Here is a 112472-nt window from a genome sequence, read left to right on the forward strand (position 1 = left end):
CTTCGCCTTCGGCGGCCTCCTCCTGTTTCCGTTCGGCTTCGGCCTCGCGGGCTTCCTCCGCCTCGTCGGTCTCCTGTTCGGCCTCCTCCTTCTCCTTCGAGAGCGTCACGTCGCGTTCGTGGGGGTCGTCCTCGGACATACCCGCCCGTTGGGTCATCGCGACTATCAACCGTCCGCTTGCCTGTGATGGGCGACCGGCCGGAGAACCGCTACGCGGGATCTACGCCGACTCGGTGATCGTGAGGGTGTACGCGCCGGAGCCGTGGTACGAATCGACGCTGACCTGCACCGCGGTCGAGTCGTCGGGGTCGTCGATAGTGAGCGTCTCGTCGTCGTCGATCGACCGCGAGGTGTAGTCGTGGTTCCCCGGGCTAGCGGTCCGGGTCGTGCCGGTGTTCACGTAGACGTCGAAGTCGCTATCGCTCGGGCCGTCGAGTTCGATCCGTAACGTGCTCGGCGAATCGTACGTCCACGACCACGTGTGGTCGTTGGCGTCGCGGTAGCCCGAGAGGGAGCCGTCGAACGACTCCATCGTGGATTCGCTGCCGGTTCCCGGTTCCGTGGTGAGGGCGTTGCCGGCGTCGACCCGCCCGGAACCCTGTTCGGCATCCGAGAGCCCGACGTCGACGGCGGTGTTCTTGAGGTGGTCTCGAAGTTCGGCGTTGGTGAGGTCCCACTTCGCGAGCGCGAGCCCCGCCGTGCCAGCGACCACGGGGGTCGCCATCGAGGTCCCCGAGATCGCGTTGTAGGGGGTGCCGGGTTCCGACCACGTCGAGAGGACGTTGGTGCCGGGCGCGGCGAGTTCGACCGCGTCGCCGTACTGGGAGTACGACGCCAGCGACTCGTCGGGGTCGAGCGCCGAAACTGCGAGCGATTCGGCGTACCCAGCGGGATAAGAGACGCCCTCGATACCGTCGTTGCCCGCTGCGGCCACTACCAATGCGCCTTCATCGGTGGCGTACGACACCGCGTTCTTCATGGTCCGAGTGTACCCGCCCCCACCGAGTGAGAGGTTGATCACGTCCGCGCCCTGGTCGGCCGCCCACTGGATCCCGTCGGAGATATCGCTGGTCGAGCCTCTCCCGTCCTCGGCCAATGCACGGCCCGCGATGACGGTGGAGTTGCCGATACCCGTCACCCCGGTCCCGTTGTCGACGCTCGCAGCTGCGATACCCGTAACGTGAGTCCCGTGGACCTCCTCGGAGAGGCTGTCGGGGTAAGGGTCCGAGTCCCCGTCGGCGAAGTCCTCGCCGGGGTCCGCGGCCACGTTGTCTTCGAGGTCCGGGTGGTCGTACTTCACCCCCTCGTCGATCACGGCGATAGTGACGTCCGAACTCCCGAGGGTCTCGTCCCACGCCGTCGGAGCGTCGACCTGCTGGTCGGCGTACTGGTCGTCGTAGCGTGGGTCGTTCGGCCGGTAGAGCGCCTCGTAAGTGGCGTTGGGCTCGGCGTACGTGATGTAGTCCTCCTTCGTGACGGCCTCGATGAAGTTCGTGCGAGCGGTCGTCGTGGCCTCGTCCGGGAACTTCACCGCGACGTAGCTCAGCTCCTCGTTCTCGTGGACGACCTCGGCGTTGCCGGGCACGGACCGTTCGACGGCGGTCCGTATCCCGCCCTCGGTCTCCGAGACCCCGACGAGTATCTCGTCTTCCTTCGTTCCCGACTGACGACCGGGCGCTGCCGAGGCAACCCCACCGAAACCACCGATCAGTGCCCCGGCACCGAGGGCTTTCAAGAACGTTCGCCGACCGTGTCCAGATCGTTCGGCCATCGAGGATCGGTTCCCGCCTCTTCGAGTTAACCGTTTTCTAAGGAGATATGAAGTATATCCCTTCGTCCCGTGAAAGGATGGTTCCGTGGCGGACCGACGATCTGTAACTTCGATCGCGGTTCGAACCTCGTTGGAGTCGAGGACGACCGACACACCGTCACGGTACGCGAATAGGTCGAGAGTTCGGCGGGTGAGACCTACGTCGACTCGGTGATAGTGAGGGTGTAATCGCCGGCACCGCTGTAGGAGTCGACGTCGATCTGGAGCGCCGTCGACGTGTCGGGACCGTCGATGGTGACCGTCTCGTCGCTGCCCGGCGAGCGGGAGGTGTAGTCGTAGTTCCTCGGTCCGGCGGCCGAGTTCGTGCCGGTGTTGAGATAGAGGTCGAAGTCGGTCCCGCTCGGGCCGTCGAGTTCGACCGTCACCGTGCTCGGCGCGTCGTCGGTCCACGACCAGGTGTAGTCGTCGTAGTCCGCCGAGCCCGAGAGGGAGCCGCCGATCGATTCGGTGGTCGACTCGCCATCGTCGCCGCCGCCACCGTCCCCGCCGTCACCGCCGTCACCGGCATCCGCAGGGTCGGTCGTGACGGCGTCGCCGGCGTCGACCCGCCCGGAACCCTGTTCGGCATCCGAGAGCCCGACGTCGACGGCGGTGTTCTTGAGGTGGCTCCGGAGTTCGGTGTTGGTGAGGTCCCACTTCGCGAGCGTGAGTCCGGCCGTGCCAGCGACCACGGGGGTCGCCATCGATGTCCCCGAGATCGCGTTGTAGGGGGTGCCGGGCTCGGGCCACGTCGAGAGGACGTTGGTGCCGGGCGCGGCGAGTTCGACCGCGTCGCCGTACTGGGAGTACGACGCCAGCGATTCGTCGGGGTCGAGCGCCGAGACCGCGAGCGATTCGGAGTACCCAGCGGGATAGGAGACACCCTCGGTTCCGTCGTTGCCCGCGGCCGCCACTACCAACGAACCCTGGCCGGTGGCATAGGAGACCGCGTTCTTCATGGTCTGGGTGTAGCCACCGCCACCCAGCGAGAGGTTGATCACGTCGGCACCCTGGTCGGCCGCCCACTGGATGCCGTCGGCGATGTCGCTGGTCGAGCCTCGCCCATCCTCGCTCAGCGCGCGCCCCGAGATGACGGTGGAGTTGCCGATACCCGTCACCCCGGTCCCGTTGTCGACGTCCGCGGCCGCGATGCCCGCGACGTGGGTTCCGTGGATCTCCTCGGAGAGACTGTCGGGAGAGGGGTCGGAGTCCCCGTCGACGAAGTCCTTGCCCGGGTCCGCGGCCACGTTGCCTTCGAGGTCCGGGTGGTCGTACTTCACGCCCTGGTCGACCACCGCGACGGTCACGTCGGAGCTTCCGAGGGTTTCGTCCCAGGCCGTCGGGGCATCGACCTGCTGGTCGGCGTACTGGTCGTCGTAGCGCGGGTCGTTCGGCCGGTAGAGCGCCTCGTAGGTCGTGTTCTCCTCGGCGTACTTGACGTGGTCCTTCTTCGTGACCGCCTCGATGAAGTTCGTTCGGGCGACCGCAGCGGCCCGGGCCGGGAACTTCACCGCGACGTAGCTCAGCTCCTCGTTCTCGTGGACGACCTCGGCGTTACCGGGGACCGACCGTTCGACGGCGGTCCGCATCCCGTCCTCGGTCTCCGAAACCCCGACGAGGACCTCTCCTTCCTTCGGTCCGGGTTCGCGCCCCGGCGTCGCCGACGCGACGCCACCGAGACCGCTGAGCAGTGCCCCGGCACCGATGGCTTTCAGAAACCGTCGTCGACCGCGATTGGGTCGTTCGACCATTGTTCCACCCCAGCCGATGGACGTGCCATTGTTAAATATTACTTAGATTTTTCTAAATAATACTCTGAATAAGGAGAAACGAGCGAGCCGAAGAACGGTTCGGCGACGCTGCGGCCGTGGCAGTGCGGTTCCGATAACATCGTCGAGGTCGGCGCGCGAACTGGGTGAGGGGGAACCGACTGCCGGAACCGATGGCGATGCCGCACGCGGGCGAACACCGGCACGGCTTTGAGCGGGGGGCAGCGATCGCGTGCAATGCTCGACTCCCTTCGGGAGGCGGTGTCGACGGGCGAGCGCGAGCCATCGGTCGGGCTGTTCGTCGACGGCCCGAACGTCCTCCGGAACGAGTTCGACGTCGACCTCGACGACGTTCGTGCCGCCGCGCTGGAGATGGGGACCCTCGCGATCACCCGACTCTACCTCGACGAGCACGCAACGCCCGGACTCATCCAGGCCGCCGAGGCGCGCGGGTTCGAGGTCCGGGTGACGAGCGGCGACGTCGACGTCAAACTCGCGGTCGACGCCACCGCCGCGATCGACGACCTCGACGTGCTCGCGGTGGCCTCACGGGACACGGACTTCAAGCCCGTGATCGAACACGCCGCCCGCCGAGGGGTGGCGACGTTCGTCATCGCGCCGGGCGAACACGGGCGCTCGGACGCGCTCCGAAACGCCGCCCACGACGCGGTCACGCTCGGCTGAAGGGAAATCGACTTCTCCGCGCCGACGGTGGGCCACGTATGAACCTCGACACGCCGGTCCTCGACAACCACCTCCACCTCGACCCCGACCACGGGCAGGGTCTCGACGCGGTGGCGGACTTCGCGAACGTCGGCGGCACCCACCTCCTCGTGGTCAACAAACCCTCGTGGACGCTCGGCGTCGAGGTCGAGGATGCCGACGATTTTCGAGCGGCGTTCGAGACCACCATCGAGGTGGTCGAGGAGGCCACCGAGGTTCTCGACGGACGCGCGTGGCCCGTCCTGGGTGTGCATCCGGGACTCGTGACCCACCTCACGGACCGCGGTTTCTCCCCCGAGGAGGCACGGGAGCTGATGCAGGCCGGCCTCGACGTCGCCGCCGAGTACGTTTCATCTGGGGGGGCGCTCGCACTGAAGTCCGGCCGGCCGCACTACGAGGTCAGCGACGAGGTCTGGGACGCCTCGAACGCGGTGCTCCGGCACGCGCTCGCGCTCGGGGCGGACCACGACTGTGCCGTTCAGCTCCACACCGAGGCCACCGACGACCTCACCGAGGTCGCCGAGTGGGCCGAGGAGCGCGGGCTGCCGGCGCATTGTGTGGTGAAACACTACGCGGGCGGGCGGCTCGCCGGCCCGATGCCGAGCGTGATGAGCGAGAAGGACCGGTTGGAGACCGCGGCCGAGGCGGGCGCACCGTTCCTGATGGAGACGGACTTCATCGACGACCCCGACCGACCGGGGGCGGTGCTGGGGCCGAAGACGGTGCCGCGTCGGGTGCGATGGCTGCTCGAAAACGGCCACGACGAGGCCGTGCGACGTGCCCACGTCGAGACGCCGGCCCAGGTGTACGGCATTGACACGGGCTCGGGCTAACGAAAAGGCCTATCAACAGCAACGCGTTCGTGGAGGTATGAGCGAACCCCCAGTGGCGTACTACACCGACGAACGCTGGCAGAACTGGCTCGACCGCCTGCGCGAGGCCGAGCTCGACCCCGAGGACGAGGACGCCGCGCGCCTGCTCTGGAACCTCCAGGAGGACGCCGCGATCGCGGTCACGAAGGTCATCGCCGACTACGACGACGGCGAACTCGACGACGAGGCCGCGATCGCCGAGCTCGCCGACATCCGGGAGATCGTGCTCTCGGAGGTCGAGATCGAGGACGAGGAGACGCTCCTGCTGGTCGACGGGGTCCAGACCTCCCTCGTCTGCGTGTTCTACGCCGCCGAACTCTACGTCGCAGAGGGGGTCGACGAGAACCCGATCGACGAACGGCTCAGCGCCGCGAGCGCCGCCGAGGAGCGCGAGGCGTTCGACGACGCGCTCGAACACTGTGCGCAGGCGGGAACCCGGATCATCGACGGCGCGGCGCTCGAACCCGAGACCGTCGAGGAGATCGGCTACGGGCCGGTCGCCGAGTGGCTCAACGGCCTCGGCAGCCTCGAAAGCGCCTTCGCCGACCCCGAGTTTATCGAGGAAGACGAAGAGGCCGCGTAGTCCCCCGAACCCCTCTCGACAACCCCGACGACTCGCCATGAACGACGACCAACCCCCGCAGTGGTCCCGCCGAACCGCCCTCCGAGCCCTCACCGTCGGGAGTCTCGCCGCAGCCGCCGGCTGTCAGTTCGGGACGAACGACGACGGCTCCGGGAACGGAACGAACACGACTCGCTCGGAACCGACGGGGACACAGTCCGAGCGAACCGCCACGAATGGGACGACGGCCGTCCAGGAACAGACCATCATCTCCGGGTCGCCGGCGGCGACGGCCGGCCGACGAGCCGCCACGACCGACGGGCGACCGTCGTCCACCACCGGGTCGGCGACGAGAGGAGGACCAGCGACCACCGACCGGACGGCGACCGCTCCGCGAACCGCGTCGTCCACGTCGTCCGCGACGCGGACCGAAACTTCGTCGACGACCACCGGGACCCCGACCGCGACGGCCACCGAAAGTGCAACGGGGACCGAAACCGCGACGACTGCCGAGACTGCGACGACTACCGAAACTGCGACCGCCACCGAGACCGCGACGTCGACCCCGGAACCCCCTGACGGTTCGTCCGGCGAGTGGCGCGAGCGAGCCCCCTTGCCGGTCGTGGGCAGCGATGCGGGTGGTGGCGTGCTCGACGGCAAACTCCACTTCTTCGGGGGGATCGAGACCGCGGTCGAACTCGACGCGACCGCGCACGCGTTCGTCTACGACCCCGCGGCGGGCTCGGAGGGAGCGTGGGAACGACTGCCGGACCTCCCGCAGGCGCTCTGGGGGCTCTGCGGCGTGGCGACCGACGACGCGGTCTACAGCTTCGGTGGCGCACCCGACAACAGCCCCTACAGCTCGGGTTCGCCGAGCGACGCTATCTTCCGCTATCGACCGGATGAGGGCTGGACGGACCTCACCGAGTCGGCGGGCGTGCGGTGTCCGTACCCGAACTGGGTGATGGGCGGGCTCTACAACCCCCAGGATGGGCTCATCTACTGCGTGGGCGGCGGCACCGGCGACCACGACGCCGACACCGCCTCCGACCACGGTCTCGACGGCGAGGGGGTCCCCGGCACCTACGACGAGCGCCGTCTCTGGACGTTCGACCCCGAAGTCGAGCGGGTGGCCGACCCCGACCTCGCCCGGATGCCCGAGGCCAAACGCTGGCCGACGGTCGCGCTGTTCGAGGTCGATGGGAACCAATACCTCCACGCCATCGGCGGTCTCCGCGGCACCACGGGTCCTACGGACTCGAACTTCCGCTACGACATCGCGGCGGGCGAGTGGGAGTCCGCGACCCCGACGCCGATGGCGGGCACCTACGCGACCCACTCGAACCCCGTGATCGACGGTCGGGCGTACCTCACCCACGGGATGTTCTGGCAGGGCGAGTCGACCATCGACCGCTACAAACCCATCGCCCACCGCTACGACCCCGCGAGCGACACGTTCGAGACCGACCTCCCGGAGCCGACCCACCTCCGCGGTGGGGCGGTCTCGGGCGTGATCGACGGGACGCTCTACGTCGTCGGCGGTCACCTCAAGCGCTTCGGCGAGGACGACCTCCACGACTGCGTGGCGCACAACGAGGCGTACACGCCGGCGCGCGAGTGACGTCGGATCGGCACGAAGGGCGAGCCGCCCGCCGTCGTTTCGAGACCTCCTTCTACTCGCGGGCGTCGCCGTAGGTCCCGGCGAGTGAGTCGAGCGCGTCGTGACGGTGGGTGGTGTGCGGCGCGGTCAGCGGCGAGACGCTGACCCGGCCCTCCACGATCGCTCGACGGTCGCTACCCTCGGGATCCGGGATGTCGCCGTCGGCCATCAGGCCCCAGATCCGGTCCCGGAAGACGATCGCGTCGTCCTCGTGTTCGGCCCCCATTTCGTAGACGTCGGAGGGGTGGGTCACGGCCATCGACGGCGGGCTGTCGTCGCATCGCTCGGGGATCGGCGCGTTGACGTTGAGATAGTCGGCCTCCTCGAAGACGCCGGAATCGAGCGCGCCGTCGACGAGGTGGGTCGTGGCGCGGACGGCCTCCGCATACTCGCTCTCGCGGGCGGCGTACTCGTGGAAGTCGAGGTCCTGTCCGGGGATGTAGAGCGAGACCGCGATCGCGGGCGTCTCGAAGAAGGTCGCCTCGACGGCGGCGCTGATCGTCCCCGACCGCCCGAGGACGTACTCGCCGAGGTTCGCGCCCTGATTGCAGCCCGAGACCACGAGGTCGACGTCCGGACAGAGGGTGCCGAGCCCGCAGACCACGCAGTCGGCGGGGGTGCCCTCGACGGCGTACCCGAGGTCGTGTTCCGTGACGGTGACCTGCTGGGAGAGGGTTCGGCCGACGGCGCTCTGGTCCTCCGCGGGCGCGACCACGGTGACGTCGGCGATGTCCGCGAGCGCGTCGGCGAGCACCCGGATCCCCGTGCTCTCGATGCCGTCGTCGTTCGTCAGGAGCACGTCCATGGGTCGTCTGCGATGGGGGGTCGCAAAAACACACCGTTAGCGGCCATGCGGTTGCACCGACCGTCGATAGCCGACTCCCCAACCGTGATGTGGCTCGTGGCCGATGCGGGCGTATGCAACGTTCCCGGGGCCGCGAGACGGGATTTCGAGCCGTCCCATCGACGGGCACCGACGGTCGGAGGGATCCATGACCGAGGTCGCGATAGTGGGCGCGGGCGCGGCGGGTGCGGCGGCGGCGTACGCACTCGACGAGGCGGCGACCGTCACGGTCTTCGAGAAGAGCACCGGTGTGTGTGGGCGGGCCGCGACGCGCCACGAGGCGGACTGTCACTACGACTACGGCGCGAACTACTTCAAGGACGAGGACCCGGCCGTGACGGAGATCGTCACCGAGGTGCTGGACACCGATGGGCTCGTCGAGATCGACGAACCGGTCTGGACGTTCGACGGCGAGGGAACCATCAGCGAGGGCCGGGACTCGGACACGCGAAAGTGGACCTACCGGGAAGGGATCGACCGACTCGCGGCCCGACTGTTCGACGAAACGAGCGCAACCGTCGAGCTCCGCACCAGAGTCGAGACCATCGTGCGCGAGGACGGACGTTGGCGGCTCGTCGACACCGACGACGAGGATCTGGGGACCTTCGACACCGTGCTCCTCACCCCGCCCGCCCCGCAGACCGCGACGCTCCTTCGCGAGGCCGAGTGGGACGCGAGCCTCCGGACGGAGCTCGCCGACGCCATCGAACGGGTTCCGTATCGAACCACCCTCACAGCGGTGTTGCACTACCCCTTCGAGGTCGATCCGCCGTACTACGCGCTGGTGAACACTGAGGGCGAGCACGACATCGGCTGGCTCTCGCGCGAGGAGTGCAAACCGGGGCACGTCCCGGACGGCGAGTCGTTGCTGATCGTCCAGATGGCACCCGGGTGGTCGACCGAGCGCTACGCCGAGTCCACCGAACAGATCGCGGACGCGGCGGCCGACGCCACCGCCGACCTGCTCGACGACGACCGGCTCGCGGAGCCCGACTGGGTGGATTCGCAGGGCTGGCGGCTCGCCCAACCGGACGACGGCGTGGACGAGGACGTCCTCGACCGAGCAGCGGACCACGACCTCTTCTTCGCGGGCGACTGGGTGGACGGCGAGGGACGGGTCCACCTCGCACTTCGGAGCGGGCTCGATACGGGCGAACGGATGGCGGCCCGGTTGAGCGCGTGACGGGGGATTCAAGCGCGGTCTCGTCCTATCGGGCGTAATGGGAAACGCAGACCTCCGCCAGCTCGCCGCCATCGAGCCGGTCGGGTTCTCGGAACTCGCCGGCGCGACGGTGGCCATCGACGCCCACAACTGGCTCTATCGCTACCTCACGACCACCGTCAAGTGGACCAGCGATTCGGTCTACACGACCGCTGCGGGCGAGGAGGTCGCGAACCTGATGGGAGTCGTTCAGGGCCTCCCGAAGTTCTTCGAACACGACATCACCCCGGTGTTCGTCTTCGACGGCGGCGTGACGGAGCTCAAGACCGACGAGATCGAACAGCGGCGTGCGGAGCGCGAGCAGGTCGAGGAACGCGCGGCGGAGGCCCGCGAGGCCGGAAACGCCATCGAGGCCGCCCGGCTCGAATCCCGCACCCAGCGCCTCACGGATACGATCCACGAGACCACCCGCGAACTCCTCTCGTTGCTCGACGTGCCAGTGATCGAAGCCCCCGCCGAGGGCGAGGCCCAGGCCGCCCACATGGCCCGCTCCAATACCGTGGACTACGCCGGTAGCGAGGACTACGATACGCTGCTGTTCGGGTCGCCACGAACCCTCCGGAAGCTCACCTCCAGCGGCGATCCCGAGTGTATGGATTTCGAGGCCACGCTCGCCGAGCACGACCTCACGTGGGAGGGCCTCGTGGACGTCGGCATCCTCTGTGGGACCGACTTCAACGAGGGCGTCTCGGGGGTCGGGCCGAAGACCGCCGTCGAACTGATCCGCGAACACGGCGACCTCTGGGCCGCGCTCGAGGCCGAAGACGAGTACGTCGAGAACGCCGACCTCGTTCGCGAACTCTTCTTGAACCCCGACGTCACCGACGTCGCGTTCGACGGCGACATCTCGCCGGACCTCTCGGCGGCCCGGTCCTACGTCACCGACGAGTGGGAGATCCCCGAGGGCGAGGTCGACCGGGGTTTCGAGCGGATCGAGGAGTCAGTCGTCCAGTCGGGCCTCGACCGCTGGACGTGAGGGTTTTAGGCCCGGCGCGCTCCCGATCCCTATGGACACGTCCGAAGTCGAGCGACTCATCGAGGAGGGTATCGAGGACGCGGAGGCGACCGTTCGGGGCGCGCGTGCGGTCGAGGACGACCACCTCGCGGCGACGGTTGTCTCGCCCGCCTTCGAGGGCGAGACGCTCGTCGCCCAGCATCAGATGGTCTACGACGCGCTCGGCGAGCACATGACCACCGACATCCACGCGCTCGAGATCCAGACCTACACGCCCGAGGAGTACGACGAGTAGGACGAGTCCCGGTCGCCGGTTCCAGTGGGTTTAACCATCCCGCCCGACAGCGGCGAGATATGAGCAACGAGGACTACCGCACCGAATCGGACAGCCTCGGCGAGATGGCGGTCCCGGCCGACGCCTACTGGGGCGCACAGACCCAGCGCGCGGTCGAGAACTTCCCGATCTCCGGGTTCACCTTCAGCCGACGGTTCATCAGCGCGCTCGGCGTCGTGAAGAAGGCCGCCGCGCAGGCCAACGGCGAGCTCGGGCTGGTCGAGGCGGAGACTGCCGAGGCGATCGCCGACGCCGCCGACGAGGTCATCGCGGGCGAGCACGACGGCCAGTTCCCGGTCGACGTCTTCCAGACCGGCTCGGGCACCTCGACCAACATGAACGCCAACGAGGTCATCGCGAACCGCGCGAGCGAGATCGTCGGCGACGAGGTCGGATCTCAGGCTGTCCACCCCAACGACGACGTCAACTTCGGCCAGTCCTCGAACGACGTGATCCCCACGGCGATGCACATCGCCACGCTCGAAGCCATCGAACGGGATCTGGTTCCGGCGCTCGAAACCCTCCGGGCCTCGCTCGGCGAGCGCGAGGCGGAGTTCGACACGGTCGTGAAGACGGGTCGAACCCACCTCCAGGACGCCACTCCCGTGCGACTGGGCCAGGAATTCGGCGGCTACCGCAGCCAGATCGACAAGGGCATCTCGCGGGTGAGCCGCACCACGCGGAACCTCTCGGAACTCGCGCTCGGCGGGACCGCCGTCGGCACGGGCCTCAACACCCACCCCGACTTCCCCGAGCTCGCGGCCGAGTACATCTCGAACGAAACGGGGCTCCCCTTCGAGGAGGCCGTCGACCACTTCGAGGCCCAGGCCGCCCACGACGCGATGGCCGAGGCCCACGGCGCGCTCAGGACGGTCTCGGGTTCGCTGAACAAGATCGCGAACGACCTCCGGCTGCTCGCCTCGGGGCCTCGCAACGGTCTCGGCGAGATCGACCAGCCCGAGAACCAACCGGGGTCGTCGATCATGCCCGGCAAGATCAACCCCGTCGTCGCCGAGTCGGTGAACCAGGTCCACGCCCAGGTCGTCGGCAACGACGCCACGGTCTCGACCGGCGCGGCCGGCGGCCAGATCGACTTGAACCTCTACAAACCCGTCATCGCCTACAACACCCTCGAATCCATCTCGCTGCTCGCCAACGCCAGCGAGACGTTCGCGGAGAAGTTCGTCGACAAACTCGACGCCAACCGCGAGCGGTGTGAAACCCAGGTCGAACAGAGCATGGCGCTCGCCACGGCCCTCAACGCCCACATCGGCTACGATGCCGCGAGCAAGGTGGCGAAACAGGCGCTCGCCGAGGACAAGACCATCCGCGAGGTCGTCGTCGGCGAGGGCTACCTCGACGAGGACGAGGCCGACGAGGTGCTCGACGCCCACGCGATGACCGAACGCGGGATCCCCGGGCGCGAAGAGTAAGGGATCAGACGGGTTTCGAACCGCGAACAACAACTACCGATCCGGGCGGTCGGCGCTTCACTGGAATTTGGTTGCATCGGTGACTGATTCGTCTATGGCGAATCCCGGCGCAACTGAGAGACCGCCACCGCTCCGCCCCGCATCGGCCACACGCCTCCCCAGCCGACTGCGCTCCTCGTTCGCATCGCTGCGCTCGCTCACTCCGGTGCTCATCCCTCGCACAGTGTCCGCGGTCGCGCGCTCACGTCCGTTCGCGCACGACCGCGAGTGCGCGCCACAGCATCTGCACCACCGCAACCGCACCGTCACAGCAACCGCACCGAACCGCGCCCCGGACGGAACGGCAGCAGCACGCTCGACTCAGGGCCAGTCGGGGTCGACACCGACCATCGTGGCGCTCTCGGTCCAGAGCCGCTCGCGGAGCCGTTCGTCGTGGGCGCGCGGGTCCGGGTCAGTAGGTCGAACGCCCTCGTAGTAGGCTCCCGAACGGGTCGCGGCCGCGGGCGCGACGGCGGCGTAGACCAGTCCATCCGCCCCGTCCTCGACCGAGGTACCGACCCCGGGAAGGCGGGCCGCGAGGCGGGTGGCCGCTCGAACGGGGAGCGAGGCGTCGCGATAGAGGCCGCTCCCGGGAACGAACCCGGGGTGGACGGCGCTCGCGGTCACGTCGTCGTCGAGCCGTGCGGCGAGTTCGGTCGTGAAGACCACGTTCGCGAGCTTCGAGCGGGCGTAGGCCCCGAGCGCGTCGTAGCCCGAATCCAGTCGAAGGTCGTCGAAGTCGAACTCCCCACGGCGGTGGACGGTCGAGGCGGTCGTGACCACCCGCGCGGGCGCGCTCGCGGCGAGCAGGGGAAGCAGGTCGTGGGTCAGGCGGTACGGCGCGAGATGGTTGACCGCGAGCGAGAACTCGTAGCCGTCGTCGGTGAGGCGGCGCTTGCCCGGCGAGCACGCCGCGTTGTTCACCAGCACGTCGAGCCGGTCGTAGCGCTCGCGCACGGCATCGGCCAGCGCCGCCACGGTCGCCGTTTCGGCGAGGTCCGCCCGGAAGAACGCGCCCTCGCCACCCGCCTCCTCGACCTCCTCGACGGTGCGTCGGCCACGTTCAGCGCCGCGGCCCACCAGTGCGACGTGCCAGCCCATGCTCCCGAGCCGACGCGCCACCGCCCGCCCGATACCACTGGTCGCGCCGGTGACGAGCGCCACCCGTTCCGGATCCGTGTTCATGTCGACAGGGGGTGCGCGCGGCGGATAAGCGCCCGGAACCGACAGACCGTAGTTTCCCCGGACCGTAGACGGCGCAATGAGTTCGCTGGCGGACGACTGGCGGGCCGACCTCGACCCCGTCGACGTCCGACTGATCGACGAATACCAGAGCGACTTCCCGGTTCGCGAGCGGCCGTTTCGGGCGGTGGGCGCGGAGCTGGGCGTGAGCGAGGACGAGGCGCTCGCCCGCGTCACGCGCCTGCGCGAGGCGGGCATCTTCCGACGGTTCGGCGCGGTGTTGAACCCCCCCGTGATCGGGTCGTCGGCGCTCGCCGCGGTCCAAGCCCCCACCGAACGATTCGACGAGGTGGCGGCGGTCGTCAACGAGTACCGCCAGGTCAACCACAACTATCGCCGCGACCACGACTGGAATCTCTGGTTCGTCGTCACCGCGGGCACGCGCGAGACCCGCGACGCGATCCTCGCGGAGATCGAGGAGCGAACCGACTGTCCCGTGCTCTCGCTCCCGATGCTCACGGACTTCTACATCGATCTGGAGTTCCCCGTCGTGAACGCCGACCGCTTCGCCCGCGAGTCGGCCGTCGGACAGGATGCGGTCGAGGCGACCCGGATGAGCGAGTCCGCGGCGGGCGACCTCTCGGCGCTCGACGCGAAGCTCCTGCTCGCGATTCAGGAGGGGTTCCCGCTGACGACGACGCCCTACCGCGACATCGCGACCGAGATCGATGCGCCGGTCGGGGACGTGCTCGCGGCGATCGAACGACTCCTCGAAACGGGCTGTCTCAAGCGGGTTGGCTGCGTGGTGAACCACGTCGCGACGGGCTTCGACGCCAACTGCATGGTCGTCTGGGACGTGCCCGACGACGAACTCGATGCCAGGGGAACGGAGGTCGGCGCGCTCCCCGCGGTGACGCTCTGCTACCACCGGCCACGCCGCCCGGAGCTCGACTGGCCCTACAACCTCTTCACGATGATCCACGGTCGCGACCCCGAGGCCGTGGCCGAACAGATCGACCTGCTCGAACGGGAGTACCTCCCCTACGACCACGAACGCCTCCGCTCGACGGCGACCCTGAAACAGACCGGCGCGCGCTACGACGAACTCCTCGGCGCGTAACTCGGAAGCGCTGACCGTCTCTGCCGCTCCTCGCCATCCCGCGACGGCTGATACGGACGAGAAAGGGATTACAACAAAAACTCGACAGCTACCGTTGATTTCATAATGCGAATTTACAATACGGATTCAGTATTCTCTCGGCCGTGACGAGTACCGACCAGCATCTCGAGGATGTCAAGACGATGCTTCTCGGAATCGGGATCACGCAGGCCGGAATCGCCTTCGGAATAGCCGCAATGGTTCTCAATTCGGCTATCGCAGTCCCGCTCGCCGTGTTGGCTACCGGAGTTGGATTGCTGTGGATCGCCTCCGGGTACAGAGAAAACGAATAGTCAGCATTTGTGCTCAATTTATAATCATATCGTATGATATATCTCGACCACGGAGAGCGGAACTAAAGCTATCGGCGATCGAAAACAGTGACCAAAGAGATGTTTACAGCCCTTTGCCCATCAGGTGGCTCCGGAGGATGTCGTCCTCCTTGTTGCCGGTCGCCGTATTCATCAGGACCACCGTGTCGTCCTCACCGAACTCGCCTTCCTCGGCGAGCTTCCACGCGCCGCTCGCCGCCGCCGCACACGTCGCGCCCATCTCCAAGCCCGTGTGCTGGGCCACCGTGATCGCGCTGTCGAGGATCTCGTCGTCCGGCGTGGCGACCGCGCCGCCATCGGACTCGCGGAGGGCATCGAGGATCAGCGGGCTCGCGCCGGGGTCGGGGATCTCGATCCCGCCGCAGATCGTGTCCGGGACGTCCCACGTCTCGTGCCGGTCCGACCCGTCCGCCCACGCCTCGACGATGGGGGCACAGCCGCTCGACTGGGCGGCGTACATCCCGGGCAGCTCGTCGATGAGTCCCAACTCGTGGAACTCTTTGGCCCCTTTGTGCATCCCGACGAGCCCGACCCCGCCGCCGGTCGGGTAGACGATGCTGTCGGGGACCTCCCAGTCGAGCTGTTCGACGATCTCGTAGAGCATCGTCTTCTTGCCCTCGTGGCGATACGGTGTGCTGAACGAACTCGTCGAGTACCAGTCCTCGTCCGCCATCGCGTCGGTGCAGGCCGCGGCGGCGTCGGTGAACCGTCCCTCGACCACGTTCATGTCCCCACCGTGAACGTTGATCATCGCCTTGTTGACGAAGCTCGCGCGCGAGGGGACGAAGACGTGCGAGTCGAGCCCCGCACGGGCGGCGTAGGCCGCGGCCGACTGACCCGCGTTACCGGCGGAGGCGAGCGCGACGTCGGTCGCGCCGTGCTGGACCGCCGCCGAGACCGCGAGCGCGTGACCGCGGTCCTTGAAGCTCCCCGTGGGATTTCGCCCCTCGTCCTTCACGACGACGCGCCCGACGCCGAGCTCGTCGGCGAGTTCGGGACACTCGACCAGCGGGGTGGTGCCCTCGTCCATCGTGACCGCCGCATCCCGGGGGAACGGCAGGAGGTCCTCGTAGCGCCACATACCGTCGAACGGCCGGGATTCCAGGTCCGCGCGCGAGAGATCGACCGCGTCGAGGTCGTAGGTCGGGTTCAAGATCCCGCCGCAGTCGGGGCAGCCGTGGGTCGCCGTCCCCGCGTCGAGGTCCTGTCCGCAGTCGGTGCAGACGAGCCCGGTGAACGCCGCCGTGGTTTCCATGGCCGACCTTCCCGCGCGAGCGACTAATCGCTTCCCGTCCCGGCGGCGAGGGCCCCCCAAGAATCTCCACCGACCGCCAGCGGTCGCGCCGCGGTTGCAGTTCGGTACGGTTGTGGTGTGGTTGCGGTACGGTTGCGGTTCGATGCGGTTGGCGCGCGCTCGCGGTCGTGTGCGAACGAAGTGAGCGCGCAACCGCGGACACTGTGCGAGGGATGAGTGAGCGACCGAAGAGAGCGAACGAATCGGCTGGGGAGGCGTGTGGCCGTCGCGGGGCGGAGCGGTGGCGGTCTCTCAGTTGCGTCGGGATTCGCCATAGACGAACCAGCAATTCAGTCGGATGAAAGGGGGAATGAGTTCACTGCAAATCAAACCAACAGTCCAAACGGACGAGCGGGGCTGTGATACGATCGGCTTCGAGTATGCCAGCGGTTTTGCCCCTCCCACCACGAATCCGTCCATGAACGTCATCGTGGTCGGCGGCGGGCTCGCGGGGCTGGTGGCGGCGCGCCATCTCGCGGCCGGCGGGCTGGACGTCGAACTCATCGAGCGCCACGACACCGCGGGTGGACGGGTCCGAAGCCGCACCGTGGACGGCTACACTCTCGACCGCGGGTTCCAGGTGTTGTTCACCGCCTATCCCGGGGTGCGACGCGAACTCGACCTCGCATCCCTCGACCTCCGGGCGTTCACCCCCGGCGCGACGCTCGCGCGTCCCGGCTCCACGCGCCCCCTCGCGGATCCTCGACGCGACCCGCGGTCGCTCCCCGCGACCGTCGCGGCTCCCGACGCGACCCTCGGCGACAAACTCCGCGTCGTCCGGCTCTGGCGTGCGCTCGCCGACCGCCGGGAGAGCGAGGCGTTCGCCGGTCCCGACCAGTCAGTCGTCGACTACCTCGACGAGCGCGGCTTCTCGGAGCGGTTCGTCGAGTCGTTCTTCGCGCCCTTCTACGGCGGCATCACGCTCGACCGCGACCTCTCGACCTCGGCGGCGGTGTTCGAGTACACCTTCCGGATGCTCGCGGCGGGCGACATCGCGGTACCCGCGAACGGGATGGGCGCGGTCACGACCCAGCTCGCCGACGCCGCGCGGGCCGCCGGCGCACGGCTCTCCCTCGGAACGACCGTCGACGCGGTCGAGGCCACCGACGACGGCGCGCGGGTCGAGATCGGGACCGAAACCCGCGAGGCCGACGCGGTCGTGGTCGCCACCGACCCGCCAGCGGCTCGCGACCTCACCGGTGTCGAGTCGATTCCCACCGACGCGCGCGGCTGTGTGACCCAGTACCTCTCGTATCCCTCGGACCAGCGGCTCCCCACTGGCGGAAAGCTCCTGCTCAACGCCGCCGGCGACGAACCGAACCACGTCGCGCCGCTCTCGAACGTGGCCCCCGAGTACGCGCCCTCGGGCCGGGACCTCCTCAGCGCGACGTTCCTCGGGACACCCGACGAGAGTGACGACACCCTCGCGAACCGCGTCCGTCGGGCGCTCGCGTCGTGGTACCCCGACCGTCGCTTCGACCTCTCGCCGGTCGCCACCGATAGGATCGAGTTCGCGCAGTTCGCCCAGCCGCCGGGGTTCTATCGGGGGCTTCCAGCGGCCGACGCGCCCGATGGCCCCGTCTTCCTCGCGGGTGACTACACCAACTGGTCGTCGATCCACGGCGCGATAACGAGCGGGCGGACCGCGGCGCGTACGGTGCTCGATCTCTAAGGAGGAGCTGACCTGCTTCGTTTGCTTTGTGCCTTCGAACAGTTGTCTGGGTCAGCCACGATACGAGTGCTGCGGCAATACCCGATTCAAACGAGAACCACCCCGCACCGCCACGCCCCGCATCAGCCACGAGCCTCCCCAACCGACTGCGCTCCTCGTTCGCGTCGCTCACGGGTCACTTCGTTCCCCGTTCGCAATCGAGGTTCTCCTTTCAGTCGAACCTCGCACCGCTCACTCCGGTGCTCATCCCTCGCACAGTGTCCGCGACCGGCCCTCACTGTCGTTCGGACCGGTCGCGAGCGCGCGCCAACCGCTCCGATCGTTCTCGATTCGTTTTCGCGGTTCAGTCCTCGTCCGGTGTGAACTCGCCCTCGAAGACGACTTCGTCCAGCGGTTTCCGGTTGTTCGGGTGTTCGTCCGTGTCGTCCGAATCGTCGTGGATACCGACGGCGACCATCACTTCCACGTCGTACTCCTCGTCGAGGTCGAAGCGGTCGGCGGCGGCCTCGTGGTCGAACCCGCCCATCGCGTGGACCGCGAGCCCGCGGCGCGAGCCTTCGAGCGCGAAGTTCTCCCAGGCGGCACCGGCGTCGAAGGAGTGACTCGCGACCGGTGCGCCGTTGTGGTCGAAGGTGGTCTTCGAGAGGATCACCACGAGCGCGCCCGCGTCGGCCGCCCACTCCCGATTGTGGTCGTTCACGAGCGCCAGGAAGTCGTCCCAGACCTCGTCGTCGCGGGCGGCGTAGACGAACCGCCAGTGCTGGTTGTTGTACGAGGAGGGGGCCCACCGCGCGGCTTCGAAGAGGGCCATGAGGTCGGCCTCCGCGACCGGTTCGCCGGTCATCGCGCGCGGCGACCACCGGTTGACGAACAGCGGGTCCACGTCGTAGCCCGGGTCGCGGTGTGCCTCGACTTCCGGGCGAAGGTCGTCAACGGTCGACTCGTCGGGTGTCGCCGTGGTTTCGGTCCGCTCCATTGATCGAAGCTGGGTACGTCGTTCCGACGAACAAACCTACCGGATGGCGGACGCGAACCGCGACGGTTTTTGGTCGTCCGCGCCGCAGGGCCCACAATGAGCACGTCGCCGTTCGACTACGACGAGCTGGGTCTCGTCGCCGGCCTCGAGATCCACCAGCAGCTCGACACCGACTCGAAGCTGTTCTGTGGCTGTCCGACCGACCGGCGCGAGCCGGAGGAATCCACCCACACCTTCGAACGTTTCCTCCACCCGACCAGCAGCGAACTCGGCGAGGTCGACGTCGCGGCGCTCGAAGAGGCCGCCGCCGAACGCGAGTTCGAGTATCTGGGCTTCGATTCGACCTGCCTCGTGGAGGCCGACGACGAACCACCAAGCCGGATCGACGAGGAAGCGGTCGAAGTGGTCCTCGAGATCGCCGCCCTGCTCGACATGGACCCCGTCGACCAGGCCCACGTGATGCGGAAGATCGTCGTCGACGGCTCGAACACGTCGGGATTTCAGCGCTCGGCGCTCGTCGCGGGTGACGGGGAGATCAGCACCGACGACGGGCCGGTCTCGATCGTCGACATGGAACTCGAAGAGGAGAGCGCCGCGCGCGTCGAGGAGACCGATTCAGGAGTGCGCTACGCGCTCGATAGGTTGGGCATTCCGCTCGTCGAGATCGGCACGGGGCCCGACATCCGCTCGCCCGAGCAGGCAAAGGAGGCCGCCCAGCGGATCGGGATGCTCCTGCGCTCGACGGGGAAGGTCAAACGCGGTCTCGGCACCATCCGCCAGGACGTCAACGTCTCGATCGCCGACGGCGCGCGGGTCGAGCTCAAGGGCGTCCAGCGCCTCGACGACATCGACGACATCGTTGAGAACGAGGTCCGCCGCCAGGTCGAACTCGTCGCGGTCCGCGACGAACTCGAAAGTCGAAACGCTGGCGTGAGCGACCCCGTCGACGTCACCGAGGTCTTCGCCGACACCGACAGCGGCGTGGTCGGCGGCGCGCTCTCGGGCGGCGGTCGCGCGATGGCGGTCCGCCTCGACGGTTTCGACGGGCTCGTCGGTCGCGAGCTCCAGGACGACCGCCGGCTCGGCACCGAGTTCGCCGACCACGCCAAACACCATGGCGTCGGCGGGATCTTCCACACCGACGAGCTCCCGGCCTACGGCGTGACGAGCGAGGAGGTCACAGCGCTCGAAGACGCGGTCGACGCGGGCGAGGAGGACGCCGTGGCGATGGTGGCCGCCGACCCCCGCAGCGCGACCGCGGCCATCGACGCCGTAGCCGACCGGGCGCGAACCGCGCTCTCGGGCGTCCCCGAGGAGACACGCGACGTCACACCCGACGGCACCTCGCGCTACCTCCGACCGCTCCCCGGCGCGGCCCGGATGTACCCCGAGACCGACGTCCCACCCGTCGAACTCGACTTCGAGGGGATCGAGGTTCCGGAACTCCTCACCGAGAAGGTCGAGCGCTATCAGTCGGAACTCGACCTCGACCCCGGCCTCGCGCGTCAGGTCGCCTACGGCCGGCGGATGCCGCTGTTCGAGGCGACCGTCGAGCGCGGTGTCGACCCGACGCTCGCGGCGGGCACGGTGGAGAGCACCGCGACCGAACTCCGGCGCGACGGGGTCCCCGTCGATGACGTGAGCGACGAGCGCTTCCTCGACCTCTTCGACCTCTACCAGGAGGGCGAGGTCACGACGGAGGCGATCGACGACCTCCTCGTCGTGCTCGCCGAGAACCCTGAGCGCTCGGCCGCCGAGGCCGCGGAGGAGGAGGGGCTCGGAAGCGCCGGTGACGACGAGGTCCGCCAGGCCGTCGTCGAAGTCGTCGAACGGAACGAAGAACAGGTGCGAGAACAGGGGATGGGTGCGTTCTCGGGGCTGATGGGCGAGTGCATGGGCGCGCTCGGCGGTCGGGCGGAGGGCGACGAGGTGAGCGAGCTGTTGCGTGAGGAGATCGGGAAACGAAGCTGATCACTCCGTCTCGCGGTCGGGGCTCAACACCTTCGGGCGCAGGCCGAAGAAATCCGGGACGGGAAGTACGCGTTCGGGGTCGACCCGCCGGGAGATGACGTAGGCGACGCCGACGAGTACGAGCGCGAACGCGGCGTCGACGAACCAGTGGATGCCGAGGTAGAACGTCGAGAGCACGACGGTCGCGGCGAGTCCGGTGGCGAAGACGGTGTAGCGACGGGTCGCTTTCCTGGCGTAGAGCACCGCAAGCGCGGCGAGTCCGGTGTGGAGGCTCGGGAGCGCCTTCACCATCGTGTCGGTGGCGAACATTCCCGCGGTGATGACCGGGTCGACCCCGAACGCGAGCGGTCTGACCTCGGCGGGGGCGTAGAGCGACGGGATGCCGACCGGGACGAAGATGAAGAACGGCACCGCGAGCGAGACGAGCGTGAGGTAGCCGAGGGCGTAGCGTCTGGACTCGTGCTCGTCGTGGGCCTTCACCTTGAAGTAGGTGAAGAGTACGATGGTCGGGAGGCCGATGAGGTATATCGCGATGAAGAACGCCGTGAGCGCCGGGTTCGCGATGGTCTGGACGTTCGCGACCAGCGAGCCCTCGACTTCGTAGATGACCCAGGTGAACGTCCCCGGGGCGTGGAACTGGTGGGCGACCTCGTTGACGCCCGCCGTCACGAGCCACGCGACCCCGAGGTACTTCCAGTCGGTGCGCACGAGCTCCTTGGCGAACGCGACCGGCCGGCGGTCGGGGAGGAACACCGCCGCACAGCCGACGAGCGCGAGGATCGACCCGGTGGCGACGAGCAGCGTGTACGCCATCGCCGGTGGAACCGCAGGGACCATTGGGAGACCACTACGACCGATAGCGCACAAAGCCGTTGTGATACGACCCCATACGGAGCCCCCAACAGTTCCGGGACCGACCGGCGGGGGGCTTATTAGCCGCCGTCGGCTATCGACCGCGTGTTTCACGAGGTGGTCGGCTCGCAGCCCGAGTGGGTCGTCACCGCCGGCCTCGGCGTCGCGGCGTTCGTCGCGGTGGCCTGCGTGTTCGTCGCCGGCGCGCGGCTGTTCCCCGACCCGCCGAACCGCTCACACCACGTGAGCGGCGAGGAGAAACGCCGTCGCGAGATCCGCACCTACCTCGGGGCCGTCGACCAGCCGTTCGTCGAGAACCACTCGCTCGACGGCCTACAGGCCGACTTCTACTTCCCCGACCACGACGTCGCGGTGACGTTCGACCCCCGAACGTACTACCGGCTCCAACGAACGCCGACCACCGCCGTGCTCGTCGAACACGAACTCCCCGGATCCCACCTCGGCGCGCGCTTGCCCTTCGACGTCCCCGCGCTCGGCGGGCCGGTCGACGACCCCACGACCGCCGCCTTCGCTGTGCTGGGACTCCCGGTCGAGGCCAGCCTCGCGGACGTCAGGGCGGCCTACCGGGAGAAGGTGAAGGAGGCCCACCCCGACCACGGCGGCGACCGCGACGAGTTCCGCCGGGTCCGCGAGGCCTACACCACCGCGAAGGAACACGCCGGCTGAGGTGGTAGCTGCTACGCGTTACTCGAAGACCCCGACCACCGCGTGTTCGAACAGGAGGAAGACGTTGTAGAGACACGTGGTCTGGAAACCGACGAGCACGAACGGGACGGGTTCGGGGAGCCCGACGCGTTCGACGAGCACGACCAGGGCGTAGCTCACGACGAGGTTGCCGCCGGTGGCGAGGATGTGGACCATCGAGGCCGCCGCGACCCCCTGCCCCTCGCGCTCACGTTCGGTGAGCACGCCGCCGAACGCCAGCGGCCGCAACGACGAGTGGAAGCTCCGGATCCTCTTCCCCGACCGCGACTCGCTCTCGGCGACCTACGACTACTGCACCGAGGAGGCGCTCACGCTCACGGTCAACCGGATCCACGAACTCGACGGCGAACACCGCGACGAGTACGGGCTCACCGAGACCCTGGTCGCGGCCGTCGAGGCGGGCTACTTCGACATCCCACAGCAGGCGACCCTCGACGAGCTCGCCGACGAGATCGGCATCACCCACCAGGCGCTCTCCGAACGCCTCCACCGGGGCCACAAGACCCTGATCGAGAACGCGCTGATCATCGGTCGGATGGGACGGTGAGCGCCGCGGTGACGACGGCGCTGGACCGTCGTGGTCGGTCCGTTACTCGCCGCCACCGCCGTCGAGGCTGGTTCGCCAGATGACCGAGGACTGGCCGTCGCCGGTGTAGATCACCCTCACCGCACCCGTGTCGCTCAGTTCGGCGACTTCGGTGCCGGCCGTTATCTCGCCGGTGGCGCTGGAGGAGGCGACGCCGTCGCCCTCGACCGCGATGTTCTCGCCGTCGAGCGTGTCGCCGCCGCTCATCACCAGCGTTCCGTCCTGGACGCTGAAACTCGCCTGTGGCGTCGTCTGCTGCTCGCCGCCGAGCCCGAGCACGAACGCCCCGATAACGGCCGCGAGTATCACCACGACCGCGACCATCAACACGACGCCGATCACCGGACTGACGCCGCGCGTCGCTTCGCCGAACCGCTTGTGTGTTTCGTTCATATTCACGTGTTGTCGTAAACCCACCAGCGAGGGGTTCGACGAGCGCACGGCACGACCGCGCTCCGGCCCCGAACTGGTGCGTTACCGTCGGTGGTCCCGTTATCCGGTATAAACGTTCAGAACGTATACCGACGATACAGATCGCTTCGGCGAACGATCCTCTTGATTCATCGAGCGCGGACACCGAACTGATCGGTCGCCCGTGGCCGATCCCCCGCGAGGATTTTGAGAACGGTTAAGTCGGGGGGAAAGCGATTACTAACGTGTTCTCCGTGGCGCTCCCGACGGCGGTCGCCGATGGTGTTCCGACGGTGGTCGGGCGTCCCGGATCCGGTGGCATCGCACTCACGCTGGCCCAGACGGGGACGGATCCCAGTAGCATGGCGCTGTTCGCGGCGCTCGGGCTCCCGTTTCTCGCCGCGCTCCTCGCGCCGCTCGTCTACCGTGCCCTCGGCGAGCGGACGGCGTGGTTCGCCGCGCTGGTCGCACTGGTCTCCTTTGGACTGGTCGCGAGCCAGTACGGCACCCAGGGACCCGTCACGCTCCCGTGGATCCCGACGCTCGGGATCTCGCTCACGCTCTACCTCGACGGTCTTTCCCTCCTGATCTCGCTGCTCGCGAGCGGCGTCGGCGTTCTGATCTTCACCTACTCGGCGGGCTACATGCACGACGAACCCGGCAAAGCCCGCTACTACGCAACCCTGCTCGCGTTCATGGGCTCGATGCTCGGCGTCGCGCTCGCCTCCGACCTCATCGCGCTGTTCGTCTTCTGGGAACTCACCTCGATCACTTCCTTCGGCCTCGTCGGCCACTACCGCGACTCCGAGAGCGCCCAGTCCGCAGCCCGCCAAGCGCTCATCGTCACGGTCTCGGGTGGGCTCTTCATGCTCGTCGGCTTCATCCTGCTCGCGTACGCCTCCGAGGTCGCCTTCGGCGCTCCCACCTTCACCCTCATCGGCGGCCCGGACTCGATGATCGCGAACGCCGAGGCGATGCGGACCGCCCTCCGCAATACGGGACTGTTCCTCCCGGTGCTCGGGCTCGTCGCGCTCGGTGCGGCCGCCAAATCCGCCCAGGTCCCGCTCCACTTCTGGCTCCCGAGCGCGATGGAAGCTCCAACTCCGGTTTCGGCGTTCCTCCACTCCGCGACGATGGTGAAGGCCGGCGTCTTCCTCGTCGGCCGCACCCGACCGCTCCTCACCGGCGAGGAGTGGATGGTGCTCTTCGCGAGCCTCGGCCTGCTCACCATGACCGTCACCGCGATCCGCGCGCTCGGCGCGACCGACATCAAGGAGCTCCTCGCCTACTCGACGGCCTCCCACCTCGGGCTGATCACCGCCGGCTTCGGCTTTACGAACCAGCTCGGGGCCGAGACCGGTGCGTTCCACATCCTGAATCACGCGCTGTTCAAGGCCACCCTCTTCCTCGTCGCCGGGATCGTCGCCCACGAGGCGGGGACCCGCGCGCTCGACGAGCTCGGCGGCCTCCGGCACGACCTCCCACTGGTCGGCGTGATCACCGCCATCGCGGCGCTCGGGATGGCCGGCGTCCCGCCGTTCAACGGCTTCTACTCCAAGGAACTCCTCTACGAGGCGGCCTACGAGACCGCCCACGAACTCGGCGGGCTCGCGTGGGCCTTCCCCGTCGTCGCCGTCGTCGGCAGCGTCTTCACCTTCCTCTACTCGATCCGGTTCCTCTGGCTGTTCATGGGCGAGAAACCCGATTCGCTCGGTGCGGTTCACTCGCCCTCCTACGCGCTGGTCGCGCCGCCGGCCGTCCTCGCCGGGCTCGCGATGGTCGTCGGGATCGACCCCCAGCTCGCCGTCGACACCATCGTCCAGTCGGCCTTCGCGAGCACCGTCGCGGGCGAGGCCCACTCGATGAGCGTCTACCTCCCGACCTACCTCTCGCCGGCGGTCGCGATGAGCGCGGTCACCATCGCCGCCGGGATCGCCCTCTCGCCGTTCTACGACCGCCTCGCCGACGGCGTCCGGCGGCTCTCGCAGGGGCCGGCGACCGCGACGTGGTGGTACGACGGCGCGGTCGTCGGGCTCGAACGCGCGAGCGCGGTCTCGCTCCCGCGGCTCCAGACGGGGCGGTTCAGAACCGCCGCGGTGTGGCTGCTCGGGTCGACGGTGCTCCTCGTGCTCGCGGGCTACGTCGCGGCCGGGGTCTCGCTCCCCGCCTTCACCGGCCTCTCGGTCACGGCTCCCGTGGTGGTCATCCTCGCGGTGGCGGTGCTCGCGGCGGCGGCGATCGGCATCGCCCCCTCGCACATCGCGGGCGTGCTCACGCTCTCCATCCTCGGGTTCATGGTGGCGCTCTTCTTCGTGCTGTCGAGCGCGCCGGACCTCGCGCTCACCCAGCTGGTGGTCGAGACCCTCGTGCTGGTGATATTCCTCCTCGTGCTCGACAAGCTCCCGGCGTTCTACGGCGAGGCGACCCGAAGCAACGTGGTCCGCGACGCGGTGCTCGCCGCCGGCGTCGGGCTCACGGTCTGTCTCACGGTGTTGGTGGCGACTGCGCCGAGCCCTGACACGATCGCGGGCTTCTTCGTCGAGACCGCGCCGCTGCCCGAGGGCGGCGGTGGCGGGAACATCGTCAACGTGATCCTCGTCGACTTCAGAGCCCTCGATACGTTGGGCGAGATATCGGTGGTCGCGATGGCGGCGATCTCGGTCGTCACCCTCATCGCGATGCGGGGTCGGGGTGAGTCGTCGTGAGCGCCCGCGACGCGACCGTGATCGCCCGGACCGTCAGCCGGATCGTCTTCCCGTTGATACTGCTGACGGCGTTCGCGCTCCTCCTCCAGGGCCACAACCGGCCGGGCGGCGGGTTCATCGCGGGCGTGCTCACCGCGGTGGCCTTCGCCCTCCTCATGATCATCTACGGCTTCGATTATATCGAGAGCGAACTCCTCGGTCGTGAAACCGACGGTGCGGTCGCCGCCGCCTTCACGATCGTCACGGACAACAGCCTCGTCTTCACGCTCGGCCTCGCGCTCGCCGTCGGGAGCGGCCTCGTCGCGATGGTCTTCGGGCTCCCCTTCCTCACCCAGACGGTCGTCTTCCTCCACGACCTCCCGGTCTACCACGAACTCGAACTCGCGAGCGCGTTCGTCTTCGACCTGGGGGTCTACCTCGTGGTCGTCGGCGCGCTGCTCACGGTGCTCACGGTGGTGGGTGCGGAATGACCCAGTTCGTGCTCGCGGTCGTCCTCGGGCTCCTGTTCGCTTTCGGCACCTTCCTCGTGCTCCGACGCGACATCCTCCGGGTGGTCTGGGGCGTGGTGATCTACTCCCAGGCCGCGAACGTCTACCTCATCACGATGGGTGGGCTCTCGGGCGTCGCGCCGATCATCTCGGGCCACGCCGTCGAGAACCCGGACACCGTCACCGACCCGCTGGTCCAGGCGCTGGTGCTCACCGCCATCGTGATCAGCTTCGGTACCACCGCGTTCGCGCTCGTGCTGACCTACCGGATCCACGAGGAGCACGGCACGATCGACCTCCAGAAACTCGGCGAGACGGGCGGTGAGAGCTGAATGGTGGCCCAGATAGTGATCGCGCCGCTGTTGGTCGCGCTCGTCACGGCGGTCGTCTCGCTGTTCGTCCGTCGGTTCCCGCGCGCCCGCACCGCCGTCAGCCTCGCGGGTGCGCTCGCCTACCTCGTAAGCGTCGTCGTGCTCGCCGAGCGGGTCGCGAGCCAGTCGATCCTGGCCTATCAGCTCTCGGCGTGGCGTGCGCCCTTCGGTGTCACGCTCGTCGCCGACGCGCTCTCGGTCTTCATGCTCGCCATCACCGCGGTCGTCTCGCTGGCGGCGGTGGTCTTCTCGGTCGGCTTCATGAGCGAGCACGCCCAGCGGGTCTCGTATCACCCGCTCTATCACCTCCTCGTGGCCGGCGTCACCGGCGCGTTCCTCACGGGTGACCTCTTCAACCTCTTCGTCTGGTTCGAGGTCCTGTTGCTGTCGAGCTACGTTCTCGTGGTGTTCTACTCGGGGCCGGAGCACACCCGTGCCGGGCTGACCTACACCGTGCTCAATCTCCTCGGGAGCGCGCTGATGCTGGTCGCCATCGGCGGCCTCTACGCCACGGTCGGGACCCTCAACATGGCCGACATGGCGCGTCGGCTCGCCAACCCCGCCCAGTACGGCATCGACCCCGTCCCCGTCCTCGGGATCACCGTCTTGCTGTTCTGCGTGTTCGCGCTCAAGATCGGCGTGGTTCCCTTCCAGTTCTGGGTGCCGGCGGCCTATCGCGCCGCGCCCGCGCCGGTCGCGGCGATGCTCGCGGGCGTGGTCAAGAAGGTCGGCATCTACGCGGTGATCCGGCTCTACTTCACCGTCTTCGCCGCCGCGCGCCTCCCGGACGGCCTCGGGCTTCCCGGCTTCGTCGGGAACTCCTATCTCTCCTTCCTCGGCCCCGTCCTCTTCGCGGTGGCGGCCGCGAGCATCCTCTTCGGAGGGGTCGCCGCGGTGAGCCGTGACGACTTCGACGGCGTGCTCGCCTACTCGAGCATCGGCCAGATCGGGTTCGTGGTGCTCCCGCTCGCGGTCGCCGCCACCGTTCCGAGCGTCAGGGCGCTCGGGATCGCCGCCGCGCTGGTCTACGCGCTCAATCACGCGCTCGCGAAGGCCATGCTGTTCTTCGCGAGCGGGACGGTCGGCGACGCGGTCGGGACGGTGCGTTTCGCCGAACTCGGCGGCCTCGCGAAGCGCACCCCGCTGTTCGCCATCGCGGTCCTGGTGGGGATGCTCTCGCTCATCGGCATCCCGCCGTTGATCGGCTTCTTCGGCAAGTTCCTCGTCTTCCAGACCACCGCCCACGCCGGCGCGGCCGGCGAGCCGGGTGCGGCGTTCGCGCTCGCGCTCTCGGTGGTCGGCGCGATACTCACGGTGGCCTACTTCACGCGCGCTTGGAACCGTGGGTTCTGGGGCGCGGCGACCGCGCCCGTCGAGCACGGGAGCTACTCGTCGGTGCTGGTGGGCGTCGTGGTGGTGCTCGCGGCGTCGCTGGTCGTCGTCGGGGTCGGCTTCGACCCGGTCTGGCGTGCAGCGAACGCCGCGGCCGACGCCACCCTCGCCCGTGGCCAGTACGTCGGCGCGGTGTTCGGGGGTGGCGGATGAAGCGCTGGCCCGTCATCGGCGTCACGCTCGCCGTACTCTGGCTGTTCGTCCGGGGCGTCGAGCTCGGCGTGGACTACGTCCTCGGCGAGTTCGTCATCGGACTCCTGATCGGCCTCCCGATCGCGTTCGTCTTCCGGCGGTTCTACGCCGAGGAGTTCGCGTTCGCGAGCACCGTCCGCGTGCTCCCGGCCGCCATCGCCTACCTCACGCTGTTCGCCAAGGAGCTCATCGTGGCGAACCTCGACGTGGTCTATCGGGTCCTCTCGCCGTCGATGCCGATCGACCCCGACGTGGTGGCGATCCCGCTCCGGGTCGAGACCGACGCCGCGGTGACGACGATCGCGAACTCGATCACCCTGACCCCGGGGACGCTCACGATGGACTACGACGAGGAGTCGAACACGCTCTACGTCCACGGGATCACCGGTAAGAACCGGTCTGGGGTCGTCGAGCCCGTTCGCCGGTGGGAGGACTACGCCCTCGTCATCTTCGACGAGGACGCGAGTCCCGACGACACGCCGCCCCGCCCACGAGGTGGTTCGCGTGGCGATTGAAGCGCCCGCGTTCCTCACGACCGTGATACAGGTGGGGCTCGTGGTCGCGACCCTCGTGACGCTCGTGGCGGGCTATCGGGTCATCCGCGGGCCGACGACCCCCGACCGGGTGGTGGCGCTCGACACCATCGCCACCAACGTGGTCTCGGTCGCGGTCCTGTTCGCGCTCCTGACGAATCAGGGATTCTTCGTTAGCGTCAGCCTCGTGCTCGCGATCATCGGGTTCGTGAGCACGATCGCCGTCGCTCGCTACGTCACCGAAGGGGACATCATCGAATGAACACGATCCACGCAGCCATCGTCGCGGTGTTGATCGGTATCGGGTGTTTCTTCCTCGTCGTCGGGACCCTCGGTCTCGTCAGGCTGCCCGACGTCTACAACCGGATGCACGCCACCACGAAGGCGACCACCCTCGGGGCGGCGTCGTTCTTCCTCGCGGGCGTGGTCTACTTCGGGCCCGCGGCACCCGGCGGGGCGGGGTTGATCGCGCTCGTTGGGCTGGTCTTCCTCTTCATCACCGCCCCCACGGGTGCCCACGTCATCTCGCAGGCCGCCGAACGGATGGGGGTCGCGTTCGCGGGCGAGGCGACCTGGCCCGACACCGGCGAATCCCGACCCGAGTCGCCGGGCGAGGAGGACGAGGGGTGAACCGCGACCGACGAACCACCCTCGCGGTCGGGGTCGTCACGTTCCTCGCGCTCGTGGTTCGATTGGTCGAACTCGGCGCGCGGGTCGCCCACCAGGACGAGGCCCGGGTGGCCTACTGGGCCTACCGCTACATGGAGAACGGGGTCTACTGGTATCGACCCGTGGTCCACGGACCGTTCATCACCATCGTCGACAGCTGGGTGTTCAGTCTGATCGGGGCCTCCGACTTCTCGATGCGGCTCGTGGTCGCGCTGGTCGGCGGTCTGCTTCCCCTCGCGGCGCTCCTCTTCCGCCGTCGGCTCCGGGACTCCGAGACCGTGGCGCTCTCGGTCGTGCTCGCCGCCGCCCCGCTGTTCGTCTACTACTCGCGCTTCTACCGTAACGACCTGCTGCTCGCGGGGTTCATGCTCGTCGCGTTCGGCTGTTTCGTCCGGGCGATCGACGACCGGCGGCCGGCCCTCGTCTACCTCGGGGTGGCCTTCTTCGCGCTCGCGTTCACCACGAAGGAGAACGCCGTGATCTACGCGGTGACGTGGGTCGGCGCGACGGCGCTGCTAGTCGACCGACGACTCCTGATCCATCGGGTTCGCGAGTCGGACATCGGTCCCACGATCGCCGACCTGAGACGGCGGGTTCGGTACGGGGTTCGGGAGTGGTGGCCCCACGCGGTGTTCTTGTTCGTCGAGTTCCTCGCGATCGTCGTCTTCTTCTACGCGCCGCGTGGCGAGGCGGCCGGGGCCCAGCCGACGATCGGCGACACCCTCGCCGACCCCACGCTGCTCGCGGGCCTCGTTCGCGAGGCCACCCTCGGGTCGTGGACCGCCTTCGTCGGTCACTGGGGGGCGGGCAACAGCGGGTCGTACCTCTCGGCGGCGGGGGCGCTCTGGCCCGCACTGCAGACCGGGGCGCTCTTCGTGCTCGTCTTCGCGGTCGTGGGCTTCCTCCTCGATCGCTACACCGGCGAGCGCCCCCGCGACGTCGTGGCCTTCACCTTCTACTGGGGCTTCGCGAGCGCGCTCGGCTATCCCATCGCCGTGGCGAACCCGTTCCCCTGGGAGGTGATCCACGTGGCGGTGCCGCTCGTGGTCCCCGCCGCCGTCGGGGTCGCCGCGGTCGGTCGGGTGGCCCTCCAGGGGCTCCGCGACGCCGGCGGACTCGACGCGCTTCGCGAGGGCTCACCGACGCTGAACCGGGACGCGCTCGCCGGACTCCTCGCTGGTCTCGTGCTGGTGATGGTCGCCGCCCACACCGGGCTCGCGGTCTACGACACCTCCTTCGAGAACGACCAGAACCCCGACAACGCACTGGTCCAGTACGCCCAGTCGTCGAGCGAGATGAAACCGCTGCTCGGCGAACTTCAAGAGGTTATCCGGACGAACGACGGCACCGACGTGCTCTACTACGGCGACAACCCCGATTTCGACGGCGACGAGCTCGCGGGGAACGAGTCCGCCGACGACAGCCCGCCGGCCGACCTCAACTGGTTCCGTCGGCTGCCGCTCTCGTGGTACTTCGAGGCCGACGGCGCGGTGTCGAACAGCACCGACGACGCCGCCGCGTTCGACCGACTGGTCCGGGGCGAGGACCGCCCGCCGATCGTGGTCGCGTTCGGCGAGACGGACTCGTGCGGGGAGTCCTACGCCAGCGTGGCCGACATCGAGAGCTCGCTTTCGGGCTACGAGCGCCACGAGGTCCAGCGCTTCTCCTACGACAGCGGTTGTACGATCTCCACGATGGAGATCTACGTCGACGAGAACGCGGTGAACTGAGTCAATCGAGTTCGGCCGCGAGCTCGTCGGCGACCCGCGCGCCGAGGCCCGACTTGTCGCCATCGTACTCCCTGACGCGGTTCTCGCGAACCACGAGCGCGCGCGTTCGGTCGCTTCCCATCACGCTCGCGTCGTTGGCGACCACGAAGGTGAGGTCGACCCGTGAGAGCGTTTTCCGGGCCGCCGCGACCATCGCTTCGTCGTCGCCGCTCGTCTCCGTCTTGAACCCGACCATCGGGAGGTCCGGGTGGGATTCACGGACCGAATCGAGCACCTTCGGGGTGGGTTCGAGGTCGAGGGTCAGCCCTTCCCGACCCGAGCGGATCTTCTCGGCACTGGCCTCGACGGTGTAGTCGCCGATCGCCGCCGCCGAGACCAGCGCGTCGGCGTTCTCGACCGCTCCCTCGACGGCGGCGAGCATCTCGGCGGCGCTCTCGACGGGTTCGACGTCGGCGGAGGGGACCTCGGGCCCGTCGTGGACGAGGGTGACGTTCGCGCCGCGGATGTAGCACGCCCGCGCGACGGCCCGCCCCGTTTTTCCCGAGGATCGATTCGTGAGCGTTCGCACCGGGTCGATGGCCTCCGAGGTGGGGCCGCTGGTGACCACGACGCGCCGACCTGCGAGCGGGTGGTCACTCGTGGCGCGGGCGGTCGCGAGCGCGATGGCGTCGATCGAGGCGATCTTGGCCTTGCCCTCCTCGATCCGCGGCGGGACGAACGAGACGCCCCACGACTCGACCCGGTCGATGGCCTCGGCCACGCCGGGGTGGTCGTACATCGGTTCGTGCATCGCGGGCGCGACCACGACCGGGAGGTCCGCCCCGAGCGCCGTGGTCGCGGTCGTCGTCACGGGGGTGTCGTCGATCGCGGCCGCCATCTTCCCCACCGTGTTCGCGGTCGCGGGGGCGACCAGGAGGACGTCCGCCCAGCCGTCGCGACCGCAGAGGTCGACGTGTTCGATCCGACCCGTGATCTCCGTCACGACCGGGTTCTCCGTGGCGAACTCGATCGCCCACGGGTGGACGATCCCCTGTGCGCTCCCGGTCATCACCGCTCGCACCGTGGCCCCGCGCCGCCGGAGTTCGTGGGCGAGTTCCACAGTTTTGACCGCCGCGATCGATCCCGAGACCCCGAGCGCGACGTTCGCTCCTTCGAGCATCACCCGAGTCTCCGGTCGCCGGCGGGTTATACTGTCGGTCGTGACGCGACATTGCTGGGAGGGTTACGGTGGCGGTTGGGACGAGGCGGTACGGGTGCTGTGGCGCGCGCACGCGGGCGACGCGAGCGACAGCGAGCGCCGGCCGCGAATCGGCGTGCGAGGGATGAGCACCGAAGCGAGTGAAACGAGCGAGGAGCGCAGTCGGCTGGGGAGGCGTGTGGCCTGTGCGGGGCGGTAGCGGGGCGGCGGCGGTTCTCATTTGTACCGGGCGAGTGGCGGGAGCGGGCGGTACGGTGCGGTATCGCCCACAGAATCGGTTAACGAGATAACATCAATACGAAGACAGATGTAGTCGTCCCGGACTTCCCCGGCAACGCGGGTCGAAAGCCGCGCGTTCCAGTTCGCCGTGTGGGAGTCAGAATCCGCGATTCCGGCCACGACGACGCCGGATCACGACGACCGTCCCGAGCAGGACCAGCGCGACGAGCGCCGCCGCGGCGAAGATGACCTTGGCCCAGCCGACGGTCGAGGAGAGCAGGCCGCCGGCGTCCCCGGTTTCGGGGGCGGCCGTCTCGGCTGCCGACCCGTTCGCGCTTCCGTTCGACGCGGCCGTCCCCGGCTCGGACCCCACTTGGTCGGTGCTTTCGTCCGCGGCCGTCGATCCGTTGGCTCCCGCGGCGGCCCCCGTGGCGTTCGAGCCGACGGACGTGGCCGCCGTCGCGTCGGTGGTAGCCGGTGTCGCCGTGCTCGTGGCGGCGCTCCCCGGAACGGTGGTCATCGTGCGCTGGACCGAGGGTGAGTCGCTGGCCGTCACGTTCGCCGGGCCGCCGTTGCCGCTGTCCGAGAGCGCGCCGAAGACCCCGAACGCCGTGAGGTTGGCCCCCGAGACGGTGCCGCCGTCGCTCGTCGCGCCCGGCACCCGCGACCAGCTTCCCTGGCTCGCGCGCCAGAGGGTGGCCGCACCGCCGCCTGCTCCATCGTCCATCGTCAACGAGAGCGAGGAGTCACCGGCGGCGGCGAAGGCCTCGACGTAGGCCCCACGGTTCGCGGTGCCGGCGGGGAGCGCGGGCGGGTCGGTGATGGACCTGAACGCCACGTTCTGTGCGGTGAACGAGAGGGTGGCCGTCGAGAGTTCGAGGTTCGAGACCGTGTTCGGCCCGCGGTTACGCATCCCGTAGTAATCCCAGTTCGAGTTGTTGCGCGCGACGCTGTTCCGGACGGTGTTGTTCCCGCTCTCGCGCTCGAAGTGGATCCCCCACTTGTTCTGCACTGCGACAGCGTTCCGGACCGTGTTGTTGTTGCTCTCGCCACCGACCGCGACGCCTATCGAGTTGTTGTACGCGGTGGTATCGGCGACCCGGCTCTCACCCGACTGTGCGAGCGAGACCCCCGAGATGGTGCCGTTGGCGATGACGTTCCGAACCGTGCTCTCGTCGACACCGAGCAGGAACACCCCGACCGTCCACTCGTTCGTGTGGAGGCGCTCGACGGTGACGTTCGTGACCGGGGTCTGCGCGCCGTCGACCTCGACGCCGTGGCCCGTCCCGGTTCCCGTGACCGAGTGGCCCGCGCCGTCGAGGGTGACGTTTCCGCTCGTGACCTCGATACAGGCCTCGTCCTCGTCCGCGACGTCGCCCGTGACGTTCTCGGTGAGGACGTATCGTCCCGGGGTGTCGATGGTGGTACACGCGTTCACCGGGGTCGCGCCGGCGGGCTGTGCGCCCGCGAGGCCGACCGGGGCGACGGCGAGGGCGAGGACGGCGAGCGCCGCGAGAACGACGGCGGCGAGGGTGCTCTGACTGCGGTTCGAACCGGCGGGGAGGGCGTTCATCGGCTACCGCGTCGGTTGTGAGCGAGCCCCTATCTATTTCCCGATGTCGGCCGGGTGAGCGAAACCGTCGAACACGGCAACGCTTAGGCCCCCGGCGGTCGTGACTGAGCCGTGAACACCATCGATATCAGCACGGTCGTCTACCTCCCGCCGGAGGAGGTCTACGACGTGCTTATCGACTTTCCGCGGTATCCGCGCTACTCCGAGCACCTGCGTGGGGTCGACCGCCACGGCGACGGCTCGGCGGGTACGACCTACGACCTCCACTTCGCGTGGTGGAAACTCACCTACACCGCGCGTTCGCGGGTCACCGACACCGACCCGCCCAACCGCATCGACTGGCGGGTCGTGAAGGACATCGACGCCAACGGCCACTGGGCGGTCGAGGAGCGCGAGCCGCCCGAGGGCCGCGAGCACGCCTCGACGGTCCACTTCCGGGTCGAGTACGACACGGACTCGGTGAACCCCTCGAACTTCGACCTCCCCCGACTGGTCTCACTGTCGTGGGTGGTCGAGAAGGTCAAACCCGTCATCGAGCGCGAGGGCCAGCGGGTCGTCGAACGCGTCGTCGCCGACATCGAGGGCGAGCGCCGACCCGTCGACCTCGACGTCGAGACGCGGTAGCCTCAGTGGGTGGGCACGCCCGAGAGCCCGATCACGAAGACGTGATAGAGCACGATACCGATGAAGAGGGCGTAGAACAGCCCCCCGACCAGGAACGGGGCGGGGTGCATCGAGTCCGTGGTGTCCCGGCGCGCCCGAACGTAGAGGATCGCGGCGCTCACGAGCGCGAGCACGGCCGAGAGGGCGTTGAGAAAGCCAGTCGTCCCCCACTGGAGGGTGAGGTCCCAGGTGGTGAACAGGATCCCGAGGGTCACCGGCAGGGTGCCCTGAAACGCCATCGCCCCGGTGATGTTGCCGAGCGCGAGGGTGTCCTTGTCGTCGGCGATCCAGATGATGCTGTTGAACTTCTCGGGGAGTTCGGTGGCGAACGGCGCGAGCAGGAGCGAGAGGACCGCGGCGGGGATCGAGAGGACCTGGTTCGAGAAGTAGCTCACCTCGCCGACGAACAGCTGTGCGCCGCCGATGATCACCGCGAGCGCGATCAGGGTCTGGAGCCCGACGGTCCAGCCGGCGGGGTCCTCGCCGCGGCCGTCGTCGGTGGCCGGACCGCCACCGAGGCGCTCGACGACCCGACCGAGATAGAGGGGGTCGAGTTCCTCCTCGCCCTCGACCATGTCGTCGGCGCTGATGGTGCGGTAGAGGTAGAGGCCGTACCAGAAGACCAGGAACGCGCCGATGACGACCGTCGCGATACCGGTGACGAACGCCGCGGCCACCGCGAGCACGTAGCCGACGAAGAAGAAGAAGAGGTCGCGCTGGGTGGACTCGTCGTTGACGTAGAACTCGCTGCCGTGGTCGCGCCGGCCGCTGAAGACCAGCACGCTCACCCCGACGAGGAACATCGCGATCGTGGCGAGCAGGAACGGGGCCCCGAGGATCGCGCCCACCCCGATGTCGCTCGCGGACTCGCTGCCCTCGCCCGAGAGGTACGCGCTGAGGATGGCGATGACGGGGATGAGGGTCTCGGGGAGCGCGGTGCCGACCGCCGCGAGGACGCTCCCGGTCGCGCTGTCGCCGAGGCCGAGGTACTGGCCCAGCCACTCGACGCCGTTGGTGAAGATCTCCGCGCCGAGCAGGAGGAGGACGAACGAACCGACGAGGAGAATCGTGTTCCCGAGAACCCCGGAGACGAGAGCAAGAGGGAGCCCGGACACGAGCACCGAAGTCATGGCCCCGGCTCTGCTGGGGATCGGTTAAGCGGTTTCGCTTGCGTCCGCGACGCTACGCAGTGCTCGCACCGAGTACGAGAACGGCGTAGAGCGCGAACGCCACGAACCCGACGTAGAGGACGCCACCGAGCAGGAACGGTGCGGGCCGGAGCTCGCGGCCGTCGGCCGACCGCACCCGGCGGTAGACCAGCCCGGCACTCACGAGCGCGAGCACGGCCGAGAGGGCGTTGAGAAAGCCCGTGGTGCCCCACTGGAGGCTGAGGTCCCACGAGGTGAACAGGATCCCGAGGGTGACGGGGATGGTGCTCTGGAAGGCCATCGCGCCGGTGATGTTGCCGAGCGCGAGGGTGTCGCTCCCGCGGGCCATCCAGAGCACGCTGTTGAACGTCTCGGGGAGTTCGGTCGCCAGCGGTGCGAGCAACAACTAGACTACCGCCGCCGGCACCGAGAGCACCGTCTCGGAGAAGAACTCGATCTCGGTCACGAACAGCTGCGCGCCGAGCACGATGAACCCGAGCGCTAGGAGCGTTTGGAGCCCGACGAGGAGCGAGTGGGGGTCGCTACCGTTGTCGCGTTCGCTCTCGATACCGGCGGCTCCGAGACCCCGCTCGACGATCTTCCCGAGGTAGTGGTCGTCCATATCGTCCCCGTCCACGAGGTCGCCGCTCCGCACGGATCGATGGACGTAGACCGCGTAGAGCCCGACGAGCACGACCGCGATCCCAACTGAAACCAGATGGGAGGGGACGAACGCCGCGGCCACCGCGAGCACGTAGGCGAACAGGAAGAAGGAGAGGTCGCGTTCGGTGGATTCGGGGGGATACCGGACCGCCTCGTCGGCCTCCCGGCGACCGGCGAAGAGGTAGGCCGATGCGCCGACGAGGAACATTGCGACCGTGGCGAGCAACAGCGGCGCACCGAGGATCGCGCCTACGCCGATGTCGTCGGCCGCGCTGCCGCCCTGGAGGATGGCGATCACGGGAATGAGGGTCTCGGGGAGCGCGGTGCCGAGCGCCGCGAGGATCGACCCGGTGGCGCTCTCGGAGATCCCGAGGCGCTGACCGAGCCACTCGACGCCGTTGGTGAAGACCTCGGCACCGACCAGCAGGAGGAGAAACGACCCCACGAGGATCCCCGCCCGGTCGAGCGGCACCGTCGCGACCGGGAGGGAGGGCGAAGGAAACACGGCCGAATTTCGCGTCCGAATCGATTAAGCGATCCCATCCACGGATCGCGGGGCTTTAGCCCGCGAGACGGCTGTAGCCGGTATGATCGGTATCGTCGTGAGCCGCGCCGACCGGGCGTCGAGCCACATCGGCGAACAGCTCCGCGACCTCGCGGAGTGGACCACCGAGACGGACGACACACGGACCGACGCCGACGGTGGCGGCACCGTTCTTCGGAAGACGGGCTTCGAACTCCGCGAGTTCGACGCGCTCCACCTCGACATCGAGGGAGTCGCCGACGCGTTCGACGACCCCGACCTCGTTGTGTTCGCCTCGAAACACGCCGGCGACACCGGCCGATTTTTGACGGCCCACCACACCGGGAACTTCGGTCCCGCGGAGTTCGGCGGCGAGGCGAACGCGTTCGCCGAGGCCGCACCGAACGTCCACGCCCGCGTCGTTCGTACCCTCACTGCGCACGCCCCGGAGAGCTACGATGTCGGGATGGAGTGTACCCACCACGGTCCCACCGACGTCGGCTGTCCCTCGCTGTTCGTCGAGCTGGGGAGTTCGGAAGAGGAGTGGGACGACCCCGCGGGCGCGCGGGCGGTGGCGAAAGCTATCCTCGACCTCGACGGAACGGCCCCAAACCGCGAGCGCCAGGTCGTCGGGTTCGGCGGCGGTCACTACGTCCCGCGATTCGAGCGAGTAGTGAGGAAAACCGACTGGGCGGTGGGCCACATCGGTGCGGACTGGGCGCTGGACGCGATGGGTGCCGTCGAGAACCACACCGACGCCGTCGAGCGGGCCTTCGAACGCAGCGGCGCGACCCGAGCCGTCGTCGAGGGGACGAAACCCGACCTTCGGGCGGTCGTCGAGGAGCTCGGTTACCGGGTGGTGAGCGAGACCTGGCTCCGCGAGACGACCGGCGTCCCGCTCGCGCTCGTCGAGCGCGCCGAACGTGAGCTGGGGACCGTCGACGACGGTCTCCGGTTCGGGGAGCCGGCTCGAACGGACGGCGATGGGTTCGCGGACCCAGTGGATCCGGTCGTCGACCGCCTGCCGTCGGAACTGGTGGCCGAAGTCGAGGGTATCGACCGCGAGGGTGCTCGTGAGGTCGTCGAGCGGCACGCGCTCGCGGTCGACACCCACGAATCGGGCACCCGCCTCGCCGACCGCGTGCTGCTCGCCAGCGGGGACGACCGCGACTCGATCGTCGACGGGTTCGCCGACCTCCTCGAACGGGAGTACGGGTCGGTCGAGCGGCGGAACGGCGACCTCGTCGTCCGTGAGACGGCCTTCGACCCGGCGGCGGCAGCGAAGCTGGGTGTTCCCGAAGGACCGAAGTTCGGGGCGCTCGCCGACGGCGAGGCGGTGACGGTCGACGGCCGGACGATACCGCCCGAGGCGGTCCACACCGAACACGTCCGTCGGTTCGCCCGTCGGGAGTGACATTCACCGGACAGAAGGGGAAAGATAAATAGGCGGCGTCCGTGACTCCGACACAAATGGATTCGATCATCGAGGACGCCATCGAGGAGTCGGACGAGGGCCAGGGGAGCGGGGAGACGCCGGCCGGCGAGAAGCGGGCCGGCACGATGAGCGACGAGGAGCTCGCGGGCGTCGTCGAGGACCTCAGAACGCAGATCACGGTGTTCGGCTGTGGCGGGGCGGGGTCGAACACGGTGACGCGGATGGCCAAGGAGGGGATCCACGGCGCGAAGCTCGTCGCCGCCAACACCGACGCCCAGCACCTCGTCGAGCAGGTCCAGGCTGACACCAAGATCCTGATGGGCCGGGATCGGACCGGGGGTCGCGGCGCGGGCTCGGTCCCCAAGATCGGCGAGGAGGCCGCGCGCGAGACGATCGAGGACATCAAGGGCGCGATCGACGGCTCCGACATGGTGTTCGTCACCACCGGGCTCGGCGGCGGGACCGGGACCGGCTCCGCGCCGGTGGTCGCCGAGGCCGCCCAGGAGGCCGGCGCGCTCACCATCGCCATCGCCACCATCCCGTTCACCGCCGAGGGCGAGCGCCGGCGGGCGAACGCCGACGCGGGCCTCGAACGCCTCCGAGCCGTCTCGGACACCGTGATCGTCGTCCCGAACGACCGGCTCCTCGAGTACGCGCCGAACTTGCCCCTTCAGGACGCCTTCACGATCTGTGACCGCGTCCTCATGCGCTCGGTGAAGGGCATGACCGAACTCATCACCAAGCCCGGGCTGGTCAACGTCGACTTCGCCGACGTTCGCACGGTGATGGAGAACGGCGGCGTCGCGATGATCGGCCTCGGGGAGTCGGATTCGGAGAACAAGGCTCAGGACTCCATTCGGTCGGCGCTCCGCTCGCCGTTGCTCGACGTGGAGTTCACCGGCGCGAGCTCCGCGCTGGTCAACGTCGTCGGCGGCCCCGACATGAGCGTCGAGGAGGCCGAGGGCGTCGTCGAGGAGATCTACGACCGGATCGACCCCGACGCCCGGATCATCTGGGGCGCGTCGGTCGACGAGAGCTTCTCGGGCAAGATGGAGACCATGATCGTCGTCACGGGCGTCGACTCGCCCCAGATCTACGGTCGCTCGGACCTCGCCGCCGAGACCGCCGGCCAGGTCGACACCGACATCGACTACGTCGAGTAACCGGACTGGCGAACGGGAACGCCCATCGGTTTTTTGCGTTCATCAATCGCGTAGCAGCGACACCGTGGACTCGAGGGTATCGCGAGAAACCCCGGGAAGGATTACCGGTCGCGCCGAACCGCCAGCACGGCGGCCACGAGCAGCGCACCCAGACCAGCCACGAGGCTGAATCCGGGGCCGTTGCTCGACGAGGTCGGGCTGGCGTTCGGCCCGGTGGCCGCGGCCCGTTCGGTCCCAGCCGCGGTGGTCGAACCCGACGCCGAAACCGCCGTCGTGTCGGCGGTGTCGGCCGTCGGGACCGTCGTCGTCGGAGCCGATGACTCGGTCGGCGTTTCGGTCGCCGTTGTCGCCGTTGCGGTTCGCGTTGTGGTGGACGTCTCCGTTGCTGTCGACGTCGCAGTGAGGGTAGCTGTCGGTGCGGCGGTTGCCGTCGGTGTCGCGGTCGCGGTGGCCGTCGGCGTTGCCGTGTCGGTGGCCGCCGAGCCCGAATCGTTCGACGAACCGGTGTCAGCCGACGCGTCGGCGTTGCCGGACGACCCCGAGTCGCCCGTCGTGCCGAATATCGCGATGGTCGCGGGATGGGGGACGTCGGTCGCCGAGACGGTATTCGCGCCGGCGTCGACCGACGAAGAGTCGAGCGCCGACCACGAGTCGCCGCTGTCGGTGCTGAAGAGCGCGAGCGAGGACTCGTCGACGCCGCTGACGTTCCCGTCGGTGTAGTGGATCGTCAGTGAGAGTTCGGACCCCTCGCCGTAGTCGGTGGTCCGGACGCCGGTACCGACGGCCTGCTGACCCGAGGGGCCGTCACCCGGGACCGGCTCGGCGCGCGCACCGACGTTCGTCCCCGAGAGGTCGACGGTGACCGAGCCCATGTCGAGGTCGGTTACGCTGGTATCCGAATCGACGCCGGGGCTGTACCGGTCGGAGTAGAAGTCCCAGAGCGCGTTCCCCGAGGCGATGTCGTCGGTGAACTCGTTGTGGCGGCTGCCGCGCTCGATGTGGAGGCCGTACTTGTTGTCGTTCGCGGTGGTCCCAGTGATGGTGTTCCCGCTCGCCTTCCGGAGTTCGACCCCGAGCGCGTTGCCGGTGGCCGTGCTTCCCTTGATAGTCGTGTCGTCCGTCGAGAGGAGCGTGATGCCCTCGGTCGCGCCGGTCGTCGTACTCCCGGCGATCGTCCCGTCCTCGGCGTTCTCGAACAGGATACCGCGGGTGAAGCCGGTAGTCTCGACCTTCTTCACGGTGACCCCGGAGAGGGTCGAATCGCCCGAGGCCTCGACGCCGACCCCGGAGCTCCCACCCTCGATCGTGTGTCCGTTCCCGTCGAGGGTGACGTCGCTCGCGGCGATCCGGATACACGTCGAATCGGCCGAGAGGTCGGCGCTCAGGGTGTAGGTTCCGGGCGAATCGATCGTCGTACACGAATCGATGGTCGTGCCCGACTGCGCGCCGACGACGCCCACACCGATGGACGCCGCCGCGACCACCACGAGCACCGCGAGGAACGTCACGCGACGGTTCGACACGCGTCCCGACGACCGTGGAAGGTTCATCGGGCTCGTTTCGAACCAGTTCTTATCAACTTCTCGATACGGTGGTGGAGGAGATGACACAAGATAGATACCCCTCGGGGAAGTAGCGGGCCCAAATGGACATCAAATACGACCTCGGGAGCTACACTCGGGTGCTGAAGCTCGCGAGCACGCCGTCTTGGGAGGAGTTCTCCCGGATCGCCCTGATCGCCGGGGCGGGTATCGTCCTCATCGGCTTTATCGGGTACGTCATCTTCACCATCATGAACACGCTTCCGGGGCTGTTCTGAAATGGGGATGTACGCCGTCAAGACCACCGCGAGCCAGGAACGCACCGTCGCGGACATGATCATGAACCGCGAGGAGCCGAGCGTTCACGCCGCGCTCGCCCCCGAGTCGCTCACGAGCTACGTCATGGTCGAAGCCGACGACTACGCGATCCTCGAACGCGTGATGGACGAGATCCCCCACGCCCGCAACCTCGTCCCCGGCGAGTCCTCGATCGCGGAGGTCGAACACTTCCTTTCCCCGAAACCCGACGTCGAGGGGATCGCCGAGAGCGACATCGTCGAACTCATCGCCGGCCCGTTCAAGGGCGAGAAGGCCCAGGTCCAGCGCATCGACGAGGGCAAGGACCAGGTCACCGTCGAGCTCTACGAGGCCACCGTCCCGATTCCGGTCACCGTGCGCGGCGACCAGATCCGCGTGCTCGACAGCGAAGAACGGTAGTCCCTCGAACCATCGGCGGTGAGGAACGGCTCGCGAGACTCCGAAAAGCGTTGATCGCGGACGTTAGTTATCGGTTCGTCGTGTCGTCGCCAACCCGCCCGATGAACCCTCGTCGGTCGACGTATCCCGGCCCGCTGTCAGCGTGACCGTCATACACGCCACCAACGTCGACATACTCGACCACTCCACCTTCCCGCTCGACCGCACCGCGACGCTAAGGCCCTGTTCGTTACAGTCGTCGACGGTGAACTCGATGTGTTCCGGGTCGTCGTTGGCGAGCCCGACGCTGACGAGGTAGTCGCCGGCGGTCGAGATGTCGATACTGACGTAGGCGTCCGATTCGAGCCGGTAGGTCTCCGCGAACGAGGCCGTCCCGGAGCTCCGTCTGCGAACGCTGACAGCGACCGCTCGGGTGGTCTCGGCGTCGTTCCAGACCGTGAAGCCGCCCAACGACTTGCCGCTGCCGATAGTCGCCGTCGTCTGTGGCTCGTTTCGTTCCGAATCGATCCGAACGGGTTCCCATCCCTCCCCATCCGTTCCCGTCGTCGCGGGCGTGCTGGACGGCGCTTGGACGACGGTCGACTCGCTAGATGCCCGATCGCGCGTTGTGGTCGAATCGTTCGGGCTTCCACCGCCACCGCCTACGCAGCCAGCGAGGCCCGCGCTCACACCGAGCGCGAGGAACCCTCGCCGTCCGAGCCGCCCGCCACCGCGGTCCATTCGTCGACCCACTCGATCGTCTGTAATAAACTTTTAGTCGGTTGCGGGCCTTCTCGGAGGCTATCCAAGCGGATCGAAACCCGCTATACGACCGATCGCCGATCTAGGCCAGTGAGTCGCTCCGTCACTCGCGTCGACCCCCACGTGAAGGTGCTCGACGACCGGGTCGTACGCCGGGCGAAACGGTTCGGGCTCGACGTGCTGGTCTACGCGCCCCACTTCACCCCGCTATCCGAGATCCGAGAACGGGCCGCGGCGTACACCGACGACGACCTCCTCGTGGTGCCCGCGCGCGAACTCTTCACCGGATCGTGGCGAAACCGTCGGCACGTCCTCGCGCTCGGGCTCGACGGCCCGATACCGGATTTCGTCACCCTCGACGGCGCGATGGCCGAACTCCGGGCTCAAGACGCCGTGGTGCTGGTTCCCCATCCCGAATTCCTGACCGTGAGTCTCGACGAGGCCGCGATCCGTCGGTATCGCGACGTCGTCGATGCCGTCGAGGTCTACAACCCGAAACACTGGGCACGACACAACCGCCGAGCGCGTGCGATCGCCCGCGACCTCGACCTCCCCGTCTTCGGGTCGTCGTACGCCCACCGCCACGCCACCGTCGGCGAGGTCTGGACCGAGTTCGATACCGCCGTCGATACCGAAACCGACCTCCTCGCTGCGTTCCGCGAGGCCACACCGCGTCGAGTCCGTCACCGCACCGGACTCGTCCACGAGGTGCGTCGCCGTGCGGAGTTCGCCCACCTCGGCTCCGAGAACAGCGTGAAGAAGTTCGACCGGGTGGTTCTGTCGGGAACGGAGGCGACCCACCCTCGACAGCCGGTCTACGAGGGTCAGTTCGACGATATCGCGGTCTACTGAGTCGGGGACTCAGCCGGTGGTCTTCATCCCGGCGGCGATGCCCTTCACTGTGAGGCGGAGCGCGCGCTCCTCGGCCTCGGTGCGTTCGTCCTGGCGGAGGAGGTGGATCTGGAGGACGTTCAACGGGTCCACGTAGGGGTTCCGGCGGTCGAGCCCTTCGAGGAGCCAGTCGCGCCGCACGAGCGAGTCGCGGTCGGTGACCGCCGTAACGTGCTCGACGGCGCGCTCGTACTCGTCGCGGATCCGGGGGAAGAACGTCCCCGCGAGCGCTTCGTCCGCCATCCCGGCGTAGCTCTCGGCGACCTCCATCTCGGTGCGTGCGAGCGAGAGCGCGGCGTTGTCGAGGGTCGTTCGGAAGAACGGCCACTCGGCGTACATCTCGCGGAGAACCTCGACGCGCTCGGCGCGGTCAGTGGCCGCGGTGCCCGCCGCTCCCTCGTCGAGGTAGGTCTCGATGCCGGTACCGAGCGCGTACCACCCAGGCAAAATACAGCGCGCCTGGGTCCACGAGAACACCCACGGGATCGCCCGGAGGTCCTCGACGGTGCGCTCGCCCGACCGCGAGGCCGGTCGCGACCCGAGGTTGAGGTCCTCGATCACCCCGATCGGCGTTGCCTGGCCGAAGAACTCGACGAACCCCTCGCTTTCGAGGAGGTCACGGTACTCCTCGCGTGCGGCGCTCGCCATCGCGTCCATCGCGTCCGCCCACGCCGCGGGAACGTCCTCCGTCGGCTGCTCGACCGCGTCGTGGCGCGCGAGGAGCTGGGCGTTCAGCATCTGTTCGAGGTTGCGCTCGGCGATCCGGGGGGTGGCGTACTTCTCGGCGATCGCCTCGCCCTGTTCGGTGAACTTGACTTCTCCTGTTACCGTACTGTTCGGCAGCGCCCGCAGCGCCTCGTTCATCGGGCCACCGCCACGCGAGATCGACCCGCCGCGCCCGTGGAACAACCGAAGCGAAACGTCGTAGTCGGCGACGATCTCGCCGAGGCGGCGCTGGTTGCGGTGGAGTTCCCAGTTCGCCGCGAGGAACCCGTTCTCCTTGTTCGAGTCGGAGTAGCCCAACATGATCTCCTGGGTACCGCCACGGGCGGCGACCGCCGCCGCGTAGGCCTCGTTCTCGAACAGCGTCCCCATGATCCGGTCCGCACCGGAGAGCGCGGATTCGGTTTCGAGCAGCGGCACCACGTCCAATCCCGAATGATCCGGCAGCGAGACCACGCCCGCCTGGTCGGCCAGAAACAGGACTTCGAGGACGTGGCTCGGCTCCTCGGTCATCGAGATGCAGTAGGTGTCGATGGCGTCGGAGCCGTACTCGCGCTGCCAGCCCGCGAGGCTCGTGAACCGTTCGAGGACCGTCTCGGTGGTCCCCGAAACCCCGTCCCGGTCGTCGACATCGATCACTGGCTCCTCCTGCAGGACCGCGTCGGTGAGGGTCGCGACCCGTTCGTCTTCGTCCATTTTCTCATATTCGACACCCTGGCGGTCGAGGGTCTCCGCCACCGCCGTCGTGTGGTTCTCGCGGTGGTCGCGCAGGTCGAGGCTCGCGAGCTGGAACTCGAAAGTCGCGACCTGGCGGCGCAGCGGGTCGACGTGGGCGGTCGCGACGGTTCCAGCGCCGTTCGCCCGGAGACTGGCCGCGAGCGCGTCGAGGTCGGCGACGAGTTCGTCGGCGTTCTCATATCCACCGGGTCGGACGTCGCCCACCCGGACGAGGCGTTCGCGCATCAGGCGGAGCTGCTGGCGGTAGGGTTCGTTCGGGTAGCGCTCGGCGGCAGTCCCGGCGATCGATGGAAACCGCTCACGGTCGGCCGCGAGGCGGTCCTCGAATTCGTCGTCGACCACGATCCGGCGGCCGTCCTGGCTCACAACTCCTGAAAGACGTTTGAGTTCGTCGCGGTAGCGCTCGACCACCACCGAGCGCTGCCGGTCGAGGGTCTCCGTCGTCACCGTGGGCGTGACGTAGGGGTTGCCGTCGGCGTCGCTACCCGCCCACGACCGGAACTGGAACAACTGGGGGATCGAGACGTCCTCGAATCGCTCGCCGAGCGCTTCCTCGAACTCGGCGTAGACTTCCCCTGTGACGTCGAACAGGGTGTTCTCGAGGTACCACTGGACGTTCCGCGCTTCGTCGCCGGGTTCCGGCCGACGGTCGCGGACCTGGGCGGTCTGCCAGAGGCTCGTGACCTCGGCGTCGATGTCGCGTTTTACCTGCGCTTCCTCGGTGTCCGTGAGCAGGCGCTCGTCGAGGGTTTCGAGGTGGCGCGTGACCGCACGAAGCTTTGATTTCACCGTCTTCCGGCGGGCTTCGGTGGGATGGGCAGTAAAAGTCGGTTCGATCAGGACGTCGTCGAGGAGGGACTCGACGGTGGCGGCGTCGACGTCGGCCGCGGCGAGTTCGTCGACCGCCGCGCCGAGGCTGTCGGCCAGCGAGCCCTCTTGGGAGGCCGACCGGATCGCGCGGATGCGCTCGCGCTCCTCGGCGAGGTTGACGAGTTCGAAGTAGCTCGTGAACGCGCGCGCGACGGCGCTCTCGGTCGCCGGATCGAGGTCCTCCACCGTCTCGCGGAGGGGGTCGCGCGAGTCGGCGTCGCCACGCCGGTAGTCGATCGCCGCGGTTCGGAGGCTCTCGACGACCTCGTAGGCGTCTGTCGACGCTTGGCCCTCGATCACGTTACCGAGTAACGCGCCGAGCTCCCGGACGTCCCGCTCCACGGTCCGTCGATGGAGTGTCATGCTACCGCTGGTCACGCCACCGGCAAAATCGTTCGTGTGCGGTCAATTCTGTCGGCGCGCGACCAGCGCTGCCGACAGAAGGGCGACGACCGCGACCACGAGGCCGAACCCTGGGCCGTCGTCCGAGGTCGTGGTTTCGGCGGCATCGCCCGTCGCGGCGGCTCCGGGTCCATCGGTCGCGGTCGCCGTCGCGGTCCGGGTCGCCGTCGGCGTCGGTGTCGTGGTCTGGCCGGCGGGGGCGAACGTGCTCGTGTTGCCGAGCGCCGAGACGTTTGCGACCACCACGTTCCGGTTGGTGTTGACGTAGTTCACGCCGGGCACCTGCGACCAGTTGCGTTCGTAGCCCCAGAGCCGGAGGCTGTTCTCGGTGACGTTCGCGTCCGCGACGCTCGCGTCGTCGTACCCGACGATCACCCGGATCGTGGCGTTCTGTCCCGTGCCCGCCATCCCGACGTGCTGGTCGATGGCCGTCCGGTTGGGCAGACCACCGGGAACGCTCTCGACACCCGTCAGCGCGGCGTTCGTCGCGACGAACGAGAGCGTCGAGGTGTTCGTCTCGAAGCGCTCTGCTGCGACCCCCGAGGAGTTGGTCGTATAGAGGCTCCAGCGGTCGTTGTCGACGGCCGTGACGTTCCGGAGCGCCGTGTTCGGCGCGTCGCGCAGGAGCACGCCGTTCCGGGCGTTCGCGCTTGCGTTCACCGTTTCGAGCGAGCCGTTCGTGACGCCCTGGTAGTAGACGCCCGCGGTCCAGCCCGTCGTCGTGACATTTCGGACGGTGACGTTCGAGAGCCCGGTCAGGGAGTTGTTGACCTTCACGCCGACGCTCTCGCTGGCGTTCGCCCCGTCGATCGTGTGACCGTTGCCGTCGAAGACCACGTCGTCGGAGAGGATCTGGACGCAGACCGTTCGATTGCTGTCCTCGATGTCGGCGGTCAGGGCGTACTCGCCGTCGTTGGCGATCGTGCGACACGAGTCGATGGTCGTCGCGCCGTTCGTGCCGTTCGTGTCGCTCGTCGACTGTGCGCTCGCGAGCCCGCCGACGCCGGCGACCCCCACCGCGACCACGAGGAGACAAACAACGAGACCGACCCGTCTGCCGTGATGCATCGTATCCGCGTCGGATCGCCGGGTCATAATAGCTGTCGGCTCCGGCTCGGCGGCCACCGTTCGGGGTCGGGCCGCTCAGAACAGCCCGCTCGCTCGGAGCCCGTAGGCGAGGAGTCGTTGGGGGTACTCGGTGACGAGCGCCGCGGCGACCGCGAGTTCGAGCGCGGTGACGACGAGGATCACCCCGCCCGCGAACCGGCTTCTGGTCGAGACGCCGAACGGGAAGTCGAACTCGCCGCTGTCGAACGGGTAGAAGAGCGCGATCCCGCGTTTCGAGCCAAGTAGATCGAGCGCGTAGTGGGTCGCGACCCCGATCCAGACGTACTGGAGGTTGCCGAAGTAGATCGGATAAACGAAGAAGAGCACCAGAACCGGGAGGTTGTGGAACGTCTTCCGGTGGGTGCCGAAGGCGGTGTCGACGTCGGGAAAGAGCGCTCCGAGGGTGACGGGCACCGCGATGGCGAGGACGGCCCGGACCGTCGTGAGGTCGCCGGCGGGGTAGGTCAGAACCGCGAGCCCGATGCTCAACACCACCGCGTTGAGCACGTGGCCTTTCTTGTTCATCCGTTCGCCTCGAATCGCCCGACGTGGCGGGAATAGTAAATCGTGTCGGGTCAGTTCCGGCGCGAATCAAGCACGTCGAGGGTCGCGGCGAGCGCGCGTTGTGCGCTCTTCTCCTTGATATCGTCTCGGTCCCCGCCGAAGACGTGGTGTTCGGCGGTCGCCGTGGTTTCACCCGTCCCCCACGGGCCGGCGTAGGCCACACCGATGTACACCGTTCCGACGGGTTTCTCGTCGGTGCCGCCGTCCGGACCGGCGATGCCGGTTGTCGAGACGCCCCAGGTGGTGCCGGCGGTGTCGCGCGCGCCGCGGGCCATCTCGATAGCCACCTCGGAACTCACCGCGCCGTGGGCGTCGAGGGATTCGCGGCTCACACCCAGCACGCCGCGTTTCGCGCGCGAGGAGTAGGTCACGAGCCCGCGGTCGAAGTAGTCGCTCGACCCCGGCACGTCGGTGAGATTCGACCCGACGAGGCCGCCGGTACAGGATTCGGCGGTCGCGATGGTCGCGTCGGTCTCGCGGAGCGCGTCGCCGAGTCGGGCTTCGATCGGGTCGTCGGCTGCGGCCATGTGGGACCGTCGGTCCGGATCGACATGAGACGTCGGGTACGGCGAAAGCGGGCGATCGTTACGGTGCGGTGCTGTGGCGCGCGCTCGCGGTCGTGCGCGAACGGACGTGAGCGCGCGACCGCGAATCGGCGTGTGAGGGATGAGCGACGCGAGTGTAACGAGCGGAGCGAATCGGTTGGGGAGGCGTGTGGCGGTTGTTGCGTTGGCGGAAGTGGTTAGCATCCGCGCGAACGGAGTGAGCGCGGTTCACCGCGAACGAGCGTCGAAGACGCGAGTAAGCGGCAGTTTTTAGTCCAGGTTTTTGCGACGAGTGGTTGGCGAGCGAGTGCAACGAGCGAGCCAACCCGAGGAGTAAAAAAGTGGGTGCTCAGGTTACGCGCCGAACCAGCCCGTAGAGGGTGTTCTGGACCTCGGCGGGCAGGAAGCGGGCGTAGTCGGCGGCGCTCGCGAGCGGGCCGACGGGGTAGCGCGCCGGCGGCTCCGGCGAGACCGCCGCGTCGAGGATCGCGTCGGCGACCTGCTCGGGCCGGACGGTGCCGACACCGCCGTTGAGGACGGTTCGGGCGTCCTCGAACATCGAGTAGAACGACTCGTAGGCCCCGGTGCGTTCGAGCCCGTCGAGCTCGTCGGCGGCGCGGTCGTCGAAGTCGGTGGCCACGGGACCGGGCGCGACCACGGAGACGTGGATGCCGTAGTCCGAGACCTCGGCTCGGAGGGCGTCGCTGATGGCCTCGAGCGCGAACTTCGAGCCGGCGTAGACCCCGTTGCCGGGCGTGGCAAAGCGGCCAGCGGTGCTGGAAACGTTCACGATCCGGCCGACCCCGCGGTCGCGCATGTGGGGCAGAACGGCCCGGATCAGGCGGTGGGGACCGTAGAGGTTGGTGTCGAACTGGTCGTGGACCCGCTCGGTGGGGACGTCCTCCACGGTCCCGAACTGGCCGTAGCCCGCGTTGTTCACGAGACAGTCGATCCGCCCGGTCTCGTCGATGACCCGTTCGACCACCGCCTCGATGGCGTCGGGGTCGGTGACGTCGAGCGGGGCGGTCGCACAGCCCGCCATCTCGAGGTCCGCGACGTCCGACTCGTCGCGCGCGGTCGCGTAGACCGTCCACTCGGCTTCGAGGAACGCCTCGGCGGTCGCGCGGCCGATCCCCGACGAGCAGCCGGTGATGAGAACTGTCTTCGCCATGCAGGCATCTCTCGTCCCGAGTAGTTAACTTCCGGCGTTCCGGGCCGGCCTCACTCCTCGAAATCCCGTTTGACCTCGCCGGCGTAGGCGTCGGCGAGCCGCGTTGGTTCGGGGAGTTTGTAGCCGTCACAGAGCCGTTCGACGAGGTCCGCCGCGGTCGGCGGACCGACGCGGTGGCCCGGGCTCACGTAGACCGGGTTGATGGTCCGATTCCCGGAGTCGTACTGGCGGGTCTGGAGTGCGTAGCCGATCCGTCCCTCCGTGGTCTCCACACGGTCGTCGGCCGCGATGGCGATTCGCGAGCCTTCGGGGAGGTCGTCGAGCGGGGAGTCGGGGGTCCCGCAGAGCAAGCCCTTCGCGACGCCGATGCTCGGCAGGTCGAAAAGGAGTCCAAGATGGGTCGCGAGGCCGGCCTCGCGGTAGTGGATCCGACCGCTCCCGTCGAAGACCGCGAGGTCCGGCTTGACGTCGAGGTCCGCGAACGCCGCGACGATCGCGCCCGCCTCCCGAAAGGAGAGCAGACCGGGGATGTAGGGGAACTCGCAATCGACGACCGCGCTCGCGCGCTCGACGACCTCACCACCGCGGAGGGCGACTATCGCGCCGACCGCGCGGTCGTCGAGGAACGCCTGGTCGACGCCGACGATGGTCGGTGGCTCCTTCGAGAGGTTCGTGAGCGTCGGGGTCGCCGAGACGGTTTCGAGGTCGAAGGCGAAGTCGTCGGTGAATCGTGCGGTAGCGGCGACCTCGCGCTGGAGGGTCTCCATCGCTTCGCGGGAGTCGGCCGGATCGGGGAGGAAGCGTGTGTTGACGGGTTCCATCAGAACGGCCCGCGGCCGCGACCGGGCCCACCCATTCCGCCGCCGCCGCGGCCGCCGCCGAACTGGAGCTGGTTGGGCAGGCGATACTGGTTCTTGACCCGCTGGCCGTAGGCGAGTCCCACCAGCAGTCCGACGAGGTGGGCGGCATCGGCGACGCCGGGGAAGAGCGGGACCCCGAGGATCCCGGAGACCGAGATGAGGACGTAAGCCCCGGTGAGAACCCAGATCGGGACGGGAAGCAGGAAGTAGAGGTAGACCCGGAGACCGGGGTTGAGCACCGTGAGCACGCCCATGATCGCGAGCGCGGCCCCGCTCGCGCCGAGGGCGGGGGTCGGGTTTCCTTGGAGGATCGCCAGCCCCAGATAGCCCAGCCCGGCGAGGATCCCGCTGCCGAGGAAGAGCAGCGTGAAGTCCCGCGACCCGATGTACTCCTCGACCAATCGGCCGAAGAAGTAGATCACGATGCCGTTGAAGAGGATGTGGGTGAGCCCGGAGTGGGCGAAGACCGAGGTGACCCAGGTCCAGACGTAGAAGGGGTGCTGCGGCGAGACGGTGAACACCGCGTTCCAGAGGCTCGAACCGACGGGGATCCCGATGACCGGGAAGACGAGGTTCTGGAAGCCGAACGTGATGAACATCAGCCCGAGGAAGACGTAGGTCATGTTCCCGCGGAAGTAGCCCATCGGGCCGCCGGTGGCGGTGAGGTCCGAGAACCGTCCGCCCGAGCGCGTCCCCGAGTCGTCGACGCTCCCGTCGAAGCCGCTGTCGAAGATGCCCGACGGGTCGTTCCAGTCGTCGAGCCCCGTGCAGTCGTGGGCCTCCGGGAGCCGGTGTTCGCCGCAGAACGTGCCGCCGCAGTGTCGGCAGTGGTACGGCATGTTCTCGCTTCGCCCACACGCGTCACACGTCGCCATTGGTCGTGATGGGGGTCGATGCCACAAGTCGGTTTTGGGTTCCCGAGCGGAGCCGACGGTACACCGACCGCTCCGGCAGGTCGAACGTTCCCGTGCCCGTCGAAGGGTTGGGACGAGACCCCGCGGCCGGGCCGACCGTCGAAACGCCTTTCGCCCGGTGAATCCAACCGCCGAACAGACGATGTTCCCCGAACCGAGACCCGGACGACGGCTCCGCCGTCCGTCGAACGGGGGTCAGCGATGAAGTCCTACGAACGAAAACAGCTCCTCGCGCGGATCGACCGCGAGGGCGCGACGATCGGGGCGTCGATCCCGGAGACCATCACCGTCGAGGGCGAGCTGCTCGAACTCCGGGCGTTCGTCTTCGAGGCGCGCTCGCGCGAGTCGGTCCCCGCCGAGGACCGCGAGGAGATCGAGCTGGCCAAGCGAAACCTCCGGCGCGAACGGATCGCCCGACGCGACCGGATCGAGGAGGGCGACATTTCGAGGGAACGGGACGAGGAACTCGCCGAGAGCATCATCGGGATCGACCGCGCGCTCCACGCGCTCTCGGACCTCGGCACCGCCGACATCGAGGCCGAAGCCGAGGCGCAGGAACGCGCCGACCGGAAGCGCTGGGTGTCGTTCCTCCAGCAGGCGCTCGGGAACGAGTCGGGTGGGCAACGCGCCGGAGGCCGCCGATGACCGGGGGGAACCGATGAGCCGCAACGACGAGGTCGCCGACCGGTTCGAGGAGTTCGCCGACCGGCTCGAAGCCACGGGAGTGGAGTACAAACCCCAGTCCTACCGCCGGGCGGCCGAGAACATCCGGGCCCATCCCGGAGCGATCGAATCGCTCGCCGCCGAGAGCCAGGACGCGGTCGAGGAGATCGAGGGTGTCGGCGACGCGCTCTCCTCGAAGATGGTCGAGTACGTCGAGACGGGCGAGATCGAGGAGTTGGAGGAGCTTCGGGCGGAGCTACCGGTCGAAATGGCGGCGCTGACCCGCGTCGAGGGCGTCGGGCCGAAGACGGTGGGCACCCTCTACGAGGAACTCGGGGTCGAGGACCTCGACGACCTCGAAGCCGCCGCGGAGGCGGAACGCATTCAGGAGGTCGAGGGGTTCGGCGCGAAGACCGAGGAGAACATCCTGTCGGGGATCGCGTTCGCACGGCAGGCGAGCCAGCGGTCGTTGCTCGGCGACGCACGGCCGGTCGGCGAGGACCTCAAGGAGTACGTCATGGGATCGGAGGCCGTGGCGGAGTGCGAACTCGCGGGCTCGCTCCGGCGGTGGCGCGAGACCATCGGCGACGTCGATCTGCTGGTGGCGAGCGAGGACCCCGAACCCGTGATCGAGCGGTTCGTCGACTGGGAACGCGCCGAGCGCGTCATCGAGTCGGGGACGACGAAGGCGAGCCTCCGGGCCAACGGGGTTCGGGTGGACCTTCGCGTGGTGGTCCCCGAGGAGTTCGGCGGCGCGCTCCAGTACTTCACCGGGAGTCGCGACCACAACATCGGGTTTCGAAACCGCGCGATCGACCGGGACCTGAAGGTGAACGAGTACGGCGTGTTCGACGTCTCCGAGCTCGGCTCGGATGGCTCGTCGGACGCGTCCGACGGCGTCAGTGAAATCGAGGACGTCGAAACGGGCCAGCGCGTCGGCGAGCGGGTCGCGGGCGAGACCGAGTCCGGAGTTTACGAGGCGGTCGGCCTCCCGTGGGTCCCGCCCGAACTCCGTGAGGACAGCGGCGAGCTCGCCGCCGCCGCGGACGGCGACCTGCCCGACCTCCTCGAAGAGCGCGAGATTCGGGGCGACCTCCACACCCACACCGACGCCTCGGACGGAAAGGCGACCATCGAGGAGATGGTCGCGGGGGCGACCGAGTTCGGTCACGACTACCTCGCGATAACCGACCACGCGAGCGGGCCGGGGGTCGTCGCCGACACCGGCGTCGAAGACGACGACCTCCTCGACCACGCGGACGCGATCCGGGAGGTCGGGGAGTCGGCGGCTATCGACGTGTTCGCGGGTGTGGAGGCCAACATCGATGCCGAGGGCGCGATCTCGGTCCGCGACGACGTCCTCGAAACCCTCGACGTCGTGGTCGCCTCGCCCCACAGCGGGCTCGACGGCGACGGTACCGAGCGGATCGTCACGGCGATCGAGCATCCGGAAGTCGACATCGTCGGCCACCCGACCGGGCGCTACCTCAACCAGCGTGCGGGGCTCGACCTCGATTTCGAGGCGGTCGCCGACGCGGCCGCGGAGAACGGCGTCGCGCTCGAAGTCAACGCGAACCCCCGTCGACTCGACCTCTCGGGCGGGGCGGTCCGGACCGCCATCGAGGCCGGCGCGACGATAGTCGTCGACACCGACGCCCACCGGCCGGCGAGCTACGACCTCGTGCGGTACGGCATCCACACCGCCCGACGCGGCTGGGCCGAGACGGACGACGTGCTCAACGCGCGGGACGTCGAGAGACTGCGGGCGTTTCTCGCCGAGTGAAGCTCCTGCTCGACGCGATGTGCGGCGGACTGCGGGCCTACCTCCGGCTGTGTGGGCACGACACGGCGTACGCGCTCGACCGCGGTGTCGAGGACGACGACCGTCTCCGTGTCCTCGCCCGGCGAGAGGACCGGACGCTCGTGACGCGGGACAGGGAGCTCGCGGCACGAACCGAGCGCTCGGTGTTGCTCACCGCACGCGAGGTGGCCGACCAGCTCCGCGAACTCGCCGAAGTCGGGATCTCCCTCGACATCGCCGACGACCCGGCGTACTGCGGGCGGTGCAACGGCTCGCTCGACGTGATGGCGGAGACCGACTCTACCCCGGCGTACGCACCCGACCCCGCGGACCAGCGGGTGTGGCGGTGTGTCGACTGTGGGCAGTGCTTCTGGAAGGGGAGTCACTGGCGCGAGATGCGGGACAGACTCGCGGCCGTCCCGCGCGAGGACGGTTAAAACGGGGCGTCGCTGGTCGTCTCATCGGTCGTCTCCGTGGCTTCGAGGGACCGTTCGTCGTGCCACGCGGTGAGCCCGCCGGCGAGGCTCTCGACGCGGCCCTCGACGGCCGCCGAGGACTGGAGGAGCTGCATCGCCTGGCGGCTGGAGATCCCCTTCGGGCAGACGGTCACGACGCGCTCGGCGTCGGCGAACTCCTCGGCCCGCCGGGGGATCTGGTCGAACGGCACGTTCTCGCTCCCCGGGATGTGGCCGCGGTCGAACGCGCTCGGGGAACGGATGTCGACGACGCGAACCTCGTCGTCGGTTTCGAGCAGGTCGTCGAGCTCCGTGGGCGTGATCTCGTCGTCGTCGGCGTTCACGTCCCGAGTAGCGGTCTCGTGCGAATAAACCCGGTGTTCGGTGCCCGGTGCCGGTGTCGATCCCCTTAGCGGCTCGTTCGAGTTATCGTATTCAATCACCACCGCCGCCGAACAGCGCCCGGAGGGTTCTTACCAGGTCGAGGAGATTTTCGAGGGTTCTGTCGATGCTACGGATGAGGCCGTTCAGCCAGTCGAGCTGCAGGACGGTGGCCTCCACACCGGACGCCACGTGGAGCGACGCGGCCAGTTCTACGTTCGTCGTGGCGACGGCGACCACGACGACGGTCGCCATGCCGACCATCGCGAGAGCGGGGTTCATCTGTCGGGCCTTTCGTCTCGTCCCGTATGTACTTCTCGGCAGCATTCGCCGGGAACGGTGCGAGCGCGCCGGTGGGCGTGCCCGATGGCGCGACCGGAACCGTCCTCGTTCGCTACAGCAGCCCCTCCTCGCTCGCCAGCAGCAGTCCCTCGATGGTGGCGTCGTTCGCGGGTTCGGTTCGGGCGACGTCGAGCGCCTCGTCGACCGGGAGCGACGTCACGGTCAAGAACTCGTTCTCGTCGAGGTCGCGGTCGGTCGGCGTGAGACCCTCGGCGAACACCACGGCGCGGCGGTGGCGGAGCACGCCGGTGGCGACCCAGTAGTCCTCGAGCAGTGAGACACCCGAGGGTTCGTAGCCGGTCTCCTCGCGGAGTTCGCGCGCGCCGGCCGTCGTCGCGGACTCGCCGTCCTCGACGATGCCGGCGGGGAGTTCGAGACACTGCTCGCCGATCGCGGGGCGGTACTGGTCGACCATCACCAGCTCGTCGTCGGCGAGCGCCACCACCACGACCGCCGCCGGGAGCTCGGCCCAGTAGTACTTCTTCTCGCTGCCGTCGGGCTGCTCGACCAGGTCGTAGCCCCCGGTGTACCAGCCCGTCTCGTACTCGGCGACCGATTCGATGACGCGCCAGTCGTGGGTCGAGTCCGCGGGGTCGTTCATACCGCCCCTCCATCCGCCGAGCGCTAAACGGTGGCGTTCCCGGGGATGCTATTAGCAATCGAGTTCGGGACCGAGACCGTCAGTAGACGGCGTAGAGGAGGAGGTAGACCACGATCCCGAGCGTGAACGAGACCAGCCAGAGCGAGGCGGCGACGCGACCCACGCGGGGGTGGTTCGTCGCCGGGAGCTCGGCCACGTCGTGGGTCAGCGCGAGCAGGAGGACGTAGTAGAGCAGCGGGATACAGACGATGGCGAGCAGGATGTGGATCCCGAGCACCGGCAGGTAGACGAACTGGTACACCGAGTCGGGACCGGGGAACGGTGACGGGCCGACGAGCGAGACCCGATAGAGGTAGAGCACGAGGAACGCCACGAACAGCCCGACCGTGACCAGCATCAGGCGTCGGTGTCGGTCGACTGCGCCGCGTCGGATCGCGCGCCAGCCGACGACGATGGTGCCGATGGCGACCGCGCTGAGGACGGCGTTCACGTGTGGAATGGCGGCGATGACCGCCTCGGGCGGGGTCGGGGCGACCGCCTCGAAGACACCGAGGACCGCCCCGAAGACCAGGGCGAGCGATACCACCGAGAGAACACCCGTCACCGCCGGAACGTGGTCGCGGGTTCGAAACGCCATGCCGGTACCAGCAGTCGGGAGGATTTGTAGCTACTCATCCCGCACGAAATCGCCGAACTCCGTCTGCCCGTCGCGGCGTGTTCGCGACCCGGTCGTGGGTTCGGGATCCCCAGCGGAAGCGTGGTCGACGCCACCGTCGGCGCGACCGGGTTCGGTCCCTCGGGCCTCGAACCCGTCGAGGCTCGCCTGCTCGCCCGAAGCGAACGAGAGGTTCGAGACCCGAACCCCGAGCTTCCTGACCTCGGCCCCGCGGAACTCGCCGAGGAGGTCGAACGCCACCTCGCGAACGAGGTCGGCGTCGGCCACGGGCCCCGGCAGCGAGCGCGCCCGGGTGTTGACGTCGAACGGCGGCGTCACGACCTTGATACCGATGGTTCGATAGAGCGCGTTCTCGCGCTCGGCGCGCTCGGCGACGGCGGTCGCGAGCCGCCGCACCCGCTCGCGTTTCGCGTCCGCCTCGTCGGTGGCCTCGGTGAACGCCGACTCGCGCGAGAGGCTCTTGGGTCGGCCGACCGGCGTCACCGACCGTGTGTCCTCGCCGCGGGCGAACCGTCGGATCTCCCGGCCGCGCTCGCCGAACTTCGTGTCGAGGTCGGTCGTCGGGGTCGCCGCGAGGTCGCCCGCGGTCTCGATCCCCATCCCGCGGAGTTCGCGCGCCGTCACGGGTCCCACTCCATACACCGTCTCGACGTCGAGCGGTGCGAGGAAGCCCGCGACCTCGCCCGGCGGAATCGGCACGAGACCATCGGGTTTCTCGTGGTCGGCGGCGACCTTCGCCGCGCTCATGTTCGGCGCGACTCCGACGCTCGCGACCACGCCGACCTCTCGCTCGATCCGCTGTTTGACGTGCCGGGCGTAACCCTCGGCGATCGTTCGGCCGTCGACGCGCTGCCACGAGGTCCGCTCGGTGACGTCGAGCGCCGCCTCGTCGATGCTCACCTCACGGACGACGTCGGCGCAGTCGTGGAGGATCTCCCTGACTTCCTCGCTCACCGACTGGTAGTAGTCCAGATCGACCGGTCGGTAGTGGCCAACCGCTTCGTCCGGGTCCGTCGAGCTCTCGGCGCGCGGGAGGCGTTCGAGCGCGGTCGAGATGGGCTGGGCGCTCTCGATTCCATGCGATCGGGCCTCGTAGCTCGCGGTGGCGACCGCGCCGTGGGTTTCGCCGTCCTCGTAGCCCATCCCGACCACCACGGGCTCGCCGTCGAGCGAGGGCTCGCGGCGGCGCTCGCAGGCGGCGTAGAAGCAATCCATATCGACGTGGAAGACGATCGAAGCATCGCCGTCGGCGACACCCGGCAGGCGCGCCTCCCCGCGCTCGGCCATACCGAACCGACGCCGCTCGACACTATGAGCTTTGGCACCCTCGCTTCGTGTGTCACCGTTCGGAACGGTCCCCACCATGTGGCACCGACACAAAACTTATTACGAATAGGTAATTAGGTTGAACTATGTCTGACGCCGTTTCAGCCCAGTCCCGCCCCTTCCGACGGATCCGCCGTGCGCTCTCGCTGGCTTACACGCCCGAGGAGAGCAACACCGGTCGTATCGAGAAACGATAGCTCGCGAAACGACGGCATTGCTGGAGGACGGCTTTTCGGTGATGATTCGAGTCGGAAAGCGAATGGGGTCGGAGAGATTTGAACCACGGTCGTTTCGCTCGCTGGCTCACGGCTTCGCCGTTCACCCTCCGAGACGCTCACTTCGTTCGCGTCTCGCTCCACTCGCGTCACTCCCTGATTCAAATCCTCCGCATTCCATGCTCGCGGCTCGCGGGATTGCTCGCCGCGAGAAGTGGGGTCGGAGGGATTCGTGAACCTCCGTCTGGACTCGAAAGAAAGGGGCGCACACCCTGCTCGTCCCTCCTGCGGTGGGAACAAGATGACGCCAAACATTACACCGCAACAAGCTGTTGACGACTTCAACAGTGAACGAAAAGGCGAAGTGGCACACTCAACGTGGCGAAACTACCAGTATCCACTGAATCAATTCATTGAGTTCTGCAATGACAAGGAGATAGAGTACGTCAATGAACTGTCTGGGTACGATCTTAAACAGTTCAAACTGCACCGCAAAGACAGCGGCATAAAGACGGTTACACTGAAGAACAACCTTTCTTCTCTCCGGGTGTTTCTCAACTGGTGCGTCCAAGCAGGCTTGGTTGAGCCGGAACTCCCAGAGATGGTACAGTTGCCGAAGCTCACAGAAGGCGATGTTGTGAGTGATGATATGATCGAACTCGATATGGTTGAGGATATACTGGACTACTTCTACAAATTCGAGTACGCCAAACGCCAGCACGCCATGTTTCAGCTGCTCTGGCACACTGGTATCCGAATGGGTACTCTGCGAGCAATAGATGAAGGCGACTATTACAGCAGAGGACAGTTTATCGAGCTACATCATAGACCTAAGACGGGAACCCCGCTGAAGAATGGCAACAAAGCCGAACGCCAGATACAGATTGATGACGACACTGCCACCGTTATTGACGACTATATCGAGGTTCACCGAGAGGTTGTGACTGACGACCATGGAAGAGAGCCGCTGTTCACAACCCCATACGGTCGAGTTTCTCAAAACCGCATTCGAAAAGAGGTTTACAAAGTCACTCGACCTTGCCATATCTCCAACGAGTGTCCCCACGACAGAGATATTGCTACTTGTGAAGGGAACATGAGCAAGCAGGCTTCTCGCTGTCCGTCTTCGATAAGCCCGCATCCGATCCGCAGAGCAGCTATCACCTACCATCTAAACCGAGACTGGCCGAAAGACAAACTCTCTGAACGTGCAAACGTAAGCCGGGAAGTTCTTGATCGGCACTACGACGCACGAACTAAAGAAGAACGGCGGATTAACAGGAAACAGTATCTCAATAATCTCTGACTTGACATATAAGATTTTGTATTGTTAACAATCTCTCTATTTCTCCGGCGGGAAGCGCGGCAATAGTACCGTCCCCACCAGTAGTACTCCACACTGCCGACGGTGGCCCATAGTATGTCTTGATGGCGGGAAATCGTTAGACTGTATGAGGCACACAGATGTATCTGGTACTGGTAGGAGGCAACAGTAAGAGAGCCACAGACCGCAGTAATCACACCATCAGCACCTATCAGCAACAGACAGCACCGCAGTAGTAACAATCATGCCGCAATGAGTGTAGCTGGCCTTCTCGCCCTACATACAACCATATTACACACATACAACCATATTACAAACACAGCAACAGCAGACAGCACCGCAGCGAGCGACCGCGCGAGGGACGAATTCGATATTCCGAGAAAGGAGTTGTGAGACGTCTTGAGAGGAAATAAGATACATACCACTCGGGTAGTGCTGAAGACGATCTCTCGGTCAATTGACGACCTTCTTAGCCAAATCTACCCCCAGATACTCGGTGGCCACCGTAATCTATGCCTTCGCCTGATTGGAGATGACAGATGAGTACCAGTAAATGACAGAGTAACGATATTAAAGTAACCCCGTTAATTCTTCCAATATGGCTATAGTATAAGTAGAGGAATATTTATGTCGGCGTGAATAGAGTGGTGACTAACAGCTTCACAGATTGGATGGAGATGAGACGAGAAGCACCCCGGAAACCTAACCTGTAATAATTCCGTTGTGGTAGCGATTGAGGCCCTTTGTGGCCGATTGAGCGTCAGCGGTTGGGTTGCGGTAGTGGATTGTGCCGCGCGGCGGCGTTCTCGCGTTACCGACATTTTGTAGCGGTTGCGTTGTGGCCATTGCCGCCGTTCTGCTACCTCCTGTTGAGCGGAGCGACCCTTAGTGGTTGCGGAGCGGTTGCAGTTAGACTAATTGCGGTCAGTATCCCACTCAACTTCTCCAGGACCGCTTCACTCTACACTACATAAAACCGCTTAAATAACCCCCCTCTTCCTCATCAAGTTATCCTACACAACCGGACTACGTCGCAATTTCTGGATTGTATTCGCGATCTGTTGGGCATCCAAATCAAAGTAGTCAGCAATTTCGCTAAACAAGTCGTCGTTTTTCTCGGGTTTTGCAGTAGGGTGGTAGTATCGTTCCGTGCATCGGTCGTCATCATCGACAACAATTTGACAGATGCATATTGCCAGCATCTCCAACCCGCCAACGTTACTGAACCTTTGGCCATTTGCTCGATTCATGAGTTTTTTCGCACGTTTCCTTTGATGTTTTGACAGTTGTAATTGAAGGGCTACCACTTCAATCAGGTCATCTTTCATATTATGGGTTACCTGACGCTGGTCACGCCATACGCCATTCCAACCAGAATTCTGTGACCAAAGACGCTTATACCAATAGCGGAATGACTCTTGTCTCCCACCAAGCCGATTCCCTTTTGGAGCCTCTTTTGCATGGAATTTCGTCTGATTATTTGCCTCTGCAAGTGTGTTTCGTAGATACTGCGTGCTTGGGGCTGTTGAACTCATGAATATACTGAAGAGACGGATAAATCTGGTACGCAATTTGCTGAAGTGCAGAAAATGACCAGCAGTGGCCATTTACCCTCGATCTGCGAAAAGCAACCAGAGCTATTCTCTTCATTATAAAATACGATTTCCAGAGGCATATGCTCTTTGGATTGTCCTCGGAAAAGGAGCTGAAACCACTGTAAAAACTTCACTCTGAAGCTCTGTAACGTGCGTGGATTTGAGACGGACGCGCATCCTTTATAACCTACCTGTTCATTCGCGTAATTGCCACAAGTCAACTGGACCCTGCTTGACCTGCGGGGGAACTAACCTTGTGGCCAGTACCCTCATGGCCAACGAAAGCCCCAGCGATAGTGACGACGACGAACAGCCAGATGAACGAGAAGCAGTCAAGTGGACTATGAGGTTTGTAGCCGTCGCCAGACTGATCCTTTCGATTATAGATTTAGCTCAAGATTAGTAGACTGGCCCCGATAGTACATCGGGACCCTGCTTGACCTGCATGAGAGGGTCTGGTAGCAGATATTATAAAGGGTTTGCTTCAGCGGATAGCCCTTCGAGGGTCCAGTACGATTTGCGGTCCTTTCCAGTGGCGGTTCGGTTCTGGCGGTCGCCAGCGGCTCGATGCGGTGCTGGCAGAGTCACTAATCGGCGTTGCAGCGAAGAGGGATGTCCATCAGTTTCACACCGTTGGTCTAATCCTCGGATTTATTGTTTAGTATCCATCCCCAATCGTATTCGGTTTCAGGGGGTTCGCCTTCGTAGTACCAGTTCCGCCGCCATCTATGAAGTCGATAAGCGGCGTAACCCAGCCAAATCGGAGCCAGAATCACGATTGGTAGTATGACGACTTCAGACCAGTCCGACGTTGTGAGCATAGACGCCAGCCCGAGAATGAACCCAATTGGCCCACTTGTGAAACCATCGATAATAAGAGACAACGACAACAACGCTGGAGCCAGTGATAAGATTGCTAAGACGGCGATTGCTGCTGTCCACAATTTCCCCCAGAAATTAATCAATAACCGCGTGTTTCGCTGTCGTTGTTGGTCTGCTTCAAGCCCTTTGTTTGGCATGGTGTTAGAGGAATGTTTTCCGAATACCAGTCTCTGTCTGAATGATTCTATATTGCATTCGTATATACCTTAGGGAGAAATAACCTTCCAGGAGCCGACGGCTGCTGTGCGGTTGTTGGTCGAGAGATTGTATCTGGAGCTACCCGAATGCACCGGAGACTTCGGCGTGAATCGTGGCGTCGGAGTGGTGGCCGAGGTAATGGTCTTTGAAGGTGCGGTAATTCTCCCATCCACCGAGTTCCATAACCACGGTCGGCCCGGTCCCAGAATCCAGTAGGACCATCGCCCAGCTACGCCGGAGGTCGTGGGGTGTGACCTTCGAGTAGGCGCTTTCCTCGGTCACAGAGGCAGCATGATCCCCGGCACGGGCTACCCAGCGCTGAATGGTCCTCCGGTTCCGGTCAATGAAGAGATCGTCGTCAGCTACGCCGTAGGCCCGCTGATACGTCCGTAGTTGATCGGCCAGCCGGGGTGGAATGACTGTCTCCCTGTCGCCAGTCTTGCCGTCGGAAACCCGGAGCTTAGTCAGCTGACCCTCTTCGATCTCGGCCATGGTAATGTCGCCGGGGGTTACGGTCAGCATTTCAGCCGTCCGAAGCCCGCACTGACCCATGAGGCGGAGCGCAAGCTCTTTTTCGAGGTTATCGTCCAGTGCGTCAGCCCCGCCGGAGTAGGACCCAAACAGTGCCGCAAGTTCGTCCCTGCTCATCCATACCCGCTGACCGTCGTCGGCGTCGTGGTCTTCTACCTGCATTGTCTTGTCTTATCTATACACAAATGAGACACTAATAGCTTCCGATGGCCCATAAACAGCCCTATACGGCAGATTCAAGGCTTCCAGACCGGCGAGAAGGGACCAGAACCGGCTACGATTGTCGCATTCCATAACGGAGTGCGTTATAGAAAAATTAGGTTGACATTTCCTCACGCTACGAACTATTCGGTCCAGCATAGTAGGCAAGTAGTGTACCACATACAAGGAATAGGCATCCCGCCGCCCAACTAACGATGTACGGTACTGGAGTACCCTTTCCAGGGCTGTCTGACATCATCTGAAAGGAGAGTATCGGCGCACCACTCTGGTAGTTAGAAACAACTATGATGAGACCAGCAAGTGCGAGAAAAGCACCGATCCTACGTTTATTGTCCATATCAGACGTGACTTCCCCTTGAATATATTACTACCTGTGATTTGTCGGGAAACATAGGAGGGTGCGGCGTTGGTTGAATTAGTTGATATCTATCGATTGGCCAGCATGAAACCTCTCACGGGTGAACGGCCCGAGAACCTGTACAAGATACTGGCAGGGGGGATTGTCAGGTAGGTCCCACCCGGTTTTTACACGAGATCTCTTCCATGACCTACACAATAAGTCGGTTGGCTCGATGGTGAGCCGATTTTGATCTGGATTAAGGGGGGTTTCCCCTGTTCTCTGGCAGTTATAGATCTGATTTCAGAAGCAGCGGCATATCACATAACTGAAGGTAATATCTCTTGGAGCGTCCAGGAGCAAATCTGGGAAGTTTCCGGTTGCAATCTGCCAGTCATACGCCTATTTTAGAATGTGGCTCTTGTGGGATAACCGTTAGTAATATCATTAGGATCCATCCCAGCTTTGAGATAGATTGTCAGCGGTCACAGTGCGGTCGGCGGAGACAGCTGGCAGCGGCGGCGGGGCTTCCCGTCGAATGAACAACCCTGTTTAGACGACTGAAGTACCGAGCAACTGGTTCGATCAGAAGACTTCCAGATACTCTTCGATGACCTCGCGTTCCTCGTCAGTGAGGTCAAACAGGTCATACACCAGTTCGTCAATTTCAGCTTCCAGTGCTTCAATATCCGTCGCTTCGACTGTCGCCCTATCGTCTTCCAGTTCCGCGAGAAGGGCCGTCACATCCTCGTCACGACGCGGAATCGGGATGGACATTTCTTCACCACTCTTGACGTTACGACCATCCACAGCGGCGTGTACGTACCTCGCGCGGTCCTCGCTCTCCATGCGTGGATCAGTGATGCTGTCCGAGCGTCCGGCTTCGACTGCGAAGCCACCATCTTCGCGTCGTTCCATGCTGGCGTTCACTGGATAACGACGGGTTTGCCACTCGTATTCGATGCCTTCCAGTTCGCCAGAGAAGTTACCAAGATAGGCTTCAGGGAAACGATCTGTCTTGCTATTGAGATCGATAGTATCTACGATTTCTTGCGCTTTTTCATGTATTTGGGAGAGTTCATCTCTTGGCTCTGTGATACAAGGAATCGGATTCACATATTGTGCTCTGTACTCGTAAAATCCTCCTCGTTTCACAGTAGAAATATGTTTGAAGTAGAACTCAAGAGGTTTGGAATTCAGCTGGGACGCGATCTCTTCAGTAATGGGTTGATATTCTTCAGTTAGAAGTGCTGCGTATGCTGTTTTGAAATACCAGGTACCCTCTCTATCCAGCATGAACGATGGTTTGTCTGTAATGTGAGCGAAGATGGTCTTTGGCTGCTCGAACTTCTCTAAGTTTCTCGGATAAGCAAACTCCCACCACTGTTCACTGTCTTCCCATCTCCCGCCCTGTCTGCTACGCAGCTCATTCTCGTGTGCTGTGAGGTAATCCCACGTGGAGGGATATTCCTCTTTCATACTCTCTTTAGAGATCAGTTGCTCCCCTCGGGTACCCTCGTCAAATGCTGAATATGGAAGAATTACGTGATTGCCTGACCATTCACAGCGCCATCGCTGAATGTCGCTCCCACTAAGCCACGGTCGGAGTAGGTCGGTTTCGATTTCGTATTCGGTATTTCCACCACTCGGAACAACAGTTACAACCTCGCCTGAATCACTTGATTTGACTTGGTTGGCATCCAACACATCCACTACATAGACAGTGTTTGCGCCTGTTGTTGGTCCTGGAAAAATGGCATCAGTGATTTCGGACATAACCGCATCACCAGATGACTCCATCTTATCAAATGTGGACTGCTCTTCTGGCGGCATGAAGGTCCAATAGTCAGTCGTTAGACGATTCTGAACCGTGTCAAAAACATCTATGAACTCATCGCTGTACCGAGATTGATCTCGGTGCTGTTCAATGGACTCTACAATCTCGCCGCCCATTCGATTGCCTTCTTCGTCCTCTATCGCCGGACGAACCCGAATATTTTTTATTTCGTTAGTTATACGTGCCTGTTCATCTGTTTCGGACTGTAGCAGTACAATTGCTGGGTAGTTTACTGCATCAGAGAATATACCGGAATCCCTGAAGTCACAAATTTCCTTGATCGCTGTGTTTTCCAAAATTACCTCGCGGACGCCCTTCCCGTAGTCAGTAACCATGAACTGATTCGGCGTGATTAGCCCGAGTTTTCCAGAATCGTCAACCAACCAGTCTATGCTCCGTTCATAGAATGGACAATATAAGTCAAATTGCCCTTTAGCGGAACTATATAGTTCCTTAATGTACTCCTTCTGCTGACTCGGGATCTTCTGAACATCAACATATGGTGGGTTCCCAACCACGTATTCATAGTCCATGTAGTTCTTTACCACGAGCGCCAGCACACTGTCCTCAAACATCTTGAAGAGTCGCCCGTCGCCGTGGTCTTCTTTGAGATACTCAACAGTGCCGAGAATGTCGTTCACGTAGGGCGTGAAGAACTCCTCAATGCCGTCGTACTCTCGGGTCGTGTATCGTCCTACAGCACGCTCAAGACCCCCGAGATACTCGTATTCGCTCTCGCCCATATGCGCTTTCGCCACGTCGAGAACGCCCTGCAACGCCGCGAAATACTCTCCGAAGTTGCTCACACCCGTGTTCAATTGGATCGTGTCGAACAGCGGCATTCGCACACGCTGAACGAGGAAGTCCCCTTCTCGCTCCACGTCCTCGTCTTCGTCAACCTCCACTGGAAGCGGCACGGGGATCTTCACATCTTGGTTGTCCTCGGTCATCGCATCGAAGGTTATCTGACGTTGTCCGGATTCACCGATATCAATACCTGTACTCTTACGCTCATTCCGAAGTGTATCAGTGCGGAAGATGGGCAGGCGGCGGATGGTGAACTCCGGGTTCTCGCGTTTTGCCTCTCGATATTCGGGCAGGATAGCCACCATGAACCGGATCTGTGCCATCAGTACCGCAAACGGGTGGATATCCAGTCCTACAATATTCGGGCGAGAACAGAGGTCAACCAGCTCCTCTTCCCAGTCAGGGTTATCGTCGTAGCGACGCACGTCGTCCAGATACCGATTCACAGCTTCGACGAGGAACGTCCCCGAACCACACGAGGGGTCGATCAGTCGTTCACTGGAGATGCCCCTCTCGTACTCCACACCATCCATAATGTAGTCGATCACTGGCTGTGGTGTGTAGAACTCCCCGAGTGCCTTGCGCGTCTCCGGGTCGAAATACCGCTGATATAGGTCGCCAAGGGGATCGCCTTCGATACGTGCGAAGTCGAATTTGAGCACCGAAAACGCGACGTGTGCCACGGCTCGGCTGAAGCGTTCCCGCGTAGCCTGACTGACGGTGCTGATGTTGCTTCCCTCGCGTGCGACATCCCGAAAGAGGTTGTATGAGTCGGCGTGACCACGGGACAGCTCCTCCTGATACGCTTCTGTCCACCAGACAAAGATGTCGTCCTCAAACAGGCTCTCAACCAGCCGTTCTCGCATATCCTCCATCAAACCGTTGATAGCCACGGGGTAGGCGTCAAGATCGATACTGTCGCTGAACCCACGTAACTCTCCGAAGTATCGCTGGAGGCCCCAGTTCTGCGGGAAGAAGTCGTGGTCCTCACAGGCTTTCGCAAGCAACAGTCGTGCGAGCAGGGCGTGGCCGCTCTCCAGACAGAACATGAAGTCACGAAGTGACTGTTTCCCGTCGATGAACGGCTCCCACGAGTTCGGAACCTCGTCGGGTTCGCTGGCGTAGCTCGCTTCCCAGAAGTCGTAAGCCCCCTTGACGAACTTGGCCTCTTCATCGTCGCGGAGTTCTCGCAGGAGGTCAACCGAGGCGGTCACGAGATTCGCAAACGGACTGTCCGCTTCCAGCCGGAAGGTGTCGAAGAAGTGTTCCCGACCGAGTTCACTATCCAGCGAGACGGGATCGAGGCGGTCCAAGTAGTCCTCAACGCTATCGGGTGCAGTAATGTCCCAGACTGGTTTCTGAAGCGCGTCGTAGAGGCTCCGTGCATCTGACTCGGAAACCTCCAGCAGTGAGAGTTCGAGCAAAGGGGCTTCCTGATTCCGGCGATAGAAGCGCAGCTGCTCGCCGTTCGTCAGTATCCCATAATCCGATTTCAGTGCCTCCAGATAGTGGAATAGTTGGCCGGTGTGTGGCTCCAGATCCCGGCCTGTGGTCTTGAACTCGTAGACAGCCGTGACCGACTCATTATCGTCCAGAGTTACGTAATCAGGCCGTCGATTATCGGGTAACGTCCACTCACTGCGGAGGTCGTGGCCCGACCCCTCGTAGCCGAGCGTACTGAAGAAGTCCTCATCGAGAAATGCGTTCTCCACATCGCGCTCGCTCATATCGTCGGCCATCCGCGAGGCGATACCAGCCAAAACATCGTGAAGGGACGACGAACTCATTATCCGCATGTTTGGTCCCTCGTACAAAAAGATGAGTTATGCTGTGGAGGCGACGAGAAACACCGAGCCATTAGGTTGGTGCCTACAACGGGAGGTTCTCGCTTGGACTACTGTCTGCTTCCTTGCTGGGTAATGGCTTGGAGTAGGTAGGGAGAAAGCGGGAGGAAGAATTAACGAAAATGTTTTATTTTGCTCGGCAATGACGATGCGGGCGGCGGAGATAGCTATTAACGGCAGCAGAGTTTCCCGCCCACGGCCAAAACAGTATTTGACAGAGTGGACTCGCCAAATCAGAGGATTTAGACAATATCCCGTAAGCGGCCAAATATTGGTTTGAACGCTCTAACGTCACCCTCTGATACATCTTCTCCGTCGTCAAGTCTGTCCTTGATTTCTTTAGCGACTCTATTCTTATCCAGGTCGCCAATACCATGCTCCTCAAAAACAGACTCAATGGCTTTCGTGATTTTTGTATCGCTTAATTTTTCATTGGCTATGTACAACTCGTCATCTGATTCAGTCACCTCTATCATATCAAAATCTTCAACTATATCTTCGTAGACCTTGTTAACACAGTCTACATAAAACACTGGAGCAAACATATCTTCTATAACTAAGCCTCGATTGCCTCCTTTTTCTAATAGCACAATGTTATCACTATCGACTGTATGATATTCGTCTTCAATGATGTCTCGCGTATCAATCCCTTCTTGGTCACTATCTAACAGAATTCCATAAGAGATGTTTTCAGAAGCGACCCATTTCGCTGCATCTGGCATACGAGGAGCGCCATCAACTGGCATGATTGATATTTCACTCTTCTCAAGGATATCTTCGTCAACACCCTCAAAGTAGTTCATTAACCCAGTAATTATAAAATAATCAGAACTCCCTTCTACCAATAATTTACGCTTCGATACGAATAATGAGTCACCTAATCCAATACCCAAGGCGGCTCTAAGTGGTTCTAATGCTAACCCTCCAGCCTCATGAAAGTCACCAGTAACCTGTGTCCGTATGTCCTGTCTGTCCTCAACTATTCGAATACGAGAGGGGTGGTCTTTTGATATTAAAAATGGGGAATGAGATGTGTATAGTACTTGCGAGTGATCTGCGATATTCTCCACCGTAGAAACCCAGTTCTTTTTGCCCTGTGGATGAAGCTTCATAGCTGGATCGTCAAATAAAAAGATTTTGTTTCTTAAGTTATTTCCATCTGTTTCAGCCATATACATTAGGAAAAACGAGAAGAACCATTGAAATCCATCGCTTCGCTGTGAGGGTTTTACTGGTTCCCGAAAGACAGATTGTAATTGATCGTCAGCTGAATGCACCTCCAAGTCACTAATGAGAACATTAAAGCAGTTTTCACAAGTGTCGTGATACATTGATATTCCCACTCTTTTCTGTTCCCAGAATTGATTCATATACCGTTGTACCCTTCTTTCGGCGAAATCAAGTCCTCTGATAGAATTTTCTCGCTCCATTTTTCGAAAGCGGTCACCATTGCCACTAATTATATCTCGAATTTGTTTGTGATGAGTCTTGTCAACATCTCGATCAGAGTTCTTGCAGATATTATTAGCGATTGGTTGGATATCGTCAATATATATAATGGACGGAAGGTAATTGTACAAGTGGTTGCTTGGATCTGACGGGTCGTTTCTTGAAAGGTATCTTCGTAGCTGATAGATTTCATCGGACGGTGATCTCTCAACTGAAAACTCATCTATATGATCAATGTCTTCATTCTTGAGTTGTTTTTGTACCGTTCCTAACAAATCCTCGATCTCGTCTATTCTCTCAAGTGGCTTTGTGAGAATTTCCTCAAGGTTTGGAATGGTGTTTTCTTTTATTTTCTTACTACTTTCACCCAAATCGTTGTTTATTAGTACGTGGAGTATATGATCGGTGAGAAATTTAGTATGGTCGTAGATCACCTCGATATAATTCACATCACCACCAAATCTCTCCAGAGATTCGATCTCTATATGGCCATCGTAGTATCGGGTAAGAACCACTTCCCCATCTTTTGCAAACCGATTTAGGAGAGAGTGATCATGCTGACTGATCTTGAAACGTATTGAAATAATTGGAATAGGTTCCTCCCGGCCAACATCCACGCTGTTGGTAACTACACTTGAATCATATTTGTTTTGGTCAGAGAATGACTGTAAGGCTTTTAGAATCGAAGTCTTACCACTTTCGTTTTCACCTATTAATGTGGTGATCTCCTCGTTGATGTTCATCCACCCGGTATCAACTGCAGATCTATAGTTTTGAACTCTGATCTCGTCTATCTCCACTGATTGTTTAAGCGGATGATACACGCTTAAAATTTTTCCCTCTGGAAATCCGCATGACCTAACCCTCATTGTTTTCTATACTATTTTTGATGTGGTTTCGACCCATGTTGAGGGAGGAGGATATCTCTCTTGGTCTTGATATGGAACAGATAGCACAGCTTCGGTAATAAGAAAGAGGCCAACACTGATAGCCTCAATAGTAAGAGAAGTAACATTGTGACTTGAATGGGGTCCTCTGGTGGGCAACGGCCAACGAAAATGTAGGGAGAACGGTGAAGCACACACTCAAAAGTCAACTGCCAGTCTTACAACAGGAAATAGCTGACAATAGGTTGGCACACAATCACGTTTGGCGATTTTTTATATACTGAACTACAAAGCGACGGGAGGCATTGCTACGCGAGTGTTTCTACTATGTCGGTTATGCTGAAAGTGTATCTAAACGTATAGAAATTTATTTACTTTCGGCGCGGTGACTTATGAGAACCGCAAGAGGGCGTCGAGGACCGACCCCGGATCGACCGAAATCATAGATTGAACTCGCAGCAATCTTTATATACAGGTTGCTCACGTATGCGGGTTTCTAATCGGTTGAAAGCAGTATGGGGTCGGAGGGATTTGAACCCCCGATCGACTGATATCTCCGGTGTGCGCCTCGGTCCTCCAGAGGGTCGTCACGGCGGGTGGTGATCAGCCGCCCGCTCTGTATATCAGTCTGGAGTTTCGTCACCGAGCGCGTTGCCTCTGGAGTCAGTCGCCATGCCTGGCTTGGCCACGACCCCGCAGGCGAAGGCAATGCCGGCGCAGGTAAACCCATTTCGGTCTCCTGACGGGCGGCGAGCGCGCGAAATCGCCCCACGACGAGCGGCTTATACGCGATTCGGGCGTGCGAACGGCATGGACTACGAACTCACCGAGGAACCCCCGACGCCGCGCGAGTTCGTCGCACTCCGGCGGGCCGCCGGGATGGGGTCGCGTACTATCGAGGCCGCCGAAGCGGGCCTCGGCAACGAGTGCGTCGCGGTCTCGGTCCGTGCGGACGGCGACCTCGTGGGGATGGGGCGAGTGGTCGGCGACGGCGCGACTGTCTTCCAAGTCGTCGACATCGCGGTCGACCCGGACCACCAGGGCCACGGTCTCGGACGGCGAGTCATGGAGCGCCTCGTCTCGTGGCTCGACACCAACGCGCCGCCCTCCGCCTACGTCAACCTCATCGCGAGCGAACCGGCGTTCTACGAACGGTTCGGGTTCGAGACCTGTGCGCCCACCCTCGTCGGGATGGACCGTCCCTCGGAGTGACGGCCGCTCCAACCGGACTATGGCTGTCGCAGTCGGGAGTTATTCGACCTGATTGAGGCGGTAGTGGGTCACCGACTCGCCGTCGCGGTCGAGCTGTTTTTCGGTGACGGTGCCCTCGGCGACGAGTTCGTCGAGGGCCGCGTCGATGTCGTCGCTGACGAGGCCGGTCGCCACGGCGTCGCCTGCGAGGTCGACGAGCGTGTTCGGCAGCGACGAGAGCTTCTCGTGAATGGTCTCGGGGTCGTCGGTCTCCCCGAAGTCCACGCCCCGGTGGATCTCGGGTTTCGTGTAGGCCTTCTCGGCGTTCTCGGCCAGAAAGGCGAGTATCAGGTCCTTGTCGGTCTCGTAGTCGCCGACGGAGTTGGTTCGCGGTGCGTCCTCGTCGGTGTCGAACTCGCCGTCGTCCCACTCGCGTTCGGTGATCGGCATGGTCGTTCGTATCCGCGTCCGATGCCGTGATAAAAGGGGGTTGTCGCCGTTCCGCGACCGACGGTCACTCGCGGTCGGTGGCACTCCATTCGCATTCCTGGCACTTCTGTCCGGTGACGAACTCCGCGATCGAGGGCATGTAGCCGACTTCGAGGACGTTGCCGCCGCACTCAGGGCAGTCCCGGTCGGCGTCCGCGATGGGTTCGGCGTCCATCACGTCGTCGCCCTCGATGAGTTCAGCGAGGCGTTTGGGGGTGACCATCCGTCCTTCCACGACGCGATTTTCGGCCATGTGAGGGGCTGAGGGGCTGGGGCCCTAAACCCTTACAGCCACGGCGCGCGGTCGGGGCCCACGTCCGACTCGTCCGCCGCCGGATCCGCTGAGTCCGCCGCCGTGTCGTCGTCCGAACCGTCCTCGTCCGGTTCGTCGCGGCTACGGCTGGGATCGAACGCGAGGAGCGTCGTGACCGCGAGCACGGCGAGCGCGAGCGGGGCGTCGCTGGGGACGAGCCCGAGCACCGAGAGGCCGAGCACGCCGAGCGCGACCGCGCTCCCGAAGCGGAAGCGGTCGATGTGCACGGTGTCGTGGAGCCACGGGCTGGCGAGCGCGACCGAGAGCGCGAACGCGACCCCGACGGTCGCCGCGAGCGCGCCGCGGGCCACGAGTTCGAGGTCGGGCGTCACCACGAGGTGGGCGTTCGCGGGGTCGACGCTCGCGACCATGCCGAGGCCGACGATCACCGCGGGGCGGGGGAGGTACTCGCCGACCTGGGCGCTCGCGGTCTTGGCCGCGATCGCGAGGATCACCAGCGCGGCGAAGCGCTCGAAGACCGCGAGGTTCAGCAGGCTCTGTATCGTGGGCGCGAGCGCGGTCTCGACCGCCGCGAGGACGATCACGGGTATACCAACGACGAGCGTCGTCTTGGCGCGTTCGCGGCGCGAGCCGTCCATCTCCGCGAGGACGACCGCGACCGTGGCGCTCCCGCCGAACACCAGCAAGCCGACTTCGAGGATCCCCGTGATGTCGGCGAGCGCGCCCGCCAGTACCAGTGCGGGGAAGATCCCGTCGACCAGTGGAAGGGCGAGAACCGTCGCGAGGAGGCGGGCCGCGCCGCCGACCTGTCGCTCGAGGCGGAGCGCGACCGGGTGTTGGGAGTGGCTCACGGGGAGCGATGGCCCTGCCCCGGGACCGACGGGTGGTGTGAGTCACGTCGCAAGGAGGCCCGGCCGTGCCAGGAACCCGTGACTCGCGTCGCCATGGTGAAAATAGTGTGTGCAGTGGTGGTAAATTTCGCGAAGGGCTCGGCATCGAAAGTCGTCCGACCGACGCGGCACACACTGAGCGGACTGGCGACGTCCATACACTCACTACCGTTGATACAATCATAAACGTTCTGTGAGACGCGGCCACACGAACCGTGGCGATCGATCACCTCGGTCCTCTCGGTCACTGGCGATCTCGATAGCCCGATTCCTGGGACGGTGCGGTTGCGGTGTGGTGCGGTGCGGTCGGCGGTTGGAGCGGTTGGCGCGCGCTCGCGGTCGTGCGCGAACGGACGTGAGCGCCGACTGCGAACACTGTGCGAGGGATGAGCACCGGAGTGAGCGGTGCGAGGTTCGACTGAAAGGAGAACCTCGATTGCGAACGGGGAACGGAGTGACCCGTGAGCGAAGCGAACGAGGAGCGCAGTCGGCTGGGGAGGCGTGTGGCTGTCGCGAGGCGGTGTTGTGCGGGGCGGTAGCGGTGTAGGGAGTGATTGTACCGCGAGCGAGGCCGGGGGCCGAGCGAGCGGGCGCGAGGGTGACTGAAAAGAACCCGACGCGCTTTTGATCCACATTTTGCCAGCGAGCCGAAGGCGAGCGCAGCAAAAGGTGGGGGTTTTGTCCCCTCCCGACCCAGACCCGCCGTGGAAAACGTCACCGACCGCACCAGCAACCCGTTCGGGATGCGCCCGCCCTGCGAGCGGTTCGTGCCGGGCTACGGCGACGCCAACGCGGACTTCCATCTCGTCGGCGACCATCCGGGTGTTCACGGGGGCGTCGAGACGGAGGTGCCGTTCACGAACGCCCCCGGTCGCCGCCTGCTCGGGGTACTCGCGAGCGTCGGCCTGCTCGACGACCCCGAGTCGGACGCGCCCGCGGTCGAGAACCTGTACTGCTCGTACCTCCACCTCTGTGTGGCCGACGGCGAGCCCTCGGCTGACTCCTATCTCGACAACGAACGGTTCTTCGACGCCGAACTCCGCGCCATCGGGGCGCACGTCCTCGTGCCGGTCGGCGAGCGCGCGACCGAGCACGTCGTCGAAACCTACACCGCCCGGACCATCGAGCCGTTGGAGATGGGGGCCCTCCACGCGACCGAGATCCGCGGGAGCGGCTGGCTCGTGATCCCCGTTCGGGACCCGAGCGAGTGGGACGACGACGAAGCCGAACGACTCCGAGAGGCGCTCGAAACCCTGCTCGCGACCGACTACCGCCGCGAGACCGACCTCGGCCGGTTCCTCCCCGGCGAGGACACCTACTTCGTCCGGTAGTGGGTATGGCGGTCAGTCGGCGGTCGAGTCGCCCTCGGCCGTGCGATCCCGGAGTTCGGTGCGTCGGATCTTTCCGGTGACTGTTTTGGGGAGGTCGTCGACGAACGTCACCTCACGGGGGTACTCGTGAGCCGAGAGCTCCTCGCGGACGTGGGTCTTGATCCCCTCTGCGAGGTCGTCGCTCGGGTCGTACCCATCGGCGAGCACGACGTAGGCCTTCACGATGTTGCCGCGCTCGGGGTGGGGTTTGGGCACCACGGCGGCCTCGGCCACTGCGGGATGCTCGCCGAGCGAGGATTCGACCTCGAACGGCCCGATGCGGTAGCCCGACGAGAGGATGACGTCGTCCGCGCGGCCCTCGAACCAGAAGTAGCCGTCCTCGTCTTGGTGGGCGAGGTCACCCGAGCGGTACCACCGCCCGTCCGAACCCTCGACGAAACAGGCCGCGGTCTTCCCAGGGTTGTTCCAGTACTCGGCGAAGAAGCAGGGGAAGTCACCGCGATGGGCGATCTCGCCCGTCTCGCCGGGTGGGAGCACCTCGCCGGTCTCGGGGTCGACGATGGCGGAGTCGATCCCGGGGAGGGGTTTACCCATGCTCCCCGGCCGGATCTCCATCGTCGGATAGTTGTTGATCACCATGTTACCGGTTTCAGTCTGGCCGTAGGTGTCCAGTATCGTGACTCCGAGCGCGTCCTCGGCCCACTCCACGACCCCCGCCGAGAGCGGCTCGCCGATCGAGAGCGCGTGGCGCAGGTCGAGGTCCGCTTCGTCGAGGACGTCCTCGTTGGCCCGGAGCATCCGGTAGGCCGTCGGGACCGAGAACAGTACTGAAATGGGGAATTCGGAGAGCAGGCTGGCCCACTCTTGCGGACTGAACTCGCCCTCGTAGGTGAACTGGCTGGTGCCCCAGAACCACGCCCCGAGGGTGTTGATCGGGCCCGTCAGCCAGCCGAGGTCGGCGGTCGACCAGTAGAGGTCGTCCTCCTGAAGGTCGACCGCGTACCGCTGGGTGGCGGCGACCCCCGCGACCCAGCGGTGTCTGTGGAGCACGCCCTTCGCCAGCCCCGTCGTCCCCGAGGTGTAGTACAGCAGTGCGTCGTCCTCGCCACTGGTCCGCACGGGGTCGTACTCGGTGCTCGCGTCGGCCATCGCACGGTCGTAATCGACGTCGCTCTCGTCGACACCCTCGCCGCGGTCGACCGTGACGACCGTCTCCACCGTGGGGGCATCGGCGAGCGCGCGCTCGACCGTCTCGCGATTTTCGGCGGTCGTCACGACCGCCGTCGCCGCACAGTCGACGAGTCGGTAGGCGATCCCCTCCGGGCCAAAGCGCTCGTTGACCCCGCCGAAGACCGCACCGCGTTTGAGGGTCCCGACGAGCGCGACGTAGTGAGCGGGGATCCGGGGAAGGTAGGTGAACACCCGGTCGCCGCGCCCGATACCTTGGTCCTCGAGGAGGTTCGCGAACCGGTTCGAGCGTTCGGCGAGGTCGTCGAACGTCAGCGTCTCGCGTTCACCCTCGACGCCGGCGTACTCCAGCGCGACCCGGCCCGACCCGTCCGCGTGGCGGTCGCAGACCTCGTGTGCGATGTTGAGTTCGTCGGGGGCGTCCCAGTCGGCGTCGTCGTAGATATCGGTCCACGAGAACGACTCGCGCGCGGCCTCGTAGTCGGGGAGGTTGTGCGTCGCCATCCCCTCGAACTGGGACGGCCCGCTAATTAGGTGTATCTATCATGTCACTCGCACTCGCACCCCCGAATCACGAGAGGGTTTCGACGAGCCCCGAAAGCGCTGCCCGCGGGTCGTCGGCCTTCGCGACGCCGCTCGCGAGCAGGACGCCCTCGGCACCCAGGTCGCCGGCGGCGTCGAGGTCTTCGCCCGTCGAGACCCCCGCGCCGCAGAGCACGTCAACGGACTCGTCGACCGCGTCGGCGGCCGCGACCGCGTCCTCGACGATGTCCGGGTCGGCCTGGCTCACCGAGACGTCGCCGCCGATGAGTTCGGGCGGTTCGACCGCCACCGCGTCGGGGCCGAGCGCCGCCGCCGCGCCGACCTGTTCGGGGTTGTTGGCACAGACGACGGTTTCGAGGCTCGCCCGTTCGGCCGCCGCCACCGCGCCGTCGACGTCGGCGAGCTTCAGCCGTTTCTCGGAGTGGTTGATCAGCGTGCCGACCGCGCCGGCGTCGGCCACCGCCTCGGCGAGCGCGCTGCCGGTGTGGCTACCGTGCTCGACGGGCGAGACGTGCTGGGCCCACGTTTCGACCCCCGTCTCGGCCACGCGTTCGAGATGGGCGGTCTGAGGTGCGACCGCGATACGAACGCCCGACTCGTCGGCGACCTCGTGCGCGACGGTGGCGATCTCGACCGGGTCGGCGGCGTAGGCTTTCAGGTTGACGAGAACGAACATACTAGGTGAACCCGTGCCGCCGATAAAGGTGTTTGCCGATGCGTTTCGGGGAGCCGTTCGCGACCTCAGGAGTCCTTTCGCTGGACCACGTCGCCGAGGGTGTACGCGCCCGTCGAAGCGCCGCCCTCCCACTCGGTGTCGTCGACGCCGCCCTCGGTGAGCGTGATTTCGAGCCGGCGTTCGAGTTTCGACTGGACCGAGTCGCTCGGGAGGCTCGCGCCGCGTTCGAGCTTCCGGATGAGGCTCGCCTTCTCGTTGAGCTCCTTCGCGAGCTCCTCCTGACTCAGACCGGCGCTCTCGCGTGCCGTCCGGATCTGCTCGTCGTAATCCTGGACGATCTCGTCCATGTCGTCGAACATGTCGCGCCGCCGGCCGCCGCCCGACCCGCCGGCGCTCGTGGTCGAGCCCGACCCGTTCGACCCCGAGGAGCCGCCCGAATCGGTCGAGTACTTCGTGGAGGTCCCGCTCGTGGACTGCTGTTCGACCTCGGTGCCGAAGTCCGCACAGTCCCCACAGACGTCGAGCTCCGCGCCCTCTATCTTCACCGTCTTCGGGGAAGATGTCTCCGTACCGCACATCTCACACTGGACCATACCCCGGCAAAGGGAGCCCGCGTGTATAAACCGTCCGTCGCCGCTCCGGCTCACCGATCGGGTGTCGAAAGCGCCGCGAGCGCGTGGTAGCACCGCTGGAGCGCGGTGACGTGGCCGACGACCGCGAGCACCGCGAGCAGCGCGCCGACCAGCGTGACCCCCGCCACCGAGAGGTCGACGACCCCCGAAACGAGCGTGACGAGACCGATCAGCACGAGCCGGTCGGCGCGCCCGAGGAGTCCCCCGTAGACCCGGTCGAGCCCGACGGCCTGGGCCTGGGTGCCGAGATACGAGGTCATGAACACACCCGAGACCGCCACGAGCCCCAGCACCGGTCTGTCGACCCCGAGCGCGAGCCCGATCACGAGCACGATGTCCGCGTATCTATCGAGAACGTGGTCGAGGAAGTCGCCGGCGGGCGAGGCGGTGCCGAGCCGCCGGGCGAGCGCACCGTCGAGGAGGTCGAGCGCGCCGTTGAGCCCCACCAGCACCGCCCCGACGAGGTACCACCGCGCGTCCCCGCCGGCGAGCCAGTAGGCGACGGCCGCCACGGCGGCGAGCACGAACGCGATGGCGCTCACGCCGTTCGGGGTCAGCCCCGCTCTCGCGGCGAGGCCGACGAACGGGTTCAGGAGCCGGTCGGCGGTCGAACGGTACTGGTCGAGGGTCATCGGTGGGTCATGGCTGTGAGCTCAGGGCTGCTCGGCGAGCGAGTCCACGAACGAGACGGTGCCGGCGCTCGGCTCGTGCTCGCCCGCGACGACTCGCTCGATCTCGCTCGCTACCTCTTCGGGGGTTCGATCGGTCGCGTCGATCTCGTAGACCGAATCGAGGCCGTGGCGCTCGACGGCTTCGGCGAGCACCACGTCGAGGGCCTCGCTCTCCCGGTTCTCGGTCACGCTGGCGTCGGACTCGCCGCGCTCGGCCAGCCGCGAGCCGAGGTCGTCGGGATGGCACCGGAGCACGACCACTCGGTCGGCCGGGAGGAGGTGTGCGAGGTGCGATTCGACGAGTTCGGTTCCCTCGGGGTCGCGCTCGTCGAGCCACTCCTCGACCGCGTCGAGGTCGGCGACGAGGCTGTCGCGGGTCTCGTCGGTGCCGGTCGAGAGCTCGTCGTCTCGAATCACGTCGTTGAGGTGGACCACGTCGAGCGCCTCCTCGGAATCGGCTTCGAGCCGGCGCGTCGCGGTCGTCTTCCCCGTTCCGGGGGTCCCAGTAATGACGACCCTCATCCCGTGACCTCGTTCAGAACCGAGACAGCGCGTTCGGTCGATTCGCGAGTGCCACAGGTCACACGAACGCATTCGGGGAGACCGAAGCTCGAACAGTCCCGGACGATGACGCCCTCGCGCTTGGCGGCCTCGGCGACCGCGCTCGCGTCCTCGACGTCGACCAGCACGAAGTTCCCCGCGCTGGGGTAGGTGTGGGCGTCGAGCTCCGTGGTCATGAACTCGCGCGACCACTCGACGGTTTCCGTGGTTCGCTCGACGTGTTCGCGGTCGTCGAGCGCGGCCAGTCCTGCCCGACAGGCGAGCGAGCTCGCCGCGAACGGGGTGTTCACCCGGGTGTAGGCCTCGGCCCACTCCTCGGGTACCAGGGCATAGCCCAGACGGATGCCGGCGAGGCCGTAGGCTTTCGAGAAGGTGCGGAGGACGGCGACGTCGTCGCGGGCGTTCCAACCCTCTCGACCTTCGACCAGCGCGAGCGCGCTCGGGGTGTTCGAAAACTCGCCGTAGGCCTCGTCCACGACCACGAGTGTGTCCTCACCGGTCTCCTCGGCGATGCGCTCGACGTCGGCGAGATCCGCTTCCGTACCGGTGGGGTTGTGCGGGCTGGTGAGGTAGACGATCCGCTCGCCGTCGTACGAATCGAGAATATTCTCCGGAGTTTGAGCGAACCCATCGGATTTTTCGAGCGCGTAGGTCCGGACCTGCCCGTGGTGGTAGCGCGCGGTCATCGCGTAGTAGGCGAAGCCCGGCTCCGAAACCAGCACGGCGTCGCCGGGGTCGAGGAACGCCCGCGAGAGGTAATCGAGCGCGCCGTCGCCGCCGTTGGCGAGCCAGACCTGGGGTGAGGCGACGTCCCAGCGCTCGGCGATCCGTGCCACGAGGTCGGTGTGGACGGACTTCGGGTAGGTGTGGATCGCGCTCGCGGCGTCGCGGATGGCCTCGACGGCGGCCGGGCTCGGTCCGAACGGGTTCTCGTTCGAGGAGAGTTTGACGATCCCCTCGGGGTCGAGCCCGAGTTCGCGGGCGACCTCCTCGCTCCCCCGGCCCGCCGCGTAGACGGCGTGCGCCGAGAGGTCGCGTGGCTGCATACCGGACCCAACGGACGGCGGGGTTTAAGCGTGCTCACACGTCGTCGCGCCGCAGGTGTCAGTCGATCCGTTCGACCTCGATGGGGTCGGCTCTCGCCCGCGCCCGCTCCACTATCTCGGGTCGGGCCGTGAACGCAACCGTGACTTGCCCGTTGCCATACCCGACATTCTCGACATCGGCGTGGTCGTAGAGCCACGAAACGAGGCTCATCGCGTCGTCGCCGTTCGGCATCACGATCTCGGTTGATTCGTTCGGTAGGTGTGCCAGCACGTGGGCAACGAGGTCGTCGACGTTCGTCTCCTCGGTGATGCTCACTGGAAGTGGCGACGAAACGACGTCCATAGCGGCCGTGAGACGGCGTTCGCGCTCGTCGGCGTCGAGCAGATCGGTTTTGTTGAGGACCGTCACGATGTCGTCCGTGGAAACGCCCTGGGAATCGAGCACGTCGAGCGAGACGGCGAGCTTCTCTCGAAGGTCGTCGGGCGGGTCGCTCGCGTCGGCGACGAGCACCACGCAGTCGGCGGCCGCGGCCTCCGAAAGTGTCTCGCTGAACGATTTGACCAACCAGTGAGGAAGGTCGTCGATGAAGCCGACCGTGTCAGTGAGCAGGACCGGTCGGCCGTCGAGGGTGGCACGGCGTGTGGTGGTCTCGAGGGTCTCGAACAGCTCGTCCTCGACGGCCGCGGTCTCGTTTCGGTCGGGGTGGGTCGTCCCGCCGAGGTCGAGCTCGTCCGCGAGCCGATGAAGCAGGCTGGATTTGCCGGCGTTCGTGTATCCCGCGATGGTCACGAGATCGAAGCCCTCCTCGCGTCGACGGCGTCTGAATTCGGTCCCCGGGTCCGGCAGCTCGTTGAGTTTCCGCTGGAGGCGATCGATCCGGTCGCGGGCATCGTAGATCGGGGAACCCTTCTCGACGCGTTTGTTGAGTCCACCCTCGTCGGCTGATTCCTTCATCCGCGGCAGGTCGTAGCGGAGCTGAGCCAGTTCGACCTGTAACTGGGCGCGGCGAGTGGCCGCTTGGTCGTCGAAGATTTCAAGGACGAGACGGTATCGGTCGAGCAACCGGATTCCGTCCGGCAGTGCCGTCCGAAGCGCGTGGTTCTGTGCGGGCGTGAGTTCGCCGTCGACGATCACCGTCCCCGCCGCGGTTCGCTTGACCTCGGCGGCGAGTTCGTCGATCTTCCCCGCCCCGAAATACGTCCCCATATCCTCGGATCCGGTTTGAGTGCATTCGCCGACGACTCGATAGCCGGCGGCGTCGGCGAGCGACGTTATCTCGTCGGTGGCGGGCGATCCGCCGTCGACGCGCGCTGCGATCACTGTATCCGTTTCTGACATTGGTGGTGGGTGTGTGTCTATTCGTTTGCGATACCGCTGACTCGGCACGATCGAGTCACTTGGACCTGGGATCGAGCGGCCACGCTGTCGAACGGTGACTACCGCGGACGCGTCGCCCGGTCAGAAACGGGGAGAAGTGGTCATCGGTCGCCTCTGTTCGGTCACTCACGGACCACGAACAAAAGTATTGCCCTAAACAGGCGATGGGATTCGTTGGTGGGCTCCGGATCCGGTTTCGCGGTCGAGTGCAGTGGCGCTATCGACCGCTTCCCGGCTGCGGGTCGACGTGGGGCTTCGCCATGAGCGCGTCGAGCGGCTGGTCGTTCAGCCACTCGATGAGCTGGACCAACTGGTCGGAGGCAGCCTCGAAGAGCTGTTCGCCTTTCTCGGGTGTCGCGTCGGTCTGGTCACCGAGCACGCCGCTCTCGGTGTTGTCGATCGCGTCGTAGAACGTCCGCGAGCCGTGGACCACCATCTCGATCTCGGTGAGGTCGACGACCCCCTCGTCGCGGGCGCGCTCGAACTCCGCCTCGTGGACGAGTTCCGGTGCGATGTACTGGATCATCGCGGTCTCCTTGGGACCGCCGTGGGGGCCGTTGTGCTCGAAGAGGTCGTCGACGAGGTCGGGGATCGAGTCGTTCCACATCCATTCGAGCGCGTAGGCGACCCCGTCGTCGCGGAGCCGACGACCCACCTCCCGGAGGTGGACGATGTTGCCCCCGTGGGCGTTGACGAAGATGATTCGGTCGATGCCGTGATAGCTGAGGTTGCGCGAGAGGCTCTCGACGTAGTCCCGGAAGGCGGGCGGGTCGACCCACATGGTGCCGTGGAACTGGCGGTGGTGGGGGCTGACCCCGACGTTCACCGTCGGGGTGCAGAGCACCTCGGCGCGGTCGGCGGCCTCGCGAGCGAGGTGTTCGGCGATCAGGTGGTCGGTGGCGAGCGGGAGGTGTGGGCCGTGCTGTTCGGTCGATCCCAGGGGGACGACCGCGAGCGACTCGTTCGCGACGTACTCCCCGAGGTCGGGCCACGTCTGGTCTGCGAGGTACACACACGAACCCTGGGTGGCGCGCGCATAACGGTATCCACTCCGGCGAGCGGCAAACGGCGCTCGGCAAGCGAACACCTTCATGTGGGGCGGTCCTCGTTCGTCCATGGACCCGCTCGACCTCCGGGAGGAGATGCCGGCGCTCGACGACGTGACCTACCTCAACACCGGTGCGGCGAGCCCCGTGCCACGCGCCGTCGTCGAGGCCGCGACCGACGAGATCGAACACCAGTCCTACGCCGCCCCCGCCGGCGAGGGGATGTATCCCGCGCTCTTCGACTCGCTCGAAACCTCGCGCGAGGCCATCGCGGGCTTCCTCGGTGCCGACCTCGACGAGGTCGCGCTCACCAACTCCACCGCCGACGGCATCAGCCGCATCGCAACCGCGCTCCCCTGGCAGGCGGGCGACGTCGTCGTCAGAACCGACTGCGAGCACTCGGCTGGGATCCTCCCGTGGGAGCGCCTCCGGGACGTCTACGGTGTCGAGGTCCGGGTGCTCGAAACCCACGAGGGACGGGTCGACCTCGACGACGCGAAGACGGTCCTCGACGGGGCCGACCTGCTCTGCCTGAGTTCGATCACCTGGAACTACGGCACCCGGTTCCCGGTCGCGGAACTGACCGACATCGCCCACGACGCCGGTGCGCTGACCCTCGTCGACGCCGTCCAGTCGCCGGGCCAGGTCGACCTCGATATCACCGAGTGGGGTGCGGACTTCGCGGTCGGCGCGGGTCACAAGTGGTGCTGTGGGCCGTGGGGCGCGGGCTTCCTCTACGTCGCCGACGACGCGACCGACGCGCTCGAACCCACGCGGGTGGGCTACCGGAGCGTCGCCGCGCCGGACGACGACGCGTTCGAGTTCGCGCCGGGCGTCCGCCGACTCGAAGTCGGCACGACCTCGCCCGCGCCGCACGCCGGTCTCCGGGCCGCGCTCGACGCTCTCGAATCGATCGGTCTGTCGACCGTCGAGGACCGTATCGAGCGGCTGACCGACCGGCTGAAGAACGGCCTCGACGACGACCGCCTCCTGAGCCCGCACGAGTACGAGTCCGGCCTCGTGACCATCGCGGACGACGACCCCGAGGCGACCGTCGAGCGCCTCTCGGAGACGGGGATCGCGATCCGGTCGCTGCCGTCGCCGGCGGCGCTCCGGGCGTCGGTGCACGTCTTCAACACGGCCGACGACGTCGATACGCTGCTCGACGCGCTGTGAGGGGCGGTGTGAACGGATGACGGTAGTGCTAAAAGGATCGCCTTCAACGATTCGGGCATGAACCTCCCGCGATTCACGACGGTCGGTGGAGCGTATCAGTACATGATGCTACTCCTGTTGGTGCTCGCGCTCGCCTTCACGGTCCTCTTCGGCGCGATGTACTACGGCATCCTCTCGTTCTAACCGCCCCGACGGCCACGATTCAGCCGTCGAGGAACTCGGTCAACCACTCCTCGAACAGCCCGACGAACACCGACGCGAACCCCGTGTTCGCGCTCCAGATCGCGGTCTCGGTACAGTCCTCGGTGCCCTCGCCACGCACGGCCATCAGAACGGTGTCGCCGTCGACGATCAGGAGCCGGGTGCTGCGGTCGTCGGGCCCCATCTCGGCCAGGGTCGTGACCGAGGGCGTCACCACCCCCTCGATACCCTCGAATCGCTCGCGGACCGCCGGGGTCGTGCTCACGACGACGGCGGTCCCCGGGAAGCCGTCGAGCGCCGCGACGACCTCGTCGGTGACCAGCCGCTCGTCGTCGGTGCCGAACACCACGCGCCGTTCGGCCTCGTTCGCGAGTCGGACCACCCGGTCGGTGATCGCGTCCCGACCGATGATGGTCCAGACCTCCTCGCGAGCCTCGTCGTCGTCGACGAGCTCGTTTCGAGCGGTTTCGAGGTAGCCGAACGCGCGTTCCTCGGCGTCGTCGATCCGGGCGCGGAGCCGACGCCGTGCCTCGTCGAGGTCGACCGCGCGGTACTGGATCGGCTCGGCGCGTTGGACGTCTATCAGCCCGCGCTTTTCGAGGTTCTCCGCCGCACCGTAGACCTGCGAGCGCGGGACGTCGGTGACGTCGTCGATCTCGCGGGCCGTCCCGCGACCGATCCGTTGGAGCGCGACGAACACCTTCGCCTCGTAGCTCGACAGCCCGAGGCGTTTGAGCGCCGCCACCGCGTCGTCGTGGTCGGTCACGTCCACCGCTCCCAGACCACGATCACCGACGGCGTGAGGAGCATCGAGGTGAGGTAGGCGAAGAAGATCGAGAGCGCCACCACCACCCCGAACTGCCCGAGGATCGGCGTGATCGCGAGCGCGAGCACCCCGATGCCGGTGGTGGTGGTGAGCATGCTTCCGGTGAGCGCCCCGCCAGTCCCTCTGACGGTGTCGTCGAGCGCGACGAAGACGTCCTCGCCCGACTCGTGGTACTCGTCGACGAACCGGTGGACGAAGTGCGAGGAGTAGTCCACCCCGAGCCCGATCGCGATCGAGAGGATCGTCGCGGTGAGCGCGTTGAGCGGGATGCCGAACAGCCGCATCGAGCCCGCGAGCAGCGCCACCGAGACGACGATCGGCACGAGGTTCACGAGCCCGAGCGACGGTCGGCCCTCGATGATGTAGTAGATCACCACGAGGAATATCGCCGTGACGATCAGCGCGGCGACGAGGCTCTGGATCGCCGAGGTGAAGATCGTGTCCGAGACCGCCTTGAGGACTATCATCTGGCCGGTCGCGGTCGCGGTGAGCCGATAGCGGTCGGCGAGCGTCCGCCCGCTGTTCGAGACCTCGTCCTGCGTGGCGTCGCTGTCGACCGAGTAGACGACCTGCGTGCTCCGGTAGTCCTCGGTGATGTAGTTGAGCGCCTGAGCGCGGTAGGGCGAGTCCAACAGCGCGTCGTAGACCTCCCCGAGGTTATCGTCGGGCACGCCGTCACCGTCGACGTCGTTGCGCTCGACGAGCGCCGCGAACGACGACGACTGATTGGCGTAGTCGTCGATCACGGTCATGATGCTGTCGGCGTCGGCGGTCCGTCCGTTCGTCACGATCGCGTCGGGCGGGTTCCGGTTGGCACGCTGGATAGATTCGAGCGCGGAGTCGGATCGTAAGTTCCCCTCGGCGTAGACCGTCACCGAACTCCCCTGGGTGGTCGCGAAGTTGTCCTCGAGGAAGTTGGTGGTGTCGGTGACCGAGTAGTCGCCCGGTGCGAACGGTTCGGGCAACGCCTCGACGTACCCCGGCAGGTCCTCCGGCGGGAGGAAGTCGTCCTGCGAGAAGGTGGTGTCGACCCCGGTCGCGTACGACCCCGCCACCACCGAGAGCAGGAGCGTGAGGACGAGCACCGCGTAGGGCGCACGGCGGGCCGCCGACACCCCGACCGTGAGCACCCGTCCCAGGAGGGAGCCCTCGGCTCCCAACGGGGAGAGCCCGAACTCCGGGATGCCGTACCGTACCCGGAGGTGGTCGCCCCAGACCTTCGCCGCGGGGAGGAAGATCCCGAAGATCAGGAAGGTGAAGACGATACCGACCGCCGCAACCAGCCCGAACTGCCGGATCGGCTGGAGGTCGCTGATGCCGTTGGCGGCGAAGCCGACCACGGTGGTGCCGGTGACGATGAAGAAGGCGACGAACAGCTGGTCGGTCGCGGTTCGCATCGACTCGGTGACCGAGTACTCCTGGACTCGCTCCTCGCGGTAGCGGTTGATGGTGTGTATCCCGAAGTCGATCCCGACCGCGAGCAACAGCGGCGGGACGGCGATCAGCATCTGTGAGAACGGCAGTCCGGCGAGGCCGGTGAAGCCGAACGTCCAGACGATCGCGAGCACCAGCGAGACGACCCCGAGCAGGAGGTCGATCGGGTCGCGGTAGGCGAAGATCAGGAAGACGAGGATCAGGAGCGCCGCCGCGGGCACCACGATGATCAGCGAATCGAAGATGATGTTGGTGAACTCCGCCGAGACGATCCCGTTGCCGAACACCGTGATGTCGCTGTCGACGCTACCCGCCATTGACTGTACGCGCGTCTGGATGGCCGTCAACGGGCTACTGCCGCTGGTACCCGCCGACTCCGAGATGCCGCCCGGTACGTCGTGCGTGACGGTGCCGATGGTGGCCGAGGCCGACGCGGACTGGGCGTTGAAGTCGTTGCTGAGGAGGCTCGTGAACCCGTCGTTCTCGGCGGCGGTCCCGATCGCCGACTCGATCTCCGTTGGCGTGGCGTCCTTGATCGCGTCGATCTGGTCGTCGAGGGTCGTCGCCTCCGGATCGAGCGTCTGCGCGACGATCGCCGCGGCGCTCGACGTCGAGGCGACCCGGAGGCTCGGGTCGTCCTCGGCGCGTTGTTGGAGGGTCAACATCGCGAGCATCTCGTCCTTCGAGAGCACGTTCGAGCCGCGTTGGATGAGCTGTGTGCTGCCGTTGGCCTCCGAGAACGTCGGCGAAAACTCCTCGTTGACGTTGTCGAGGGCGGTCTGGGCCGGGCTGTCGTCGGTGAACTGACTCGTTCCCGAACTCGTCGAGATGTTGGTCAGTCCGACCGCGAAGACCGCCGTTACGACGAGGAAGACGAGGACCACCGTTTTCGGCCGTTCGGTGATCCACTCGTCGGCCCAGTCGATGTAGCGCTGGTAGTCGAAGCTGACCATCAGTGCTGGCTCACCGTCGCGACCAGACCACGCCGATGCCGAGCACGACGAGGAGCGCCGCGAGGCCGATCATCACCGGTGCCGACGACAGCAGGCCGCCGCCGCTCGATTCGGCGGCGTCGACCGGCACGTTGTACTCCTGGGAGAGCTGGGAGGACTCGCTCGGCGTGTCGTACTGGAAGTCGACCGAGAGCGGGTACTGCCCTTCGCTCGCGCTCCCGGCGACGCTCACGTCGAAGCTGATCTGCTCGGTCTCGCCGGGTGCGAGCCGAGCGATGTATGCCTCGTCGTTCGAGAGCGAGAGCGGCGAGTCGGCGTAGGCCTTCGCGTTGAGGTTCGTGACGACCGTATCCCGGTTGTTGGTGACGTTGAGCGTCACGGCGTCCGAGGAGCCGATCCCGACCGAGGCGTTGGCGCGCTCGACGATGAACGAGTCACGCTGGCCGGCGACGTCGACTTGGGCGCTGAGGCTCCCGCTCCGACGGGTGTCGCCGTTCTCGTTGTCGTACTCCACGGCGAACGAGAGCTGGCGCGCGCCGGATTCGGCGCTATCGGGTACCTCGATCGGGAAGGAGACGTTGGCCGACTCGCCCGACGCGAGGCTTCCGACGGCCGCCTCGGTCTCCTGGGGGCTCAGCGACTCGCTCTGGCTCTCCAACTCGACGACCGCGTTGTCGATGGCCTGTGGGCCCTGGTTCGTGACCTGTGCGGTGACGTTGCCCTCGGACCCAACTCGGAGGGTGCTCTCGACGTTCGAGAGGTCGAAGTTCTGCTCGGGTTCCGGCGTCACGCCGATGGTGAACGGCCCGCCGCTTGCGGAGTCACCGTCGGGGTCGTTGTACGAGACCGAGGCCTGGAACGGGTAGTCACGGACGTCGGTGGTGTTGGTCGCGGTGGCGTTGAAGCTCACCGTTCGCTGGGCACCCGCCGGCCACTCACCGACGAACGCCGTCGCGTTCGCGGTCTGGCCGAGCGTGATGTCGCCGGTGAGCGACTGGAGCGAGACCGTCGTCTCGGTGGCGTTCTCGCCGTTGTTCTGGAGGGTGAGCGTGATCGGACCCTCGTCGCCGACCTGGACGTTCGAGTCGGTCGAGACCACCTCGAAGTCGTCCTCGCTCTCACCTGGGGTCACGCCGAAGGCGAACGGTCCCGCCTGGGCCCCGTCGTCCTCGGAATCGGTGTACTGGAGCGAGGCCTGCATCGGGTAGGTCGTGCCCGCGCTGCCCGTCGCGGTCACGTCGAACTCGAAGCTCCGTTCCTCGCCGGTGTCCCAGTCCTCGACGAACTGGGTGGCGTTGGCGGACTCGCCGAACAGCACGCCGCCCGAGAGCGACTGGAACGACACCGTCGCGTCCGTCACGTTCTCGCCGGTGTTGTTCATCACCACCGTGAGGCTGCCCTCCTCGCCGGACTGGACGTCGGTGCTGGTCGAGACCACGTTGAAGTCGTCCTCCTGCTCGTCGATGTCGACCGTCGCCGTCAGCGCCTCGCTCCGGAGCGGGTCGCCGTCCGAGTCGTAGTACTGGACGTAGTACTGGACCTGGCGCTCGCCCGGCTCGGTCGTGTCGTTGACGAGGACGGGGAGCTCGAACGAGCTCGACTCGTCCACGTCGAGGTCGCCGAGGACGTACTCGCTCTGACGCGGCACGATGTCACGGGTGCTGTTGGGAGAGACCGTCAGCACCGCGTCGGTGGCGGCCTTCGGGCCGTCGTTCGTGATCGTGCCCGAGATGGTGCCCGAGGAGCCGACTTCGAGGTCGTCCGACACGCCATCGAGCGAGAACTCCTGTTGGCTCTCGGGGGTGACGCCGAACGTCGCGGGACCGAGCTGGGCGGCCTCGCCATCGGAATCGTCGTAGGAGACCGAGGCTTGGACCGGGTAGGTGTCGGTGTCGGCGCTCGGGGTTGCCTGCATCGTGACCTCGATGGTTCTCGACTCGCCGGCGTCCCAGTCGCCGACGTAGCGGGTCGCGTTCGCGCTCCGGTCGAACAGCAGGTCGGTCGAGAGCGTCTGGAGGTTCACCACCGCGTCGGTCGCGTCCTCGCCGGTGTTCTCGAGGGTGACGCTGACGTTGCCGGTGCCGCCGACGGGGACGTCCGAATCCACGCCGGTCACCGAGAGGTCGTCGCTCGCCTCGTCGACCGTGACGCCGAAGGTCGAACTCGCGGACTGGGCGGCCTCGCCGTCGTCGTCCTCGTAGGAGACCGAGGCCTCGACCGGGTAGTCGGCGCTATCGGCACCCGGGGCCGCCTGGACCGAGAGGTCGACCGTCCGGCTCTCGCCCTCCTCCCAGTCGCCGATGTACCGGCTCGTGCTCGCCGCCTGACCGAACAGGAGGTCGCTGGAGCCCGACTGGAAGTTCACCACGGCGTCGGTCGCGTCCTCGCCGGTGTTCTCGATCGTCACCGAGACGGTGCCGGGTTCGCCGGTCGAAACGTCGGAGTCGACCGAGACGATGTCGAACTCGGCGTCGGGCGAGACCGTGCTCGCCCCGCTTCCGGCCGCAGCCTGGCTACCGCCGGCCGCGCTCGGTGCACCCTGTGCGCTGGCACCCTGGGCGCTCTGCCCCTGTGCACCCGTACTTCCCGCCGGGCTCTGTGCCGCCGCGCCTGCCGACTGGGGTGCCCCGCCGGCACTCGCGCCACTCGGCGCGGCCTGGGACGAGCCACCTGCCGCGGCCGGTGCCGCGCTCGACGACCCGCCCGCAGCACCCTGACTCGCGGCGCTCTGGCTCGCGGCCCCCTCCGACGCCGCACCGCCGGTCGGGCTCGCGGAACCGCCCGACGCGCCCGCGGCTGCCGCCCCGCTACCCGCTCCGTCGGCGGCCGATGCCGTGCCCGACGATCCGGCCGACGCGTCCTCCGCGGACCCGGTGTCCTCGCTCGCACCGCTCTCGGCCGAGGTCGGTTCGCTCGCCGACGCGTCGCCATCCGTCGTCGCGTCTTCACCGTCGCTCGATTCCGCCTCGGACGACGATTCTCCGTCCTCGCTTTCACTGGACTCGGTCTCGGACGACGTCGCGTCCTCACTATCGCCGGACTCGCTCTCGGACGACGATGTGCCGGACTCGCTCCCGCCATCCTCATTCTCGCTGGATTGGGTTTCGGACGATGTCGCGTCTTCACCGTCGCTCGACTCTGCCTCGGACGACGATGTGCTGGACTCGCTCTCACCGGATTCGGTCTCCGCGGACGTGCCGTCGTCGGACCCGCTCTCGCCCGTCGTTTCGCCCGCGGTTTCGGCGGTCGACGTTCCGTCCGTCGTCTCCGTCGTCGCCGACGTCGAGTTCGACGTGTCGTCGCCCGTCGAGCCGTCCGACGCGCTCGAATCGGTCGACTCGGTCGGTTCGGCCGTGTCGGTCGAACCGTTCGTTTCGGTCGACGCATTGTCGGTGTTCGACGCGCTCGCATCGAGCGCGTCGGTGGCGAACCCCGTCGCGTTGCTCAGCTTCGAGAGCGCCGAGTCGTTCCCCGTGTCGTTCGCGTTGGGGGCCGTGTTCGTTCCGCCGACGACCGCGCCGCCGACGACCCCCTGCATCACGACGAGGCCGACGAGCACCACCGCGAGAACCGACCGCTTCATCGTTTCCCGACCTGGTCGTCGATCTCACACGTCACAGCCGTTCTCCTCCCGAAACGAGGCGGGGGTTCGAGGCCCACTCCTCGACGATATTGCTCATACTATCTTTCTACTAACAACCCCTCGGTATAGCCCCTTCGATACCGACAAGCCGCGAGGGTCGGTGGGGACCGCTACTCGGTCTCGAACGTCGTCTCGGTGAGCCTGATGCCCTTGCCAGCGAGGTGTCGGAGCTGTTGACGCGCGAAGTCCTCCTCGCGGGTGCCACGGGTCGCGAGGACGTAGAGCCGCGAACTCCCCGAGGGACGCATCGTTCGGCCGGCGCGCTGGGAGGCCTGGCGGCGCGACCCGCCGAGGCCGGAGGCGACGACCGCGACCTCGGCGCTCGGGAGGTCGATCCCCTCGTCGCCGACCCGCGAGACGACCAGTCGAGAGCGCTCCCCGCGCCGGAACTCGTCGAACAGCCGTTCGCGTTCGGGGTGGGGGGTGTCGCCGCTGATGAACGGCACCCCCAGCGCCTCGGCGTAGCTCTCGCCCTGGTCGAGCCACTCGACGAAGACGAGCGCCTTCGCGTCGGCGTGTTCGGCGAGCAGCGACCGGATGGCATCGAGCTTCGCGGGGTTCGAGCCCGCGACCCGGCGGCGCTCGTGGCCCGTCACGCTCGCGTACTCGTCGCGGTCGGCCTCCGATCTCCAGGGCACGAACCGGAGTTCGACCTCGGGTTCGGCGACGAAGCCTGCCTCGAAGAGTTTCGCCCAATCAGTACCGATAGGCGGGCCGATGAGGGTGAAGATCTCGGCCCCCTTGTCGTCCTCTCTCACTGGTGTGGCCGAGAGCCCGAGGCGGTGTTTGGCCTGGAGGTCGACGCTCTTGCGATAGACGGCGGCCGGGATGTGGTGGACCTCGTCGTAGACGATCAGACCCCACCGGCGCTCGTCGAAGAGTTTCCGGTGGCGCTCCATCCCGGCGGTGCGGTAGGTCGCGATCGTCACCGGTCGAATGTTTTTCTCGCCGCCGTGGTACTCGCCGATCTGGTCGGGGTCGAGGTCGGTGTGGGTGAGGAGGGCCTCGCGCCACTGGCCGGCGAGTTCGCGGCTCGGCGCGAGAACGAGGGTCTCGCCACCGACCTCGCGCATCGCCCCCATCGCGGCCACCGTCTTGCCGCTTCCGGGGGGACCCACCAGTACGCCGGCCCCCGATTCGAGGAAGCGTTCGACCCAGTCGCGTTGGTAGTCCCGGAGGTCGAGCCCGAGGTCGATGTCGAGGTCGGCCCCGCCGTCGAGGTCGCGGAGGTCCTGCACCGGGTAGCCCGCGTCGTAGAGGGTCCGTTTGATCTCGCCCTCCTTCCCCTCGACCACCCAGCTCTCGGTATCCGAGATCGGGGCGTGGAGGTGGTCGGTGTCGAGCTTCTGACGCGCGACGTTGCCCATGAGTTCGGGGCTCTCGGCTTCGAGAACCGTATAGTCGTCCGGGTGGGTAGTGAGCGCGAACCGGCGGGCGCGCCGCCACTGGGATTCGACCCACTCCTCCAGTTCCGGCGAGCGCTCGGGCAGCACGTTCCGCATCGTCCGGACGAGGTCGTCGACGTGGTCGTAGGGGGCCCACCAGACGTCCTCTTCCCTGATCTCGTAGATGTAGGCCCCATCACCCGACGAATCGACGAGCGTGGCGAACTGGGTGAGCTGGGCGCGGGTGAACTGCTCGGGCTGTTCGACCACCAACTCCCGGCGGTCGGGGAAGACGACGACGTGCTCTCGGGAGACGAGGTCGGCGAACTCGCGGGGGTACCAGACTCGGGGGTCGTCGCTCACGTCGAGGCGGTCGAGGTGGCCCGACTCGACGAGCGCATCGAGCGCATCGCTTGCCGCCGTCTGTGACCACTCCCGAACCCGCGCGACCCCGCTTGCGGTCGCCACGGGTCGGCCGAGGGTCTCGAGAACGGCCCGGAATTCGGTCGCCGAGAGGGCGCGGTCGTCGGAGGCGGACGTCCCGTCGGCTGCTTCGTCGTGCTCGTTCGTCACTACGAGAACCGTGTGGGGCCGTCGGCAAACGGTTTGCGGGTGGTGAGCGGCGGGTTCGACGCGGTCAGCCGTCGAGCGGTTGGACGAGTTCGACGACGTGCCCGTCCGGGTCGCGGACGAAGGCCGTGCGCGCCCCGGCGGGGTCGTTGTCGGCGGGCTCCTGGACGACACCGTGGTGGTCGATCTCGGCGAACGCCTCGTCGACACTCTCGACGGCCACCGCGAGGTGGTCCCAGGCGGTGCCCTGCTCGAACTCATCCTCGCCGTCGGTCTCCGAGAGCTGGAGTTCGACGCCGTTGTCGGCGGCGACGTAGCGATTGGTGGTCTCGCCGTCCTCGGTCTCGAACGACCACGACTCCTCGAAGCCGAGCTCCTCGACGTAGAACTCGACCGCACGGTCGGCGTCGGCGACGTTGAGGCAGGTGTGGAGCAGGTCCATACTCCCACCGTGTCGACCGACCCGCATGAAGCCACCGCCTCGCCGCCCGGGATAGCGGCCACACGAACCGGGCGACCGGCCTCTCGACAGGTTTCGCCCCGGCGGGAACGTTTATACTGTCCCCGATAGATGAAGGATCATGGACGATATCTTCGTCGGGCGGCTGATGTCGAGCGACCTGCATACGGTGAGCCCGGACACGCTCGTCGAGGAGGCCGCGAACGTGATGCTCGAGGAGGGGATCGGCTCCGTGATGGTCGTCGACGAGCGCAACGACCTCCAGGGGATCCTCACGACCACCGACTTCGTCGGGATCGTCGCCGCGAGCAGCCCGAAGGCCGAGACCACGGTCGCGAAGTACATGAGCACGGACGTCATCACCACGACGGTTCAGCACCCGATCACCGAGGTCGCCGACACGATGCTCGAACACGGCTTTCACCACATGCCGGTCGTGAGCGACTCCGACGGCGTCATCGGCATCATCACCACCGCCGACCTGACGTCGTACCTCTCGCACGTCCAGACCCCGAGCCCCTCGTAGTCCCTCTCCTCTCTCCCGTTTCTCCCTCTCACACGGGGGACTTACCCTCGCCCGCACGCTGATGTCCGCATGGCGAGCGGGACCTACACCCTCCTGATCGAGCTGCCGACACCGACGACCATCGAGGTCGGTGCGCTCGGCGAACGCGCGTTATCGCCGGGTTGGTACGCCTACACGGGCAGTGCGCTCGGGCCCGGCGGCTTCGCGCGGGTCGACCGGCACCGCGAGGTCGCCACCGGCGAGCGCGACGTCCGCCACTGGCACATCGACTACCTCCTCGGCCACCCCGCGACGGTGCTCGATCGGGCCGTGACGACACCCGTCGACGCCGAGTGTGCCATCGCCCGAACACTGCCCGGCGAACGTATCCCGGCCTTCGGTGCCTCGGACTGTGACTGCGAGTCCCATCTGGTATCTCACGAGGACCGCGACGTGCTCTCGGCGGGTATCGAGGCGGCACATCGGGAACACGAGTGCTGAACGACCGGAACCGACCGGAAAAAGACGGATTCACGATGGTTCTCAGGCGGATTCCCGGCCGCCGAACAGCACGGCACGCGGGATATCGAGCCGGAGCAGCGCGGGCAGCGCGACCAGCACGATCCCGGCTTCGAGTACCGCGGCGGCGAGAAAGGCCGCGCCGAACCCCAGGCTATCGGCGACCGCGCCGCCGCCGACGGTCCCGACGAGGAAGCCGAGGCTTCCGGCGATGTTGAACCCGGCCATCGCGGTGCCCCGGTCGTCGCTCGCGAGGTCGGTGACGAGCGCCATCGTGGCGGGGGCGACCAGCGCGCCCGCCGCGCCGAGCAACACCATCGTCGCGCCCGCGAGTTCGACCGTCGGCGCGAGATACACCCCCAGGATCGTCACGCCGTAGCAGACCGACCCGACGACCACGGGCACCAGCCGGCCGATCCGGTCGGAGAGCCGGCCCGCGGGGTACTGTCCGAGCGCGAACGGCGCGAAGAAGAGCGCGAGCACCAGGCCCGCCGCGCCGGCGTCGAGGTCGAAGGCCCGGCGGAAGTAGAGGGTCCCGACGAGCGCGAAGAAGCCCGCCGTGAACCGGTCCGCGAACCCGAAGGCATAGGGGAGGCCGAGCGCGGGTCGGTCCCGAAGTCCGTCGAGCGCCGCCCGGATGCCGCGGCGCGTCGTCTCCGGGGCCCGGTCGGTGAGTCGGGTCGCGAGCAGCGCCACGAGACAGAGGAGGCCGGCGGCCACCACGATGGGGACCAGCGGGCCGACCGACGAGAGCTGACCGCCGAGGGGGGCCCCGAGCGCCGTCCCGGAGCCGATCGCGATCCCCGCCGCACCCATGTTGCGGCCGTGGCCACCCTCGAGATCCATCAGCATCGTTATCGAGAGCGAGAACGCGGCGATCGTGAAGCTCCCCTCGACGAACCGGAGGACGAGCATCGCGCCGAACCCGATGTCCGTGACCGTCGCGAGCCCGACTAGCGCGAGGTAGCTCGCCACCCCGCCGAGCGCACCCGCGACGATGAACGGCACCCGCCGCCCCGCCGCGTCGCTGGCCGCGCCCCAGACGCCCGCGAACAGCACGAAGCCCGCGTACTCGGCCCCCAGAAACCACGTCCCCGCGTCGAGCGTCGTGGTCGCGCCGAGCGCGCGCACGAGCTCCGGAACCCCCGGATAGAGCGCGACCTGACCGAAGAGGACCGCGAAGACCATCGCGGCCAGTGTCACGCGCTCGGTGTTCATACGCCCCGTTGTGTCGTCGTGGGTAAACCGATTCGGTGTCTGCACGACCACCGCCTCCCGCCGCCGGTTCGCGGCGTGCCGACACACGGATTTATTCCCGGTCGGACCCGCGTCCGTGCATGGTCATCCGGTCGTTCGAGGGCACTACACCCACCATCCACGAGTCCGCTCGCGTCGACGAGACCGCGGTCGTCATCGGCGACGTCACGATCGAAGCCGAGGCGAGCGTCTGGCCCCACGTCACGCTCCGCGGGGATTCGGGCGCGATCGTGGTCCGCGAGGGCGCGAACGTCCAGGACAACGTGGTCTGTCACGAGGGCTGTGAGATAGGGCCCGGTGCGACCATCGGTCACACCGCCATCGTCCACGCCGCCACCGTGGGCGAGCGCGCGATGGTCGGGATGAGCGCCACAGTACTCGACGGCGCACACGTCGGGAGCGAGGCGCTCGTGGCTGCCGGAAGCGTCGTCACCGAAGGCACCGAGGTCCCCCCGAGCACCCTCGTCGCCGGCACGCCCGCGGAGGTCAAGACCGAGGTCGAGGACTCGCCGTGGACCCACGCCGGCGAGCACTACGTCGAACTCGCCAAACGCTACGAGCGCTCGTCCGAACGAATCGAGTAGCGGACCTCACCACATTCTGACGGCCGTGCCGAGGATCCACGTCGAGACACAGCCCGACCCGACGAGTTCGGGGAGCGCGAGGCCGCCGGGCGTCCCGGCGGCGATCCACACCGCCCATGCCGCGACGTGGACGGCAGCGAGCGCGATGGCGAACAGCCCCCACCGGCGTGCCTCCGTGCGTAGGTCGCCCGCGCCGTAGCAGACGAACGCGACGGTGAACAGGAGAAAGAAGCCGACCGCGACGGTGCCGTGCTGGGGGGCGGGCAGCGCGAAGACGCCGATCAACGCGAGGCAGACCGCCGAGAGCGAGAACGCGACGCTGCCGGCGGCGTGGAGCAGGGTTCGCGAGTTCCTCGCGAGTACGACCCCCGGAACCAGAGCACAGAGGCCCGACACGAGGAGCCCGGTGTTGAAGACTGCCGACGAATCCCAGGTCGCCCGCCCGAGGTCCGAGAGTGCGTCCGCGGCGAACGAAAAGCGCGTCGAGAGCAGTATCGCGAGGGCGATCCCGCCGAGCGAGACGACCACGGCACAGACCCCGAACGCCGCCGCGACCCGGTCGGCGGTGTCCGGGTTCGCGAGCGGGTCCGGTTCGGTGGTCGCCATCGTCCGACCGCGGGTCGGCGACGGCTTCAGGCTGTCGTCCGCACGACTCCGTCGAGACCGAGCGTGAGGACTACCGGCCCTCGTCGCCGGAGAGCCCGTCGTCGCCGCGGTCGAGCGCGCGGGGAGCGTCGAAGTACTCCGAATAGCCGTCGAACCAGCGCGCGATGCGTTCGATCCGGTCGACGATATGGCCGGGTTCGCCCGAGCGCGAGAGTTCGTGGCCTTCGCGCGGGTACCGCACGAGTCGGGTGTCGACGCCGTTCTTCTTGAGGAAGAGGTAGAACATCTCGCCGTTGTTGACCGGGACCCGGAAGTCGTCGTCCGCGTGGATCACCAGTGTCGGGGTGGTCACGTCCCCGGCGTGGGCCACTGGCGATTGCTCCCAGAGGAACTCGGGGTCGTCCCACGGTGTTGCGTCGAAGTCGTCCTCGACGAGTTTGAAGGCGTCCGTCGAGCCGTAGAAGGAGGCCAGGTCGAAGACGCCGCGCTGGGCGACCGCGGCACGGAAGCGGTCGGTGTGGCCGACGATCCAGCCGGTCATGAAGCCGCCGAAGGAACCGCCCGTGACGTAGCACTCGTCCTCGTCGATGTAGTCGCGCTCGGCGACCTGCTTGACGCCCGCCATCACGTCGGCCATCGTGACCGCACCCCAATCGCGCTCGATGGCGGCGGCGAAGTCCTCGCCGTAGCCCGTCGATCCCCGTGGATTCGACCAAAAGACGACGTAACCGCGCGCTGCGAGCGTTTGGAACTCGTGCCAGACCGTGCCCGCCGCCGTCCACATCGCGTGCGGCCCGCCGTGGATCTCGGCGACCAGCGGGTAGGTTTCGTCGGGGTCGAAGTCGGGTGGCGTGAGTACCCAGCCCTGAATCTCGGGACCGTCGTCAGCAGAGAAGGAGATGGGTTCGGGTTCGCGGACCTCGTGGTCGGCGAGGTAGTCCGCGTTGACGTGGGTGAGACGGGTCGCTTCGTCACCATCCTGAACGAAGACGTCGTCCGGATGGTCCCACTCGCTCCGGACGAACGCGACCCGTTCGTCCCCGCTCGTCGCGCTCGTGACGTGGCCCTCCGTGACCACCGCTTCGATGGCCCCTTCGCCATCGCCGCGCACCCGTCGAACCACGAAATCACTCTCGTCGGGCGTGACGAACAGGACCGACTCCTCGTTCGCGTCCCACGTCACCGACGCGGGGTCCACGGTCCTGTCGAGGTCGGTCGTAAGGGTCGTCTCGCCTCCATCGGGATCGTAGCACTTCAGGTCGGTCTGGCCCAGCGTACCCTTCTCTTCCGGCGTGTAGGCGTAGGCCACCCGGTCGTCGGCCGTCACCGCGATGTTCGCACCCCACTGGCTCGTTTGGAAAACGACCTCGGGATCGAACTCGTCAGCTTCGGGGTCGCAGGCCAGCACGTCGACGACCGTGTTGTCGTCGGGGTCGTCGGTGCGTTTCGCGGTGAAATAGAGGACCTCCTCGCTCCAGCCCGGCGAGCCGTAGTCGTACTCGCCCTCGGTGACGCGCTCGACCCCGCCTTCGAGGTTCGCGACGTAGACGTGGCTCCGGGTACCGTCGAAGTAGTGTTCGGCCGCGCGGTAGACCAGTCGGTCTATCACCCGTGGATCGGGCGTATCGCGCTCGAACTCGTCGGTTTCGAGGTCCCGGCCCGAGTCGCGGTCGTCGGCCGTCACCGACTGGACGAAGGCGATCCGTTCCCCCGTTCGGTCCCACGCGATCGAGGAGACGCCGCCGGGCACGCTCGTGACCCGTTCGGCCTCGCCGCCGTCGGTGGGTACGATCCACAACTGCGTGCCCTCGTCCTCGCCGCGGGTCGAGGTGAACGCGAGTCGGTCGCCCGACGGCGACCACCGGGGTTCGGCGTCGACGCCGTCGGCCGCGGTGAAGCGTCGCGGATCGCTTTCGCCGCTCGTCGGAACGACGTAGACCGTCGCCTCGCTGGATTCGTCGTCCGTGGGCACGGTGCGGACGAAGGCGACGCGGTCGCCGTCGGGCGAGAGTTGTGGGTCGATGACACGAACGATGTCGTGGTAGTCGGCCGCTCTGACCGGATCCATATGTGGTCATTGCGAGACCACCTCATGCGTGTGTCGTTCCCTTGTCCCATCTATCGGTTTTTCGAAGCTCCCGACCGGTCCCGTCATCGGTTTAGGCGTCGACAGCCAATCGAATCCAATGGACGATAGCATCCTCGACGCCATCGGATCCCCCCTCGTGCGGGTCGCCTCGCCACCGGGGACGACCGTCGCCGCGAAGGTCGAATCCAAGAACCCCGGCGGGTCGGCGAAGGACCGTCCGGCGGCCGCGATGGTCGAGGCCGCGGAGGCGGAGGGGGTGCTCGAACCCGGCGACCACATCGTCGAGCCGACCAGCGGCAACACCGGTATCGGGCTGGCGGTGGTCGCGGCCGTCCGGGGCTACGACTGCACCATCGTGATGCCCGCCTCGAAGTCCGAGGAGCGCCAGCGGGTCATGGCGGCCTACGGTGCGGAACTCGAACTCGTCGAGGGCGAGATGACCGAGGCGAAAGAGCGCGCCGACGAACTCGAAGAGGAGAAGGGGATGGTCCAACTTCGGCAGTTCGAGAACCCCGCGAACGCACAGTCCCACTACGATACGACCGGCCCGGAGATCCTCGACCAGGTCGGGGACCGGACCGTCGACGCGCTGGTCGCCGCGGTCGGGACGGGGGGAACCATCACCGGCATCGGACGGCGGCTCCGCGAGGCGTTCCCCGAAATGACCGTGGTGGCGGTCGAGCCCGAGACCAACGCGGTGCTCTCGACCGGCGAGGCCGGCACCGACGAGTTCGAGGGGATGGGGCCGGGGTTCGTGAGCGACATCCTCGACCGCGACCTCATCGACTCGGTCGAGACCGTCGACCTCGAGGAGAGCGAGGCCGAGTGCCGACGTCTCGCGCGCGAGGAGGGGATCCTGGTCGGCCAGTCCAGCGGCGCGTCGAACCTCGTCGCCCGCCGGGTCGCGAGCCGACTGGCCGACGACGGCTCACCGGCGACCGAACTCCGAACCGACGGCGGGGATGACGAGAAACCGCTCGTCGTCACCGTCTTCTGGGACAGCGGCGAGCGCTACATGTCGACCGGGATGTTCGACTAAACTTCTCCCGACGCGGGAGCTATATGCCACGAGACCCTTCGCCCGATATGGTCGCCGTTCGGTACACCTGTCCGCGGTGTGACGCCGTCGTCACCCTCGACCGCGACGCCGCGCTCGCCGACAAGTCCGTGACGCCGTTCGCCCTCGACGGCTGGGAGTACGCTGCGCCCTACGACGACTTCGAGGAGAGCGACGGCGTCGAGATCGTCTGTGGCGCGAGCGAGACCGACGGCGAGGGCTGTGGCGAACTGTTCTACCTCAACTTCGTGAAGTACGAGGAGGGTCGGCCGGTCGAGGCGCGGACGACGCCCGCCGACGTCTCGTTCGACTTCCTGCGATAGTCGGTTACGGTTCGCCGTCCGTCTCCCGTTCGCTCGTCGACCCCCGCTCCGCCGGCGCGCCGACGAGTCCCTCCTCGAGGTTGGTTCGTTCGGTGTCGTACTGCCCGAGCGCCGCGAGTTCGTCGGCCGAGAGACCGGTCACGTCGTCGGTTTCCCCGATCGCCACCCCGCTGGTGACGATCGCGCTGACGGCCTGCTCGACGGTTATGTCGACGTCGTAGACCCGGGCGCTCGGGACGTGAACCAGGAAGCCCCCCATCACGGGGTTCGGCGCGAGCGGCATGAACAAGGTCCGGAGGTCGTCATGCTCGGCCGCCTCGTCGATCGTGTCCGGGGGTGTCGCGGTCACGAACGCGAACGAGTAGGTGCCCTCGTTCGGGAACTCGATGAGTTTGACCTCTTGAAAGCTGCTGGTGTCGCTCTCGATCAGGACGTCGCTCATCCGGCGGAAGCTGGTGTAGACCGACCCGACGCCGGGGATGGCCTCCATCGCGGTGTGAAACCACTCCGAGAAGCCGTGCTCCGAGGAGGTGGCGTTCGCGGCGAAGCCCACGACGAGCACCAGCGCCACGAGCGCGAAGACCGTCCCGAACTCGATGAACACCGACCCGAAGGCGGGACCGAGCCCGATCGACCGGGCGAACCCCCGGACGGGTTCGTTGAGTCCGACCATCCCCGCGGCCTCGACCACCGGCGTGAGGACGTTGCTGAGGAAGTTGAGCACGAACCCGAGCACCATCATCGTGATGACGAACGGGATGGTGAGCGCGGCCCCGCTGATGAGCCACTCCCGAACCCGCCCGACGATCCCGGTTTGGGCCGACTCGGTGTCGCGAGGTGTAGACATATCCGTCGAAGACGGGCTTTCCCCGAAAGCGTTCTGCAATCCCATGCCGGGTGGGTCGTGACCGACTGGGCGGTGGAGTTATGGTCTCCCATGTGCTATTCGGGAGCCAGTGAGCGTCGATGTCACGACCAGTATCGTCGAGTCGGGCAGCGACGAGTACGTCGGTTCGGCGTGGGAGCTGAAAGAGCGCATCCGCGAGCAAGAGGATGTCCTCAAACAGCGCCGCGGCTTCTTCACCGACGCCTACCGTCGCGCCACCGTCCACCTCCTGTTCGCCGGCGACCACGACGCCGATACGGCCGACGCACTCATCGGTTTCGCGGCGGTCCGCCGCGACGGCTACGTCCTCTTTCTCGCCATCGACGGCGACCACCGCGGCGAGGGTTTCGGCGGCCGCCTCATCGCCACCGTCGCCGAGAAACACGACACCGTGACCTGCCACGCCCGCGCGACCAACGAGGCCGCCGTCGCGTTCTACAAACACATCGGTTTCGAGGTCGAACGCCACATCGAACACTACTACGAGGACGGCGGCGCGGCCTACTACCTCAAACTCGGTGACCGAACCGGGCTCGCCGACCGGCTCTCGGCCTTCGTCCGCGGCCGCTAGACACACCCACTTTTTTGGACGGGGGAATCGCGCTCGCTACGCTCGTGCTCAACCTCCGTCCAAAAACCTGGACTAAAAAGGCTGCTCGCTCACTCCGTTCGCTCGCAGTACAACGACTAACAATTCCGCAACCGCACAGCACCACCTCCGCCGAAGCCCTCGGGTGCGCTCCGCGCACCCTCGCCCTTCATCCACCAGGAGAACACAGCTCTCCTGAGCCTCGGCTCGCTCCCGCTCGCCGAGACACCAGGAACCGCGACCGCAAACCGCTACGCGGCCGCGCCGCAGCGCGCAGCGCCGCCGACCGCACCGCAGCCGCCGTTCGTCACTCGTACCGCTCGATCGTCCGAGAAGGTCGTGCGTGTATTCAGCCTTCGGCCGGGGCTTCCATGCCCTCGGTGTTGATGAGCAGGGTGTTGTCGGTGTCGACGGTGCCGTCGACGGTGCCCGTGATCGCGAGCTTCGACTTCGGCGTCGGGCCGACCGTCACCGTGTCGCCCTCGTGGAAGTCCCGCACCGAGCCCTGGATGTGGATCTCGGCCCGACACTTCTCGGGGTGGTGGACGCTGAGGAGGTTGATCTCCTGGACGATCAGGGTCTCGACGCGCTCGCCGTTGTGGCTGAGGGGGACGGACTCCGGTTCGTCCATCTCCTCGATGTCGAGCGCGCTGTAGGCCGCCGCCGTCGGTTTGTAGCCGCCCTTCGGTCCCGGTACCCCCTCGACAAGCTGGAGGGCTTTGAGGCTCTGCATCTGGTTGCGGATCGTCCCCGGGTTCCGGTCGACCATCTCGGCGATCGCCTCGCCCTTGACCGCGGTTTCGCTCTCCCGGTAGAGGTCGACGAGCTCCTGGAGGATCTTCTTCTGACTGTCCGTGAGTTCGATAGATGACATAAGTCCGTGTTGGTTGCAGGGTCCCTTAAACCCGACGGGTGACTGGATGCGTAATTATCGATGAACGGAGACGAAGGGCTGCTTCTCACGACGGTTTTCGGGTTTCGTGCTCGGGATCTGGACGGGATTCGAATCCCGAACCAAAAACTTGAAGACGAAATTCGGGCGGGCACCCACGCCGGGACGGGAACGGCCACCGGATCGGGGTTATGGGGACGACTTTTACCCGGCGGGGGTCGAACGCGAACGACATGGCAATCAGAACCATCGGGGTACCGATGGACCTCGGGGCCGACCGCCGCGGGGTCGACATGGGTCCCTCCGCCCTCCGATACGCGGGGCTGGCCACGACGCTCGATTCGATCGGGCGGTCGTGTACCGACGCCGGCGACCTCTCGGTCTCCCACGCCGAGGAGCGCGACCCCGAGACCCGCGACCCGCGCGCGAAGTACCTCGACGAGATCGAATCGGTCTGTGGCCGCCTCGCCAACGAGGTCGCCGACGCGGTCGCCACGAACGACCTCCCGCTGGTGCTCGGCGGCGACCACTCGATCGCCATCGGCTCGCTCGTCGGCAGCGCCCGCGACGCCAGCCTCGGCGCGATCTGGTTCGACGCCCACAGCGACGTCAACACTCCCGAGACCACGCCCTCGGGCAACGTCCACGGGATGCCGCTCGCCGCCGCGCTCGGCTGGGGTTCGTTCGCCGACACACCCTGGGCCAACGCCCCGACCCTCCGCGAGGAGAACGTCGTCCTCGTCGGGCTCCGAAGCGTCGACGACCCCGAACGCGAGCGCATCCGCGAGTCCGACGTCACCGCCTTCACGATGTCCGACATCGACGAGCGGGGCGTGGTCGACGTCACCGAGGACGCCCTCGACATCGCCACCCGTGGCGTCGACGGGGTCCACGTCAGTCTCGACCTCGACTGGCTCGACCCCCGTCACGCTCCCGGCGTCGGCACCCCCGTCAGGGGTGGCGTGACCTACCGCGAGGCCCACTCCGCGATGGAGACCGTCGCCGAACGCGAGTCCCTGCTCCGCTCGCTCGAAGTCGTCGAGGCCAACCCGATCCTGGACTCGCACAACGAGACCGCCGAACTCGGGGTCGAGCTCGTCGCGAGCGCGCTCGGAAAGCGCGTGCTCTAAGAACCCCCACCTTTCACGTCCCCACCTTTTGCTGCGGTCGGCCGCGAAGCGGCCTCCCTGGCAAAATGTGGATCAAAAGCGCTGCGCGCTCCCGCTGGTCGCGCTTGCGCCCGCTCGCTCCCTGCGGTCGCTCGCGGTACAATTACTAACAACTCCGCGCCGCCACCGCACAGCACAGCACCGCCGAAGCCCTCGGGCGCTCCGCGCCCTCGCCCTTCATCCACCAGGACAGCACCGCTCTCCTGAGCCTCGGCTCGCTCCCGCTCGCCGAGACACCAGGAACCGCCCGCACCGCGACCGCGGTCGCGCCGCGGCCGCACCGCCGCCGGCACGACCGGGCCGGCGGACCTCGTGGGGGCTTACTCGTCGAGTTCGAACGCGATCTCGACCTCGACTTGGTACTCGCGCTCGCCCGGCTCGCCGATCTCGACCCCGAGGTTCTCCGTCGTCGCCCATTTCACGTCGTTGAGGGTCTCCTCGGCGCGGTCGATCGCGGCGTCGGTCGCGGCCTCGAAGCTCTCCTCGCTGGTACCGATCATCGTGATCTTCTTGTAGACCATCGCGCCCTCGATTGGACGCGTGGGGGCATTAAATATCCGCTCCGCGACGGCCGTCAGGGGAAGTTGCCGGCCTCGTCGTAGGCGTCGATGAGTCGCGAGAGCCCGACGACGTAGGCCGCCGTCCGGAAACTCGGCAGCCCGCGCTCCTCGTAGGTCCCGACGAGGTCCTCGAACGCCTCGACCATCACCGTCTCGAGCTCGTCGTTGACGCGCTCCTCGCTCCAGTAGAACCGCTGGCGGTTCTGGACCCACTCGAAGTACGACACCGTGACGCCACCGGCGTTCGCGAGCACGTCGGGGAAGACCGCGACGTCACGGTCGCTCAACACGTCGTCGGCCCGCGGCGTGAGCGGCCCGTTCGCGCCCTCCACGATGACCTCGGCCTCGACCTCCTCGGCGAGGTCGCGGTTGATCGCGTTCTCGAGCGCGGCCGGAATGAGGAGGTCGACGTCGAGGGTGAGGAGCTCCTCGTCGGTGAGCTGCTCCTCGACGTCGGGTGCGCCGGTGACGCTCCCGGTCTCGGTCTTGTGGTCCCTGACCGCCTGGGGGTCGAGGCCGTCCGAGTTGTGCACCCCGCCGCTCGAATCGGAGACCGCCACGATGCTCGCGCCCTCGTCTTCGAGAAGTCGGGCCGCGATCGCGCCGACGTTGCCGTAGCCCTCGACCGCGACCATCGCCCCGTCGAGGTCGATGTCGAGGTAGTCGAACGCCTCACGCGCGGTGAGCATCACCGACCGACCCGTGGCCTCGACCCGTCCCTCGCTCCCACCGGACTCGAGCGCCTTGCCCGTCACGACGCCCGGTGCGGTGGTGTTCTCGAGGGTCTCGTAGGTGTCCTTCAACCAGTTCATCTCGCGCGGGCCGGTGTTGACGTCGGGTGCGGGAATGTCGACGTCGGGCCCGACCACCCGCCGAAGCTCGGCGGCGAACGCCCGCGTGAGCCGCTCGATCTCCCCCTCGGAGAGGTCGTCGGGGTCGACCGCGATACCGCCCTTCCCACCGCCGTAGGGGATGTCGACCATCGCGCACTTGTAGGCCATCCAGCCCGAGAGCGCCTTCACCTCGTCACGCGTGACGTTCGGGTGATACCGGAGCCCGCCCTTGTACGGCCCGCGGTCGCCGTTGTACTGCGAGCGGAAGGCCTCGAAGGTAGCGAGCGAGCCGTCGTCGCGTTCGATCGAGAGCGTGGTTTCGAGCACGCGTTCTGGGTGTTTGAACCGGTCGAGAACCCCCGAGGAAACGTCGAGGACCGCGGCGGCGTCGTCTATCTGTTCGTGGAGGCTCTCGAAGGGGTTCACGTCCTCGGACATCCTCTAGTCGATCGTCGAGACGCCTGTTAAGGGCGTCGAATGAATATCATGGTTATAGTATAATGATCTGATTACGCGTCGGCGGCGCGCGCTCGCTCGACCACCCGCTCGGCCTGCGCGATGAGCGGCGCGTCGACCATCTCGCCGTCGACCCGGAACACCCCGCGACCCTCGTCCGCGGCCCGGTCGCGGGCGTCGAGCACGCGTTCGGCCCACTCGACCCGCTCGGGCGTCGGCGTGTAGGCATCGTTGACGACGGCGACCTGCGCTGGATGGATCACCATCTTGCCGTCGTAGCCGAGCCCCGCCCCGAACGCGGTCTCCTCGGCCAACCCCTCGCCGTCCTCGATCGCGGTGAAGACGATGTCGACCGCGTCGACCCCGGCGGCGCTCGCCGCGAGTACGACCCGCTCGCGCGCGTAGAGCACTTCGGTTCCCTCGGGGGTCCGGATCGCCCCGATGTCGGCGGCGAGGTCCTCGGCCCCGAAACAGACCGCCGTCGTCGGGTCGGCGGCGGCGATCGCCGGAGCCGCCAGCACACCCTCTGCGGTCTCGATCAGCGCGAATATCGGGCGATCGGCGTCGTGCTCGGAGAGCACGTCGGCGACCCGTTCGACGTCCGCCGCGGAGCCGACCTTCGGGCACATCACCGCGTCGAGACGTGGGTCGCCCCGAAGGACGACGTCGAGGTCCGCCTCGACCGCTTCGGCGGTGACCCGCACGCACACCTCACAGTCCGGATCGAAGTCCGACGTCAGAACGTCGTTGACCGCCTTGCGGGCCTCGGCCATCCGTTCGGGGGCGACCGCGTCCTCTAGGTCGAAGACGACGACGTCCGCCCCGGTCGTCGGGGCCTTGCGGAGCATCTCGGGACGGTCACCCGGCGTGAACAGCACGCTTCGCCTAGCCATGTCGGAGAACAGTGGACGGGTGACGTTAATCTACGGGCTTCAGGGCCAGAGGCCGCGCGCGCCGTGGGCCGCACCGACGCGTCGGAGCCCGACGATGTAGGCGGCCTCGCGCCACGTCGCCCCGTCGTGGGTCTCGAACGCCTCGCGGACGTCGTTCCACGCCGACACCATCTCGTCGTCGAGCTCCTCGTTGACCTCCTCGACCGGCCACGCGCGCCGGTTGATGTCCTGGAGCCACTCGAAGTACGACACCGTGACCCCGCCCGCGTTGGCGAGGATGTCGGGGATCACGGGGATCCCACGTCGGTTGAGGATCTCGTCGCCGTGGGTCGTCGTCGGCCCGTTCGCGCCCTCGACAACGATGTCGGCGCGCACGTCGTCGGCGTTGTCGGCGGTGAGGACGTTGCCGATCGCCGCGGGGATCACCACGTCGACGTCGAGTTCGAGGAGTTCGGCGTTCGAGAGCGTATCCGACGCGCCGTCACCCGAGACCATGCCGGGCTGTTCCTCGTGTGAGATCACGGCCTCAGTGTCGAGGCCTGCGGGGTCGTAGATCCCGCCGTCGACGTCCGAAACCGCGACGACGTTCGCGCCGTACGAGTCCAGTAGCCGAGCGGCGTTCGCGCCGACGCTCCCGAAGCCCTGTATCGCGACCGTGGTCTCGTCGATGTCGCGGTCGTAGTAGTCGAGCACCTCGCGGGTGATGATCGCCGCGCTCCGACCGGGGGCCTCCTCGCGACCGTAGCTCCCGCCGACGACCGGGGGTTTGCCCGTGACGACGCCGGGGATGGTCTCACCCTCCTGCATCGAGTAGGCGTCCATGAACCACGCCATCTCGCGGCTCCCGGTGCCCATGTCGGGGGCGGGGATGTCCCGCATCGGGCCGATGACGTTGCGCAGCTCCTCGGCGAACCGGCGGGTGAGCTGTTCGATCTCACCCTCCGAGAGGTCCTTGGGGTCGACCACGATGCCGCCCTTCCCGCCGCCGAAGGGGATGTTCATCACCGCACACTTCCAGGTCATCCACATCGAGAGGCCGATGCACTCCTCGGCGGTCACGCCGGGGTGGTAGCGGAGCCCGCCCTTGAACGGTCCACGTGCGCTGTCGTGCTGGGCGCGATACCCTTTGTAGACCTCGGTCTCGCCGTTCTCGCGTTCGATGGGGACCGAGACTCGATGGACGGATTTCGGGTGTTTGAGTCGTTCGACGGTACCGGGATCGACGTCGATGTACGCCGCGGCACGGTCGAGCTGGCGGCGGGCGGTGTCGGCTGCGGTCTCGGACGGTTCGTCGGTTTCGGGAGGGGCTGTCGTGGTCATGCTGGGTCGGGTGCGATGCCCGCCGGTCGGGACCGTTGGTCGGGGTCGACGACCGGCCGGCGTCCGTAGTCCGTATCAGGACTGCAAGGCCATATATATTTTTACAGTGTGGTTGTGTATCATACTACCGCTTCGCACGACCGACGTGCTTTCGTCCTCGGCGCGCCGGGTCTCGCTATGACCGGGCGCTACTACGAGGGGTTCGTCGAGGGCGAGACCATCGAGCACGACAAACGTCGAACGGTCTCCGAGAGCGACAACCAGCGCTTCTGTGACATGACGATGAACCAGCAACCGCTCCACCTCGACGGCGAGTTCGCCGCCGACACCGAGTTCGGCGAGCGCCTCGTCAACGGGCTCTACACCCTGAGCCTCGCGGTTGGGCTCACGATCCCCGAAACCAGTGATGGCACCATCGTCGCCAACCTCTCGTACGACGAGGTGGAACACCCTCGACCCGTCTTCCACGGCGACACCATCCACGCGCGCTCGACGGTGGTCGAGAAACGGGAGACCAGCGACGGCGAACGCGGGGTCGTGACGATGCACGTCGAGGCACTGAACCAGGACGAGGAGACCGTCTGCGAGTTCGACCGAACGGTACTCTCGCTGAAACGACCGGCCGAGTGAGTTTCACACGGGTTGACACCAAAAAGAATATACACCGCAGGTGTCTCGTTCACATCGACACCGAACACGGCGACGAGTGCGATTTCGGCCGCCGCAGTCCGCGCTGCCGTACCGCCGTTGCCGTCTCACGGTAGCTATACACAATGACACGAACCAAGGCATATCGGAGCGTGAGTCTCGCGGTGCTGGTGGTGCTGTCGGCCGCGGTCGGTGCGGTCGCCCTCACCGGCCCCGTCGGCGCACAGGAGTCCGGCGAGAACGCCACGGCAAACGCGACCGACGACAGCTTCTACAGCCCGTCGGAGGACGACCCGCTGAACGTACGATTTCGTGACTGCTGTGGGAACACCGTCGACTCGGTCGCCGACGGCGTCCTCAACCTCAACGTCGTCTATGGCCTGTTCGACGGGGCCTACGACCTCGACATCTCCGCGTCGGGGCTCAGCGACGACGAGGTCGACGAGATCGTCTTCGACGACGAGAGCAGCGACGCGACCGACCTCGACCGCACCGACATCGTCGGGATGGACTTCAGCGGCGTGCCCGCCGGCGAGTACGAGTTCACGGTGAGCGTGGCCGACGGCGACGGCGAGGCTACGGTCCCGATCGAAGTCACCGGCGACGAGAGCGCGACGAACGAGACGAACGCCTCGGCGGCGAACGAGTCGGTGAGCAACGAAACCGCGAGCAACGAGACGACCGCCAACGCGACCGACGCGTCCGGCAACGCCTCGATAGTGGCGAACCCCGCCACGCCCGGCAACGAGAGCGCGTATCACAACGTCTCGGTCGTGGCCGGTCCCGAGGCGGAGGGCAACCTCTCGTCGGTGACGGTGAACTACGGCGACAGTAACGCCTCGATCGGATTGGTCGGCGGTAACATCGCGTCGGCCACCCTCGACGGCGACCAGGTCGTGAACAACACCACGACCTCGTCGATCGGCGTCGACGGCCGGAACCTCACGGTTGGCTTCGATGGCACGCTCGACGTCGAGGAGGGTGACCGGGTCACGCTGAACTACACCGGTGTCACCAACCCGACCGAAGCGGGCGAGTACACCGTCGGGGTCGGCGTCAACAACGAGAGCCTCCAGAACACCACCCTCGCGGTTTCGGGGAACGGAAGCGCGAACGCGACGACGGATGAGACCAACGCAAGCAACGCGAGCAACGCATCGGCCACCAACGCGACGGACACGTCCGGCAACGCCTCGATAGTGGCGAGTCCGTCGGCCGCGGGCAACGAGAGCGCGTTCCACAACGTCTCCGTGGTCGCCGGGCCGGACTCCGAGGGCAACCTCTCGGCGGTGACGGTGAACTACGGCGACAGCAACGCCTCGATCGGGCTGGTCGGCGGTAACATCGCGTCGGCCACCCTCGACGGCGACCAGGTCGTGAACAACACCACGACGGCGAGCATCGGTGTTGAGGACCGAAACCTCACGGTCGGGTTCGACGGGACCCTCGACGTCGAGGAAGGCGACCGGATCACGCTGAACTACACCGGCGTCACCAACCCGCCCGAGTCGGGTGATTACACCGTCGGTGTCGCCGTCAACAACGGCAGCTTCCAGAACACCACCCTCGCGGTTTCGGGGAACGAAAGCGCGAACGGGACCACCGGCGCGGGAACGACGAGTGCCGGCACGACCGCTGGCGAGACCGGTGCGGGAACCGCCGAAACGACCGCGATGGGCGGCACCAGCGGCGGGGCGGCGACGAGCGGTGATGCAGGAACGAGCGGCGGTGCGGACACGAGCGGCGGTAGCGAACAGGGCACCGAGGCCGGCGGACCCGGCTTCGGCGTCGTGGTCGCGGTCGTCGCGCTTCTCGCGGCCGCGCTGGTCGCCGTGCGCCGGCGCTGAGTTCGGTACTCCGTCTCCGCTCGCGGTTCGTCTCTCCTTCCCTTCTTCCGCTATCCGACCGCGATTACACTGTTGAGCGCCGCCGCTGTCGGGTAGATGGTGGGATTCGATATCGGACCGCCTTATTGGCCGTCACAGGCCGCGACGAACACGTCGTCGTGGAGGCGGTCGGTGACGATGTCGAGGAGGTTCTCGAGGTTCTTCGTGTCGGCGCGGTTATACGAGACGAGGGTGTCGAGCGCGTCCTCGTCCCCGCGCTCGTGGGCGTGCCAGAGCCGGACCGCGTCGCGACCGGAGATGTCGGGTCGGTCGCGGTCGATGCCGACCTCGCGTTCGATGGCCTTCAGTCCACCCGTGAGGTCGAGCTGGCGACAGGCGTACAGCAGGTCGAGGTGGGGACGGTCGATGTCGAGGTCGAACGACTGTTCGAGGAACGGCACGTCGAACCGCTTGCCGTTGAACGAGACCAGCAGGTCGGCGGTGCGGAGTTCGGTCGCGAGCGCCGCACGCGTGAGGTCCTCGCCTTGGACGAGGGTGGTGGTCTCGCCGGCGCGGTGGAAGCTCACCGTGGTCACGTCGCTAGAGCGGGCGTCGAGGCCCGTGGTCTCGATGTCGAAGAAGCAGGTCCGCGGGCGGAAGTTCTCGTAGAGCCGCCACCGGCTCCCCGAGGGGAAGGCCTCGTAGAAGAAATCCGCGTCGCCGGCCGCGAGACGGTCGCGACCCTGTTCGATGAACTCGCGGATGTTGCGCCCCTGGGCGTCGCCGACCGCGGATTCGTCGAACGCGTCCCAGTGGGTGATCCCCTCACGCCAGAGCCGGCGTTCGGTCTTCTCGCCGATACCGCGAACCGGGAGGAAGCTGTTCTCGATGCGCACAGGTGAGAGAGACGGTCTGGAAACCTAAACGCTTCTCTCCCGGGACGACCGACCGACGAAAGCGATTAGTCCGTTCCCACCGAAGTGGGATTCGAGATGGCATCGCGTGACGACGAACGAACGATCGACGAGAAGGGCCGGGTCACGATCCCGAAAGCGGTACGCGAGAGGCTCGGACTCGAACCGGGAGCGAACGTTCGGATCGGCGTCGAGGACGGGCGAATGGTCGTCCGACCGCGGGTGTCGCGCGAGGAGTTCATCGAGACGATGGAGGGGTGTATCACCGAGGAAACCCGCCGGGACGACGCCGAGGAGATGAACCCGATGGACCCGCTCGGACTTGACGACCCGCTCGGACAGGTCGAATGATCTGCATCGACTCGAACGTCTGGATATACTACCTCGATGCAACGACTCCCGAACACGACCGCGTTCGGGCCCCGATGCGGTCGGCGCTCGCGGAGCGATCGGTCTTCGTGAACGCCGTCGTCCCGCTGGAGGTGACTCACTACCTTACCAAGCGACGAACGGGCGACGAATCGTTCGTGGAGCGATTCATCGGGCTCGAGACGCTCACCGTCGAAGCGCTCGATCTGAACGCAGTTCGTCGCGCGCACGAACTCCTCACCGAGCATCCCCACCTCGGCATCGGTGGTCGTGATGCGTCGCTCGTGGCGGCGATGGAGCGACGGGGCGTGGACGACCTCTGGACGCACGACACGGGACTGAAACGCCTCGGCGAGCGACTGGAGTGGTTGGTCGTTACCGACCCCGTCGAGGATAGCTGAGAGACGGAAAACGTACCTCGCTCGTATTACTCTCGGATGGATGGACCAGTACGCTATCGATGACGGTATCGACGGTGAACTCGAATCGGGTGGTGGTCACAGGAGCAGAACGTTACGAGAGCGGGAGTGAAGAGGTGCGGTGAAATGCGGAACGACGTATTCCACGTCCGGGTAAACGATCGGGATGAGGTAGCTCTCGATCCGGTCCGGTTTGCCCATCAGTGTTCGACCGATTCCGATAGCGGAGTTTCGCGACGAATTCGTTCGACCGCTACAGCACGGTGCCGTGTTTCTTGTCCGGCAGCGACTTCTCGACGTCCTCGTAGAACGCGAACCGGGCGGCGAGCTCGTCGCGGAGCTCGCTCGGCGGCACGACCTCGTCGATCACCGTCTCGCTCGCCATCCGGTGGACGTCGATGTCCTCGCGGTAGGCCTCGCGGAGTTCGGCCTCGCGTTCGGCGCGCTCCTCGTCGTCCTCGATGTCGTCGAGCCGGTTGCGGTAGACCGCGTTGATCGCCGCCTCGGGCCCCATGATGGCGATCTCCCCGGAAGGAAGCCCGAGGGTCGATTCGGGGTCGTAGGCCGGCCCGGACATGGCGTAGATCCCCGCGCCGTAGGCTTTCCTGACGACCACACATTGTTTCGGGACCGTCGCCGACGAAGTGGCGTAGATCATCTTCTTCCCCTCTTCGAGGATCCCCTCCTTCTCGACTCCCGACCCCGCCATGAATCCCGGCGTGTCACAGAGGTAGAGCAGTGGAATATTGTAGGCGTCGCACTTCCAGACGAACTCGGCGGCCTTCTTGGCCGAGTCGGGGAAGATAGCGCCCGCGCGGTGGGCGGGCTGGTTCGCCACGATCCCGACGGGTCGGCCGTCGATACGGCAGAACGCGGTGACGATCTCGGGGCCGAACTCGGCACCGAGTTCGAGGGTCGAGCCCTGGTCCGCGACGCGTTCGATCACGTCGTGCATGTCGTAGCCCCGGTTCGGGCGTTCGGGCACCAC

109 protein-coding genes and 1 tRNA gene (1 of these 110 running past the window's edge) are annotated in these 112472 nt (G+C 66.1%); 48 read left to right on the forward strand and 62 right to left on the reverse strand.

The window, feature by feature from the left end:
* From D3261_RS05410 to D3261_RS05420, 3 genes are all read right to left on the reverse strand, one after another.
* Positions 1-139: the 5' portion of a hypothetical protein gene (locus D3261_RS05410; RefSeq protein WP_120069948.1), read on the reverse strand. It extends 89 nt beyond the left edge of the window; 139 of the gene's 228 nt are visible here — the first part of the coding sequence; its start codon is at positions 137-139; its stop codon lies beyond the left edge, outside the window.
* An 81-nt stretch (positions 140-220) separates the two neighbouring features.
* The gene (locus tag D3261_RS05415; RefSeq protein WP_120069950.1) at positions 221-1771 is read right to left on the reverse strand and encodes a S8 family peptidase; all 1551 of its coding nucleotides are present in this window, start codon (positions 1769-1771) and stop codon (positions 221-223) included.
* A gap of 197 nt (positions 1772-1968) precedes the next feature.
* Entirely contained in the window at positions 1969-3561 is a 1593-nt protein-coding gene (locus tag D3261_RS05420) for a S8 family serine peptidase (RefSeq protein ID WP_120069953.1), read from the reverse strand.
* Positions 3562-3816: 255 nt separating this feature from the next.
* On the opposite strand from D3261_RS05420, the gene D3261_RS05425 reads away from it, so the two are divergent.
* Genes D3261_RS05425 through D3261_RS05440 form a run of 4 tightly spaced genes read left to right on the forward strand, consistent with a single transcriptional unit; the run spans position 3817 to position 7357 of the window.
* Positions 3817-4263 carry an NYN domain-containing protein gene (locus D3261_RS05425; protein ID WP_120069956.1) on the forward strand — a complete coding sequence of 149 codons (447 nt, stop codon included), beginning with the start codon at positions 3817-3819 and terminating at the stop codon, positions 4261-4263.
* Positions 4264-4301: 38 nt separating this feature from the next.
* Positions 4302-5135: a TatD family hydrolase gene (locus D3261_RS05430; protein ID WP_120069958.1), complete on the forward strand. Its 834-nt coding sequence runs from the start codon at positions 4302-4304 to the stop codon at positions 5133-5135.
* Positions 5136-5172: 37 nt separating this feature from the next.
* Positions 5173-5757, forward strand: a complete 585-nt coding sequence (locus D3261_RS05435) for a DUF2150 family protein (protein WP_007692146.1) — start codon at positions 5173-5175, stop codon at positions 5755-5757.
* A 37-nt stretch (positions 5758-5794) separates the two neighbouring features.
* A complete protein-coding gene (locus tag D3261_RS05440) occupies positions 5795-7357 on the forward strand; it encodes a galactose oxidase (protein ID WP_120069961.1) in 1563 nt (520 codons plus the stop codon).
* A 52-nt stretch (positions 7358-7409) separates the two neighbouring features.
* Here D3261_RS05440 and surE read toward each other — a convergent pair whose 3' ends face one another.
* Positions 7410-8201, reverse strand: coding sequence for a 5'/3'-nucleotidase SurE (surE, locus tag D3261_RS05445; protein ID WP_120069963.1), 792 nt, complete (start codon positions 8199-8201; stop codon positions 7410-7412).
* A gap of 187 nt (positions 8202-8388) precedes the next feature.
* Here surE and D3261_RS05450 point away from each other — a divergent pair, with 187 nt between their 5' ends.
* The 4 genes from D3261_RS05450 to D3261_RS05465 are packed head-to-tail and all read left to right on the forward strand — an operon-like array spanning position 8389 to position 12184.
* Entirely contained in the window at positions 8389-9423 is a 1035-nt protein-coding gene (locus D3261_RS05450; protein ID WP_120069966.1) for an NAD(P)/FAD-dependent oxidoreductase, read from the forward strand.
* A 37-nt stretch (positions 9424-9460) separates the two neighbouring features.
* Positions 9461-10438, forward strand: coding sequence for a flap endonuclease-1 (gene fen / locus D3261_RS05455; protein ID WP_120069969.1), 978 nt, complete (start codon positions 9461-9463; stop codon positions 10436-10438).
* A 31-nt stretch (positions 10439-10469) separates the two neighbouring features.
* Positions 10470-10712, forward strand: a complete 243-nt coding sequence (locus tag D3261_RS05460) for a BolA family protein (protein ID WP_120069972.1) — start codon at positions 10470-10472, stop codon at positions 10710-10712.
* A 59-nt stretch (positions 10713-10771) separates the two neighbouring features.
* Complete coding sequence (locus D3261_RS05465) at positions 10772-12184, forward strand: aspartate ammonia-lyase (protein WP_120069976.1); 1413 nt, start codon at positions 10772-10774, stop codon at positions 12182-12184.
* Between the two features lie 360 nt (positions 12185-12544).
* On the opposite strand, the gene D3261_RS05470 is transcribed toward D3261_RS05465, so the two are convergent.
* A complete protein-coding gene (locus D3261_RS05470) occupies positions 12545-13408 on the reverse strand; it encodes an SDR family NAD(P)-dependent oxidoreductase (protein WP_120069979.1) in 864 nt (287 codons plus the stop codon).
* A gap of 76 nt (positions 13409-13484) precedes the next feature.
* On the opposite strand from D3261_RS05470, the gene D3261_RS05475 reads away from it, so the two are divergent.
* Positions 13485-14525, forward strand: coding sequence for an AsnC family transcriptional regulator (locus D3261_RS05475; protein WP_120069981.1), 1041 nt, complete (start codon positions 13485-13487; stop codon positions 14523-14525).
* Between the two features lie 143 nt (positions 14526-14668).
* The gene (locus D3261_RS05480) at positions 14669-14857 is read left to right on the forward strand and encodes a hypothetical protein (protein WP_120069984.1); all 189 of its coding nucleotides are present in this window, start codon (positions 14669-14671) and stop codon (positions 14855-14857) included.
* 103 nt (positions 14858-14960) lie between these two features.
* Here D3261_RS05480 and D3261_RS05485 read toward each other — a convergent pair whose 3' ends face one another.
* Complete coding sequence (locus tag D3261_RS05485) at positions 14961-16151, reverse strand: threonine synthase (RefSeq protein ID WP_120069987.1); 1191 nt, start codon at positions 16149-16151, stop codon at positions 14961-14963.
* A 457-nt stretch (positions 16152-16608) separates the two neighbouring features.
* On the opposite strand from D3261_RS05485, the gene D3261_RS05490 reads away from it, so the two are divergent.
* Positions 16609-17862 (forward strand): NAD(P)/FAD-dependent oxidoreductase, encoded by a 1254-nt coding sequence (locus tag D3261_RS05490; protein WP_199693929.1) that lies wholly within the window; start codon positions 16609-16611, stop codon positions 17860-17862.
* Between the two features lie 343 nt (positions 17863-18205).
* Here D3261_RS05490 and D3261_RS05495 read toward each other — a convergent pair whose 3' ends face one another.
* The gene (locus D3261_RS05495; RefSeq protein WP_120069992.1) at positions 18206-18838 is read right to left on the reverse strand and encodes a nitroreductase family protein; all 633 of its coding nucleotides are present in this window, start codon (positions 18836-18838) and stop codon (positions 18206-18208) included.
* 96 nt (positions 18839-18934) lie between these two features.
* Here D3261_RS05495 and gatE point away from each other — a divergent pair, with 96 nt between their 5' ends.
* On the forward strand, positions 18935-20809 hold the full coding sequence (gene gatE, locus D3261_RS05500) for a Glu-tRNA(Gln) amidotransferase subunit GatE (RefSeq protein ID WP_120069995.1): 1875 nt from the start codon (positions 18935-18937) through the stop codon (positions 20807-20809).
* Here the strand turns inward: gatE and D3261_RS05505 are convergent, their stop codons facing one another.
* Positions 20810-21646 carry a phosphatase PAP2 family protein gene (locus D3261_RS05505; RefSeq protein WP_120069997.1) on the reverse strand — a complete coding sequence of 279 codons (837 nt, stop codon included), beginning with the start codon at positions 21644-21646 and terminating at the stop codon, positions 20810-20812.
* A 120-nt stretch (positions 21647-21766) separates the two neighbouring features.
* Between D3261_RS05505 and D3261_RS05510 the strand changes: the two genes are divergently transcribed.
* Positions 21767-22348 carry a J domain-containing protein gene (locus D3261_RS05510; RefSeq protein WP_120070000.1) on the forward strand — a complete coding sequence of 194 codons (582 nt, stop codon included), beginning with the start codon at positions 21767-21769 and terminating at the stop codon, positions 22346-22348.
* 18 nt (positions 22349-22366) lie between these two features.
* Here the strand turns inward: D3261_RS05510 and D3261_RS05515 are convergent, their stop codons facing one another.
* Positions 22367-22591, reverse strand: coding sequence for a hypothetical protein (locus D3261_RS05515; protein ID WP_233553896.1), 225 nt, complete (start codon positions 22589-22591; stop codon positions 22367-22369).
* Here D3261_RS05515 and D3261_RS05520 point away from each other — a divergent pair.
* Positions 22584-22934 carry a helix-turn-helix domain-containing protein gene (locus tag D3261_RS05520; RefSeq protein WP_233553897.1) on the forward strand — a complete coding sequence of 117 codons (351 nt, stop codon included), beginning with the start codon at positions 22584-22586 and terminating at the stop codon, positions 22932-22934. The two genes, D3261_RS05515 and D3261_RS05520, sit on opposite strands and share 8 nt — an antisense overlap.
* A gap of 42 nt (positions 22935-22976) precedes the next feature.
* Here D3261_RS05520 and D3261_RS05525 read toward each other — a convergent pair whose 3' ends face one another.
* Complete coding sequence (locus D3261_RS05525; RefSeq protein ID WP_120070003.1) at positions 22977-23366, reverse strand: type IV pilin; 390 nt, start codon at positions 23364-23366, stop codon at positions 22977-22979.
* Positions 23367-23629: 263 nt separating this feature from the next.
* Here D3261_RS05525 and mbhE point away from each other — a divergent pair, with 263 nt between their 5' ends.
* From mbhE to D3261_RS05565, 8 genes are read left to right on the forward strand one after another with little or no spacing between them, the layout of a single operon-like run.
* The gene (gene mbhE, locus D3261_RS05530; RefSeq protein ID WP_120070006.1) at positions 23630-26089 is read left to right on the forward strand and encodes a hydrogen gas-evolving membrane-bound hydrogenase subunit E; all 2460 of its coding nucleotides are present in this window, start codon (positions 23630-23632) and stop codon (positions 26087-26089) included.
* The gene (locus D3261_RS05535; protein WP_120070009.1) at positions 26086-26559 is read left to right on the forward strand and encodes an MnhB domain-containing protein; all 474 of its coding nucleotides are present in this window, start codon (positions 26086-26088) and stop codon (positions 26557-26559) included. The genes mbhE and D3261_RS05535 overlap by 4 nt, the downstream gene beginning before the upstream one ends.
* Positions 26556-26909 (forward strand): sodium:proton antiporter, encoded by a 354-nt coding sequence (locus D3261_RS05540; protein ID WP_120070011.1) that lies wholly within the window; start codon positions 26556-26558, stop codon positions 26907-26909. The genes D3261_RS05535 and D3261_RS05540 overlap by 4 nt, the downstream gene beginning before the upstream one ends.
* The gene (locus tag D3261_RS05545; RefSeq protein WP_120070012.1) at positions 26910-28493 is read left to right on the forward strand and encodes a complex I subunit 5 family protein; all 1584 of its coding nucleotides are present in this window, start codon (positions 26910-26912) and stop codon (positions 28491-28493) included. It begins immediately after the preceding gene.
* Positions 28490-29047 carry a Na+/H+ antiporter subunit E gene (locus tag D3261_RS05550; RefSeq protein ID WP_120070015.1) on the forward strand — a complete coding sequence of 186 codons (558 nt, stop codon included), beginning with the start codon at positions 28490-28492 and terminating at the stop codon, positions 29045-29047. Before D3261_RS05545 ends, D3261_RS05550 begins: the two co-directional genes overlap by 4 nt.
* Complete coding sequence (locus D3261_RS05555) at positions 29028-29327, forward strand: monovalent cation/H+ antiporter complex subunit F (RefSeq protein WP_120070018.1); 300 nt, start codon at positions 29028-29030, stop codon at positions 29325-29327. The genes D3261_RS05550 and D3261_RS05555 overlap by 20 nt, the downstream gene beginning before the upstream one ends.
* Positions 29324-29695, forward strand: coding sequence for a monovalent cation/H(+) antiporter subunit G (gene mnhG, locus D3261_RS05560; protein WP_120070020.1), 372 nt, complete (start codon positions 29324-29326; stop codon positions 29693-29695). Before D3261_RS05555 ends, mnhG begins: the two co-directional genes overlap by 4 nt.
* The gene (locus tag D3261_RS05565) at positions 29692-31464 is read left to right on the forward strand and encodes a flippase activity-associated protein Agl23 (protein WP_120070023.1); all 1773 of its coding nucleotides are present in this window, start codon (positions 29692-29694) and stop codon (positions 31462-31464) included. The genes mnhG and D3261_RS05565 overlap by 4 nt, the downstream gene beginning before the upstream one ends.
* A 1-nt stretch (position 31465) precedes the next feature.
* Here D3261_RS05565 and coaBC read toward each other — a convergent pair whose 3' ends face one another.
* Complete coding sequence (gene coaBC, locus D3261_RS05570; protein ID WP_120070026.1) at positions 31466-32623, reverse strand: bifunctional phosphopantothenoylcysteine decarboxylase/phosphopantothenate--cysteine ligase CoaBC; 1158 nt, start codon at positions 32621-32623, stop codon at positions 31466-31468.
* Between the two features lie 40 nt (positions 32624-32663).
* On the opposite strand from coaBC, the gene D3261_RS19680 reads away from it, so the two are divergent.
* Positions 32664-32861: a hypothetical protein gene (locus D3261_RS19680; RefSeq protein WP_147464931.1), complete on the forward strand. Its 198-nt coding sequence runs from the start codon at positions 32664-32666 to the stop codon at positions 32859-32861.
* Positions 32862-33038: 177 nt separating this feature from the next.
* Here the strand turns inward: D3261_RS19680 and D3261_RS05575 are convergent, their stop codons facing one another.
* A complete protein-coding gene (locus D3261_RS05575) occupies positions 33039-34454 on the reverse strand; it encodes a NosD domain-containing protein (protein ID WP_120070028.1) in 1416 nt (471 codons plus the stop codon).
* 111 nt (positions 34455-34565) lie between these two features.
* Here D3261_RS05575 and D3261_RS05580 point away from each other — a divergent pair, with 111 nt between their 5' ends.
* On the forward strand, positions 34566-35078 hold the full coding sequence (locus D3261_RS05580; RefSeq protein ID WP_120070031.1) for an SRPBCC family protein: 513 nt from the start codon (positions 34566-34568) through the stop codon (positions 35076-35078).
* Positions 35079-35080: 2 nt separating this feature from the next.
* Here D3261_RS05580 and D3261_RS05585 read toward each other — a convergent pair whose 3' ends face one another.
* Genes D3261_RS05585 through D3261_RS05590 form a run of 3 tightly spaced genes read right to left on the reverse strand, consistent with a single transcriptional unit; the run spans position 35081 to position 37433 of the window.
* A complete protein-coding gene (locus D3261_RS05585) occupies positions 35081-36247 on the reverse strand; it encodes a sodium:calcium antiporter (protein WP_120070033.1) in 1167 nt (388 codons plus the stop codon).
* 52 nt (positions 36248-36299) lie between these two features.
* Complete coding sequence (locus D3261_RS20650; RefSeq protein WP_233553898.1) at positions 36300-36671, reverse strand: hypothetical protein; 372 nt, start codon at positions 36669-36671, stop codon at positions 36300-36302.
* Entirely contained in the window at positions 36672-37433 is a 762-nt protein-coding gene (locus D3261_RS05590) for a sodium:calcium antiporter (protein ID WP_233553899.1), read from the reverse strand.
* A gap of 82 nt (positions 37434-37515) precedes the next feature.
* Here D3261_RS05590 and D3261_RS05595 point away from each other — a divergent pair, with 82 nt between their 5' ends.
* Both D3261_RS05595 and ftsZ read left to right on the forward strand, forming a co-directional pair.
* A complete protein-coding gene (locus D3261_RS05595) occupies positions 37516-38865 on the forward strand; it encodes a D-aminoacyl-tRNA deacylase (RefSeq protein WP_120070036.1) in 1350 nt (449 codons plus the stop codon).
* A 56-nt stretch (positions 38866-38921) separates the two neighbouring features.
* The gene (gene ftsZ, locus D3261_RS05600) at positions 38922-40049 is read left to right on the forward strand and encodes a cell division protein FtsZ (protein WP_120070037.1); all 1128 of its coding nucleotides are present in this window, start codon (positions 38922-38924) and stop codon (positions 40047-40049) included.
* 101 nt (positions 40050-40150) lie between these two features.
* Here ftsZ and D3261_RS05605 read toward each other — a convergent pair whose 3' ends face one another.
* The gene (locus tag D3261_RS05605) at positions 40151-41599 is read right to left on the reverse strand and encodes a NosD domain-containing protein (protein ID WP_120070040.1); all 1449 of its coding nucleotides are present in this window, start codon (positions 41597-41599) and stop codon (positions 40151-40153) included.
* Between the two features lie 95 nt (positions 41600-41694).
* On the opposite strand from D3261_RS05605, the gene D3261_RS05610 reads away from it, so the two are divergent.
* Together D3261_RS05610 and D3261_RS05615 are read left to right on the forward strand one after the other, a co-directional pair.
* Positions 41695-41868 carry a protein translocase SEC61 complex subunit gamma gene (locus D3261_RS05610; RefSeq protein WP_007692286.1) on the forward strand — a complete coding sequence of 58 codons (174 nt, stop codon included), beginning with the start codon at positions 41695-41697 and terminating at the stop codon, positions 41866-41868.
* A gap of 1 nt (position 41869) precedes the next feature.
* Positions 41870-42307 carry a transcription elongation factor Spt5 gene (locus tag D3261_RS05615; RefSeq protein ID WP_120070043.1) on the forward strand — a complete coding sequence of 146 codons (438 nt, stop codon included), beginning with the start codon at positions 41870-41872 and terminating at the stop codon, positions 42305-42307.
* 63 nt (positions 42308-42370) lie between these two features.
* On the opposite strand, the gene D3261_RS05620 is transcribed toward D3261_RS05615, so the two are convergent.
* The gene (locus D3261_RS05620; RefSeq protein ID WP_120070046.1) at positions 42371-43027 is read right to left on the reverse strand and encodes a hypothetical protein; all 657 of its coding nucleotides are present in this window, start codon (positions 43025-43027) and stop codon (positions 42371-42373) included.
* 111 nt (positions 43028-43138) lie between these two features.
* Here D3261_RS05620 and D3261_RS05625 point away from each other — a divergent pair, with 111 nt between their 5' ends.
* Positions 43139-43900 (forward strand): PHP-associated domain-containing protein, encoded by a 762-nt coding sequence (locus tag D3261_RS05625; RefSeq protein ID WP_233553900.1) that lies wholly within the window; start codon positions 43139-43141, stop codon positions 43898-43900.
* Positions 43901-43909: 9 nt separating this feature from the next.
* Here D3261_RS05625 and ppc read toward each other — a convergent pair whose 3' ends face one another.
* From ppc to D3261_RS05660, 7 genes are all read right to left on the reverse strand, one after another.
* Complete coding sequence (gene ppc, locus D3261_RS05630) at positions 43910-46633, reverse strand: phosphoenolpyruvate carboxylase (protein WP_120070048.1); 2724 nt, start codon at positions 46631-46633, stop codon at positions 43910-43912.
* A gap of 42 nt (positions 46634-46675) precedes the next feature.
* Entirely contained in the window at positions 46676-47740 is a 1065-nt protein-coding gene (locus D3261_RS05635; protein WP_233553901.1) for a PGF-CTERM sorting domain-containing protein, read from the reverse strand.
* Positions 47741-47815: 75 nt separating this feature from the next.
* Positions 47816-48304: a metal-dependent hydrolase gene (locus D3261_RS05640; RefSeq protein WP_120070051.1), complete on the reverse strand. Its 489-nt coding sequence runs from the start codon at positions 48302-48304 to the stop codon at positions 47816-47818.
* 50 nt (positions 48305-48354) lie between these two features.
* Positions 48355-48870, reverse strand: coding sequence for a CinA family protein (locus D3261_RS05645; protein ID WP_120070054.1), 516 nt, complete (start codon positions 48868-48870; stop codon positions 48355-48357).
* Between the two features lie 367 nt (positions 48871-49237).
* The gene (locus D3261_RS05650) at positions 49238-50059 is read right to left on the reverse strand and encodes an SDR family oxidoreductase (protein ID WP_120070057.1); all 822 of its coding nucleotides are present in this window, start codon (positions 50057-50059) and stop codon (positions 49238-49240) included.
* Positions 50060-50109: 50 nt separating this feature from the next.
* The gene (locus tag D3261_RS05655) at positions 50110-50880 is read right to left on the reverse strand and encodes an endonuclease V (protein ID WP_120070059.1); all 771 of its coding nucleotides are present in this window, start codon (positions 50878-50880) and stop codon (positions 50110-50112) included.
* Positions 50880-51794 (reverse strand): rhomboid family intramembrane serine protease, encoded by a 915-nt coding sequence (locus tag D3261_RS05660; protein ID WP_120070062.1) that lies wholly within the window; start codon positions 51792-51794, stop codon positions 50880-50882. Before D3261_RS05660 ends, D3261_RS05655 begins: the two co-directional genes overlap by 1 nt.
* Positions 51795-52034: 240 nt before the next feature.
* Between D3261_RS05660 and D3261_RS05665 the strand changes: the two genes are divergently transcribed.
* Genes D3261_RS05665 through D3261_RS05675 form a run of 3 tightly spaced genes read left to right on the forward strand, consistent with a single transcriptional unit; the run spans position 52035 to position 54734 of the window.
* A complete protein-coding gene (locus D3261_RS05665; RefSeq protein WP_120070064.1) occupies positions 52035-52478 on the forward strand; it encodes a DUF5788 family protein in 444 nt (147 codons plus the stop codon).
* 13 nt (positions 52479-52491) lie between these two features.
* Positions 52492-54279 (forward strand): helix-hairpin-helix domain-containing protein, encoded by a 1788-nt coding sequence (locus D3261_RS05670; RefSeq protein WP_120070205.1) that lies wholly within the window; start codon positions 52492-52494, stop codon positions 54277-54279.
* Positions 54276-54734, forward strand: a complete 459-nt coding sequence (locus D3261_RS05675; protein WP_120070067.1) for a Mut7-C RNAse domain-containing protein — start codon at positions 54276-54278, stop codon at positions 54732-54734. The genes D3261_RS05670 and D3261_RS05675 overlap by 4 nt, the downstream gene beginning before the upstream one ends.
* Here D3261_RS05675 and D3261_RS05680 read toward each other — a convergent pair.
* From D3261_RS05680 to dinB, 5 genes are all read right to left on the reverse strand, one after another.
* Complete coding sequence (locus tag D3261_RS05680; RefSeq protein WP_120070070.1) at positions 54731-55096, reverse strand: rhodanese-like domain-containing protein; 366 nt, start codon at positions 55094-55096, stop codon at positions 54731-54733. The genes D3261_RS05675 and D3261_RS05680 overlap by 4 nt on opposite strands.
* A 91-nt stretch (positions 55097-55187) precedes the next feature.
* On the reverse strand, positions 55188-55415 hold the full coding sequence (locus D3261_RS05685; protein WP_120070072.1) for a hypothetical protein: 228 nt from the start codon (positions 55413-55415) through the stop codon (positions 55188-55190).
* Positions 55416-55527: 112 nt separating this feature from the next.
* A complete protein-coding gene (locus tag D3261_RS05690) occupies positions 55528-56076 on the reverse strand; it encodes an NUDIX hydrolase (protein ID WP_120070075.1) in 549 nt (182 codons plus the stop codon).
* Between the two features lie 79 nt (positions 56077-56155).
* The gene (locus D3261_RS05695; RefSeq protein WP_120070078.1) at positions 56156-56713 is read right to left on the reverse strand and encodes a DUF420 domain-containing protein; all 558 of its coding nucleotides are present in this window, start codon (positions 56711-56713) and stop codon (positions 56156-56158) included.
* Between the two features lie 30 nt (positions 56714-56743).
* Positions 56744-58039, reverse strand: coding sequence for a DNA polymerase IV (dinB, locus tag D3261_RS05700; RefSeq protein WP_120070207.1), 1296 nt, complete (start codon positions 58037-58039; stop codon positions 56744-56746).
* A gap of 555 nt (positions 58040-58594) precedes the next feature.
* Here dinB and D3261_RS05705 point away from each other — a divergent pair.
* Positions 58595-59599 carry a site-specific integrase gene (locus D3261_RS05705; RefSeq protein ID WP_120070080.1) on the forward strand — a complete coding sequence of 335 codons (1005 nt, stop codon included), beginning with the start codon at positions 58595-58597 and terminating at the stop codon, positions 59597-59599.
* A gap of 1031 nt (positions 59600-60630) precedes the next feature.
* On the opposite strand, the gene D3261_RS19685 is transcribed toward D3261_RS05705, so the two are convergent.
* The 5 genes from D3261_RS19685 to D3261_RS19965 all read right to left on the reverse strand — a co-directional run bounded on the left by D3261_RS19685 (position 60631) and on the right by D3261_RS19965 (position 70901).
* Positions 60631-61224, reverse strand: coding sequence for a hypothetical protein (locus D3261_RS19685; protein WP_147464932.1), 594 nt, complete (start codon positions 61222-61224; stop codon positions 60631-60633).
* Positions 61225-62370: 1146 nt separating this feature from the next.
* Entirely contained in the window at positions 62371-62985 is a 615-nt protein-coding gene (locus tag D3261_RS05710) for a site-specific integrase (RefSeq protein WP_120070083.1), read from the reverse strand.
* Positions 62986-63967: 982 nt separating this feature from the next.
* Entirely contained in the window at positions 63968-67813 is a 3846-nt protein-coding gene (locus tag D3261_RS05715) for an Eco57I restriction-modification methylase domain-containing protein (RefSeq protein ID WP_233553902.1), read from the reverse strand.
* A 299-nt stretch (positions 67814-68112) separates the two neighbouring features.
* Entirely contained in the window at positions 68113-70119 is a 2007-nt protein-coding gene (locus tag D3261_RS05720; protein WP_158589357.1) for an AAA family ATPase, read from the reverse strand.
* 603 nt (positions 70120-70722) lie between these two features.
* Positions 70723-70901: transfer RNA gene (locus D3261_RS19965), tRNA-Trp, on the reverse strand.
* Between the two features lie 115 nt (positions 70902-71016).
* Here D3261_RS19965 and D3261_RS05725 point away from each other — a divergent pair.
* Complete coding sequence (locus D3261_RS05725) at positions 71017-71418, forward strand: GNAT family N-acetyltransferase (RefSeq protein ID WP_120070089.1); 402 nt, start codon at positions 71017-71019, stop codon at positions 71416-71418.
* A 39-nt stretch (positions 71419-71457) separates the two neighbouring features.
* Here D3261_RS05725 and D3261_RS05730 read toward each other — a convergent pair whose 3' ends face one another.
* The 3 genes from D3261_RS05730 to D3261_RS05740 form a co-directional block, all read right to left on the reverse strand.
* Positions 71458-71847, reverse strand: a complete 390-nt coding sequence (locus D3261_RS05730; protein WP_120070091.1) for a hypothetical protein — start codon at positions 71845-71847, stop codon at positions 71458-71460.
* Positions 71848-71911: 64 nt separating this feature from the next.
* On the reverse strand, positions 71912-72139 hold the full coding sequence (locus D3261_RS05735; protein WP_120070094.1) for a DUF5795 family protein: 228 nt from the start codon (positions 72137-72139) through the stop codon (positions 71912-71914).
* A 32-nt stretch (positions 72140-72171) separates the two neighbouring features.
* The gene (locus D3261_RS05740; RefSeq protein ID WP_120070097.1) at positions 72172-73011 is read right to left on the reverse strand and encodes a DUF5794 domain-containing protein; all 840 of its coding nucleotides are present in this window, start codon (positions 73009-73011) and stop codon (positions 72172-72174) included.
* Positions 73012-73754: 743 nt separating this feature from the next.
* On the opposite strand from D3261_RS05740, the gene D3261_RS05745 reads away from it, so the two are divergent.
* Complete coding sequence (locus tag D3261_RS05745) at positions 73755-74381, forward strand: uracil-DNA glycosylase family protein (protein ID WP_120070098.1); 627 nt, start codon at positions 73755-73757, stop codon at positions 74379-74381.
* Between the two features lie 12 nt (positions 74382-74393).
* Here the strand turns inward: D3261_RS05745 and D3261_RS05750 are convergent, their stop codons facing one another.
* The 8 genes from D3261_RS05750 to D3261_RS05785 form a co-directional block, all read right to left on the reverse strand.
* On the reverse strand, positions 74394-76073 hold the full coding sequence (locus tag D3261_RS05750; RefSeq protein WP_120070101.1) for an acyl-CoA synthetase: 1680 nt from the start codon (positions 76071-76073) through the stop codon (positions 74394-74396).
* Positions 76074-76140: 67 nt separating this feature from the next.
* Positions 76141-76788: a triose-phosphate isomerase gene (gene tpiA / locus D3261_RS05755; RefSeq protein ID WP_120070104.1), complete on the reverse strand. Its 648-nt coding sequence runs from the start codon at positions 76786-76788 to the stop codon at positions 76141-76143.
* Positions 76789-76853: 65 nt separating this feature from the next.
* The gene (locus D3261_RS05760; RefSeq protein WP_120070107.1) at positions 76854-77381 is read right to left on the reverse strand and encodes a multiprotein bridging factor aMBF1; all 528 of its coding nucleotides are present in this window, start codon (positions 77379-77381) and stop codon (positions 76854-76856) included.
* Between the two features lie 50 nt (positions 77382-77431).
* Entirely contained in the window at positions 77432-78052 is a 621-nt protein-coding gene (locus D3261_RS05765) for a CDP-alcohol phosphatidyltransferase family protein (RefSeq protein WP_120070110.1), read from the reverse strand.
* 21 nt (positions 78053-78073) lie between these two features.
* Positions 78074-78613, reverse strand: a complete 540-nt coding sequence (locus D3261_RS05770) for an adenylate kinase family protein (RefSeq protein ID WP_120070112.1) — start codon at positions 78611-78613, stop codon at positions 78074-78076.
* Complete coding sequence (gene hisC / locus D3261_RS05775) at positions 78610-79698, reverse strand: histidinol-phosphate transaminase (RefSeq protein WP_120070115.1); 1089 nt, start codon at positions 79696-79698, stop codon at positions 78610-78612. The genes D3261_RS05770 and hisC overlap by 4 nt, the downstream gene beginning before the upstream one ends.
* A 58-nt stretch (positions 79699-79756) precedes the next feature.
* A complete protein-coding gene (gene hflX / locus D3261_RS05780; protein ID WP_120070118.1) occupies positions 79757-81037 on the reverse strand; it encodes a GTPase HflX in 1281 nt (426 codons plus the stop codon).
* A gap of 256 nt (positions 81038-81293) precedes the next feature.
* Positions 81294-82088, reverse strand: a complete 795-nt coding sequence (locus tag D3261_RS05785; RefSeq protein ID WP_120070119.1) for a creatininase family protein — start codon at positions 82086-82088, stop codon at positions 81294-81296.
* 103 nt (positions 82089-82191) lie between these two features.
* On the opposite strand from D3261_RS05785, the gene D3261_RS05790 reads away from it, so the two are divergent.
* Together D3261_RS05790 and D3261_RS20835 are read left to right on the forward strand one after the other, a co-directional pair.
* Complete coding sequence (locus D3261_RS05790) at positions 82192-83298, forward strand: aminotransferase class V-fold PLP-dependent enzyme (protein ID WP_120070122.1); 1107 nt, start codon at positions 82192-82194, stop codon at positions 83296-83298.
* Positions 83299-83355: 57 nt separating this feature from the next.
* Positions 83356-83481, forward strand: coding sequence for a hypothetical protein (locus tag D3261_RS20835; RefSeq protein WP_255409199.1), 126 nt, complete (start codon positions 83356-83358; stop codon positions 83479-83481).
* Between the two features lie 19 nt (positions 83482-83500).
* On the opposite strand, the gene D3261_RS05795 is transcribed toward D3261_RS20835, so the two are convergent.
* From D3261_RS05795 to D3261_RS05815, 5 genes are all read right to left on the reverse strand, one after another.
* Positions 83501-84265 (reverse strand): helix-turn-helix domain-containing protein, encoded by a 765-nt coding sequence (locus D3261_RS05795; RefSeq protein WP_342764742.1) that lies wholly within the window; start codon positions 84263-84265, stop codon positions 83501-83503.
* Complete coding sequence (locus D3261_RS05800; RefSeq protein ID WP_120070127.1) at positions 84262-86712, reverse strand: RND family transporter; 2451 nt, start codon at positions 86710-86712, stop codon at positions 84262-84264. Before D3261_RS05800 ends, D3261_RS05795 begins: the two co-directional genes overlap by 4 nt.
* Positions 86713-86722: 10 nt before the next feature.
* On the reverse strand, positions 86723-90295 hold the full coding sequence (locus D3261_RS05805; RefSeq protein WP_120070130.1) for a COG1361 S-layer family protein: 3573 nt from the start codon (positions 90293-90295) through the stop codon (positions 86723-86725).
* A 170-nt stretch (positions 90296-90465) separates the two neighbouring features.
* Complete coding sequence (locus D3261_RS05810) at positions 90466-92313, reverse strand: DEAD/DEAH box helicase (protein WP_120070133.1); 1848 nt, start codon at positions 92311-92313, stop codon at positions 90466-90468.
* A 64-nt stretch (positions 92314-92377) separates the two neighbouring features.
* Positions 92378-92752 carry a VOC family protein gene (locus tag D3261_RS05815; protein ID WP_120070136.1) on the reverse strand — a complete coding sequence of 125 codons (375 nt, stop codon included), beginning with the start codon at positions 92750-92752 and terminating at the stop codon, positions 92378-92380.
* A 139-nt stretch (positions 92753-92891) separates the two neighbouring features.
* On the opposite strand from D3261_RS05815, the gene D3261_RS05820 reads away from it, so the two are divergent.
* Positions 92892-93296: a cyclic nucleotide-binding/CBS domain-containing protein gene (locus tag D3261_RS05820; protein WP_120070139.1), complete on the forward strand. Its 405-nt coding sequence runs from the start codon at positions 92892-92894 to the stop codon at positions 93294-93296.
* A 69-nt stretch (positions 93297-93365) separates the two neighbouring features.
* Positions 93366-93776 carry a DUF123 domain-containing protein gene (locus D3261_RS05825; protein ID WP_120070142.1) on the forward strand — a complete coding sequence of 137 codons (411 nt, stop codon included), beginning with the start codon at positions 93366-93368 and terminating at the stop codon, positions 93774-93776.
* A 42-nt stretch (positions 93777-93818) separates the two neighbouring features.
* On the opposite strand, the gene D3261_RS05830 is transcribed toward D3261_RS05825, so the two are convergent.
* On the reverse strand, positions 93819-95012 hold the full coding sequence (locus D3261_RS05830) for an MFS transporter (RefSeq protein ID WP_120070145.1): 1194 nt from the start codon (positions 95010-95012) through the stop codon (positions 93819-93821).
* A 119-nt stretch (positions 95013-95131) separates the two neighbouring features.
* Between D3261_RS05830 and D3261_RS05835 the strand changes: the two genes are divergently transcribed.
* Positions 95132-95635, forward strand: a complete 504-nt coding sequence (locus D3261_RS05835) for a gamma carbonic anhydrase family protein (RefSeq protein ID WP_120070148.1) — start codon at positions 95132-95134, stop codon at positions 95633-95635.
* A 6-nt stretch (positions 95636-95641) separates the two neighbouring features.
* Here the strand turns inward: D3261_RS05835 and D3261_RS05840 are convergent, their stop codons facing one another.
* Both D3261_RS05840 and D3261_RS05845 read right to left on the reverse strand, forming a co-directional pair.
* The gene (locus D3261_RS05840; RefSeq protein ID WP_120070150.1) at positions 95642-96241 is read right to left on the reverse strand and encodes a DUF998 domain-containing protein; all 600 of its coding nucleotides are present in this window, start codon (positions 96239-96241) and stop codon (positions 95642-95644) included.
* 70 nt (positions 96242-96311) lie between these two features.
* Complete coding sequence (locus D3261_RS05845) at positions 96312-98309, reverse strand: S9 family peptidase (protein ID WP_120070153.1); 1998 nt, start codon at positions 98307-98309, stop codon at positions 96312-96314.
* 118 nt (positions 98310-98427) lie between these two features.
* Here D3261_RS05845 and D3261_RS05850 point away from each other — a divergent pair, with 118 nt between their 5' ends.
* A complete protein-coding gene (locus D3261_RS05850; protein ID WP_120070156.1) occupies positions 98428-99369 on the forward strand; it encodes a PLP-dependent cysteine synthase family protein in 942 nt (313 codons plus the stop codon).
* Positions 99370-99416: 47 nt separating this feature from the next.
* Positions 99417-99710 (forward strand): hypothetical protein, encoded by a 294-nt coding sequence (locus tag D3261_RS05855; RefSeq protein WP_120070157.1) that lies wholly within the window; start codon positions 99417-99419, stop codon positions 99708-99710.
* Between the two features lie 4 nt (positions 99711-99714).
* Here the strand turns inward: D3261_RS05855 and D3261_RS05860 are convergent, their stop codons facing one another.
* Complete coding sequence (locus D3261_RS05860; RefSeq protein WP_120070160.1) at positions 99715-100557, reverse strand: DUF502 domain-containing protein; 843 nt, start codon at positions 100555-100557, stop codon at positions 99715-99717.
* 109 nt (positions 100558-100666) lie between these two features.
* Here D3261_RS05860 and D3261_RS05865 point away from each other — a divergent pair, with 109 nt between their 5' ends.
* A complete protein-coding gene (locus D3261_RS05865; RefSeq protein WP_120070162.1) occupies positions 100667-101167 on the forward strand; it encodes an N-acetyltransferase in 501 nt (166 codons plus the stop codon).
* Between the two features lie 367 nt (positions 101168-101534).
* Here D3261_RS05865 and D3261_RS05870 read toward each other — a convergent pair whose 3' ends face one another.
* Entirely contained in the window at positions 101535-102059 is a 525-nt protein-coding gene (locus D3261_RS05870; RefSeq protein ID WP_120070165.1) for an Rrf2 family transcriptional regulator, read from the reverse strand.
* A 251-nt stretch (positions 102060-102310) separates the two neighbouring features.
* Between D3261_RS05870 and rocF the strand changes: the two genes are divergently transcribed.
* Entirely contained in the window at positions 102311-103207 is an 897-nt protein-coding gene (gene rocF / locus D3261_RS05875) for an arginase (protein ID WP_120070168.1), read from the forward strand.
* A gap of 359 nt (positions 103208-103566) precedes the next feature.
* On the opposite strand, the gene D3261_RS05880 is transcribed toward rocF, so the two are convergent.
* The 4 genes from D3261_RS05880 to gdhB form a co-directional block, all read right to left on the reverse strand.
* Positions 103567-103767 carry a dodecin gene (locus tag D3261_RS05880; RefSeq protein ID WP_120070171.1) on the reverse strand — a complete coding sequence of 67 codons (201 nt, stop codon included), beginning with the start codon at positions 103765-103767 and terminating at the stop codon, positions 103567-103569.
* Positions 103768-103820: 53 nt separating this feature from the next.
* Positions 103821-105077, reverse strand: a complete 1257-nt coding sequence (locus D3261_RS05885; protein ID WP_120070174.1) for a Glu/Leu/Phe/Val dehydrogenase — start codon at positions 105075-105077, stop codon at positions 103821-103823.
* Positions 105078-105148: 71 nt separating this feature from the next.
* Entirely contained in the window at positions 105149-105988 is an 840-nt protein-coding gene (locus D3261_RS05890; RefSeq protein ID WP_199693930.1) for a CoA ester lyase, read from the reverse strand.
* A gap of 39 nt (positions 105989-106027) precedes the next feature.
* Positions 106028-107308: a glutamate dehydrogenase GdhB gene (gene gdhB / locus D3261_RS05895; protein ID WP_120070179.1), complete on the reverse strand. Its 1281-nt coding sequence runs from the start codon at positions 107306-107308 to the stop codon at positions 106028-106030.
* A gap of 177 nt (positions 107309-107485) precedes the next feature.
* On the opposite strand from gdhB, the gene D3261_RS05900 reads away from it, so the two are divergent.
* Both D3261_RS05900 and D3261_RS05905 read left to right on the forward strand, forming a co-directional pair.
* Complete coding sequence (locus D3261_RS05900; RefSeq protein WP_120070181.1) at positions 107486-107938, forward strand: MaoC family dehydratase; 453 nt, start codon at positions 107486-107488, stop codon at positions 107936-107938.
* Positions 107939-108081: 143 nt separating this feature from the next.
* Positions 108082-109803, forward strand: a complete 1722-nt coding sequence (locus D3261_RS05905; RefSeq protein ID WP_120070184.1) for a PGF-CTERM sorting domain-containing protein — start codon at positions 108082-108084, stop codon at positions 109801-109803.
* 122 nt (positions 109804-109925) lie between these two features.
* On the opposite strand, the gene D3261_RS05910 is transcribed toward D3261_RS05905, so the two are convergent.
* Positions 109926-110678, reverse strand: a complete 753-nt coding sequence (locus D3261_RS05910) for a ribonuclease H-like domain-containing protein (RefSeq protein WP_120070185.1) — start codon at positions 110676-110678, stop codon at positions 109926-109928.
* A gap of 96 nt (positions 110679-110774) precedes the next feature.
* Between D3261_RS05910 and D3261_RS05915 the strand changes: the two genes are divergently transcribed.
* Complete coding sequence (locus tag D3261_RS05915; protein ID WP_120070188.1) at positions 110775-111047, forward strand: AbrB/MazE/SpoVT family DNA-binding domain-containing protein; 273 nt, start codon at positions 110775-110777, stop codon at positions 111045-111047.
* A complete protein-coding gene (locus D3261_RS05920) occupies positions 111044-111466 on the forward strand; it encodes a type II toxin-antitoxin system VapC family toxin (protein ID WP_120070191.1) in 423 nt (140 codons plus the stop codon). Before D3261_RS05915 ends, D3261_RS05920 begins: the two co-directional genes overlap by 4 nt.
* A 96-nt stretch (positions 111467-111562) precedes the next feature.
* Here the strand turns inward: D3261_RS05920 and D3261_RS20840 are convergent, their stop codons facing one another.
* The gene (locus D3261_RS20840) at positions 111563-111685 is read right to left on the reverse strand and encodes a hypothetical protein (RefSeq protein ID WP_255409201.1); all 123 of its coding nucleotides are present in this window, start codon (positions 111683-111685) and stop codon (positions 111563-111565) included.
* Between the two features lie 52 nt (positions 111686-111737).
* On the reverse strand, positions 111738-112472 hold a 735-nt coding region (locus D3261_RS05925; RefSeq protein WP_304999775.1), incomplete at its 5' end, for a carboxyl transferase domain-containing protein.

The sequence above is a fragment of the Halococcus sp. IIIV-5B genome (assembly GCF_003602035.1).
GTDB classification, from domain to species: Archaea; Halobacteriota; Halobacteria; order Halobacteriales; family Halococcaceae; genus Halococcus; species Halococcus salsus.

Bases quoted from the DNA above. Each gene is read 5' to 3' on its own strand.
- D3261_RS05735 (WP_120070094.1), bottom strand. From the start codon at position 72,139: ATGGCCGAAAATCGCGTCGTGGAAGGACGGATGGTCACCCCCAAACGC.
- D3261_RS05440 (WP_120069961.1), top strand. From the start codon at position 5,795: ATGAACGACGACCAACCCCCGCAGTGGTCCCGCCGAACCGCCCTCCGA.
- D3261_RS05760 (WP_120070107.1), bottom strand. From the start codon at position 77,381: ATGGTCCAGTGTGAGATGTGCGGTACGGAGACATCTTCCCCGAAGACG.
- D3261_RS05665 (WP_120070064.1), top strand. From the start codon at position 52,035: ATGAAGTCCTACGAACGAAAACAGCTCCTCGCGCGGATCGACCGCGAG.
- D3261_RS05660 (WP_120070062.1), bottom strand. From the start codon at position 51,794: ATGGCGACGTGTGACGCGTGTGGGCGAAGCGAGAACATGCCGTACCAC.
- D3261_RS05845 (WP_120070153.1), bottom strand. From the start codon at position 98,309: ATGGATCCGGTCAGAGCGGCCGACTACCACGACATCGTTCGTGTCATC.
- D3261_RS05820 (WP_120070139.1), top strand. From the start codon at position 92,892: ATGGACGATATCTTCGTCGGGCGGCTGATGTCGAGCGACCTGCATACG.
- fen (WP_120069969.1), top strand. From the start codon at position 9,461: ATGGGAAACGCAGACCTCCGCCAGCTCGCCGCCATCGAGCCGGTCGGG.
- D3261_RS20835 (WP_255409199.1), top strand. From the start codon at position 83,356: ATGAACCTCCCGCGATTCACGACGGTCGGTGGAGCGTATCAGTACATG.
- D3261_RS05770 (WP_120070112.1), bottom strand. From the start codon at position 78,613: ATGAGGGTCGTCATTACTGGGACCCCCGGAACGGGGAAGACGACCGCG.
- D3261_RS05490 (WP_199693929.1), top strand. From the start codon at position 16,609: ATGAACGTCATCGTGGTCGGCGGCGGGCTCGCGGGGCTGGTGGCGGCG.
- D3261_RS05525 (WP_120070003.1), bottom strand. From the start codon at position 23,366: ATGAACGAAACACACAAGCGGTTCGGCGAAGCGACGCGCGGCGTCAGT.
- D3261_RS05885 (WP_120070174.1), bottom strand. From the start codon at position 105,077: ATGTCCGAGGACGTGAACCCCTTCGAGAGCCTCCACGAACAGATAGAC.
- D3261_RS05635 (WP_233553901.1), bottom strand. From the start codon at position 47,740: ATGCATCACGGCAGACGGGTCGGTCTCGTTGTTTGTCTCCTCGTGGTC.
- mnhG (WP_120070020.1), top strand. From the start codon at position 29,324: ATGAACACGATCCACGCAGCCATCGTCGCGGTGTTGATCGGTATCGGG.
- D3261_RS05670 (WP_120070205.1), top strand. From the start codon at position 52,492: ATGAGCCGCAACGACGAGGTCGCCGACCGGTTCGAGGAGTTCGCCGAC.
- D3261_RS05750 (WP_120070101.1), bottom strand. From the start codon at position 76,073: ATGGCGACGCACAACCTCCCCGACTACGAGGCCGCGCGCGAGTCGTTC.
- D3261_RS05825 (WP_120070142.1), top strand. From the start codon at position 93,366: ATGGCGAGCGGGACCTACACCCTCCTGATCGAGCTGCCGACACCGACG.
- D3261_RS05725 (WP_120070089.1), top strand. From the start codon at position 71,017: ATGGACTACGAACTCACCGAGGAACCCCCGACGCCGCGCGAGTTCGTC.
- D3261_RS05620 (WP_120070046.1), bottom strand. From the start codon at position 43,027: ATGGACCGCGGTGGCGGGCGGCTCGGACGGCGAGGGTTCCTCGCGCTC.
- D3261_RS05710 (WP_120070083.1), bottom strand. From the start codon at position 62,985: ATGCAGGTAGAAGACCACGACGCCGACGACGGTCAGCGGGTATGGATG.
- D3261_RS05765 (WP_120070110.1), bottom strand. From the start codon at position 78,052: ATGACCCTCGACCAGTACCGTTCGACCGCCGACCGGCTCCTGAACCCG.
- D3261_RS05595 (WP_120070036.1), top strand. From the start codon at position 37,516: ATGATCGGTATCGTCGTGAGCCGCGCCGACCGGGCGTCGAGCCACATC.
- D3261_RS05850 (WP_120070156.1), top strand. From the start codon at position 98,428: ATGGACGATAGCATCCTCGACGCCATCGGATCCCCCCTCGTGCGGGTC.
- D3261_RS05485 (WP_120069987.1), bottom strand. From the start codon at position 16,151: ATGGAAACCACGGCGGCGTTCACCGGGCTCGTCTGCACCGACTGCGGA.
- D3261_RS05860 (WP_120070160.1), bottom strand. From the start codon at position 100,557: ATGTCTACACCTCGCGACACCGAGTCGGCCCAAACCGGGATCGTCGGG.
- tpiA (WP_120070104.1), bottom strand. From the start codon at position 76,788: ATGTTCGTTCTCGTCAACCTGAAAGCCTACGCCGCCGACCCGGTCGAG.
- D3261_RS05435 (WP_007692146.1), top strand. From the start codon at position 5,173: ATGAGCGAACCCCCAGTGGCGTACTACACCGACGAACGCTGGCAGAAC.
- D3261_RS05640 (WP_120070051.1), bottom strand. From the start codon at position 48,304: ATGAACAAGAAAGGCCACGTGCTCAACGCGGTGGTGTTGAGCATCGGG.
- surE (WP_120069963.1), bottom strand. From the start codon at position 8,201: ATGGACGTGCTCCTGACGAACGACGACGGCATCGAGAGCACGGGGATC.
- D3261_RS05610 (WP_007692286.1), top strand. From the start codon at position 41,695: ATGGACATCAAATACGACCTCGGGAGCTACACTCGGGTGCTGAAGCTC.
- D3261_RS05900 (WP_120070181.1), top strand. From the start codon at position 107,486: ATGACCGGGCGCTACTACGAGGGGTTCGTCGAGGGCGAGACCATCGAG.
- D3261_RS05575 (WP_120070028.1), bottom strand. From the start codon at position 34,454: ATGAACGCCCTCCCCGCCGGTTCGAACCGCAGTCAGAGCACCCTCGCC.
- ftsZ (WP_120070037.1), top strand. From the start codon at position 38,922: ATGGATTCGATCATCGAGGACGCCATCGAGGAGTCGGACGAGGGCCAG.
- ppc (WP_120070048.1), bottom strand. From the start codon at position 46,633: ATGACACTCCATCGACGGACCGTGGAGCGGGACGTCCGGGAGCTCGGC.
- D3261_RS05890 (WP_199693930.1), bottom strand. From the start codon at position 105,988: ATGGCTAGGCGAAGCGTGCTGTTCACGCCGGGTGACCGTCCCGAGATG.
- D3261_RS05475 (WP_120069981.1), top strand. From the start codon at position 13,485: ATGAGTTCGCTGGCGGACGACTGGCGGGCCGACCTCGACCCCGTCGAC.
- D3261_RS05855 (WP_120070157.1), top strand. From the start codon at position 99,417: ATGGTCGCCGTTCGGTACACCTGTCCGCGGTGTGACGCCGTCGTCACC.
- coaBC (WP_120070026.1), bottom strand. From the start codon at position 32,623: ATGCTCGAAGGAGCGAACGTCGCGCTCGGGGTCTCGGGATCGATCGCG.
- dinB (WP_120070207.1), bottom strand. From the start codon at position 58,039: ATGGCCGAGCGCGGGGAGGCGCGCCTGCCGGGTGTCGCCGACGGCGAT.
- D3261_RS05730 (WP_120070091.1), bottom strand. From the start codon at position 71,847: ATGCCGATCACCGAACGCGAGTGGGACGACGGCGAGTTCGACACCGAC.
- D3261_RS05425 (WP_120069956.1), top strand. From the start codon at position 3,817: ATGCTCGACTCCCTTCGGGAGGCGGTGTCGACGGGCGAGCGCGAGCCA.
- D3261_RS05585 (WP_120070033.1), bottom strand. From the start codon at position 36,247: ATGACTTCGGTGCTCGTGTCCGGGCTCCCTCTTGCTCTCGTCTCCGGG.
- D3261_RS05420 (WP_120069953.1), bottom strand. From the start codon at position 3,561: ATGGTCGAACGACCCAATCGCGGTCGACGACGGTTTCTGAAAGCCATC.
- D3261_RS05470 (WP_120069979.1), bottom strand. From the start codon at position 13,408: ATGAACACGGATCCGGAACGGGTGGCGCTCGTCACCGGCGCGACCAGT.
- D3261_RS05415 (WP_120069950.1), bottom strand. From the start codon at position 1,771: ATGGCCGAACGATCTGGACACGGTCGGCGAACGTTCTTGAAAGCCCTC.
- D3261_RS05655 (WP_120070059.1), bottom strand. From the start codon at position 50,880: ATGGAACCCGTCAACACACGCTTCCTCCCCGATCCGGCCGACTCCCGC.
- D3261_RS05690 (WP_120070075.1), bottom strand. From the start codon at position 56,076: ATGAACGACCCCGCGGACTCGACCCACGACTGGCGCGTCATCGAATCG.
- D3261_RS19685 (WP_147464932.1), bottom strand. From the start codon at position 61,224: ATGGCCACTGCTGGTCATTTTCTGCACTTCAGCAAATTGCGTACCAGA.
- D3261_RS05920 (WP_120070191.1), top strand. From the start codon at position 111,044: ATGATCTGCATCGACTCGAACGTCTGGATATACTACCTCGATGCAACG.
- D3261_RS05650 (WP_120070057.1), bottom strand. From the start codon at position 50,059: ATGGCGAAGACAGTTCTCATCACCGGCTGCTCGTCGGGGATCGGCCGC.
- D3261_RS05835 (WP_120070148.1), top strand. From the start codon at position 95,132: ATGGTCATCCGGTCGTTCGAGGGCACTACACCCACCATCCACGAGTCC.
- D3261_RS05460 (WP_120069972.1), top strand. From the start codon at position 10,470: ATGGACACGTCCGAAGTCGAGCGACTCATCGAGGAGGGTATCGAGGAC.
- D3261_RS05685 (WP_120070072.1), bottom strand. From the start codon at position 55,415: ATGAACCCCGCTCTCGCGATGGTCGGCATGGCGACCGTCGTCGTGGTC.
- D3261_RS20840 (WP_255409201.1), bottom strand. From the start codon at position 111,685: ATGGGCAAACCGGACCGGATCGAGAGCTACCTCATCCCGATCGTTTAC.
- D3261_RS05815 (WP_120070136.1), bottom strand. From the start codon at position 92,752: ATGGACCTGCTCCACACCTGCCTCAACGTCGCCGACGCCGACCGTGCG.
- D3261_RS05465 (WP_120069976.1), top strand. From the start codon at position 10,772: ATGAGCAACGAGGACTACCGCACCGAATCGGACAGCCTCGGCGAGATG.
- D3261_RS05880 (WP_120070171.1), bottom strand. From the start codon at position 103,767: ATGGTCTACAAGAAGATCACGATGATCGGTACCAGCGAGGAGAGCTTC.
- D3261_RS05545 (WP_120070012.1), top strand. From the start codon at position 26,910: ATGGTGGCCCAGATAGTGATCGCGCCGCTGTTGGTCGCGCTCGTCACG.
- D3261_RS05805 (WP_120070130.1), bottom strand. From the start codon at position 90,295: ATGAAGCGGTCGGTTCTCGCGGTGGTGCTCGTCGGCCTCGTCGTGATG.
- hisC (WP_120070115.1), bottom strand. From the start codon at position 79,698: ATGCAGCCACGCGACCTCTCGGCGCACGCCGTCTACGCGGCGGGCCGG.
- D3261_RS05450 (WP_120069966.1), top strand. From the start codon at position 8,389: ATGACCGAGGTCGCGATAGTGGGCGCGGGCGCGGCGGGTGCGGCGGCG.
- D3261_RS05430 (WP_120069958.1), top strand. From the start codon at position 4,302: ATGAACCTCGACACGCCGGTCCTCGACAACCACCTCCACCTCGACCCC.
- D3261_RS05870 (WP_120070165.1), bottom strand. From the start codon at position 102,059: ATGTCATCTATCGAACTCACGGACAGTCAGAAGAAGATCCTCCAGGAG.
- D3261_RS05505 (WP_120069997.1), bottom strand. From the start codon at position 21,646: ATGGTCCCTGCGGTTCCACCGGCGATGGCGTACACGCTGCTCGTCGCC.
- gdhB (WP_120070179.1), bottom strand. From the start codon at position 107,308: ATGACCACGACAGCCCCTCCCGAAACCGACGAACCGTCCGAGACCGCA.
- D3261_RS05540 (WP_120070011.1), top strand. From the start codon at position 26,556: ATGACCCAGTTCGTGCTCGCGGTCGTCCTCGGGCTCCTGTTCGCTTTC.
- D3261_RS05645 (WP_120070054.1), bottom strand. From the start codon at position 48,870: ATGGCCGCAGCCGACGACCCGATCGAAGCCCGACTCGGCGACGCGCTC.
- D3261_RS05550 (WP_120070015.1), top strand. From the start codon at position 28,490: ATGAAGCGCTGGCCCGTCATCGGCGTCACGCTCGCCGTACTCTGGCTG.
- D3261_RS05495 (WP_120069992.1), bottom strand. From the start codon at position 18,838: ATGGAGCGGACCGAAACCACGGCGACACCCGACGAGTCGACCGTTGAC.
- D3261_RS05800 (WP_120070127.1), bottom strand. From the start codon at position 86,712: ATGGTCAGCTTCGACTACCAGCGCTACATCGACTGGGCCGACGAGTGG.
- D3261_RS05840 (WP_120070150.1), bottom strand. From the start codon at position 96,241: ATGGCGACCACCGAACCGGACCCGCTCGCGAACCCGGACACCGCCGAC.
- D3261_RS05715 (WP_233553902.1), bottom strand. From the start codon at position 67,813: ATGAGTTCGTCGTCCCTTCACGATGTTTTGGCTGGTATCGCCTCGCGG.
- D3261_RS05705 (WP_120070080.1), top strand. From the start codon at position 58,595: ATGACGCCAAACATTACACCGCAACAAGCTGTTGACGACTTCAACAGT.
- D3261_RS05905 (WP_120070184.1), top strand. From the start codon at position 108,082: ATGACACGAACCAAGGCATATCGGAGCGTGAGTCTCGCGGTGCTGGTG.
- D3261_RS05830 (WP_120070145.1), bottom strand. From the start codon at position 95,012: ATGAACACCGAGCGCGTGACACTGGCCGCGATGGTCTTCGCGGTCCTC.
- rocF (WP_120070168.1), top strand. From the start codon at position 102,311: ATGGCAATCAGAACCATCGGGGTACCGATGGACCTCGGGGCCGACCGC.
- hflX (WP_120070118.1), bottom strand. From the start codon at position 81,037: ATGTCAGAAACGGATACAGTGATCGCAGCGCGCGTCGACGGCGGATCG.
- D3261_RS05615 (WP_120070043.1), top strand. From the start codon at position 41,870: ATGGGGATGTACGCCGTCAAGACCACCGCGAGCCAGGAACGCACCGTC.
- D3261_RS05915 (WP_120070188.1), top strand. From the start codon at position 110,775: ATGGCATCGCGTGACGACGAACGAACGATCGACGAGAAGGGCCGGGTC.
- D3261_RS05790 (WP_120070122.1), top strand. From the start codon at position 82,192: ATGGACCCGCTCGACCTCCGGGAGGAGATGCCGGCGCTCGACGACGTG.
- D3261_RS05605 (WP_120070040.1), bottom strand. From the start codon at position 41,599: ATGAACCTTCCACGGTCGTCGGGACGCGTGTCGAACCGTCGCGTGACG.
- gatE (WP_120069995.1), top strand. From the start codon at position 18,935: ATGAGCACGTCGCCGTTCGACTACGACGAGCTGGGTCTCGTCGCCGGC.
- D3261_RS05695 (WP_120070078.1), bottom strand. From the start codon at position 56,713: ATGGCGTTTCGAACCCGCGACCACGTTCCGGCGGTGACGGGTGTTCTC.